The sequence below is a fragment of the Paenibacillus rhizolycopersici genome (genome assembly GCF_014947195.2).
Taxonomy (GTDB): Bacteria; Bacillota; Bacilli; order Paenibacillales; family Paenibacillaceae; genus Fontibacillus; species Fontibacillus rhizolycopersici.
In genome coordinates this window covers 173,015-288,357 of the sequence record NZ_JADCNN020000001.1, presented here as the reverse complement: position 1 = coordinate 288,357, position 115,343 = coordinate 173,015, and the positions used below count along the sequence as shown (strand labels likewise).

The following is a 115,343-nucleotide window of genomic DNA, read 5'->3' as shown; positions in this document are numbered from 1 at the left end:
AGCGCGGAAAGCTCCGTCTCTTCATAACCGGTGAGCCGCTGTTGACCCGCGATCGCGGTATCCACGATCTCATATGCTGCACGGATGGCGTTTGCGGACCTGGCCCGCAACGTCCAGGCGAATGAACCGGCTATGAGGAGCAACGCCGCCGCGAAAACGATGGGGATCCAAATCGGCGGGGTAAACACTTCCCCCGCCCATACCCAGGAAGCCAGCGGATAGCCCAGCACGAACAGGACAAACAGCGCACCGTAGGCTACGTAAACCCAATCGAAGGCCAACCCATTCCGGCGCGGTGAACCGGTCAGTCCATCCGTCCGCGGAGGAATGTGACGTGCTGCGAACTTGGCAAGTCCGTGCTCTCCGTTAGTCGCTCCATCGGTTGTCATGTCTGCACCCCCGCATCGGCCCAAAGGTATCCCAAGCCGTAAACCGTCTTGATATATTGGGGCGCAGCGGGATCCTCCTCGATTTTAGTCCGCAATCGCTTGATCGTGACGGTCAGCGCATTTTCATCCACAAATTCGGAATCTTGCCCCCATACGAGATAAATCAACTGCTCCCGGGGCAGGACTTGTCCCCGGTGGTTCACGAGCGCTTTCAGCAGCTTTTGTTCCGTCACACTAAGCGAGATGGCTGCGCCTTCCTTGCGGTAATCCATTTTGCCAAAGTCAAACGCAAGAGAACCGATGTTCACTTTATCCTCGCGGCTGGGGTCGCAGCGCCGAAGCACAGCCATCACCCGAGACCGCAGCACCATTAGGCTGAACGGTTTCGTGATGTAGTCATCCCCTCCCATCTCGAAGCCCATCACGATATCGGACTCCATATCGTTCGCGGTCAGGAAGATGACTGGCACCCGAGAAGCTTCCCTAAGCTTGGCGCAAAAGTCCAGGCCGCTTCCGTCCGGCAGCCTGACGTCGAGCAGCACCAGATCGATCCCGCCGGCCGCAAACCTTTCTTCCGCCCCCGCCAGATCATAGGCCTGCTCCACGGCGACTCCGTCCCTCGCCAATGTCAATGCGATCCCTTTGTTTAAGCCCACATCATCTTCAACAATCAGAATGCTCGTCATGATTCCGTACTTCCTTTCCTTCCGGTCATTCCTACAAGCAAATTATACATGAACGTAACCTCGGGTAAATCGTTTAACTATGACATAGATCCAACAGAAAGCGCCGCAACCCGATTTGCAGGCCGCGGCGCTTGGATTTAGAAAGACAGGTGACATTTTACTTCTTACGACTCCGCAGCTCCTTCATAATTTTGCGACCGGTTGGCGTTTGTGCCAGCCCGCCTTGCGCGGTTTCGCGGTGGCGGCTGGGCATCGCCGACCCGACCTCCAGCATCACGTCGATGACTTCGTCCGATGGGATTGCGCTGCGTACGCCGGCCAACGCCATATCGGCGGCTGCCAGTGCGTTTACCGCGCCGAAGCCGTTGCGTACGATGCAGGGAATCTCCACCAAGCCGCCGACGGGATCGCAGATCAAGCCCAGCGTGTTCTTGAGCGCGAGGCCGACGGCGTGCACCGCCTGCTCCGGCGTCCCACCGCGCAACTCGACCATCGCCCCGGCTGCCATTCCGATCGCCGAACCTATTTCGGCTTGGCAGCCGCCTTCCGCGCCGGAAATAAACGAGTTGTTGGCGATCACGTAGCCGATGGCCCCGGCGCTGAACAACCCGCGCACGAGGTGCTCATCTTCCCAGCCGAAGCGCTCCTGGGCGCTGACGAACACGCCCGGGATGATGCCGCAGGAGCCCGCCGTCGGCGTAGCGACGATCCGCCCCATCGAGGCGTTAACCTCCGACACCGCCAGCGCATAGGCCATGGCCTGGCAAGCGATGTCGCCGACGGAGGCCTCACCACGGCTTCGATAGGTCTCGACTCGTTTGGCATCGCCGCCCGTCAGACCGCTTGTGGAGACGATGTCCTCCGTCAGCCCCTTGCGTACCGCCGATTTCATGATTTGATAGTATTCGCCCATGGCGGCCAGGATCTCAGCCTCCGATTGCCCGCTCTCCGCCGCCTGATCCTGGATCATGATGCCGGATATCGTCTGGGATTCCCGCTCGCACAACCCCACCAGTTCCCGCAAATTTCTAAAACGCATCCTGCCCACTCCTTTCTTATCTCGTCAGATCGATATAAGCAACCTGGTTGACATGCTCCAGCGACTCAATCGCCTTCATCAGTTCCGATGGGATCGGCGAGTCGGCTTCCACCACGGTCAATGCTTCGCCGGTGCGTCCTTTCCGATCGGTAATGATGTAGCCGATATTCACGTACTCCCGGCTGAACAAGGCGGTAATGCCCGCCAGAACTCCTTGGCGATCGGCATGGGATACGACCAGGGTCGGCAGCTCGCCCGAGCTCTTCACCTCAAATCCGTCGATGCTGCGGATGACGATCGTCCCACCCCCGATGGAAGCGCCCGTCACCTCCGTATGCCGACCGTCTTGGCCGGTTAGTTTTATTTTTACCGTATTCGGATGAGCTCCCGGCTGTACTCCTGTGGTAAAGGTCACCTCGACCCCTTGCTCTTCGGCGTCCTGCAGCGAATGACGAATTCGCTCGTCGTCCGTGCGGTAATCGAGGATGCCGCCAACAACGGCCAAATCGGTACCGTGTCCGCTGTACGTTTCGGCAAAAGAGCCGTAGAAGCAAATCGCCGCTTCCGCCGGCACGCTTCCAAACAGCTGACGGGCAAATCGTCCAATCCTCACCGCCCCGGCCGTATGTGAGCTGGAGGGCCCGATCATCGCGGGACCGATAATGGAGAACACGTTTTTGAATCGCATGGATTAATCTCTCCCTTGTTTACATTCAAGATGACCAAGCCGCCTATCACGAAAAAGAGACAGAACAAAAAGGCCGCTGCCCTTCTGCTCTGTCCCCGTTACCTGAAAGTTTAATGTTCCCGGAGAACCATTGGCCCGGGATCCATGTACCTCTTGGGTGGCTGATCGCTCTCTCCAGAGTGGCGTCCGATCATGGTCCTTGTACCTGAGAGATTCGGTTGCCGATTGCAGGACCGGCCCTTTGCTCCTTCGGTGCCGCTCCTCGGCTTACCCTAGCGGTACGCCCAGCGGACTCTCCCATCATCCTCATTCGCCTGTATGAATTGTATTAATGTAAAACGAAGTTAGCAAGATGTCAAGATAACTCACATAACGTTGCGTATTTCGTCAATCTATTTTAGTCATATTTTCCTATTTTTATGTGAAAATATGGTTATTTTTCATATAGAACCACTTGTATCCTTAATTTTACAGATATATACTATCCCCAACAACTCCAGATTTTACCTTATTTTATGAATTGTTGAAAATAAGGTGTACTCCGCGTCAACTTTCCTTCACATCACGATCACTTAGATTTCCGTTACGCCTCTCACTCCGCATCCGGCTTCAACTACAACTTCTCATCCACCATGGTGTACCCGCATTTGCATCAGCCACTTTGATGAAGGAGGTGATGAACAAAGGGACGTTTGCTCTTGCTTGATCCGTTTTCAGGCATAACGTGTCCGGACCTTGCTGAACGTTGCTCCGGGCGGCCGCCAAAGGATGTCTGCTGCACTTAAAACCTCATAAAGGGAGTGAAGAAGTTGATAAATCTCAAGAGATTTCGCAAATCTTTCTCGCTTGGCATGTCGATCCTTCTAGCGTTGACCCTCGTTCCCGCAGCCTCCGCCGACAGCAGTGGAGTTTCGGGAAAAACCAGCTTGAAATCGACCGCGCCTCACGTGGCTGAAGCCAAAATCGACGCCAAATTGCAGACTCAGTTTAAGCAGGACGACTTCGTCACCTACCTTGTCAAACTCAAAGAACAAACCGATACGGCCTCGGTCGCCAAACTGGCTCTCCAGAAAGCCACGCTGGAGAAAGCCACACCTTCCGCCGCGAAGCTTTCCGCTCGAACCTCCGTCGTCAGCGCGCTTCGCGAAACCGCCTCCCGCAGCCAATTCGCGTTGGAGGATTACTTGCAGAAAGCCCAGCAATCCGGAGACGTAAAAGACTACCAAAGCTACTTTATCGTAAATGCCATGGCGGTGACAAGTACAAAAGAGGTACTGGAGCAAATCGCCCTTTTTCCTGAAGTGGAGAAGATCCTTCCGAATGAAGAGCGTCACTTGCAAAAGGTCGAAATCCATAAAGAATCGGCAATGCAACCTGCCGTAGAGGCACCATCCGTAAAACCGGCTGACGGTAAGTCGTCACCGCTGGACGGTGCAAGCAAGGACCCCTCCACCGTCACGCCTAGCAGCGTCGAATGGAATATCGCTCAAGTCAATGCCCCCGAGGTTTGGAACATGGGCATCGACGGGACAGGCATCGTCGTCGCCAACCTCGATACCGGCGTCGAGCTGAACCACCCGGCCTTGAGAAGCAAATGGCGTGGATTTGATGCCTCGGGCAATATCGTCGACCCCGAGCTTAGCTGGTATGATCCGCATAGCCATGCTTCACTGCCGACGGATGGCCACGGCCACGGCACGCACACCATGGGAACGATGGTCGGTTCGGAGCCGGACGGCTCGAATCAGATTGGGGTCGCGCCGGGAGCCAAATGGATCGCGGTCCGCATCTTTAACCCCTCCACCACGGACGCGATCATCCTCGATGGCGGCCAGTGGCTGCTGGCCCCGGTGGATGCCGAAGGAAATCTCCATCCGGAGCTCGCTCCCGATGTCGTCAACAACTCCTGGGGCGGCGGACCTGGCATCGACGAATGGTTTCGCCCGATCGTGCAGGCTTGGCGAAGCGCGCAGATTTTCCCCGAGTTTTCGGCGGGCAACGTTGATGAATTCAACCCGGGCGGCCCCGGTTCCGTAGCCGCACCGGCCAACTATCCCGAGGCATTCGCCACCGGCGCCACGGACATTAGCGGGAATTTGGCCGACTTCTCGTTGCGGGGCCCCTCGCCTTACGATGAAGTTAAACCGGAGGTTTCCGCACCGGGCGTGAACATCCGCTCCTCCGTTCCCGGCGGAGTCTATGAGGGCGGCTGGGACGGCACCTCGATGGCAGGTCCGCATACGACGGCGATCGCCGCGCTGCTGCTGCAGGCGAACCACTCCCTCACGGTAGACCAACTGGAGGATATCCTGACCAGCACGGCCACGCCTCGGACGGATAGCGAATATCCCACCTCGCCCAACAATGGGTACGGGAGCGGGATCGTCAATGCGCTGGACGCCGTCGGCTCCGTCCTGCAAGGGGTCGGAACCGTCTCCGGGCGCGTAGTCACCGCCGGAGAGGACCTGGACGAGCCTACCTTGGAACATGCGCCGCCTACTTTAGTATATGAAGGCTTCGACGTGACGCTTTCCGCACGCGTCAGCGACGATGTCGCCGTCACATCGGTCGAGTTTTACGCCAAGGAAGCAGGAACCAGCCATTATTTATACCTTCCGGCCAAACGGGTTTCCGGGAACGAGAAGGACGGTGTATATGAAGCCACCGTACCCGCCTTCCTAATCGGGACGGCTGGACTTGAATATTACATTCGGGTGAACGACTTCGGCAACAACGGGTTTGACAGCAAGCCGTACGCCGTCACGGTGTCGGCCGGCATCGCGCCCGGGTATCTCCAGGATTTCGAGACGGAGACCACCGGGTTCCAGTCTGGCGGTACCGGGAACACCTGGGCCTGGGGAACGCCGGTTAGCGGACCGGGCAGTGCCTATTCCGGCGACAAGGTGTATGCCAGCAATTTGACCGGAAGTTACGCCTCCGGTGCCGATTCTTATCTGCTGACGCCGCCGATCGATTTGACGGATAGTCCGCGTGGGGCGCTTCTTTCTTTTAAACATTGGTATGACCTGGAAGCAGGGCGCGATTTCGGCACGGTGTACATCGCTTCCTTGGATTCCGACTACGCCTTCGTACCGCTGGCGGAATTCACCGGCACGAGCGGGGGCTGGAAAACGCAATACCTGGACCTGCGCGACTATGCCGGTCAGCAGATTTACTTGCAGTTCGGACTGAGCAGCGACGGCTCCGTGCAGAAGGCTGGCTGGTACTTGGACGACCTGTCCCTGCAAACACCTGACGCCATCGCACCTGCGGCACCGACCGATCTGACCGGCTCCGTCAACTTTGCCGGAAGCGCCGAATTGTCCTGGTCCCCGTCTGTCGATGAAGACGCGAAGTTGTACACCGTCTATCGCTCGACCACTTCGGGATCCGGTTATGCGGCCATCGGAACTACCTCGCAAACGGAATTTACCGATACGGCAACCGAGACCGATCATACCTACTATTACGTGGTTACCGCTACGGATTACAGCGACAATGAAAGCGCCAAGTCCAATGAGCTGGAGCTGGCGGTCGTGCGTCCGGCGACGGTATTCAGCGACAACTTCGACGGCAGCAGCGACAATGGTTGGACGCACAGCGGGACGAGGGACGAATGGGAACGCGGCACTCCTGCAGAACCTGGACCGGCCGGCGCGGTCTCGACGCCAAACGTCTGGGGGACCGACCTCGACAACAACTATGAGAATGGAGCAAGCGCCTCCCTCGTCTCTCCGACGATCGATTTGAGCGCCATCAATAATGCCACGCTGCTGTTTGATCAGTGGTTCGAAATCGAAACCAATTACGATAACGGCTATGTGGAGATCAGCTCCGACGGCGGGAACACGTGGAACGAGCTGGGCAAATTTTCGCACAGCACCAACGGCAAGCAATGGAGCTCGGTTTATTACAATCTCGATGCTTACGCCGGAGAACAAGTCAATGTGCGGTTCCGATTAACGACGGACGGCAGCGTCGTGAAAGCCGGCTGGTATATCGACAACGTTCAGGTGCTTAGCGCGAATACGCCGGAATCTCTGGTCACAAAAAACGTGCTTGGCGAAGCAGGCACGAAAACGGACAAGGTGGTGAAATCCGGACCTGCCTTTAAACTGACCCGTATGAGCAAGACCGAATACGAACAGCTCGTGAAGTCCGCGAAGCCTGCCGGAGACATCGGCATTAGCAGCTTGCCGGCTAATGCTACCGTAACGGTGCTGGAAACCGGACGTTCGGTGAAAACCGATCCCGCCACCGGACGGTACAGCTTGAACCATGTCGCCGGAGATTATACGCTGAAAGCGGAAGCCTACGGATATTATCCGCAAACGGCGAATGTTACCGTTGCCGATCAGACAAATGCCAAAGTGAACTTTAATCTGCAGCCGATTCCGAAAGGAACTCTCGGCGGGACGATTACCGACGAACGCACCGGAGAGCCGATTTCTGGCGCTACAATCATGGTGCTTGAAGACGCGACGATCGCCCCTCAAACGACTGGAGCCGACGGCAGCTTCTCGTTCGAGGTGCTGGAAGGGACCTATACGTTGTCGGTCAGAGCGGCCGACTATTACGGGAATACGCGAACCGTTACGGTACCGCCGAACGGAACGGCCGACGGCTCGTTAGCCCTCAAGCCTTTCGTGGGCTTGCCGGGCGAAATCGCCTACGATGATGGCACGGCGGAGAATGCCTGGGCCTTCAACGCGGCCAACAATGCGTGGGCTGTACGCATGACGCCGGACGCCGGCGCGGCGCAAGTCACCGGCGCGTCGATCCGATTCTGGAACACCGAATGGCCGGTTCCTGGCGGAACCGCCTTCCAATATGCCGTTTATGATGCATCGGGACCGGGCGGGGCACCGGGGCGGCAATTAGCCGGTCCTTATGACGGCACCGCGCTGCGCAACGACCAATGGACCGTGCTCGAATTGCCGGAGCCGGTCACCGTCGAAGGCGACTTCTATATCGTGTATATACAAACCTTGGCCGGAACGAGCGCTCCGGGAGTAGCCACCGACGAAACCAGCCCGAACGCCCATCGCAGCTGGAATCGGATCAGCGGAACATGGGCCTTGACGGACGAAGAAGAAGGCAATTACATGATTCGCGCCACCGTGCGCTATCCGGTCAACGCGCCGATGATTACGTCTCCGTCGGACGGGGCTTACACGAATCAATCCACCTTCACCGTCACCGGAACTTCGCCGGCCAACAATGCCGACGTTAAAGTCTACAACGGCACGGAGCTCGCGGGAGAAACCACGGTCGAGAACGGACAATTCAGCCTGCCGATCGAACTTCACGATGGAGCCAACGCCTTGTCCGCCGAAGTGATCATGAACGGGAAAACAACCGACCGTTCTCTGCCAGTCACGATTACGCTGGACACCACCGTTCCAGATCTGGATGTCGTTTCGCCGGCAGATGGCTTCCGCACCAATTCGGAGGTGCTGAATGTGACGGGTTCGGCGCTCGATGAGTTCCTGAGCAAGCTGACTGTGAACGGACAAGAGGTACCGCTGGAAGGCGGCGGCGCATTTGCGTACCGCTTGCTGATCAATGCGGGAGAGAATCTGGTTACCGTTACTGCTTCGGACCTCGCTGGGAACGAAACGACGGTCACCCGGACCGTCTACGTGGATACCGAGCTGCCGGAGATCGCCAATCTGTCGCCGGCAGAGGACGTCCATCTGACAGCGGGAGAAGCGTTGACGGTATCCTTCGACAGCGTCCCGGGACTTGCGACTTCGTTCCGCATCGAATTGCCGCTGTCGTTATCCGGCGGCACGAGCAGCGGTATTCCACTCACGGAAACGACGCCGGGACATTATGAGGGAACGTATACGACGCCCGCATCGCTTGTCCTGGAAGGCGGCCTGATCGTGGTGACGGTTCGGGACACGGCAGGGAACCTCGGCGACTTCCAGGCACCGGGCCGCTTGTTCGTTAGCGCGCCGGGCGAAGATCCCGGGGAAGATCCTGGGGAGGATCCTGGAAACACCCCGAACGTTCCGCCGGTAGCCGTGATCGATGCCGTAGAGCGTGCGGCCAAGAATAAGCAGATCGACTTTGACGGATCGGCCTCTTCGGACGCCGACGGCCATATCGTCCGCTATAGCTGGTCGTTCAGCGACGGCGGCACGGAGCTCGGCCCCAAAGTCAATCACCGTTTCTCCGCCGCCGGGGGTTACACCGTCACCTTGACGGTGACCGATGACGACGGCGCCGTAAGCACGGTGGTTCACAAAATCGTGATCCGGTAACTTTCGGACTCAAAGCAAATCAGCCCCAAGCGGTTTACGCCGCTTGGGGCTGATTTTTTTAACTAGGAAGGTATATTGACCTGCTCTTTCCAATTCTCTCGCTCAGGATCAACAGCCAGTTCATGCAGACGCCCTTTGGCCTCCATCAATTTTTCACGAAACCCTTCACTTTCCCATACGGTAGACAATGACGTCCCTCCCTGGTTTTTAGCGTAAGGTCCATTCTCGCTCGCTGTAGATTTGGATACGCCCTTCCGAAAGACTTTTCAAAAAGCGGCTTCTCACGCTTTGCATCAACAGCTCCATTTCGACTTCCGAACGTGCAGGTTTTAAAGAAACCGAAGTCCGGATGATCTCCGTTTGCTTCCGTCGGCTTGCCGAGCGAATCATTTCCGATATGTCCACCTGTCGCATCATCCATCCCGCCTTGTTCGCCGCTTCATCTGATAAGTTACCTATTAGCCTATCGCACATCAAAAAACAACCACACCGGCGTTAGGAAGCCGAGAAGCTGCGGATCACCTCTTCAAACGCTGGCTCGGCCATGTCAACGTCATCGATGTCGCCCCAATCGCTAAGCACCCGGATGATCTCCATCGTCCCGATCTCATGCCGGTTCGCTTCGACAACTACGGTGTCTTCCTCGGTGCCCGTCACCCGAAACGGCAGTCTCCCCGCCTCCGCCTCCTCCGGTACCCGGAACGGTCCGCGGAACTTGACGCGAATCACCGTCGGCAAGCCGATCTGTTCCCGCAGTGCCGGGATCGTGCCGTCATAGGTCAGCCTGCCTTGATCGATGACCATCACGCGGTTGCAGAGTTGCTCGATGTCGTCCATGTCGTGGGTCGTGAGCAGGATCGTTTTGCCGAAATCGCGGTTGAGCTTCAGCAAAAACTGCCGGATATTCCGCTTGGCATGCACATCCAGGCCGATCGTCGGCTCGTCCAGGAACAGCAGTTCCGGGTCATGCAGCATTGCCGCCGCGATGTCAGCCCGCATCCGTTGACCCAGGGACAGCTTGCGGACCGGGGTTAACCAGAACTCGTGCAGATCCAGCAACTCACCGAATTGGTCCAGGCGCTGCGCCTTCTCGGCACTGCTGACGCCATACATCTCCGCGAGAATATCGTAGGAATCCTTCACCGGTAAATCCCACCACAGCTGGCTGCGCTGCCCGAAAACCACGCCTAGTTGACGCACGGCCTGCCGCCGATCCCGGTGCGGGTTGACGCCGCCGACCCTCACCTCCCCGGAGGTCGGGTGCAGAATACCGGTGAGCATTTTAATCGTCGTCGATTTGCCCGCCCCGTTAGGCCCGATATATCCGACGAACTCCCCGCGCTCGACCTGGAAGCTGATCCCGCACACCGCCTCCTTCAACCAATATTCCCGCGAAAACAACGTGCGGAGTCCGGAAAATCTCCCTTCGCGTACGACAGGCGTCTTGAAATCCTTCGTTAAGTTATGAACTTCAATCATCTTCGTCCCCCTCCCCTTAGCTTCCCGTACTCTGGTACTTCGTGATGCCAAAACGCCAAAACCGCAGGCTGGCGAATAAGCAGATGGCCGCTATACCAGCCGTTGCCGCGAGCACCCACGGTCCCAAGTCGCCGCGCAACAGGTACAACGACGGCACGTAGTTGACGAATCCGACCGGAATGGCGAACAACAGCAGCGAAGACATCCATTTCGGATACAAGGTCAGCGGATATTGCGCCGCAGTGCGGGCCGCATCTTCCGTTATGTTCTGCAGCTCGACGATCCGGGTGGTCCAGAAGCCCAGCGTAGCAGTAGCCAGCCCGATCGAGAACAGGATGACCGCCCCCGTCAGGATGATGAACAACGTCGCGATCCCAGCGGTCCAACCGACTTGTCCACTACGCATCATCGCTCCGAGCGCCCAGCTCAGAATGAACCCGCCCTGCAGCAGCTCGGCGGGCATCAGCCGGAACTTCTGCGGCATTAACGCGAACAGTACCGGAATCGGCCGGGTAAGCAACTGGTCGAGCTCACCGCCGACGAGGTATTTTTCCAGATGGTGCACTTCGTCGGCAAACGTGCGGTAGATCGTCTTTGATAATGTCATCACCGCGAACAGGTACCCAATCTCGTACACCGACCACCCTCGGATCGCGCCGAACCGGTCCAACACGATCGCGACCATCAGAAATTCGGAGATTTGAACCAACGCAGCCAGCAAGGTGCCGACAACAAAGTTGAATTTGTATTGCATTCGGCTGCGGATGGTGGTGCGAACGAGCAGCCCGTAGAGTCTTAGCCAGGAGCGTAATTTTGCTGGGTTCATCCTCCTTGCACCTCCACCTTTCGCCGCATCAGCCGGGTAGCCAAGAGGCATAGCAACGTCATCAAGGCGCACCAAAATACCGTTCCCCATAACGCGAAGACGCTACCGTTTCCAAGATATAACGTTGTCGGTACATACAGCAAATAAGGGTACGGCGTAAGCCAAGCAAAGGATTCGAGCCAGCCGGGGAGCCATTCCAGCGGTATAAAGAAGCCGGCGAGCAAATTGACCAGCGCGTGATGCCCCCAATACAACCAGGACGACTCGGTGGTCCATAAAGCGCTGATCCCGATGAGATAATTGATGCAAATGGATAAGTAGGAGGCTCCAAGCAAGCCGGCGACGGTGAACAGTACGGCGATTCCATCGCCCGGAACCGGTAAGGAGAAGACGAAAAAATACAGGAGATAAATCGGGATGGATTTGTACACGAGCTGGTAGGCGATTTGCCCCCATTCCTTGGACATCATGTGGGTGAACAGGTGAATGGGCCGCATCAGATCCAGGGCAATTTGCCCGGTCCTGACGGATTTCGGAATACCAAGGCCGTTCGTGATGAAGCTGGTGACCCAGAGGGCGGACTGCGTAAAGGCGATGTAAGCGACCATGCCTTGCGTTCCGTAGGTTCCCAGCGAGTGGTCCCGGCCCAGCCCGATCCAGATGCACGCGTACATGAAGCCGAACATGGCGCTTGCGATATTATGCACCAGGTGGGCTCCGCGGTACTGCACATTGCGGGCGTAGGCTTTGGAAGCCAGGGTGAAATAAAGCCCAGGGTTAAACATTTGACACCTCCGATAAGCATGTTTAGAGCGAATAGAATCGCTCTCCCGGACGGATATCCCGTCCACTTCAGTCAAGGCGAATATAAGAAAGAAGGCCACTAGCATACCGCAATAATTCGAGTGTGGCAAGGAAATTTTTCCTGCCGGTATCATTCTCTCCTTGCCCACCACAATCCTGGATGCAAGATGACACCCAGCCAAGAACAGGCAACGAATATATGCGAAAATTCGAATAGAATGGAACGTTTCTGGCAATTTCAACGAAATGTAGATGAAATTTCATATACATTCTCGCCTCATCAGGTCTTAGGCACAGAATCTGTATGAAAAATCGAATAGAATGAATCATTTTTGCCGCCGTCCGCATTATGTATATGAAAAAACGAACACATTTCAACGCAAATAACCCCAGCCTATCCTCACAGTAGGCTGGGGTTATCCGTAAACAACAACGCTACGCTTCGCGGATCCGGTACAGCAGGCTGTCGAAGTCGCCGCGCAGCGGGAGCTCCAGCCCGATTTGCATCAGGCTCCGGCCGCTTCGGGTGCCGGGCAGCCCTTCGATCGCGTAGGATTTGTCCGGGATGAGCCCTTGCAGGCGCAAACGCGGCAGACGATCGCCAAGTCGTTGCGAATGCAGGAACGCCAGCAGCACGCTTTCCCCGCGACTTTCGTCCACGTACTGGACCGCGGTTACGCCCAGGTGACCCAGCGAATCCAGCCGATACTGGTCGCCGAACTGCACCAGCGGACGGATCGCTTTGTATTGCCGGACGAATCCGGCCGCCTCTTCGAGCTCCGCATCGCTCCAATGATTCAGGTTCGCGCCGATGCCCAGCGTCCCCATCATCGCGCTGTGGAACCGGTACGGCAGCGACAGAACGCGGCGGTTCATCCCGGTGGGCGACTCGGTCACCCAGCAGGTCATCATCTTCGGCGCGTACACATAGGAGAAGCCCTCCTGGATGCTCAGCCGATCAAACGCATCGGTGTTATCGCTCGGCCAGGCCTGGTCGGCATAACGGAAGATGCCAAGATCGATCCGCGAGCCCCCGCCGGCACAGGTCTCGAATTCCACGTGCGGGAAGCGGCGGCGCAGCTCGGCCCAGATCTCATACAGGCTCTGCACATGGCGAATCCAGATCTCCTTCTGGCGGTTCAGCGGATGGTCCTTCATCCCCGGCTCGGTCACCGTCCGGTTCATGTCCCATTTGATGAACTTGATCTGATGCTGACTAAGCAGGTCGGTCATGAACTCCAGGATATAGCTTTTCACCTCCGGCTTGGAGATGTTTAAGAGTAACTGATTGCGCAACTCCGTCCGGCCTCGAGTCGGAAAATGATACACCCAATCCGGGTGGCTCCGGTACAAGTCGCTGTCCGGATTCACCGCTTCGGGCTCCACCCAGATCCCGAACTCCATGCCAAGCTCGTGTACCCGTTCGATCAGTTCGCCAAGCCCGTTCGGGAACTTCTCCCGGTTGACGACCCAGTCGCCGAGTCCGGCGCGGTCGTGGTTACGCGCCCCGAACCAGCCGTCGTCAACGACGAACAGCTCAACACCCAGCTTGGCCGCGCGCTCCGCCAGGGCCATTTGGTCCTGCGCGTTCACATCGAAATACGTCGCTTCCCAAGAGTTGTACAGCACCTTGCGCGGCTCTCGGCTCGGCAACACATCATCGTGTTGATAGCGGTGCAACTGCCGGCTCATCCCGCCGAACCCGGCGGTGCTGTAACCACCGATGAATGCAGGTGCCTCGAACGATTCGCCGGGGCCAAGCTGCCACGTGCTGTCGAAGTCGTGGATGCCGCCGGTCACGCGAACGTGACCAAACGCGGTTTGTTCAGCGACGATCTTCCAGTTACCGCTCCACGCCAGTGCCCCAAACCAGACGTCGCCTCGTTCCTCCGTCGCCGTCCCATCCTCGACGGCAAACCATGGATTGGCATGGCCGTCGGTAAAGCCGCGCCGCGATTCCAGCACCTTTTTTCCCTCGGATAGGAAGGTACGACGCAGTTGAAATTCGCCTGCCCATTTGCCGGTCACATGCGTGAACCGGTAGTCCCGTAACACCGGCATCGTCCAGGCCGCCGACTGGATCGTCTCCAGCAGCACCGGCGCGTCTCCTAAATTCACGAAGCTAACAGTTCGTTCCAGCACGTCGTGCTCGGTAATCGCCGCGTAGCTCAAACGGACCTCCAACGGGTACACTTCGTCCCGAAACGTGAGGGTCAGCGTTTCTTTCCCGCTCTGCCGATCCACCAGATACCCGGTATATTGCGGACAGAAATCACGCACCCCGTCGGGCCAAGTCACTTTCAGCGACGGCTCGACATACCCGACGCCGCCCCAGAAGCTGTACTCCTCCGCTTCCCGTTCGATTTCCGCGTCGAAGGAGCTGTGCCCCCGCGTCCCGAGCAGCGGCAACGCCTCCGACGGATCAATAGGCGCTCCCCAGTACAAATGCTGGAGCCGCCCCTTCTCGTTTAAGCCAAACACATAGGAGCTGCCATTCGTTTGTAAGGCGAATAATCGGTTTAGTTCATCTACCCAAATAGCCATGTTCTGATCACCGTCCGCTGAGTTTAAGTATTTTGGCTTCCGCCGGCTCCAGGTCAACGACCAATTCGCCTATGGTTTCCTGCTCCGTGCCTTCCCACAAATCGACCACCTGATATCGCGTGTTCGGATCAAGCCCCGCCCGCGACAGAGATACGGTCTTCCGTGCTGCTATCGTCCCGTCAAAGTTAAACACCGCGATATACAGCGCTTCGCCGGGAGCATCCGACACGAACACATCGGCCGCCCGGTCGCCGAACCCCCACTCCAACGGCCGGAAAGTTCGTCCCATGCGCGCCACGTCCATCACCGCGCGGTTGCCGAGCCAGGCTCTGGCGCGCTCCGCCGCCCCTTCCTTGCGGAAGTCGTCGCCAAGCAGCAGTAACGTTCCGGCGAGGGTCGCCGCTGTCAACCGGCTCCGCCCTTCCTGGTAGCCTGTTGCTTCCTGGTTAAAGCTTTTGTACAGCACCGTGTGGTCCGGGTCGTTGAAACGATACAGGCAGTCGTTCATCCACCAGCCATAGGTCAGCGAATTCAGCAAATATTCGGTATCGCTGATTTGTCCGAACACGTCACAGGAAATGCGGCGGCTGTGAGCAAAGGCGTACGGAAAGAGCGGCGCGATCGACAGATTGATGAAGAACGACCGTCCCGCCGCCTCCGGCGACAGCTTCGCTGCCAAATAAGATAAGCCATGGCGGTATGCGGCGATTCCGGTTGTGATGGCCGGGTCATCATGCTTCCCTTCCAGCGCCCCATGCGCCATGAAGTCCAGCTTGATGTATTCGAAGCCTTCGCGGATCACCTTCTCCGTAAACCAGTCGATGCGCTGCAAAGCCCCGGGATGTGTCGGATCGATCGCCAGACCGCCGGCGATGTCCGCCACGATCTCCCCCTCCGCGTCGCGGAGCAGAATCTCGCCGTAGGTATACTCGCCATCCGTGCCCTCCACTTCGCGACCGAATTGCTCCGGTCCGCCCCAGAATGCAAACGGAGTCCAATACGTGCCCGGCTTGTGCCCGTTTGCCCGCACCCGGCGCAACGCGTCAGCCATTTCCTCCGCCGTCAGTCGGTCCCAGAACGCGTCGAAATTGATATAAAGCGTACCGTCGCTCTCAAATCCCAAAGTCTGTACCTCGCGTTTCAAAAAATCGCTCGTTGATACATACAACTCGTAATCCAACGTGCTCATCGCCGCCGACCAGCTGTTCCAGCCAAAAGGCACGCCGCCCTCCCATTTCAGCGGTGGTTCGACCGCCGCGTTGGCTCGGCCGTACGCCTCCAACCCCTCGCGGTAGTCGTCGTAATACCCCGCGAATACGAGCGGGGATGCGACCCGGGGGCCGTGAACATAACCGTGCGGCTGCGTATCGCGCGTCATCTCGCTTGTCGCCCCGGCATACAGCTCGAAGTCGTCCAGCTTGTCAGGTTGTTCGCTTCGAATTCGGATGCCGGTCTTCCACACGTCATGGGATACTGAACCGGTCACGAACCCCCGTCGGCTCTCCGGATAGAAGAGCGCTGACGCTTCGTAGCTTTCCGTCTCCCAAGGCAGCGCCTTGGCGATGTAGCGTACCCATTTATCGTTGTCGTAAGGGATGCGAAGGGCATGCAGCTGGTCCTCCCCGAACAGCCCGTTACCAGAGTCTTTTTCGATCTCCAGCTTAGCGGACTTCATCACCGCAATCCGGTTCAGCTTCATATCGTCCTCGCCGACCACAACGACCCGGATCAAAAAGAACGGCTGCTGCTCATAAAGATAAAAATGTTGTTCTACCTCCGGCAATCCGGGTTTTTCATGCCGAACCACAACCTGAACACCTTGGCCGAAACGATCGTTCAGCTCCTTCGGCTCCCCGTACGCCTGATGGCTCTCGTACATGCCGGTATGGTATTCCCGGCCCTGCCACCGGAACGCGCTATGGATCCCGCTCCAGCTACATGCGCCGCGGCAGCTAAACGCGAATTCGCCTCCGGCCAGATCAAAGGTTAATTGGGCAAGCCCGTTCTCCAAACGCAATTGCGTATCCGAATCCGCCGCAAAGCGGACTTTTGCCGAGATCGATCCATCCATGGTCATCCAACTTCACTCCTTCTCCGCTTATTCGCCCTCATTATAAGATCGAACTCCAGAGGGTTCTATAGAGCGATGTTCCGATCGATAGCGGGAAATGACTTTTTTGGGATCATCGGTAATTCCGGTATTCCTGAGGCGTGCAGCCGACCATCTTCTTAAACAAGTACGTAAAATACGCCGAGGTCTGGATGCCTACGCGATCGGCCACCTCGTAAACCTTGATGCTCGGGTCGCACAGCAGTTCTTTCGCTTGCCGGATTCGGGTTTCCTGAACATATTCCGAAATCGTCTTGCCCATTTCCTTCTTGAACAACACGCTCAAATAACTCGCGTTCAAATTGAACCGCTCGCCAAGCTGTTTAACCGTCCAGTTGTCCTGCACCCGTTCGTCGATAAACGCGGCTACCTTCCGGATCAAATGGCGCTGCTGGTTCATCCGTTCCTGCGCCTCCACCGTCATATACCGATCCACGCACTCCATCAGAAATTCAATGATTTGTTCCGCGCTGCTGCAATCCAGCATTTGGCGCCAAAGCACGATATTCATTTCCCGGTCTGCCTCGCCGCCCCGCTGAAGCGTCCGTATCAACTCGCTGAGGAAGCTCATGCCGATGGCCTGTACGTAGGAAAAAGAAGGCTGTCCCGACAGCACATCAATTACCCGGTTCATCGTTTCCCGGACGGCGGCAGCATCTCCCTCCTCCATTTGCCGAATGGCTTCCGGAATCCACTGCTCCCGTAGACGGTAATCATCGAACGCGCCGGCATCCGGCGTTTCTCCCCGCACGATTTGCCCATCCGCGATCAAGCGGGCCTGGGCCATACGGAACCTGATCTCCTTATAGCGTTCGGGGAGTTCCTTCCAGTGGCTTACCGTCGGACTGCAGCCTATCGTTACGGTCGAGTCATGCTGCTCCTGCAGTATAACCTGAACGAACCTCAGTTGCTTCTCGATCCGCGCTTTGTCCTCTGCCGACGGGTCCAGCTGTAGAGCGGCGATTTCATCGGGAGACGTTTGCGCCAGCCAAACTGAACCGAACCCAGACAAGGCCACGTCGACCGTCTGGCGGAACAAGGCCGACAGCACGACCCGCTCCTCGGCCCGTTGCTTCAACGACAAGAAATGGTCCAGGTTGAACACGAACAGGCGTAATTCACGAACCGCCGCTGGCAGCTCCATCAAGCCGTTCCAGGAAGCTTGCGTATCTTCCCCAGGGACAAGTCCGGCCAGCAGATCGCTGAGGACGCGTTCCTGGACCAGGCGCTGGCTGCCGGACACTTTTCGCTTCAAATCCTCAGTCTGCTCGGCCAGCCTGCGCATGTTCTCCAACGTTTCCCGCATCATCGTTAAACGGTTTGACACTTCTTCCAGCTTCAATGGCTTGAGCACGTACCCTTGCGCCCCGACATGGATGGCGTCCTGTACGAACTCGAATTCGTTGTATCCGCTGATCATCAGCACTTGAAGCCGGGGAAGCAGCTCTTTCGCCCGGGCAACCAGCTCGATGCCGTTCATGCCGGGCATGGCGACGTCGGAAATCAGGACGTCAAATGCCGTTTGGCGAATCGCGTCCAAGGCCTCCTCGCCCGATTCTCCCGTCTGCGGCTCCTCATACCCGAGCTCCCGCCACTGGATGTAGCGCACCAAACCCTGAATGTTCGATGGCTCGTCATCCACGATCAGTACCTTCAGCAATTCCATGTCTTCTCAGCCCCTTCTTCGGATGATGGGCGGCTCGGTACATGCCGGAAACCGGATCGTTGCCCGCGTCCAGTCTCCCGCCTCACTGTCCAGCTTCAATGCCGCTTCCTCGCCAAAATATAACGCCAATCGCTCCCGGATGTTCGCCGTCCCGAACCCGTTCCCGCTGCCAAGGTAAGTCCCTGCCTCCAACGCGGCCAGCACCTCCGGCGCGATTCCTTGGCCGTTATCGACCACCGACATGGCAACGCTGTCGCCGTTCCGCCATACGGCGATGCGAATTGCCCCATCCCCTCTTCGTGTTATGGCCCCATGTGCGTAACAGTTCTCTACGATCGGTTGAAGCAAGGTTTTTAGCGTATACAAGGAGAGTACCTGCTCCTCGATGTCCCATTCGAGCCGGACCCGCTCCGGATACCGCAGCTGCTGTACCTCCAGATACGCCTTCACATGCTCCAATTCCTCGCGAATCGGAATCACCGCGACCTGGTTGTTTAACGTCTGTCGGTAGAAGGTACTCAACGCGTCAATGATACGGACCTGCTCTTCGTCTTGCGCGTCCAGCGCACGCCAGCGGAGCAGACTCAAGGAATTGTAGATAAAATGCGGATTGATCTGCGCCTGCATCGCCTTAAAGGCTTGCTCCCTCTCCAGCAAACTCGAGGTTCGGATGTCTTCAACCAAACCTCCGAGCCGCTCCGACATGGAATTGAACATCAGCTCCAGATCGCCAAGTTCATCCTGTACCTTGTTACGGATCGTTACGTCGAATTCGCCGCGCGATAGATCGTACATCCGATGCCCCAGCCGTCGGATACGCCGGACGACGTTATTGATAATCGTCGTAATCAGGAACATGGAGAGCACCAGCAGGAGGATCGCCGTCCCGGCGATCAACGCCAACAGGGTGATGCTCCTGCCGTCCATATACTTCATCTGCGTTAAGGCGACGACATACCAACCGGAGGTGAGAGGTTCAAGCGTTACGAGCTGTTTAGTCCCGGTCAGGTCATAAACGGCGGCCGCGGCCGGATCTTCCTTGTCGATCTCTCCACTCCTCCTCCCCTCGATCCCATCGTCCCCCTCCGGCCAGCCCGACGCCAGAACGCGACGGCCAATCTTGTCCTGTTCGGTCGTGGCCAATATGCGTTTTTCGTCATCCACAATGTACAAACTTCCGTCCTCGGCAAAAGGGTGCTTCAGCAAATTGCCGAACACAACGTTATAGTCCAGCAAGATATACACCATGCCAAGCGGCTCCCCAGCGCTGTTTAAAATTTTGCTCGTCAACACGATCCGGCCGGGATGTTCCGGCGCCGTGCTCCAGAACAGGAGCGTAGAGGAAGCCATCGTCTTCTCGTACCAGTCCCATTCGTCCAGTCCGGACAGAAGCCGATGCTGCGGCCGCCACAAGAGCCGTCCGTCCTCCACCAAGGTATCGTTGGTATGATAAATGCGAAAATCTATGATCCCCGGCAAATACTTACTCGTCAGCATGAAATTGCGATCCAGATAATCGACGGTATCAATAATCTGTGTCATGTCCGCATATTCCCGCCCAAGCCGGGCGATCAGCTCACTATCGGTCGCCGTGCGAATCGCCAGCAGGTCGTAGCTTTTCTTGCTGTAATCAACGTTGATTGCGGTCTGCTTGATCGATTCGTCAACGGTCGCCACGTAATTTTCGTGAAAGCTGCGCACAACCACACCCATTGTGATGCCGCCGAGGATCAAGCTGGGCACCAGCAAAATCAGGCCGTACATGACGAAGATTTTCCTTCGGAGGTTCATCCCCCGGGTATAGCGGATTACGCGGTTCTCCAGCCATACTCTCACGCTTGCTGCTCCTTCCCCTTATATCAAGAGTGGACCTTTTACTTTGCCGCTGCTTACACGAATTCAGAGAAGTAACGACCTCTTTGGACCGGGCAGAGAAATAACTGCATGTAGGCAGTTATTCTTCAGAACCCTCATAACAGCAAAAACAGGGCTGCCCCCGATCCTTGTAAAGATCGGGGCAACCTTGTTTCCCAGCGGTCGACACCGCTGCATAACGCCTGGTGTTAGCCGTTTTGTTCCTCGGCCTTCAGCTGTTCCTGCCATTCGGTCTTCAGCTCGCTCCAGTGAGCACGTTTCTCCAACGCGGCCTGGAACTCGTTCCATGCCTCTTCGAAAGCGGCTTCGTCCTTGGCCATGATCAGCTTGGCTTTATATTCGGTTTTGACGGCATCCAGCTCCGGCAAATATTTCTCCCATAAGCCTCCCGCCTTCGCCTTGACCCGGTCATACGGCTCCGCGACGCGGATCGTGCCCATTTTGCCGATTTTCTCGGTGAAATCGATCGTCTTCAGACGGCCCTTTGGCTCGGTCAAATTGTAGTTCCACCACGGGTACCATTCGTTACTGTAGGAGGAAGTCATATATAGTTCTGGCGTGGTGCTGACCTTCTTCGCCTGATCTCCCGAGTCGTGCAGGGTCTGGTATTCTGCGTCCGTGTACTCCCACTTGCCCAGCGGACCGTCAACCCAGTCCCAGAACACGCCGGCCGGACCTTCGTTAACCACTTGCTGCTGCTCCGGTTTCGGCTGCAGGGTGTAATCGAAGAACTTGAGGATGGCGTCCAGGTTTTTCGTCTTTTTGCTAATGTAGACGTCATTTCCCGGGAACGGATTGATAATCTGGTTATACCCGAGCTGGCTTACGCCCTCGACCTGAGGATACGGAATCGTCTCATAATACCAGGCCGGCTCCGTCGGACCGTCGAGGACTTCCCACAGCTGGGCGTCCATATTAAAGAAACCGCCGGTATTCATCGCAATGCGCCCGGTTTTGTTTTTTTCCTTGTAGCGTTCCTTCTTGTCGGTCATCACTTCATGGTCCAAGAGACCTTCGCGGTACATCCGGTTCATCCATTGATAAGCCGCCTTGTACTGCGGGTCGTCGTAGATAAAGACGTACTCGCCGCCTTTCTTCTCCACAGGGATGACGCCGCCGGCCGCTGTCGTGGTCACGCCGAAGGTGCTCAGGATGACGTTCTCGTCGCTGGCCTCAGACAGGAAGCTAAGCGGGATCAGCTTGTTGCCGTTCGCATCCTTTTGCTCGGCAGCGAGCTTCAAATATTTCTCCACGCCGTCCAGCGTTTTTAGATCGTCCATCGTCATGCCGGTCTTCTCCAGGACATCAGTGCGAACGAACCAGCCACCGGAGGCCCACCCCGGCCATGGATCTTCCGGATGCTGGTCAAACCAGGTCGGAATCGACCAAATATGGCCCTCCTCATCCTTCATGGGCTCCAGATATTCCTTCGGAATCGAGGCAAGGCCTGGATATTTGTTCGGCATGTCGAAGTATTGCTCCAGAGGCAAGATCGTATTGGAGCGGATCATGGCGTTATCGACGATATCACCGCGGCCGAAGATCGCCGCATCCTCGAAGCCGCCCGTGTTCAGCTTCAGGTTAAGCGCCGTCATGGCATCGCCCTGCGTTGATTCCAACTGAAGATCGATGAACGGCTCATGCTCGCGCCAGTAATTTTGCACCATGCTGTTGTTGTTGATCATGGCGGTCCAGCCGAGCCATAGCTTAAAAGTCGAGGTGTCTTCGCTTGTTGCGGCATTCCCGCCTTCGGAGCTGTTGGTTTCTGCGCCGCCTCCGTTTCCCCCGCCGCCGGAACAAGCTGCCAAGGCAATCATGAACGCCGCAAGCGTGGCTGCCATCCATCTTCGAATCCAAGTTTTCCGTGAATTCAACATCGTTTCCCCCTTCATTTTTTGATTCAACGTGTGTGATTTCATCCAGTTGCTTGATTCTGCCGATCCCTGATGTTTATGAGGTAACATCACCCCTTGACGGAGCCGATGAGTACTCCCTTAACGAAATACTTCTGCAAAAACGGATAAACGCAAAGGATCGGAATCGCGCTGACCATCACGGTCGCCATCTTGATCGACATCAGCGTCACGTTGGACAGCTGGGTGCCGCGGGCAAGCGATTCGATGTTGTTGTTCGAGCCTAGCACCGTCGAGATATTTTGTGCCGACAATAGCTGCTGGAGGAAGGTTTGCACCGGAATCAGGTTTTGGTCCGTGACGAAAAACGCCCCTGCAAACCAGTCGTTCCAATGGCCGACGGCCGTAAACAAGGCGAGTGCGGCCAACATCGGCTTCGATAACGGCAAGATGACCGACAACAGCACGCGGATCGGATTAGCTCCGTCGATCTCCGCGGATTCCACAAGCGCGGCCGGAATACCCTGAATGAACTTCAGCATGACGAACATGTTCCAGGCCGAAAACGCCCCGGGGACGATATAGACCCAAAACGTGTTTAGCAAATGCATCTCGTTCAGTTGGATGTAAAACGGGATCAACCCGCCGCTGAATAACATCGTGATCAGCACATAGGTCAACAGGACGCCCCGAAGCGGCATTCGCTCGTAGGACAGTCCAAATGCGGCAAGCAGCGTCACTAACAGTCCGGCCAACGTACCGATAAGGGTTCGGGTGACCGTGATCAGGTAGGCATGCCGAATGACGACGTTGCCCAATACGATCTCGTAATTCGCCCAGGTGAACTGCCTAGGCCACAGATACACCCCGCCTTTGGCTGCGTCGCTGCCAACGTTGAGCGAAATCGACAGCATATACATGAAGGGGTAGATGACCGAAGCGCACAGGAGCAGCATCAGGAAGACGATGACGGCTTGGCTGATTTTTTCGCCCTTGGAAGTTTGCATCGTTTACCACAGCCCCTCTCCGTTAGCTTTTCTGGACAGCTGGTTCGTGCCGATCACCAGGATCAGGCTTAGCAAAGAGGATAACATCCCGACGGCGGTCGCCATCCCGAAATACCCCTGCTGCAAGCCGCTTCGCAAAATGTACGTATCCAGCACGTCCGCGACCGGCTGGTTGGCCGGATTCATCAGCGGGTAGATCTGATCCATCCCAACGGCGATCAAGCTTGGCATGCTGAGGATCAGCACGATCGAAATGGTGGGCATCATTCCCGGCAGCGTAATGTGCCGCATCTGCGCCCATTTCCCCGCTCCCTCCACCTTGGCCGCTTCATACAGCTGCGGATCGATGGTCGTAATGGCGGCCAAGTATAGAATCGTGTTCCATCCGACTTCTTTCCATAAACTGCTTGTGACGATCATCGGGCGGAACCACTGCGTCGATCCCAGGAAGAAGACCGGGTCGCCGCCCAGGTTCGCGATCAGCTGGTTCACCAGTCCGCCATCCAGCGTCAGGAAGGACTGCAAAATGTACGCAACGACGATCCAGGAGAAAAAATGCGGCAAATAGCTGACGGATTGGACGAACCGCTTGAAGCCGTTATGCCGCAGCTCGTTGATCAACAGCGCCAGCAGGATGGGCGCCGGAAACCCGAACACGAATTTCAGGACGGCGATGTACACCGTGTTCCGCACCACCAGCCAAAATTGATCGTCCTGCAGAAACGCAAAATTCTCTAGCCCCACCCAAGGGCTGTTCCATATCGTCGTGCCGATTTGAAACTCCTTAAACGCCACCTGGATGCCCGCCATCGGCACATAGCTGAACAGGAACAGTAAGACGACAGCGGGCAGAACCATAAGATACTGCCAGCGGTATTTTGCAAGTTTGGTAAGCACCGTATCACCTCTTGGGGTTCATTATAAGTCCACCATGTAAGCGGAACCATATAACAACGGTTGGATTTCTGTCGTTCTGATTGGAAGGTGGAGCGACTTAGTCATCATGTAGTTCCCCAAACCCAAAGGCACGATTTTTGTGGATAGACGAAGGCGCGTAAGGTGCAAATAGTGTGGAAGAAATGCGTTGTGATGCTTCGGTGTGAATGGTGCCATTGTGTGCGGTCGATGCGGGTAATACGAGCCAATGTTGCAATTCCTGCAACATTTTGGGCTCACCTGGAGCCCTAAGGCGTAAAATGTTGCATTTAGTGCAACATTTCATGGCAATTTGGGCCTTCTGCTCCAAAAATGCTGAACTTTATGCAGCATTTTAACTAGAACGCCCGTGGTCCCGATTAGAATGTTGCACAAACTGCAACATTTGCGCTTGTCGCAGGTTTGTGGCGGGGGGTGGCGGGGGTGGCAGGGGTGGAGGGGGTACGTAGGCACCCACTTCCCAAAAAAACGCGAGCCCGCGGAGGACCCCATCGTCCCCCGCAGCTCGCGTCACTCTGCCCTACCGCTCTATTCCCACAATTTCATGCGCTCTTCGTAGTTCTTGTTGTAGACTTCCTCCAGTTTCGGCAAGCCGGCGGCATCCACCTGCTTCATCATGGTATCGTACAAGGCGACCAACTCCTGCTCGCTTGGAGCTAGGGCCATCTTCAGGAAGAACTCGTTAATCGTTTCGTTGACCTTCGTCTCCATGATCGCTTCCGGCGTACCGCCGGCCGGGCCAAGGCTATCGTAAGGTGCCGTGTCGAACGACGTGTCCGCGAGGTTCTTGATCGCGAGGTCGGTCGTCGGATCAGTCGTGCCGCGGCCGATCAGATCATACGGCGTACCGTCGGAGCCCGGTCCGTTCTTGATCGTCCAGGTCCATTTGCGAATCCCGGTCGTGCGGGAAGCTTCCGCCCAATCCTTCTTGAAGGCGTCCAATACTTCCTGACGCGGCACATGCTTGCCGTCCTTCATGTCCCAATGCTCGCCTTCCACGCCCCACATCATCAAATATTGCCCTTCCTCGCTGGCAAGAAAATCAAGGAACTTGATCGTGCGTACCGGATCCTTGTTCGTTTTGCTGATGGTAATGCCGTCCCAACCGAGCGAACTCTTTGGCCCGTAAGACGTTTGGTCCGGTCCAACACCCGGCGCCAGCACTTTATATTGGTAGAACTGTCTCTCCTCCGCCTTAGCCGGGTCCGGGGCATCCGCCTTCAGCAAACCATTGGATGTCCCTACGTTCCAGCCCGCGTCGGCTGTGGCGAAGATATTCCCTGCCCCCAGCTTCTGCTCATATTGCTTCGTCTTCATCGTCACCCACTCTTTGTCGAGCAAACCTTGACGATACAGGGAATTCATATATTTCATCATGTCCAGGTACCGTGGATCGCGGATATCCTTCAGCAGCTTGCCGTCTTTCTCGTAAAACGGCATAATGCCAAACATCCCTTTGAACGTCCCGGTCACGCCGCTCATGTTCTCGCCGTTCAGCGTCATCGGGATGGTTTCCTTGCCGTCGATCGTCGGGTATTTCTCCTTAAACGCCTTCAGCAGGTTCTCGAACTCTTCAGCCGTAAACGGCTCGCCGTTGTTCACCTTATCTCCGACGCCCAGCTCCTTCATCAAATCCATCCGCATCAGGAAGCCGAACACCGGATACTGCTCCAGCCCGTACCAGTTGGCCAAATAGTAGTTCTTCCCGTCCATGCTGCGCGTCTTCTTCAGCGTATCTCCGTACATCTTCTTGATGTTCGGTCCGTACTTCTCGATCAAGTCATCCAACGGAATAACGGCTCCCGAGGAAATATACTTGTTCATGATGTCGCTGCCGCGGCTCATCAACACGATGTCCGGCAAGTCGTTACTCGCCAGCATCAGGTTCAGCTTCTCCGCCGGATTCCCGGTCGGCTGTTGGATCTCTACCGTCACGCCGGTTTTTTCTGTAATCGCTTTCGCTACCGGGTTTGTAAAAGGATCCCCCGTGTTCTGGTCAAACAACGTTAACGTGATCGGCGACTTATCATCCGCCGGTGCCTCCCCGTTCGTTCCTCCGTTCGCCGCGGGCGAATTCCCCCCGGCCGACGGGGCGTTCCCGGACCCGCAGCCTGCAAGCAGGGCGAGGATCATCATAGAGGATACCATGAATAGCAGCTTCTTCTTCATTCGCGTAAACCCCTCTCTTGTGCTTTTGCGCTTGGACCTCAAGCTCACCTCAATTGTAAAAAGCGCCATCCTGTTTATCCATAACGCAATGTTACTATTCATAGTGGAAAACGACTTTCATCGATTCGGCCGCTATTCAGCCTATGCGCGATCCATATTCAGCCCATGTTCAGCCGGGTTTCCAAGTCGGACGCGTTCGGATTCAGCGGCAGGCGGATCGTGACATTCGTCCCGATTCCGAGCCGGCTGAAGATTTCCACGCCATAGTGTTCTCCATAGGCCAGCTTGATTCGGTCGTCTACGTTTTTGATGCCATAGCCGGATTGATTGCTGGCTTTGCTGAACGCTTCCTCCAGCCGCTCGCGGGTCATCCCCTGCCCATCGTCGATCACCTGCAGCAGGAGATCGTCACCCTCCCCCTTCAGCTTAACGATGATGTGGATGCCGGCTTCGTTCCAAATCGCATGGTTGATGCAGTTCTCGATAAACGGCTGCAGGATCAGCTTGATGACCGTCCGGTTAAACAACGACTCGTCCAGATCATAATGCATGTGCAGCATCCCGCGGAACCGAATCTCCTGGATCGAAACGTAATTTTTGACCAGTTGGATTTCCTGTTCCAAGAGGACCACCCTTTTCCCTTTGTTCAGCGAGATCCGATAATACTTCGACAAATGGCTGACCATTTGGTAGACCTGCGTGCTGCCCTCCTTCAAGGCGAGCGAGGAAATCGAAGACAATGTGTTATACAGAAAATGCGGGTTAATCTGTGCCTGCAGCGTCGTCAACTCCGAATCCTTCACGGCGATTTCCTTGACGTACACCTCGTCGATCAGCTCCTGGATTCGGGTGGTCATCTTCTGAAAAGCGTACGACAGCTGCCCGATTTCATCGTTGCCCATCGGTTTGCGTTTGACCTGGAAATTCCCCCGCTCCACCTTGCGAATTTGCTGCAGCAGCACCTCGATCCGCTTCGTAATCACCTTGGCCGTAAAGAAAATCAGCAGCGCAGCCACCGCAATCACGGTTACGGAAATCCAGACAATCCGCTTCGTCGCCTTATTCGTATTGGCCAACAACTCGTCATAAGGAACGGTAATGACCGTCGTCCAACCATTACTTAGCTTCTTGTACGTAAAAAAGCGTTCCTGACCGTCGATCCGCGTGTCAAACTTTCCGCCGGACAGCGTCAGATCGGCTTGAATCGGATAGACGTCAAACAACTGTCGCCCCTTCATCGCGGTATCTCCGGAGCTGATGACACGTCCGTCGCTGTCGATGATGTAGACGCTCTTATTGACGTTTTCTTTTTCGATCAGGGAATAGATTTCCTTGTCGTCGATGTTAATCGTCAGGATGCCGTAAGGATGCATCAAGCTGAAGTAACTGAGTGAGCGAGCAAGCGTAACGTAGGACGCCCCTGTCTGCGGATCGTCGATATGAGTGTATACCGGGCTCCCCGCCGCATTCAGCGCTTGTTGCTTCACCGTGTCCGGCAGCTCCTCGGTGTATTTGATGTACTGCTTATCGGAATATAACGTCTTGTTATCGATGTAAATCGTGATGCCTTGAATATTGGCGTTGGAGATCAACATGGAAGACATCGTACGATTGATATACTGGAACGCATCCAGATAATAAAAAGCTTGTTCGTAATCATTGGACAAAAAATTCCGCAGCTGCGCGTCCATATAAAGAATATTCGTCAGTTGCTCATAGTACCCCAGCCGGTTTTCGAGATTCGTATTAATCTGATTCAGCGTGCCGCTTAACGAAGCATATGTCTGCTCGGTGATCGTGTCCCGCGTGGAGGTATAGGAATAATAAATGAGCACGGAGCACGGAATGAAGGATACGAGCAGGAAAATAATAAACAGCTTGTTGCGCAGCCGCAAATTGGCGAACCAATGCTGCCTGAACAAAGAGATCCGCCGCATGACGGGGCTTCTGCCGTCCGTCTCCCTATAGATTTTTTCGATATTCATTGGGCGTGACTCCTTGGTTTTTCAGGAATAAGGATATGAAATAGGACGTGCTCTCATAGCCGATTTTCTGGGCAATATCCTGCACTTTCAGCGACGGATCGGCTAACATCTCCTTGGATTTCTCCAAGCGGATCCGCGTCAGGTAATCATGGATCGTCATACCGGTTTTATCCCGGAAAATGGACCGCAAATAGTTCGGCGACAGATAAACCTGGCTGGATAAGCTTTGAATCGTGATCGGCTCGTGAAACGTCTGGTCGATGATCTGGCAAACTTGATGCACAAGCCTCGCGTTTTTGTCCGTGGATCGCTCCATCAGCAGCTCCAGATAATGCGCGGCTGCCCGCCGGATGGCTGCCTCAATCTCCTCCAGCGTCTGGCAATCGTAAATGGATTGGTAGAGGGTTGCGCGCTTGACCGGTTCAGCGTAGCCTTGCAGGCTGGGGCTGTGAAGCCGTTCCTCCAGGCGGGCCAGCAGATCAATCCCCCACTCGTACACAAGCGGCTTGTCGATCCGCAGCTGACGCACATTCGTGAGAAATTCGCCCAGAACTCCTTCTGCATCTTCGCCTCGGAGCTGCTGCAGCGCCTCCATCCACTCCTGCTCAGGGAAGGGGGGCAGCGTGTCATAGGGATACCCCGATTTGACATCCCCGGCATAAATGATCTGTCCCGGCCCAAGATAGAACCTTTCGTCCCGCAGGCTACGCGCCCGCTCATACAGCCGGGAGATGCCGGCAGGCCCGGTCTCTTCACTGTCAATGGCCAGCGTCACCGACAGCCCCAGCAATCCCCGAATCGTCTGTTGCAGGGTGCCCCACTGCTCATGCGAAACCCCCGGATGGCTTCCGGGTTCAGCCTCGATAAAGATCGCAAGCTCGCCTTCTTGAAGTGCGGCGACCACGGCGTCCTTGCGAACGGCGTGGAAATACTCCTCCGCCACCTCCGGCAGGCGGGAGATTGCCGCTTCCCCCGTGCCAGACGTCTCCCCGCCGGTGAAGCGGTCTACGCTGCAGAGCGCCAGCGTGTAGGTACCGGCGACTTCCCGCCGTTCCAGCTTGCCGAGCGCGGCGGCGAGCTGCAACCGCCGTACGGCGTCTTTTTCATGGAGCAGTTCCTTCAACAGTTTAGCTTTGGTCATCTGGATCGATTTATATTTTAAACGCACTTCTTCACACTTCTGCTTCACTCGCCCCATCACCCCGGTGATCTCCTCCAGGTCCAGCGGCTTAAGCAAATAGCCAACCGCGCCGACGTGCAATGCGGATTTGACATAATTGAACTCGTCATGACCGGTCAAAAAAACGATCTGCATCCAGTCGTAGTATTCGCTGACCCACTTTGCCAGCTCCAGGCCGTCCATCAGCGGCATCTGTACGTCCGTCAGCACGATGTCGGGTTGAATGGCATGGATTTTCTCCTGAGCGTCCTTCCCGTTGATGCCGACACCGGCCACGTAAATCCCCATATCCTCCCAACGGATGAAGTCCCGCATCATCTCCAATTCCAATTCCTCGTCGTCCACCAGAAAAATGCTGTACATGTCCGCAAGCCCCCTTCTTATGCAGCCTTTCCGAATCTAATAACCGTAAGGTTAGGCAGTTCCTTGAACTGCCTCCTCTTTGATTATAGCGCTTACATGCAGGCGAACTGAATCCTCCTTTCGCATGAAAGTTATTTTCAAGCATGATTCGATACATTGCTTTATCGACATTGAATTTTCGGGGGTCTTATAATTTTTTTAAGCCGTAAAGCTGAATGCCACGACTAAGAAACCAATGCGAGGTGCCGCTATGCAAACCGACTTGAATCTACGCGAAGGTACGGAACTGAAAATTCCGCGCCGCAAATTATGGCCCGTCTTTAAACAGCAAAAATATCTGTTCCTCTTGATGCTGCCGGCGCTCATCTGGGCGATCCTGTTCGCCTATACTCCCATGGCCGGATTGTATATGTCGTTCGTCAACTACCAGCCCACGCTCGGCCGATTCTGGTACAGCCTGTTCCACAGCGAATTCGTTGGGCTGCAGTGGTTCCGTTACTTTTTCAATAACGGCGATTTCCTGATCATCCTGCGCAACACTTTGGCTTCGACGTTGATCACTCTTCTGTTCTCGTTTCCGATGCCGATCCTGATCGCGCTGGCGATTAACGAAATCAAAAACGTCCAATTCAAAAAAATCGTACAGACGTCATCGTATTTGCCGTATTTCATCTCCTGGGTCATCGCGGCCAACATTATCGTGACGTTGCTGTCCTCGGACGGGGCGGTGAACGCGCTATTGAAGTTTTTTCACATCACGAATGAGAGCATCTTGTTCCTGCAGAACGGCAAGTATTTCTGGTGGATCGTCGCGCTGGGCAACACGTGGAAGGATATGGGCTACAGCTCGATTATGTATTTGGCAGCCATCTCTTCAATCAACCCGGAATTGTACGAGGCGGCCAAGGTGGATGGGGCTAACCGGTTTAAGCAGATTCGTTTTATCACGCTCCCGCATCTGAAGCCCACGATCGTCATTCTGCTGATTCTAGCTATGGGCGGCATTCTGAACGCCGGGTTCGACCAGCACTTCCTGCTGGGGAACGATCTGACGAAGGACTACTCGGACGTGCTATCGACCTACTCGTTCCGCTACGGGATCCAGAACGGCATGTTCTCGTACGCTGCCGCCGTGGGCATGTTCAGCTCGGTTGTCGCCTTTATCATCGTGGTGATCGTCAACAAGATTGCGAAAAAAATCAACGGCCAGTCCTTGTTCTAAACCTGGCATGGAGGAAACGGCATGAAAAACCAAAAAACGATTACCGAGCATCTGTTTGACACTGCTCTATACCTGTTCCTGTCGGGCATCTTTCTCGTCACGTTCTATCCGTTCTGGAACATTCTCATCATCTCGCTGAACGACGCCACGGACTCGCTGCGAGGTAACCTGTATTTCTGGCCGCGGGAGTTTACGTTCGCCAGCTACGTCACGATTTTCCGAAACCCGGAAATCTGGAGCGCACTGCAGGTGACGGCACTGCGGACGGTGATCGGGACCGCGGTGTCGATCATCTGTATCTCCATGCTGGCCTACACCTTAAGCAAACGTTATTTGCTCGGCTGGAAGTATTTCTCGTTTTTCTTCGTATTTACGATGTATTTCGGCGGCGGCCTGATTCCGACGTATATGGTCATCAAGGCGCTGGGGTTAATCGATTCGTTCTGGGTGTTTATCTTCCCGGGCTTGATCGGCGTGTTCCTGATGATTCTCGTGCGGACCTTCATCGAGCAGCTCCCCGGCGAAATTGAGGAATCGGCCAAAATCGACGGCGCGAACGACCTGCAGATCTTCGTCCGCATCGTTCTCCCGCTGTGCGTGCCCGTGCTGGCGACGATCGGCTTGTTCCTGGCCATCGGCCATTGGAATTCCTGGTACGATTCCTACATCTATACGTATAAACCGGAACTTAAGACGCTGCAGGCCGTCCTGGTTAAAATCCTGAACCAATTCCAGACCGGCGCGATGATGACCGATGCCCAGCAGATGGCGCAAAACGCTAAACGCATCCCGGTATCCAGCGAAAGCATCCGGATGGCGGTCACGATGGTCGCGACCCTTCCAATCATCATGGTGTACCCGTTCGTGCAAAAGTACTTCGTCAAAGGAATCATGATGGGTGCGATTAAAAGTTAATGTGTGGGAATGAAGAAACCCGTCGCGGCGAATGCCGGACGGGTTATTTGTTGTGGGGGGAAACTGCGTGCATGTGTGCATGCGCGCTTACGTGCGTATGCTTGCTTGCTGGTAACTCGCGAGTGTGAGCGGGCGGACGTTCCTCCACCCGTCGCCGAAGGGGCAAAATGTTGCATTTTGTGCATCATTTTGCGCTCGCTGGGCGGGTTGAGGGGGAAATGTTGCATTTTATGAAACATTTCTGGCCCCAGTCGCCGTGATGCGGTGGGAATGTTGCAGTTTTGGCAACATTTCAGCCGTTTCGGCGGTTATGCCCGCGAAAATGTTGCACTTTTCACAACATTTCGCCTCGGTCGGACAGCCGCTGCACGTATCTAGCAGCCAAGCACCACCCGCCTAGTTCACCTGGCTAGTTAACTAAGGCCAGCTTCGTCCTGCTCAGGCCTGATTCGCCTGCTTTGGCCAAGCTCAGGCCAAATTTAAGCTTAGCCCAGCGCTTTTTCCCGCTGAATCAGCTCCAGCAAAGCGCCGCAGCCCTGCTGCACCAGGCCGTAGACCTCTTCGAAATTCCCTGTGTAATACGGATCGGGAACCTCCTTCAACTGCGATTCCGACACGAGGTCCAGCAGCTTGACGATTCTCGCATCCGCCTGCCGAGCCAGCGCCTTCAAATCGCGTTCATTTTGGTTATCCATCGCGATGATATAATCGAATTTGTCAAAATCATCCTGTGCCACCTGTCGCGCTTGCAATCCCTCATAGGAAATGCCGTACTGGTCCAAAATGCGGCGCGTACCGTGATGCGGCGGATTTCCCGTATGCCAATTGCCGGTTCCCGCCGAATCGATCACAAACTGTTCGCTTAATCCCGCTTCGGTAATCCGATGCCGAAAGACGGCTTCCGCCATGGGCGAACGGCAAATGTTCCCCAGGCATACAAACAAAACTCCCACTTTGCGTTTGTCGTTATCCATGGTTCTCCCTCTTCCTTCCTATAAGCTATCTACACTCTCTTAGCAGATCGTACTATAGGCGGTCCAAAAAGTCATCTTTGGTCCACGGTAAGCCGGAGAACAACCGCAGCTTCAGGCTTTGCGCGCCACCGGAATCCAGATTTCGCTTCGGTAGTTAGGCAGGGACGTGTCCGGACTCTCGTTCCACAAAAGTTCAGGGCCTTCGGCCAATTCGTAATGAGCGGACGGGAACCACTCCGAATAAATCCGTCCCCATACGTTCTGCAGTGTCTCCGGGAACGGGCCGACCGCGGTAAACACTGCCCACGTCGAAGCCGCTACCTCTAACGAAGCGTAGCCTTCTGGGCAAGCGTGTGTTGTAGCCACGCCGAGGTAATGGTCCAGCTCCCCTTGCTCCTCCATGCGCCCCTCCGAGAAGTTGGCCGACGCACTGATCATCCCGGCGGGTTCGAGGTTGGACAACCCCTTCAGCCTAGCAATCCTCTCCGGGGTTAAGCTTTGCGCCATTTCCGCAATATGCGGGTTAACCCCCTGAAATTGGATCGGCACCCGTTTGTGCAGGCCGACGATCCGAAAAGCTTCCTTTTCCACGATCCGATAATTCATTTCGTTTCCTCCTTGTATGGTGAGTTGGAAGGTCATCCGAGGATAGGCTTTGAGCGGTGCTCCCGGATCTCTTGCTTCCGACGGCGTGATTCCATGCAGGCCTTGGAATGCCCGGGTAAAGGCATCGGCGGAACCGTAACCGTATTGGATCGCAACGTCGATGACCCGCACCGGTCCCTGCTGCAGCTCGAAGGCAGCCAGCGTCAGCCGCCGACGGCGGATATATTCCGACAGCGGGATCCCGGCCAGGAACGAAAACATCCGCTTGAAATGGTATTCCGAGCAAACGGCGATCCGGGCGACTTCCTCATAATCGATTTCGTCCGTCAAATTCCGCTCGATGTAGTTCAAAGCCTCGTTCATATTTTTCAGCACATCCATCGTTTGCACCTCCTCTGGTTCCCAGCATAACAAGAGTACTTCGGCCCCATCCGACTTTCCGCGCACCGGTTTTGCGGGGAGTCCAGACCAGGCTGGCGAAATGAGTTTGGTATCAGTATAACGAATCGGAGGGAACGCCGAAAGTTTCAGCCAATCGCTCGCACGAATCCGAACAAAACAAACAAAGGGAAGGCCACCGGCCTTCCCTCCAATGCTACGGATATAGCCATCCTTATGGCGTTTCCGTCAAACTTTCCTCCGTCGTCCTCATCCCCTCGTCCGCCCAATCCGCGGACGTATACAACGTGAAGATCAGATCCCGATTCGCTTCCGCGAACCAGGTTAACCCGCCGTCCGTGGACAACTTCGCTTCCCCGCCCGCATAAGGGTCGGCGTCGCTGTAAGCAAACCCATAGTTGTTGTCCGTACTTGGCGTATAGTCCGAGCCGGGCGACTTCAGAATGAGACCATACGTTTTGCTCGTATCCAGTCCTTTGAGCTGTGGGTAAATCGAATATGGCGAGATCGAACCCGGAATGTTGTAAGCCGGAAGCGAAGCCGTAAACAGCTTCTCTACCGGTTGGCCCTGATCGTCCAGCGCGACCAGCTCGAAGTAATAAGCGTCCTTCGGTACCTCATTCCGATAACTCTCATAAATGTAGACATCCAGCTTAGGCAAATCCACATGCTCTAAAGTGAAGGTCTGCATCCGCTGAATTCCCGCCCGCACGTCGGAGTAATTAGCGTATCCCAGATCGCTGTCATCCTGGTCGATGCGGCTGCCTCCCTCTCCGGGCGCGTAATAAGCTTCCAACTCATAGATCGAAGGCACGCCATAGTTCGTATTCAGATAGAGTCTCAGCTTGGTTGTCGTAATCTCCGGAAACTTCAACGTCCGGTTGTCGCCTAGCGTAAATCCTTTCGTGATGTTCCGATATGCCGAGCCGTCCCAATATTGCAGCGTATAATTGGCCGTTTTGAAATACGGATCGCGGAACTCCTTCACGACAACCTGGTTCATCTTCGTTTCCATGCCAAAATCGATTTCCGCCCATTGATCGTTCTGTTGTCCGTCAGCCGCATTCCAGCGCGTCGTAGGATCGCCGTCCGTCAACCTATCCGCCTCGTAGCCGGGATCGCCCCAAGTTGAGGAGACGTTGACAGGCTTCCCTAACGCCAGATTCATCGGTAACGGATCGGCAGGTGCCGGTTTTCCTGAACCCACGATTTGAATGATCGCTGAGCCTTTCGCTTCCAGTGGATACGTTAACGTTCCCTGCGCCGTGCCAAGCGATCGCCCGCTGTAGAGCTCGGTCAGCCGGTATTTTTTGTTTGGTTTGAGGCCCAGATCGGCCAATTCGACCTGGATGTCCTGGGCCTGGTTCGTCCAGTTGGACAACCCAACCACGCGGTTGTCTTTCCCCTCCGTCAGCACGGTGACGGCAGGAGAATGCGCCTCGTGATGGTAAAAGTCTGTCATCTGCAGTGGTTTCGCCGCCTGCCCTTTTTTCAACAGATCAAGCAGCTCCTCATTGTGCAGCCAAGCCAACCGGTCCTCGTCGATGAAAGGCAAGTTATCGCCGATCAGGTAATGGCCCCCACCCAACGTCACCGCGGTATTTAACAACTTGGCATCCTGCTGACTGAACTTGTACCAGAACCCTTGGATCACGTATTGCGGAATGATCATGTCCGGGTCGTTGTATTCGTAGATCGTACCGTTCGTCCACCACGAAGCGGCGGTATTAAACGCCTGCCGCTCGATGCCGGAGTAGCTGGCTACGCCAAGCGACGTGTCGCAGGCCGCCCGCCGACCATGGGCAAACGCGGCCGGCAGCAGCGGCGCGATCGACTCGTTGATGTAAATCGGGCGGTCCGCCGCCAACACCGCATCGCGGATGATGCCCATCCCGATCCGGTAGTTCTGCATTCCATTCACCGAAGGATCGTAATGCTGGCCTTCGTACATGCCCATATCGATAAAATCCAGCTTAATGTAATCGTAGCCCCAGCGGATGTAATCGTCGATGTTCCGCTTCACGATTTGCTGTGCCACCGGATGGCTGAGGTCCAGCGCATATGTGTTCAGATAGGTTTTGATCAGGTTCCCCTGCTCGTCCTTCAGACAAATGTCGCGATGAGTCAAGCCCGTGCCTTCGATCGGCAAATCGAGCCATTCCTCATAAATCGTAAACGGCGTCGAATATCCGCCCGCCTTGAGCCCTTTGGCATGCACGTAGTCGATGAACTTGGTGATCGATTGTTCAAAGGGCAGTCCGCTTTCCGCTTGAAAACCGCCATCCAGATTGAAATAGTCATACCCCTGCGGCTTCAAATGCTCCGCTACGTAATCGACCATTGCGTACATGGCCTCCGCAGTAGCATAGCGATCATGCGAGTAGAAGGTGTTATAACCCATCGGCACGTCGCCGTCCCACTTCATATGAGGCTCCCCCTGGTTATAGACGGTGCCGTATTCCTCCAAGCCATGCTGGTAATCGTCATAATACCCGAGGAAAAACAGATCGGAGGACACCGTTGTTCCGCTATGACTTCCCCCCCAGTTGTACAGGGAAAATTCGGTCAACGGACCGTTTAGAATTTCCGCTTCGCCGAGCTTTTGGCTGCTTTTCCAATTCTGGACGGTGGCCGCACCGCCAACAAAGCCATGTTTATTCTCGTTATCAAATACCGCCGCGACCCAATGGCTGATCCCGTTGAAGTCGTCCCACGTCAGCTGCTCGCCGGCGAAGCGGTCGGCTCCGTTTTGGCTTTTGCCGAAATCGTCGACCGGCGCGACCCCGAAATCGAAATTGTTCGAATATGGCGCCGTAAAGATCTTCTTCGCATCGCCCGCCCCGATCTCGATCCGCTGTGCGTCCATGGGCGTCAGCTCCTCCACGGTCAGCCCGTCCGCCCGCTGCACCTGCATGTCAGTGAGCACGAATGAAACCTTAGGGTACAAGTAAAAGTTCAAATCGATTTGCTCGCCGGTTTCCAACTGGCTGTGAATCGTCAGCTTACGCCCGTTTTTGCCATAGGCGTCCGGCTTCAGCTTAGTCCACTCGGCCGAACTTTCCACGGCATCCCGGGTTGAGCGGGTTTCGCCGCCCTTCTCCCGGAAGCTCGCCTCGAACTGCGGCACGACCGGCAGTCCGTCCCACGACAAGCTGCCGGTCCCTTGCACCAAATCGAAAACCAACGAATGCCTTCCGTTCGACGCCTGAACGAGGTTGCCGTTTCGGGCATAAGCCCCGGCTTCTTCCTCCGCCTGTACAGCCTGCGCGGATCCCAAAGGTCCGGAGAAAGCGAGTGTACCGGCTAACCAAAGAATGCATGCGAGCGTCGTCTTCCCTGTCCGTAAACGTCTTCTCACCTTTACGCCTCCCTCAATCTTGAATGGGTGGAACCTCGGTTTACGATGCCAGAACTGGATGTATTTTCTATCCTCATTCTAAAAACGGCCCTGTCCCACAGCTATACCGCAATGTAATGATTCATGCAGGAAAACGCCTTACATCCAAATTTGGCACAAAAAAGCCCGCTCCCTGCGCATATAGGCGTGGGGTGCGGGCGGTGCGGCTGAGATCAGTTGGCGTTCATACGGTGCAGGCTACCTTGTGCAAGCCCGGTACGCGGTAGGCGAGATCCCGGCATGGCTCTTGAACTGGCGGGAAAAATGGGCCAACTGCATGCCCAGCCGATCAGCAATGTCGGCGATGCTGTCGTCGGTGAAGGTCAGCAGCCGCTTGGCTTCCTCCATCCGTTTGCGCTGTACGTAATGCATGGGGGTGACGCCCATGATTTTTTTGAAATAAGGAATAAAATAATTCGGATGCAAATGGACGATGTCGGCCAGCGTTTCGATTTCAATCGGCCCGTACAGATGCTCTTGGATGTATTTCAGCACGCCGCTCAGCTTGTTCCGTTCCGTAAACTGCATATAGTCCTTCAAATAATCGCGGTATCCCCCCTCCTCCAGGCAGCAGGCGAGCAGGTTCAGGAGACAAGCCTGCATGCGCAGCCCGGCAAAAGGGCCGCCAGACTGAAACTGGCGGATCATCTCGTCGAAGGTCGCACGGACGTACTCCAGATTGCCGGCATCGCTGATGAACAACTTGCTTCCGGCATGAAACAGCGGCCATTCCCCTATTTGGGCGTCGAAATGACAGAAATAACGCGTATAGGGATCATCCGGGTTCGTAGACGTCGTCTGGCTTGTCCCTGCCGGCATGATCATAAGTTGGCCCGGTCGAGGATAATAGGTCTCCCCGTTGATGATCACCGAGCCTTCCCCTTCCGCGATAAAATAAAGCCGGTTGAAGCTAGGAGCCAGCTCCGTCCGGTTCCAGCCGGGAAAGCCGCTTCGCAGCTGGGCATGCGTCACCGTCACGGTCAAGCTCTCGGGCAGCCGCCCGGCGAGCAGATCCATCTCATTCATCGTTTCCCATTCCCTTTGTTGGATTGTAAGCCCTTCCACTTTCAAGGATTCTGATCTCATTGTAGCATTCGCATTTATCGAATACACCTTAATTTTGCGCAAAACCGTCTTAATCCGTGCCCTTCTCAACCCTTTCGATTCAAGCTAAGCTAAGAGCGACAGGACTACATAAAAGCGGACAGGATATTTAGTATGAGGTTCAAAGAAGGTTACCTCTAAGGGAAAGGCAGGGAGCGTTTAAATGGATAAACTACGTTTCGCCATCATCGGCATCGGCAATATGGGCACATCCCATGCGTTGAACCTCTGCGGCGAGATCCAGGGTGCGGAGCTGACCGCCGTATGCGACACCAACCCCGAGCGCCTGAAGTGGGCGAAGGAACATTTGCCGGAGACGGTGCAGACCTTTGACACGCCGGAAGCGTTGTTCGCTTCGCGGGCGATGGATGCCGTGCTGATCGCCACGCCGCATTACGATCACCCGACGCTGGCGGTGCAGGCTTTTGAGAGCGGTTACCATGTACTCGTGGAGAAGCCGGCCGGCGTGTTCACCAAAGCGGTCCGCGAGATGAACGAAGCGGCCGCGAAGTCGGGCAAGCAGTTTGGTATCATGTACAATCAGCGGACCAATCCGCTGTACGCCAAGCTGCGCGACCTCGTATTGTCTGGAGAGCTGGGGGCGATCCGCCGCACGAACTGGATCATCACGAACTGGTATCGTTCGCAGAGCTACTACGACTCCGGCGGCTGGCGTGCCACCTGGGCCGGAGAAGGCGGCGGCGTGCTGCTGAATCAGGACCCGCACCAACTCGATTTGTGGCAGTGGACGACCGGGATGGTGCCGAAGCGGGTCCGCGCGTTTTGCCACTTCGGCAAATACCGCAACATCGAGGTGGAAGACGACGTGACCGCCTACGTAGAATACGAAAACGGCGCCACCGGGCTATTCGTCACCACGACCGGCGAAGCGCCGGGCACGAACCGCTTCGAGTTGTCCGGCGACAACGGCAAAATCGTCGTGGAAGACGGCAAGCTCACGTTCTGGCGGCTGCGGATGCCCGAGCCGCAGTTCAACGCGGAATATACCGGCGGCTTTGGCCAGCCGGAATGCTGGAAATGCGACATCCCGGTGAGCGGCGGCGACGGACCGCAGCATAAGGGGATTTTGCAGAACTTCACGAACGCGCTGCTGCGCGGTGAGAAGCTGCTCGCCCCAGGCGAGGAAGGCATCCGCGGCCTGACGATTTCCAACGCCATGCACCTGTCGGCCTGGACCGACGATTGGGTAGACCTCCCGCTGGATGAGGAGCTATTCTACGCCAAGCTGCAGGAGAAGATTCAAGCCTCCTCGTTCCGCAAGGACGGCGGCAGCGGCAAGGTGCTCGACGTGTCGGAGACACATTGAGCATTCGGGAGATAAGAGTCTATCATTGCCGCGGCCGAAGAATAGAGTGATTTTTTCACCTTATTTGAGACATACGCTGGGGAATGCTAGCCCCCTCCTCCAATTCCGTAACAAAAAGGAGTGATAACCCATGAAATTGTCCGTATTTACCGTATCCACCCCGGATTTGACGCCGGAGGAGTTGGTACAGGCCGCAAGGGAAGCCGGTCTCCACGGTGTGGAGTGGCGTTTCAAGGAAATCCCTGCCGAGGCAACTGGTGAGAAGCCATCGTATTGGCGCAACAATTTGTGCTCGATCGATCCGTCTTCAACAGAAGAACAGCTGCTTCGCTTCAAGCGCATCACCGAAGCTGAGGGGCTTGAGATGGCAGGCATCGCGCCGTATTTGAACTCGCTGGACCTCGAGGAGACGGAGCGGGTATTCGCCGTCGCCCGCCTGCTGGGTGCGAAGACGATCCGCGTAGGCGCGGCCGGATATGACGGCTCGACGCCCTATCCCGAGTTGTACGACAAAACGGTGCGCTACCTGAAAGAAGCTGAGCGTTTGGCCAAACAATACGGCGTCAAAGGCGTCGTGGAAACACACCATCTGACGATTGCGCCAAGCGCCGGCCTCGCCCATCGACTAGTCAGCCACTGCGATCCCGATCAGATCGGCGTGCTGTATGATCCGGGCAATATGGTGCACGAAGGTTACGAGCAGTTCAAAATGGGACTCCAACTGCTCGGGCCCTATCTCGCTCATGTCCACGTCAAAAACGCCGCCTGGTCGCAAACCGGGACGCGCGAGGACGGCAGCGCGTCTTGGCGTTGCGAATGGTCGCCGCTAGCGAACGGCGTGATCGACTACAGCCGGCTGCTCCAGGACCTGGAGTCCGTTGGCTACGACGGCTACCTTGGCATTGAGGACTTCAGCGGCCATTACGGTTCGAAAGAGATGCTCCGCAAGTTTGCCGAGTTTATCCACGAAAGGATGTAAGGCCGATGACGATGGATAAACAACAGCAGCCCTCTTTTCAAGCTAAGGACGGGATGAACTATGCGCCTAAGGGGCGTCCGAATGCGGTCGTGAAGCCCGGCGACGAATTTGCATTTGCCGCGGCGGCTCTGGACCACGGGCATATTTACGGAATGGCAGGCGGGCTAATTGAAGCCGGAGCGACCTTGAAGTGGGTTTACGATCCCGACCCGGCGAAAGTGCAGGCGTTTGTGGAGCAGTACCCGCAAGCGATCCGGGCAGACAGCCTCGAGCAGGTGCTCGCCGATCCCGAGGTACGGCTCGTCGCTGCTGCGGCGGTTCCGTCGGAGCGGGGACCACTGGGTCTCAAGGTGATGGACGCCGGGAAGGATTATTTTACCGACAAGACGCCGTTCACCCACCTGGATCAGCTCGAAGCCGCACGCCGGAAGGTTCGCGAAACCGGCCGCAAATATATGGTGTATTACAGCGAACGCTTGCATGTAGAATCCGCCGTGTATGCCGGCCAACTCGTTCAGCAAGGGGCGATCGGACGCGTGCTGCAGGTAACCGGGTTTGGGCCGCACCGGCTGAATGCGGGTTCGCGGCCGGAGTGGTTTTTTCAGAAGGAGAAATACGGCGGCATTCTCTGCGACATCGGCAGCCACCAAATCGAGCAGTTCCTGTATTATACCGGGTGCCGGGACGCCAAGGTGTTGCACAGTAAGGTGGCCAACTACCATCATCCCGAATACCCCGAGCTGGAGGATTACGGCGACGCAACGCTGGTTGGCGATAACGGGGCGACCCAGTATTTCCGCGTCGACTGGTTTACGCCGGACGGCCTCAGCACCTGGGGAGACGGGCGGACGTTCATTCTGGGCACCGAAGGGTATATCGAGCTGCGCAAATACGTCGATCTTGCCCGGGACGCGGACGGCGATCATGTCTACCTGGTGAATCAGGACGGCGAGCAGCATTTTGCCGTGCGCGGTCAGGTCGGTTATCCGTTCTTTGGGGAATTGATCCTGGATTGCCTGAACCGCACGGAGAACGCGATGACGCAAGAGCACGCCTTCAAAGCCGCGGAGCTTTGCCTGAAAGCCCAGCAACAGGCGCTACAAATCACCACATCTTACTAGGACGGGAAGGGACCTTACGATGCAAGAACCGATAGGCGCAGCCATCGTCGGCTGCGGAGCGATTTTCCCGCTGCATGCCGGGGCTGTGCAGCAGTTGGACGGCGTGAAGCTGAAGGTCGTCGTCGACAGCGATGCCTCCAAAGCAGAGCAGGCAGCTGCGGAATATGCCTGCGAAGCGGCGAACGATTACCAGACCTTACTGGAACGCGATGACATTCAAGTCGTTCATTTATGTACGCCCCACCACCTGCATGCGGAGATGGCAACGCGTCTGCTACGGGCCGGAAAGCACGTGCTCACAGAGAAGCCGCTCGCGCATCACCTAAAGGCAGCGGAGGATTTGCTTGCGGAAGCGCGCCGCAACGAAGCGCAGCTTGGCGTCGTTTTTCAGAATCGATATAACGCCTCGTCCCAGAAGATCCGCGAATTCCTGGATTCGAAAACGCTGGGTCGGCTCCTCTGCCTCAAAGGTATCGTCACCTGGCACCGAGACGAGGCTTATTATACCGACAGCCCATGGCGAGGACGCTGGGCGACCGAAGGCGGCGGCGTATTGATTAACCAGGCGATCCATACGCTCGATCTCCTGCAATGGTTCGGCGGTGATGTCGTCTCCGTACAAGGAAGCGTCACCGCCGATGCCCTTGGCGACGTGATCGAGGTGGAGGATACGGCGCATGCCAGCTTCCGGTTTGCGGACGGCGTCCGCGGGTTGTTTTACGCCACCAATGCGTATTTGGCCAACTCCCCTGTCGAACTGGAGCTGGTGTTTGAAGGCGGCACGCTGCATCAGCGGGGCGACTGCCTGTATTTAATTCAGGACGGCCTAGAAAGCCTGATCTCCGAGCCGCCGGTCAGCCTCGACGACGCGGGAAGAATCATCGGCAAATCTTACTGGGGCTCAAGCCACCGGTTATTAATCGCCGATTTTTACGACCACATCCGGACAGGAACGCGCTTTGCGATTAATGGCGAAGAAGGCCTCAAAACGCTGCGGCTCATCGCAGAACTGTATCGTTCCTCCCGGACGCGAGACTCCAGATAAGAACAGGCAACCAGAACAAGGGACAGGGAACTAAGACTTAGACAAACGAAAATGGAATATCGATGCATAGAGAGTAGACCGTTTCTTACGAGGGGCGGTCTATCTTGTATCGGGGGACTTACTGGAGGGTACGACCGAGGTTAACGCAGTTTTCGCATCCTAGCGAGGATGGAAATCAGTACCGAATTCATACCTATGGGTACCTTAGACCGCTCGTTCCTTGGTTTCTCCTTCTCCCAAAGCCGGAATTGCCGGGCCATCCTGCATCGGTCCAGCTCCTTGCGAAGATCCCGGATATGCTGTTTGGCAACGTCCAAATCGTTCATATACATCACGCTCTCACCTCCTTTCCATTTTCAAGTTAATCATCACCATATTTGGATCATGATTTCCTTCTTTATCCTTTCCTATCATAACGCCAAGGTTGCGGCCGCGTAAGGGTACAAAACACCTTAAGTTCTTTTTTCCCTCTTCCTCCCCGCAAAAAAAAAGCGGCCACCTTTGTTTTATGCAAAGGGGTCGCTTTTGTTCACGGCGTTCCTCACGCTTATGGTTTATTGATAGAAATTGCGGATCCAGCGGTGGGATTTCAGCTTGGCTACCTGTTCGGCGCTTAAGCCGCGGCCGTCGCCAACCGGCATGTTGCGCTCAACGTTGCGAACCGTTCGCATTCCCGGGATGACCGTCGATACCGCCGGGTGACTCAGAACGTAACGCAGCGCGATTTCCGGCATCTCCTCCAGCGAAACTCCTAGCTCAGCGGCGATCTTCTGCACCCGATTGTACACTTCCTGCTTCCGGTCCTCGCGGAAATAGTGATTACGGAAGTCGCCTTCCTCGAATGTGGTCTCCGGCGTTACTTTGCCCGTCAATCCGCCTTCGTCCAACGCAACCCGGACGATCACGCCAACATGGTGCTTCTCACAGGCTGGCAGCAGTTGGTCCTCCGGACTTTGATCGAAAAGGTTATAGATGACCTGAACGGTATCCACGACCCCGGTTTCGATCAGCTTGATCGCATTTTCCGGCTGATGGTCATTGATGGAGACGCCAAAATGGCGGATTTTCCCCTGTTCCTTCAGCTTTTGTATGCCTTCCAACCAAGAGCCCTGGCCCACCCACTCATCGGACCAGACGTGGAACTGCTGCACATCGATCGTCTCCAGGCCGAGATGACCGAGGCTCCGCTCCGTGCAGGCAATCACATGCTCGGCGGTAAACGTTTCGTCAGCCGGTACACCGGCGCGAGCGGGCCATTGGCCGTTTTTCGGCGGAATTTTGGTGGCCACGTAAATGTCCTTCCCCTGTGCCTTCTGCTCGCGAACGACCTGTCCCACCAGCTTCTCGCTGTGGCCATCCCCGTACCCGAGGGCGGTATCGATAAAGTTAAGGCCCAGCTCAATGGAGCGGCGCAGCGCTTGCAGCGACTGGTCGTCGCTGGCTCCAACCCATCCGGATTTGCCGATCCCCCAAGCCCCGTAGCCAATTTCGGAAATCCGCAGCCCGGTTCGGCCCAGCGTTCTGTAATTCATCGTTCTTCCTCCTGTCGCGTCCAAAATGGTCCTACGCCCCCATTATACGCCCGCCGGACAGGCTCCCGCAAAAGGGACGCGCACCCTAGTTAGCCAGGTGGCTGTCGGCTGGTTCGCGATCCGCCGCTAACTCACGTCGGACGGGTTCACCCGGGCGAATCACAAGGCGTTCTCCGTCGTGCCGAATCTCCAGGCCCTCCCCTTCGCGAAGCGTATAGACGACCTGCTCCTTGTCAAAAAACACCTCAAGAAGTCGCCCCCGGTGCATCACCTTAAACCGGCAGCTCTCCCATTGCGGAGGTAGTACCGGACGGAAACCCAACACGCCGCTGCTATCGAGCCGCATTCCGCCAAACCCGTTCACGACCGCCATCCACGAGCCTGCCATCGCCGCGGTATGTAATCCGTCCTTGGCATTGCCGTTCACGTCGTCCAAATCCATCCGCACCGTCCGGCTGAAATAGTCGTAAGCGTCTTCCAACTCGCCGATTTCAGCAGCGATGATGCTGTGGATACATGGGGACAGCGAGGAATCATGCGTCGTCAGCGGTTCGTAATACCGGTAGTTGCGGATTTTCTCCTCCCGCGAAAACTGCTCGCCTAGCAAAAACAACGCCAACACCAGATCGGCTTGCTTCAACACCTGATGACGGTAGATGACAAGCGGATGGTAGTGCAGCAGCAACGGATAGTTTTCCGGCGGCGTGCCGGCGAAATCCCATTTCCGCTTGGACAAGAACGCATCGTCCTGCGCGTAGATCCCCAATTCCTCGTCATACGGGACGTACATCTTGTCCGCCGCCTGCTGCCAACCAAGGATTTCCCCTTCCGTGAGACCGATCTTCCGCTCAAGCCGGGCGAAATCCGAAGAGTACCGCTCGCGCAGCACCCCCGCAGTCTCGCAGGCATACCGAAGGTGTTCGCGGGCCATAAGGTTCGTGTAGACGTTGTTGTTCACAACCGCCGTGTATTCGTCCGGACCAGTCACCCCGTCGATGCAAAAAGCACCGCCACGGGCCGGATTGTAATGGCCGAGGTCCACCCAGAACCGGGACGTCTCGAACAAGATCTCCGCGCCCTGCTGCACGAGAAACACCTCGTCTCCCGTCGCCTGGACGTATTGGCGGATGCCGTAGGCGATGTCGGCGTTGATATGGGCCTGCGCGGTGCCCGCCGGGAAATAGGCGGAGTTCTCCTCGCCGCCAATCGTCCGCCACGGATACAGCGCGCCCCGCTGCGACATCACCTTCGCCCGCTGCCGCGCCTGCTCCAGCGTGCGGTAGCGGAATTCCAGCAAGGCCCGGCCGATCTCCGGCGTCGTGAAGGTAAAGAAGGGCAGTACGTACATTTCGGTGTCCCAGAAATAATGCCCTTCATACCCTTCGCCGGTGAGACCCTTGGCGGCCATGCTGGTCCGCCCGTCGCGTCCGGCCGACTGCAGCAGGCCAAACGCGTTAAACCGCAGCCCCTGCTGGAGCGCGGGATCGCCTTTGATCTCCACGTCGGCGCGGCTCCAGAACGCGTCCAGATAAGCATGCTGCTCCTCGGCCAGCCCGTCGAAGCCGCGGCTTTCGGCCATCTGCAGCACTTCCGCGCTTCGCATCAGCAGCTCTTCCTCCCGGGTATCTCGGGAGGTGTGAGTGCTGATAAATTTGCTCAGCGAAACGGTGTCCCCCCGGCGCAGCGCCACGTCGTACTGCACCGACAACCGCTGCCTGTCGTGCTTCTCCGACAGGCTATACGAGGCGGACGGCGGCAGCGCCAGCCGGTGGCTCATCGCCGTCAGCAGCGCGAAGCGGCTATGCCGCGTGCGCTGCTTCAGCCAGCCGCCGCCGCGCCCGTCGCTCCCCGCCTCCTCCAACAGGAGGCGGGGCTCCGTGCGGCGCGCCCCGAGGCGCGGATCTCCGCCCCGGTCCGGCGCATCTGCCTCGGCGATGTCCCCGTCCATCGCCGAGCAGATCGACACGGTGCCGTCGAAGTTCAGCGCCGTCACCTCGTAGTGGATCGCCGCCAGATGCCGATGGGTCAACGACACCAGGCGGCGGATATGAATCAGCACGCGGTGTCCGGCTGGGGATTCCCATTCTACCAACCGGTGCAACACACCGCTTTGCATATGCAGCACTCTTTTGTAGAATCGCACATGCCCCCGGTTCAAATGAAAGGTCTCGCCCTCGAGGGTCAGCTTGATGACCCCGGCATCCGTCACGTTTAGCATCGCTTGGCCCTCGAACGGAAACCCATACGCCCCTTCGGGATAAAGGATCGGCGCGGTATCGTAGAACCCGTTCACATAACAGCCGCGCACCGAGATTCCTTCCTGCCCGTGGTACCCCTCCTCAAAATGGCCGCGCATCCCGATGTACCCGTTACCCAAGGCAAACAAGCTCTCCTTGCGCTGATTGTCCTTCTCATCGTACGCATCCTCGACCAGGCTCCATTCCCGCGGGGAATGCAGTGTCGCCGGGTGCTCCTCAGACCGTTTGTTCATCCTTTCACCGAGCCTCCCATCAACCCTCTGACAAAGTACTTCTGCAAGAGGAAAAAGATCGTGAGCGGCATCAGCATGGAGATAAACGCCGCCGACGTAAGCAGATGCCAGTCGTTTCCTCTCGATCCGACGAGGTCGGCTATTTTCATCGACATCACCTGCACGCTTGGCTGGTTGCCGATGAAGATCAGCGATACCAGATAATCGTTCCATACCCACAGGAACTGGAAGATGCCGATCGAAGCCAGTGCCGGTACGGACAACGGCAGGATCAACCGGGAGAAGATCGTAAAGTGACTCGCCCCGTCAATGAAAGCCGATTCGAACAAATCCTTCGGCAACTGGCTGATGAAGTTATACATAAAATACGTCACGAGCGGTAAGCCGAAGGCGGTATGAGCCAACCAAATGCCCAGGTAGCTGCCGTTCAGGCCCAATGCAGTGTAATCCTTCAGCACCGGGATGAGCGCGACCTGCAGCGGAATGACCAGCATCGCGATGATCACCACGAACAGCGTTTTGCGCCCGGGGAACCGCAGCCAGGCAAACGCGTAGGCGGCAAACGAAGCGATCAGCACCGGGATGACCGTCGCCGGTACGGCGATCGTCAGCGTGTTCCAGAACGCCTGGGACAACCCAGTCCCCTTCTGAATCGATTCGCTGCCGTCAGCCAGCTTCAGCTTGTATTCTTTTCCGGACAGCACGTTCTTGTAGTTCTCCAGCGTCAGCGCCGGCTTAAACTCCCAGCCCTGCTCCTGCACGTTTAGTGTGCGGGCACGGCGATTCTCCCAGATCAGCCGTTGGTCATCGCTGAGAACCCCGGCTTTCAGCTCGTCGTCGTTGAAGGTTTGCCCATTCACCTCAATCGGCTCGCGCAGATCGATATCTTTGGACAGCTGAATCGTCTCCGCATTCGTCCATTCCAGGTGGGGAAACACGTTCCACCAACCGGTATGCAGAATATCCGACGCTGGCCGGAAGGAGGAGATCAATAATCCCAGCGTAGGAATGAGCCATAATAAGCAGATGACGCCCAGTACGAGATTGACGATCGTTTTGCCGCGTTTGCGTTTGGTTCCTGTGGTACGTGGCTGATTCGTGCCCGCCATTAGAATCCCCCCTGCTTGCGGATCTGCCGCAGATTAAAGAAGATGACCGGCAGCACGGCAATCAGCAGGACAATCGCCAGCGTGGAGCCGTATCCGAAATTGCGGTACATAAAGAACTGCCGGTAAAACTGCGTAGCCACCACTTCCGTCCCGTATTGTCCGCCGGTCATGACCATAACAACGTCGAAGATTTTTAGCGTAAACACGATGATCGTCGTCGTCACCGTCAGGATCGTTGCGGAGATAAACGGAATGATGATGCGGAAGAAGATTTTGATTTCACCGGCCCCGTCCACACGCGCCGCTTCCAGAATATCGTCCGGGACGCCTTTAATCGCCGCGGAGAAAATCACCATGGCGAACCCGGTTTGCATCCAGATCAGAATCAGAATGAGAAACAGATTATTCCACGGCTGCAGCATGCTGGTCCAGGCCTGTGCTTCTCCGCCCAGGGCAACGACGATGGCGTTAAGTAAGCCGATCTGCTGGTCACCGGGCTGATAATAGTACACAAACTTCCAGATCACCCCCGCCGCCACAAACGAGATGGCCATGGGCATAAAGATGATCGACTTGGCGATCTTCTCATAGCTGCTGCGATCGGCGAGGATTGCAATCAGCAGCCCGAACCCAACGCAAGCCAGCGTGCCGAGGAACACCCATAGCAGGTTGTTGCGCAGTGCCGTCCCCATCAGCTTATCGGTGAAAATCGCCGCATAGTTGGCTAGCCCCACAAACTTCTCCGAGGAGGCGTTAAAGAAGCTGAGATAGAGCGTCCGAACGGCGGGCAGAACAAGGAGCCATCCTAGCAAGATGACCGCTGGGCCGATGAAGATAAACGGCAGCACCTTCCGCCGGACCTGTTCCGGATATTGCTCCACCGCCAGGTTAAACGTATAAAAAAGAAAATATACGCCGAGCACGCCCCATAGGACCGCGCATACCGCGGTCAACAGCGGATTCAGCGTCGAGTCGCGGAAGAAACGGAATATCAATCCGTGTCCGGCGGCATTGGCGAGCAAAATGACCAGGGTGAAGAGCACGGCCCTTAGGCTGACGGTTCGCTTGGCCTCTGAACTCATCATGACCCCTCCTAAAAGTTTGGTGAGCGTAATTTTCTGAATAACCGGTTGGATTCATAATTAAGAGGGGCGGTGTACCGGAACCCACGTTTCGGTTCGCGCGCCCCTCCAGCGGTGCAGTATTATTATGGCATGCCTTTGCTACCTAGCTAAATTTAGTTCTTCCATCCTTCCTGAATTTGCGCCAGCGCTTCATCCAGCGTAGCCGTGCCGCTCACGTAGTCGGTCATTCCCTTCCAGAAGGTGCCGGCACCCACTTTACCCGGCATCAGGTCAGAACCGTCGAATCGCAGCGTGGAAGCCTCTTGCACGAGCTTCGCCATGCGGCGATCCGCCTCAGAGGTATACCAGTCAAGCGAAGCGTCGTTCATCGGCGCAATGACGCCGCCGGATTGTACCCAAGATTTAATCGATTCGCCGGTCGTGAAGAACTCCATGACGGCCCGAACTTCTGGGCGATCGTTGAACATCGAGTAGATATCGCCGGCGACAAGCACCGGTTTGCCATATTGCTCATCAATCGGCGGCAGGTAGAACCAGTCGTAGTCTTCATCGATTTTCGCCGTTTCCGGGAAGAAGCTGGTGATGAAGTTAGCTTGACGGTGCAGCCACACCTTCGGCGGATTGTCGAACATCGGGGCAGGCGAATCGCCAAAGGCCGTGGTCACGATCGACTTCGTTCCGCCATACACATAATCCGGGTTCATCCAGATTTCCGACATCTTTTCCACCGCGTGCTTCACTTCAGGGGAAGTGAATGGCAGTTCCCCGCTAACCCACTTATCATAATTCTCCGGCGAGGTCGTACGGAGCATGATGTCTTCGACCCAGTCGGTAGCCGGCCAGCCTGTTGCCGCGCCGCTTTCGATCCCGATGCCCCAAGCGGTGTCGCCATCCTTAGCGATTTGTTCCGTCAGCGCCATCAGCTCATCCCAGGTTTGCGGAATGGTGTAGCCCGCTTCCTCAAACTGTTTCTTCGGATACCACACCAAGCTCTTCACGTTGCTGCGGTTCCATACGCCCGCCATGATTTTACCGTCCTTGCCGTCCATCGTCGCCATGTCGAGCCAACTTTGATTGTAATTGGCCTTCAGCTTCTCCTGATCGAGAATGCCGGTAAGGTCAATGACCTTGCCGGTTTTGGCTACGGCAGCCAGCAATCCCGGCTGCGGGAAGTCGGCGATATCGGGCGCGTTACCACCGTCCACGCGGACGTTGATGGTCGCCTCAAACTCCTTGGAGCCTTCGTATTGGATATCGATGCCCGTCTTTTCCTCGAAATCCTTGATACTGGTCTCGAATTTCACCTGGTCGGCGTCCACGAATGGCCCGAACATCGTTACCTTGGTGCCTTTATATTCGCCTTTCAACGCGAGCTCCAGCGGCGAGCCGGTGGCTGCGGCGTCATTCGTAGCGGTGCCTTCATTTGTATTCTGCTCCGTGGTTCCGGTGTTGGCCGGGGCCGCCGGTTCGTTATTTGCCGCATTGTTCCCTCCGCCGCAAGCGCTGAGGAGAAGCGTAAACGATAATCCGCTAACAAGCAGTAAAGAAGTCCATTTTGATCTTTTATTCATTGACCCTACATCCCCTTCGATATGTTGTATGAGAAACCATCTGAAGGTCTGGCTGACAATGGAACGCTATTCGGCAAATCACCTCCTTGAAAAGCATTTCAACAGTCGAATGAATGAGGCTCCCCCTGAATCCGTTTTCATTTTGGTATAAGTGTATGACCTGCCCAACTGGAATGTTCCGTTTTTTTGAAAAGCTTTTCAAAAAGTTATTGGTAACTTTGTTGATTGCGTAGTTCGTAGTGGTGTTCGTGTAAGTAGTGATCGTGTAGGTGGTGTTTGATCGTGGTGCGTTCATGTGGATTGGGTTCAAGTTGGTACACGTTGTTAAATCGTGGTTGCTCTTTCTCGCGACGATTCGCGGACGATGAGTTTGTGTTGGAGGACTTCTCGGGGCACCGTTACACTGCCGGTTGTCAGCAGCTCATGCAGCTTCTCCGCCGCACGGTGGCCCAGGTCATAGATGGGTTGAGATATCGTTGTCAGTTTTGGAATGTACATGCCGGCCATGCGGTGGTTGTCGAAACCAACGACGGACACTTGCCCCGGCACAAGAATGTGCCGATCCCGAAGGTACGAAATCGTCCCCATGGCAAATTCATCGGCGACGCAGAACACGGCGGTCAGTGGAGGATGCTCGGTAAACAGCTCGTGTGCAGCCTGATACGCATGTTCGAAATAGTGACTGGCAAATTTCACATTGGCGATGTTGGACGTCAGCCCGTATTCCGTCATGGCTCGGACAAACCCCGCGTAACGCGGCGGTCCGGAAATCGAGTTCTCGTGATTGAAACCGATCATCCCGATTTGGCGATGCCCCAGCTCGATCAGGTAAACGGCCGCGTCGTAAGCTGCCGCCTCGTCGTCGACTTCAACGCAAGGGATCTCGTATTCATCCGAATGGGAGGACACCATGACAAAGGGGATCCGGCAGCCCACCAGCTTCTCGTAATACTCCGGAAACATTTTGTCGCTGGCAAACACAATACCGTCCACCTGCTTCTCATGAAACGCGTCGATATAGGATAACATCCGTTCCTTATCGCGGTCCGTGTTGCAGATCATCAGGCTATAACCCAGCTTGTTGCAGGCATCCTGCATTCCCCGGATCATTCCGGCGTAGTACATATTTTCGATGTCGGGGATCAATAGCCCCAGGGTAAAAGATTTCTTGTAAATCAGTCCGCGGGCGAACGCATTCGGCTGATAGCTCAGCTCCTCAATCGCCGCCAGCACCCGTTGCCGCTTGCTCTCAACCACACTTGCCGGCGCGTTCATCACGCGCGAAACCGTGCTTATGGAGACACCCGCTTTATTGGCAACATCGCGTATCGTTGGTTTGTTTTTGTTTTTGTTCATGTCGGCATCCTCGGTTTGAAAAGCTTTTCAATGCGATTATAACAAGGGGTATTTTGGAATACAAGAGTTTTTTTGAAGCGCTTACAAATTTATGGTTCATAGGGCCATTTGCCGTCTTTTCACCATTATCCCTTTGGCTCCGGTTTCGCGTAACAGATTGTCCCTAGGTGTTCGGTTACGCATCAACGTATATCCAATTGAGATCCGTTTCAGATCAACAACTATCCCTTTGAGTCCGGTTTCGGCGTTAACGTTGTCCTGTGACTCGACTCGATTTACACCTCATGATGCTGCACCGAGGTTCTAACGGAACCAGAAGACGCTAATGTCCATTTCCCGCGCTATTTCCCAACCTAACGGAACCAGAAGACGTTATTTGGCTCAAAAGGGGTCTAGTAGGCTTGATTTACGTCAAATAACGTCTCTACGTTCCGTTAGGTTTTCGAACAACTAGTTTCCCGCCAAATAAGGGCTCTACGTTCCGTTAGAAACGGATCACATGGGACTCTGCAGCAACAGATCGATATTATCGTCACAATCCTGGTGTGCCTCCCTCTAATATCTTTAACCTGATTGCCGGCCGCACGCCATCTCGCGCCAGACTGACATTGGCATAGCTGCGGATGCTGTGCCCGGGACCGATAAAATGAGCGCGTGATGGCTTATTGCCCTGTGTGCGCAACCACCACCAGGAACAGCCCTCCTCCTTGCCGTTTCGCAGAACGTAATTCTCTCTCTCGCCCTTGTCGTAAACATAAAGATTGCAGCCGTCGGGCTTCTTCAACTTCGCGTAGTCCGTCCCCGCGGCGGTTAACCACGTTTTGCCGAGGGCCGCGGTGAACGCTTTGATCTCTGCCACGCTTAGCAGAAACACTTTGTCCTCCGTATCCGGACTCCCCTCTCCATGATCCGAACAAGGCGCAAGCTTGATGAGATCCTGTTCCTCTAGGCTAAAAGCAGCAGGATAGAACTCCTCGTTCAACCACTGCCGCAAATCACAATCTCGCCACGTTACCTCCGCGGCATCGCGCCACGAAATATCTGCGCTTTTTCCGTGATATCGCTTGCACTCCAAGATCTCCTCGCTCAGGAGAAACAATTCGCTGCCCGTGTTCTCAAGAACCCGCCATAGAATGGGTTGGACTTCCCCGTCAGCGGATTGCGGGTACGAACCGAAAGTCAGGCGTTCCCCAGGCTTAATGGTCGGATTCGCTATTCCCTTTGACAAGTTAACTCTCTCCATCACGCTAACTCCCCCTTCATCCTCAGTCTACCTATCTTACAACATGTTGCCGGGGGATCCGCAACTCTATCTCTCTTTGGGTGCACCGCGACCAACTACCTTGACACACATAGTAATATGTTTTACATTGTTCTCTGAAGAGGTGAACGCATGAACGATAGCGCCATCAGCCGGGATTTGATCCGCGGCCATATTGATACGATTATTCTCCGGGTGCTGCTGGAGGGCGATAACTACGGTTATGAGATCATGAAATCCATCTCCGTCATCAGCCAGGACCGCTACGAATTGAAGGAGCCGTCGCTCTACACCAGCCTAAAGCGATTGGAAGCTCAACAGCTAATTGAGTCCTATTGGGGCGAAGACCGCAGTATGGGCGGACGGCGCAAATATTACCATATCACCCTTGCAGGAACTGAAGTGTACAAAGCTAATTTGTCGGCATGGAAAAAATCCCGCGAAATCATTGATGTCTTAATCGAGAAACAGGAGGGATCCCCATCGTGAATCCGCTGCAAAAACACGTGGATCGTTTATTCGCCGGATACCCGGCAACCGGACGCATTCGCGAGCTGAAGGAGGAAATCCTCGGCAATCTGGAAGCCAAAGCCGCCGATTACATGGCCGGCGGAATGGAGTACGAACAAGCCGTCCAGGCCGCCACGGCCAGCTTAACCCGTATCGACGGGCTGATTGACGAGAGCCCGCAGATCTATGTGAACCGCTATCGGCTGGATCTTCTGCAAAAAACGCTGTTTTTTACGCTGATTCTGTGGATACTCACCATTCCTTTACGCATGATTGAACGCACGCCGCTCAGTTTTTTGTTCTTGGTCCTCGTCCTGCTGCTCGGAATCCTCTATCTGGTCCTGAACTCCGTCTGGCGCGGCCGTGCGCTTGAAGTTACGGCTCCGCGCAACCTCCATGTTGCCCGGAGACGAAGCCGGATGGTTTGGCTATTATGGGGCCTGTTCATTCTCGTCACCCTCTTGGCCATTACTGCCCTGCGATTCGGCAGCAACATCTGGTTTGGCCATCAGGTCAAAATCGGCGGTCCTTACCAGTTTGCCGTACTTGGCATTCAATACGCCAAGCCTTTTCTGACGATCTTGATTCCCTTGGCGTTCCAGGCAAGCACCACGCTGATCTCGAAACACGAGGCGGGTGAATTCGAATGACGGCCCAACGCTTCAGACGTTGGAACATCGGAATACTCGCATTGCTCCTCGCGGGACTGGTCTGCTTTGGGGTAGTAGAAGGTGTGGCGCTACCGCGCCAGGATCAGCGCGAAGCTCAGTATACCGCTGACCAGAACAGTCCGATAACCCATGATATTGCCCGAACCGCTCATTACGCGACGCCCTACATGGGCGACGCCTCTAAAGTAACCGGCCTGTTCCGTTCGCTTCCGCTCGGCTCGATTCGCTCCTTTGCGCTGGATCCGGACGTATTTACCGTACAAGTGAATCTGGATTCTTCAACGCCGTTGGCGGATCGGGATCGCGACCCTGCATATCTATACAGCGCGACCGCTGCATTCGCTTATGTCGATAACCTGGAGGCCGTCATTTTCAACGAAGGAGCCGTTGCGTACCGCGTAACTCGGGAAGATCTGCTGACCTGGTACGGCGTCGATGGGTTTTCCGCATTCACCCGTGACGCCGCTGTTTGGAAAACAGCGGTGCAAAGCAAGCTCGAGGATGCGGAGTATGCAAGGCGCGCTTTCCAAGAACTGTTCCACAATACGCAGGTTCTGTCCGATTAACGCTGTTAACCTTTATCGCTTTCGGCAGGTGAAGCCTTTTTTCGCACTCATCTATAAGGGAAATCCGGGAAACTGAATAACAACCGCTTTGATAAAAAAAGTCGGTCAGGAGAAAACCTCCTGGCCGACTTTCGTTCGCGTGTGTGTCACTATTCCTCCTCCCGCCTCTTGATCATCTCCAGAAACTCGAGAATGATGTCGGAAACGGCGTCCTCTTCGGACATATGGATAAACTTGCTTATATGCATAATATCGCCTTTAAACAGCTCAATTAACTTTAACGTCGATTCGGGATCGTTTTCCCTGGCCTTTTGGAGCAAAATCAGGAACTCATCATCATCCGGGACAACTCTTTGATCATCTTTCGTTTCCATTTGTTCACCCCTTGCTGACTCATATTCAACTCGCGGGCGACTTCCCTCTCCGTTTTGTCCTGCAAGTATATCTTGGAGATGATCGTTTTTCCCGTCGTGGAAGGAAGCGCATTGATCAGCTGTCTCACAACGATTTTATTATCAGAAGATGAGGTGAAGCAGGTTACGGCCGGCTCGACTCCATTGAATGAACATTCCCGTTTTCTTACGACTCTCGCTCTGTATTGGACCCTCCATGCGATTCGATAAACTTCTTTCCGGTATTGCTCGTACACGGTATGTTGTTCCTTCAAAACTACCTCCCCCTTTCATATTCATCTTCTATGTATAGGGAATTTTCAAGGGGGTTTTCACAACCATTTTTATATAAGTAATTATGATTATAACATTTTTTCTATTTTTTGGTTGTACCTGGGCGAACTTTTTTTCCCCATATAGTGAAGGGCCCAAAAAATTCAAGGAGGTAACAATTATGCAGGTTGCGGATATTGTGTCGTTGGTTGCCAATGTAGGTTTTCCGGTCACGCTTTGTTTCATTTTGATCAAATATGTGCTGCAAACCGTCGGCGATAAACTGGGCAAAATCGAGACTTCCCTGCAGGCCCTCTCCGAGGAGGTGCAGCGTCTGGATGCCATTCTGGATGAAGACCGGTCACCCTCCGGTTCCCCCGTCATCAAAGAAACTAGGAAACTGTGAAAATTCCCTAACGGGAGGTTGTACCGCAGGATCAGGCGAAAAACGCCCCTATTTATATCTATAGCGAGCCCGGCACATTTAGAACATTTGATGTCAGAAAAAAAGCCCCATGCTCCGCTATCCCTTTGACTCCGGGGATTTGGCGATCCATGAGGCTTTTATTATTCCGCAGTTGGGAGCTCACGCTTACGGCTTGGTGAGCCCTTGGTGCAGTGCATCCAGCAGCCGGAGCGTCCGGTCGCAGCCATACTCCCAGAACATCACCCCAGCCAGCTCTTGCTCCTTGACGTATTCGCATTTGCAGCGAATGGAAGTTTCGTCATCGTAAGAGATAAACGTTTGGCCATCGAAGAGATACGGCGCTTGGGCCTCGTCATCCCAGTAACGGACAAATCCGTTACGATCGATATACTCGGCGGTCAGCGCTGTAAAGTCCGGGCCGTACCCACCGGGGCCGGGGGACATTTGATACAATCCGCGATTGACGTTCGGAACGTCCTTCCACATGCGCGAATAGAACGCCGCGCCGATGACGATTTTCTCCTTCGGCACCCCGGCTCGGACAAACAGGTTAACCGATGCGTCAACGCTGATGCGAAACAGATCGCCTGTCCCTGTGTACAGATTGGTGTGGTGACCGGTCAACGTCTGGAACCCGCCTCGCATGTCGTACGTCATCAACTGGACGAAATCGAGGTAACGCTGCACCTCGGCCATCGCCGTGCCGTCGATATAGTATTGGTCCGCGCCCGCCGCGATCGTCAGCCCATAATGGCGGCCGTCTCGCTCGCCTTGCCGGTCCAACGCTTCCCTCATCGTGCGCAGCAGCAACGTGAAATTCACCTTATCCTTCGGACTGGCAGCAATGCCTGCCGCGGCATAACAAGGGTACTCCCAATCCAGGTCGATTCCGTCAAGCGCATGCTCCGTGACAGCCCGGACTGCTGACTCGGCCATCGCCTGCCGGCCGGCTTCCGTCGAAGCGGCTTCCGAGAAGCCACCGGCACTCCAGCCGCCTACGGAGAGCAGGACCGTCAATCCGGGATGTTCCCCTTTCATTTCGGGCAGCAGCCCCAGGTTCTGCAGATGCCCGGTTTCGATTCGATCCTCTCTCACATGTCCAAAGGCGATATTCATATGGGTCAGCTTCATCAAATCTTCCTTCGTCAGTTCAGGGAGATGGCGGTCGCTGACATATCCCGCCACCACATAGTTCAGGCTCATTTGGGCGCTCCTTCCTTTGCTTGCGCGGCCATCAGAATCGGCGCAAGCCTGTCATCCATTTGTCGACTATAGCTCGCTTAACACTTGCAACGCTTCTTTGCCGCTGCCCGGTTTATAACCGGATTGCATGTAGCGGATGTTTCCCTCGCGATCCAGCGCAAATAAGTGTGGGAAGCCCCCGCCCCCCAGTTGGATGCCGGCAGCGGTCAAATCTTTCAACGCCGCGTAGCCGGGGTCGCTTACGAATACCGTGCCGCCCGGCAAACTGGCTGTAGGGAGGGCAGGGGCGGCCAGAGCCAGCTTGCCATCGTCGCTGCCGAGAACAAAGATCACTGGGATGCCAAGGACATCAAACGTTTCCGCGAGTTCTCCCGTTTCGCGCAGCAGATGCTTCGACGGCTCCCGATCCGGCTCCAACCAAGCGATCATCGCGCCGCGTTCTCCTCCGCTAAGCGCACTGAGCGTTGTCTTGGTCCCATCCGCTCGCCATAGCGGCGTTTGCGGATCGGGGGTCCCGTACACGGGGATATGCTGCGACGGAGCCGGAAAGCTTAGCGTGACCTGTGTCTCCGTCTGCTCGTCAACCCGGCAGTACGACAGCCGCCCTAGGACCGTGCCGTCTTTCAACCGCACGCCGGTCGTGATTCGGTATTCCCCCGGCTCCACCTCGAAAGCCGTATCGTACACATCGGTTTTGCCATGTGGATACAGCAGTGTTTTGTAGTAACCCCTCTCAAGCCGAGCGAGGGTGAAGTTCTCCATGTACGAAGCGACCGGCTCATCGGTTCGGCCTTCCGCTTCGCGGCGCAGGCGCAGCATGCCAATACGACGGAGTGCCTCTTCCTCCGTATCTGCCTCTTCCCGAACCGGCCCGACTGGGGCGTCCACCCACGTTCCGCCCGCGTTATACTGCGGTTTCTGCTCACTGGGATGCAGCCTTGCCGGAATACCCAAGCTCCGGCATAAGGCGACGAACAAGATGTCCAGCGAGCCTTTGTCGGCGACCCGCAGCTGGAACGTGCCTAGCGGCCCCGCTTTCCCACGCAGGTTCCCCGGCCCTTCGCGCAGCTCCCAGCCTTCATTCAGAAGCCTTGCAATCCGGGATGGATCTTCTTGATAGAAGGCCACCTCCGCTTCGGTAAAGCGGGCCAGCAGCTCCTTCCGGTAGGGGCCGATCATTTCAAACAACACCCGCGGGCACATGACATACGGCACGAACAGCTCCCGGCCGTGGGAATCCTTCCATGGCAGCGATCCGGCCAAGTGGTCGTCCAGCGTCTCCCGCATCGTATCGGTCAAATCCTTCTCCCGTAGGCTCTCGAGCAAAAGCAGCGGCCACTCTCCGTGTTCTGGGACGCGCTCCTCCAGGAAAGCGGCGATCTCCCGGCCATTGCCGCGGGCAGGCTCCAGCACCTTCCACAACCGCTCCGCCGGTAACCCGAGCTGGGCCGCGAGCTGCTCGGCTTCCGCCTCCGTCAGGAACGTCTCCTCGTAAGCCCGGCGCAAAGCGGCCCCTTCGGCCACCCGCTGTTCATGTCGCCGCAGCAGTTCCGCGGAGAGCGGTTCTGATTCCGACCCATCCAGCTCCGGTGGGGGCACCATTTCGAAGTCTTCGGTTCCGATCGGCAGATCCGATATCGCTCCGTTTAGTACGACCTCGAACCGGTCTCCATCAGCGATCCGGATCTTTCGCTGACCCCAGGCCTCATTCCGTACGGCCCGGACGATGAGATCGCCGTAACCGGTCGTGAATCGAGCTTCGCCCTGGTCATCCGTCACCAGCTCGGCCAGCGGGAACAGCTCGGCATAGTTATACAGCTGGAACTGCACCCTCGCTCCTGCCGCCGGCGTGCCGTCCGCCTCTCTCACCTCCACGGCAATCGTCCGGGTTGGCGCATAATTCGCCAGCAGGTTTAGCTCCGCATACGGTCCGCCCTTCACAGTGATCTCTTCCGGGCCGGGATAGGTCGCCGGGACGCGGGTGTGCACCAGCATCGCCCGGCGCGCCGGACCGCTGAACCAGCCTTGGTCCAAGCGGGCTTCCGGCTCGCACGCGCCGATGTAATGCCACTTGCCGTCGGCCCAAGCTTCGACCCAGGCATGGTTATCGTCGCAGTGCGCCCAACGCGGCGTATAGCATTGCCGCGCCGGAATGCCGATGCTGCGCAGCGCCGCGACCGCCAGCGTCGACTCCTCGCCGCAACGACCCCGCGCGTTCCGGATCATGCCAAGCGGCGACAAGGTGCGCAAGTCGCTGCCGATGTAGGTGGCTTTTTCATGGCACCAATAATTCGCCTCAAGAATCGCCTCCGCCATCGAACATCCCGCCGTCCGCGGTCCCAGCTCCGCATAAATCACCTCGCGAAAGTCTTCGATGTTCTCGGTGTTCACCCGGCACGGCAACACGAAATGCAAGAAGAGAGGATCGGGAACCCGGTCGCCCCAAGGCACCCGCTTTCGAACCGCCAACGCCTGGCGGACATGAGCCAAGAACAGCGATCCGTCGTAATCGGCCAAATCGTTCAGTGGCATATGCACATACAGGAATTTCAGGGCCCATGTCTCTTCCGTAGTCAGTGGGCCGTCAAATACCCCAAACAGCGCCTTCTCCCGGCCTCGGGCCAGCGTTCGAATCTCCGCAAACCTGCGTTCAATCTGCTCCAGCTCCTGTTCGCTCAGCGAAAACGCCGGTGTCTCTACGCTCATCTACGATCGCTCCTTCCACAGTTTTCCGTCTTCCCGAATCATGAAAATCCCGTTCCCGTCAGAGGTGGTCGCGGATATCTCAAATCTCCCGCCTGCCGCCTCGACCTTTGGCCGGATGCGAAACGTGTTCATTTCTTCCGCGGTGACGAGTTCAGCAAGCTCCGCAGTAAACCGCCCGCAGCGGGCATAATAGCTGCGCTGCCGGTAATATAACCGCCGAAGCTCCCATTTGACGTATTCATCCTGCGGCAGCGGGAACCCGGCGGATCCCCCGCCCGCATCGGCGCTTTCATCCGCAAATACGACATAACCCCACAATTCGGGGTAATGCATGTTTACGATCCCTTGCGGAGACCAGACCCAGTTGTCCTCGGGATAAGGGTTCCCGGTCGCAGGGTTGACTTGCTTGACGTACCGCCCATCCTGCACCTCCACCTGCCATTCCACCCGGGAGAAGTTTACCCTCCAGAATTCGCCCGGCACCGGTGGCCGCCCCTCCGGCGCGCATTCGCGCAGCGAAGCCCATGGCATCGCAATCTCTACGCTCCATAGACGGTTCTTCGCGGCAGGATGGTTTAGCTCCCCGTCTATATACACTGCGGTGCGTAATCCGCGAATATCCCAGCCGTTTACCGGCGGGCCGCCGTCACGGTACGGCTTGACCAGCAGCAAATCCCAAACGGTATTCAGCGCGTTGATTTCAAATTCGTAGTACAGATGGCTGTCGCCGTCCGGATCAATGAAAATCTCGAAATCGTTGTCATGAAAAATCACCGAGTCCCGTTCCGTCAGCGTCCCCCAAATTTCATCCTCCTCCATTTCGGCAGCTACGTAGAAATGCTCGTCATCCCATAGCATTTTCGCCCGCGTCCGTTTCCTTGGCTTGGGCCGCAGGTCGCCTTCGATGTCGACGAAGTCGTCGGTCCATGCAGCGGCATCCCAGAACGGCTTATCGATCCGCCCGTCCAAGACGAGCGGCCCGGCGACAGCCCGTTTGCAGACATACGTTTTCGGGGCGAACTCGATCACCGGTTCAGGCACTTCGCTGAAATTCACTATCGTTCTCTCTCCTTTCCTGATTGAGGTAAAGTTCGCCAACCGGTCCTTGAGCTAACGCTAACGGACCCCAGCGCCGTTATTTTGCCGATAAGCTCTGTTTTCAAAATCTAACGGACCCAGTTGACCTTATTTGGCGTTTTCGAGCAGTAATCCGGACTATTCCAAGTCAATAACGGCTCTCCAGTCCGTTAAATGACAAATTGACGTCTTTTCCGGCAAATAAGGTCTTTCAGGTCCGTTACGCACATGTCATTGAGGCCCCCCGCCCTCACCGGATGCGCAGCACCCAAGCGATCGGCGTCTCCTCCTGCCGCACAGCGTCCGGCAGGCGAACCGCTACCCCGCCTTCCGGCGACAGGCGGAAATCCAACCCCTCGGCTCCGCCAACGAGGTCGATCCGGCCGATGCCGGAAGCGGGAAGCGGCAGCAGCAAGTCCCCCGCCGTTGCTTCAGCGTCCTCTTGAAGCAGCACTAACGCGTATCTTGTGTCCCCTTTGCGCGTGAAGAAGCTATTCCCTGAAGCGTACGGCTCACAGATCCGCGTTCCGTAAATCGCTTCGCCGTAAACCTTCAGCCACTCGCCTAGCCCCTTCATCCGCTCGAGCGCCGGTCTCGGCAGCCGGCCGTCCGGCTGCGGCCCGACGTTCAGCGCCAGATTGCCGCCTTTGGCGACGATATCGACGAGCAGGTGGACCAGCTCGCGGACGGACTTGTAGCTGTCGCTATAGCTGAACGAGAACGAGTGTCCCATCGTGATGCAGCTCTCCCAAGGGACGGTGAGCGGCCGCTCCGGCACCGTTTGCTCCGGCGTGATGAGGTTCTCGTACGGCCCGCCAACCGTGCGGTCCGCCGTCAACAGCCACGGCTGGATCTGCCGTGCCTTCTCCACTACCTCGCCAAGCCGGATGTCTTGATCGCGGCGGGCGTTTACCCACCCGGCGTCCAGCCACAGCATGTCGATGCGGCCGTACCTCGTCATCAGCTCCATGATTTGCTCATGGGTGAACTGGACGAATCGCTCCCAGAGCCAAGGGTATTGCTTCGGATCGTACGAGGGCCCGCGCCACATTCGGCTGCCTCGTTCCATGCCCGGCGCCCAATAATAAGGCGTATGCCAGTCCGCCTTGGAGAAATAAGCGGAGATCGCCAACCCCTCGGCACGGAACGCATCGAACAAGTCCCGGCAGATGTCCGCATAACGGTGCGTATGGAACGGACAGTCCGATCCGGTGATCCGATAGTCAGTCGTATGCGTATCCCACATGCAAAAGCCGTCATGGTGTTTTGTCGTAAACGTCAAATATTTGAAGCCGCCCTCAGCCGCGGCGTTCGCCCATAATTCCGGCTGGAAGCGAATCGGATGAAACGTACGGTTCAAATCAAAATATTCCTGTTTGAAGCGTTCCATGTCTTCCGTCCAGTCGATGTCGTTCCGGGACCAATCCCCGTCCTCGTCGCTGAGCGCCCAGGATTCTACCAGTCCAAGCTGGGAGTAAGGCCCCCAGTGCATCATCAGGCCCAGCTTCTGATCCTGGAACCATTCCAAACGTTCCAAGATCACCGGGTCCTCCGGCTTCACCCAATTTCGTTCGCTGCTGTAATTGTGTACGCCTTGCTCCACCGCCGGTTCAGCCGCAAAAGGCGCCTCGGTGGGCGCCTCGGTCTGCGGCTCGGCCGATAGCTCCAGGTTCGTCGCGGATTTCTCCTCGCTCATGGATGCCTCCTTATCTCGGTCCGAAAATGTAAGTTAACGGTTCAAGGTTTATCTTCCTTAGGTTTCTTAGCTTCCTTGATTCCAACGGTCATAGGCGGCTTGATATACTTCGGCGACGCGATCGCTGCCCATTTTCTTCAGTTGGCTGACGTATTTATCCCAGTTCTCGAGCGGCTCTTGGCCGGTCACGAACTTCGCCTCCATTTGCGTCACATACGTCTTCAGGTCGGACAGCAGGGCGGAAACCTCGGATTGTTCATCGGTCGTCAAGAAAGCGTTCGGGAACGGCGGCTTGCCAATCGGAGCTAACTTGGTTTGCGTTTGCTGATCAATCCATTCGTCGAATTCGCTCTTCAACCCGTTCGTCAATTCTTTCAGATTGACGCCCGGCGTCAAAATACCGTAATTTGGCGTAATGGTTCCGCGATAATCCTCACGTTCCTTGCCGCCAGGTACCGGCAGCCATTCCTTGACCTTGTTTTCTTTATCCTTGTACTGCCACAGCAGTCCTTCCGGACCTTGGGTCCACAAGGTGGCCCCTTCATAGCTGTATTGATAGTCGATCCAGCGCATCGTGGCTTCCGGACTCGGGTTGCTCTTCGTAATCGCAAACGTCCCATTAGCGGACATCCCCGGGTGCTTGCCGTACACCGGCGTACCGGCGATTTCGCTGGCAACCGGCGTCATCAGCGGATGATCGGCGTTCGGCTCACCGCCAAGCGTGAAATAGGGATGATAATCGCTGAACAAGGCAACTTGATTATTTTTACCCTTCGCTTTCTTCTGGTCATCGGTTTGCGAGAACGTCTCGTGATCCAACAACTCATCCTTCCACAAACGGTTCATAAAGGTCAGATAACCCTTATATCCTTCCTCTTGCGGCGAATAGTGGACTTTGCCGTCCTTGTCGGCGTAGATGACCGTGTCATACATTCCCCAGAACCCGAGGAAGAACATTCGCAGATCGTCCAACTTGACGGACGAAAGCGGAATTTCGTCGGCTTTGCCGTTGCCATTCGGGTCTTCTTCCTTAACGCGCTTCAAGTACGTGTACAACTCTTCCGTCGTCTTCGGCTCCTCCGCGTTCAACGCCTTCAGAAACTTACCGTTATACCACATCGGGCCGCGGTACCATACCGCCGCGGTATCGATGAACGGCAGGGCATAAATATGTCCGTCCGTAGTCGTGATATTCTTGCGTACATCCGGATTCTCATCGAGGATCTTCTTCAAGTTAGGCGCGTAGTTGTCGATCAGATCCTCCAGAGGAATCAGAATCCCTTGGCTGCCGTAGGTGACTTGCTCCGCTGGAGTAATGTCTGCTGCGTACAGCATGTCCGGCAGGTCGCCGCTGGCGAAGACCAGGTTTTTCTTCGTACTAAAGCTATCGATCGGCGAGGTTTGAAACTCTACTTTGATCCCCGACAGCTTCTCCATCTCTTGAATGACGGGCATCGTGTTCCAGTCCGCCATTCCCGCGTCGGGAGCGAACATCGTCAACGTAAGCGGCTCATCGACAATCGGAAAGCCATCTTTCTTTACGCCTCCGGTATTCTCGGAATTGGAAGCGTTCGTGCCCGAGTTCGCCTCGCCTCCCGAATTGCCTGCCGTGTTGCCGCCCGCTGTATTGCCGGATGAACCGCAGGCCGCCAGCAACGAGGCCAGCAGGAGCAAGCTCAAGGCTAACGCTCCGCGTCTTTTCAGCTTCTGCATGAATGAATCCTCCTTTTGAATAGGTTAATGATGTATGGCAAGATCATCCCTTAACGGAACCGATCATGACACCTTGCACAAAATAGCGTTGCAGGAAAGGATACACCACAATGACCGGCAGCGTGGCCACGATAATGACCGCGTATTTGACCAGCGCGGCCACTTCCGCCCGGTTATTCAGCGCCGTCGCCGTAGCGGCATCGATGGAGCCGGTTTGCGACGACATCTCCTGCAGGACGAGAATTTGCCGGAGTACGAGCTGCAGCGGGTATTTCGCATGGTCGTTCAGGTAAATCATCGCGGAGAAGTAGCTGTTCCAGTGCCCGACTCCAAAGAACAAGGCCATGACCGCGATAATCGAAGTCGACAGCGGCAGGATGATGCGGAAAAACAGCCGAAAATTGCTGCAGCCATCGATTTCCGCTGCCTCCTGCAGCTCCTTCGGAATCGTCGATTGGAAATACGTCCGGCAAACGATGAGATTCCAGACGGAGGTAGCCCCCGGCAAAATCAGGGCCCACATGCTGTTCACCAAGCCCAGATCCTTGATCAGCAAATATGTTGGCACCAGCCCGCCGCTGAAGAACATCGTGACCATGAAGATCCCCATGAACAAGTTCCGTCCAACAAAGTCTTTGCGGCTAAGCGCGTAAGCGGCCGGGATTGTCACCGCCAGATTGACCATCGTACCCAGCACCGTATATAGGATCGTGTTCCCGTAGCCGGTCCAGATTTGCGGATCTCGGAACACCCGCTGATACCCTTCAAAGGTGAGGCCCATCGGCCATAACCACATCTCTCCGGAAGCGACGTATTTCGGGGTGCTAATCGAGGCGCTGATGATATACAGAATCGGGTAAGCGACGACGACCAGCGCTAGCAACAGAAACACATAGTTGCAAGCCAGAAATAGCCGATCCCGCCGCGTTTCTTTAATTGCCGATACCACGTTCCCCACTCCTTTCTTCTACCATAGGCTGTTTTCGCTGGTGCGACGGACGATCTGGTTGACGGTAATGAGCAGAATCGCGTTCACGACGGAATTGAATAAGCCAACCGCCGTGGAGAAGCTGTACTGCGCATCCAACAAGCCTGATCGGTATACGAATGTTGAGATGACGTCGGAGGATTCCATGTTCAGCGGGTTTTGCAGCAGCAGGATTTTCTCAAATCCCACGCCGAGCAGGCTGCCCATATTTAGAATCATCAGGATCGTGATCGTTGGCAGAATCGCCGGAATATTAATGTAACGGATCCGCTGCATGCGCGAAGCCCCATCGAGGATAGCCGCTTCGTGCAATCCCGGATCAACCCCGGTCAAGGCCGCCAAGTAAATGATCGTCCCCCAGCCGGTCCCCTGCCACACGTCGGAGAATACATATACCGTTTTAAACCAGCGCGGGTCAGTCAGAAAATCGGGCGGCGTGAAACCAAACGCTTCGATCACATTGACGATCATGCCCGTTGAAGGCGTCAGGAACGTAATGATCATCCCGGCCATGACAACCATCGATATAAAATGCGGCGCATAGGTCACGGTCTGTACCGTCCGTTTAAAGAAGCCGTCTTTCACCTCATTAAAAGCCAAGGCCAGGATAATCGGGAGCGGGAACCCTACGACCAGCCCGTAAAGACTGATGCCCAGCGTGTTCCACAGCAGATCCCAGAAATAATAGGAATTAAAGAATCGGACGAAGTGGTCGAAGCCTACCCACGGACTTCCAAGAACCCCGTTTACAGGTATGAAGTTTTTGAATGCGATTTGGATCCCGTACATCGGAACGTAACTAAAGATCAGAACGCTTAATAAAGCCGGAGCGATAAAAATGTACAACTGCCAATTCCGGAGGATTTTTGTCCTGAGTTTCCTTTTCGTAGCGAACGGGGTAATCGGCCTGGTGTCAAGAACGGTTGGCGCGCTTTTCTGCATCAAACAACTCCTCCTTTTTTTCTGAAGTGTACCGGAGCTCCCCCACCCTCGTAAATATGTCATTTTGCTTTACGTTAACAAAGCGGAGAGGCAAATTTAACAAATCGGACGATTTTTGTGTCATTAAAGTTGACATGTCCTTGTCCCGAGGCAGCGGCGGCGATGTGTATTTTTTTACTGACAATACCCCGAACTACGGCAACAACGGGCGGCAGACGAGCCCCGATAAGCAAAAATAACATGCTCTTTCCCGATGAACCGCTACTTTCTTCCCTTGCGTTATCCGGGAATCTCCTTTACATTTTAGATAAAAAAATAGAGCGGACAGGGGGCAGACGCAAAGTGAAGCTGAATTATTTCAAGTCTAAACTTTTTCAAAAATACACCTGGTCTTACTTGTTCATGCTGCTGGTTCCACTTGCATTGTTATCGGTCTTCATCTATAACAGCGCGGTCCGCAATCTCCGCTCCGAAATCGAACAATCTCATTTAAATCAGTTGTCCCAGGCCCGAACGATCGTCGACACCCATGTCAAACAACTAAGCGATATTGCCTCGCGGGTTGCTTACGACGTTCAGCTGGCCCGCTACCGCGTACACGACCCGTATTACAGCCTGGAAGCGATCAATGCACTCAAAAATTACAAAGCGACCAGCCCGATCATCGGGGAGATGTTCCTGTACTTCCATGGGGATGAGAAGATTTATTCCACCGCAGGAATGACCAGCTTGGACGTGTTTCACGAGCATTATCATTTTCTGGACTGGGAGGGTCCGAAGCTGGTCCAGGATCTAAACTCCGTCAAGTATCCCGTCATCCAACCTACCGAGATGCTCAATCAAAATGGAAACATGCGGCAATCGGTCCTGGCCTACCTCGTGCCCATCACCCCGAACAATCCGAATCCGCATGGAACATTAATGTACTTGATTCGGAAATCAGAATTGACCGGGCTGATTGATACCATTCTCGGTAACTACGAAGGGTCATCCTATATTTTCGATAACAACGGTCGCGTAATGGCCTCCAAAAACAACCAAGAACAACCGCTTCAGGGAACGGACCTAGAAAAATTGTTTACGCTTTCAACAGGAATCCACAGCATCGATTTAGGCGGGGTATCGCATTCGGTCGTCTCGGTCAAGTCGGACATGAACGGCTGGGAATACGTTACCTTGATGCCAAGCGCACAGTTTCTGGGCAGCGTGCTACACCTTCGAAGCTTGATGATCTTGCTCTTGACCGTGCTGGTGGTCGTCGGAACCGCGGCCGCCTTGATCTTGGCCCGGCGACAGTTCCATCCCATCCACGATCTCCTCGAGTTCGCCGATTCCAAGTCGAAGTCTGGCCGGCCAGCCGCGGAACCTCGCAAATCCGGCAACGAATTGGACCGCATCCGCACGGCGCTGCAGGAATACAGCTCGCGTGCCGATTTGCAGGAGCCGTACGCGCGCAATCATTTTCTATTGATGCTGCTGAAATACGGAAATGCTCGCAGCCTGGTACCGCAGCTTTTGCATTCGCTGGAAATCGACCTGACCAAAGCTCAATATTTCGCCATGGTCATCGGCCGGGATGAGGAATCGAAGAGTCGGTTGGACAGTCATGATTGGCAGGCAATGATTGGCCGCCTTACGGCGGCGGAGGTTCCCGAATACGGAGCGCGCCTGTACAGCGTCGAGCTACCCAAGCCGGGGCAGATCGCGTTAATCGTCGGCTTCGATAAGGTCGGATCCTGGTCCGGGCCCGATCAGTTCCGCCGGATCGTGCATCGCATCCACGACAACTTGTTGGAGCGGTTCCGCATCGACCCTATGATCGGTGTGGGTACTTATTACAACGATCCCGACCAGTTAAACCAATCGTTCATCGAGGCCTGCTCCGCCTTCGAGTCTCGGATGTTTGCCGGACACGGCAGCATCACGTTCTTCGAGAAGCTGTCTCATACACCGGGAGAAACGTCATGGGTGCCGAAAAACGAGTTGCTGAAGTTATCCCAAAGCTTAAAACAAGGCAGTTATGAGGTCGCGGCCCAAACGATCGCCGAGGCAATGAATGTGTTACAGGGTCCGGACCTGACCGTCGAGATGAAGCGCTGCATCAGCTTTGACATCTTGAACGCCATCCTGCGCACGGGGATGGAGATGGGCATTCGCGATTGGACGCCCGATATTCCCGGATCCGATGCGTTTAATTCTTTGCAGGAGCTGGAGCGCCACTTCCTCCGCCTCGCTTCTCGCATCTGTGAGCTTGCCCTGCAGAACGAACGTAAGGAAGAGCATTCCCTGATGGATCGGATCGTCGCTTATATCGACAGCAACTTCATGGATCATGCTCTAAGCCTGGAGGCGATCTCTTGCAAATATTCGATTTCGGTATCCTATTTCAGCCGCTCTTTCAAGGATCAGATGGGCATCAACTTCGTTCAGTACATCTGGCAGAAGAGAATGATGGCGGTGATGAACGACCTGACCTCCACCAACGATCCGCTCAAGGACATCATCCAGCGAGTTGGTTATCTCGACACCCCGAACTTCATTCGCAAGTTCAAGAAGGAAACCGGCCTGACCCCGGGCCAATACCGCAAGCTCTTTTCCCAAGCGGAATCAAGCGATCCGCCAATGTCAGATTCGGCTGATGTCGGGTAGTCGTTACTGAATGCCAAAAAAGGCCGTCTAAGCTTTGTAGCGCTTAGACGGCCTTTTTGTTGATATCACTAAGTTTACTTACCGCAGCATTTTTTGTATTTCAAACCGCTTCCGCATGGGCAAGGTTCGTTGCGGCCGATTTTGTTGGATCGGACCTGCTGAACGATATGTCCTCGTATGGAGGGCGTCGCCGGTTGATTGCCGGACATCTCCTGCATCTGGCGCAGCTCGTCCAGCGTATGTCCGGCGTTAGACCACATCCGGGTATGGTCGTATACGTCGGTGATAAGAGCGACGGTTTGCTGTGCCTGTTGTTGGGACGTAAAATCCAGATCCCGTCTCTCAAACTCGTAGAGAAGATCCTGCAGCGAGGCTTCCATCGAGCAACTGAGCTGAATGTCATCGACCAAATACTCCGCGCTTTCCGGATCCAGGCGGAATTCCTTGGTAACGAATTCCCGCAGCGCCGTGAGCTGCGGGGTGATCTCAAAATAATCGTGATCCGCATATTTGAACAGCTCTTGCTGGTCCGGTACGAAATTAGGTTTCCCTTGCACCTTGTCTACGAGGTCCTCAAACTCTTTGTCTTCCATGTCCAACGATGCGATATATCCCTTCCGCAGCTCGAAATACTGATCCGTCCGCTGAAGAAAACTTTCAAGCTGTTGCAGCAATTCCTCTTCCGAGATGGATTCGCCGCCGTTCTGGGCATTGATGATTTCTACCAGTTTGGCCGGCGCGATGATTCCGTACAAATTGATCGCAGACATCAGGTAGTTATAGAGTTGATGGCTCCTTTGCAACGCTTTGCGGAATGACGGCTGGTCCAGCTTCCGGATGGCGGACTTTACTTCGTCTGGGATCACCAAATGCAACTGATTATTCTCAAAGAAGGTAAACAGCAAGCCGCGATCCAGGAAATAATAGTAGTACCCGAAGGGAGTCGCGTTGCTGGGTTGATAGGAACCGTCCAGCAACGAACCGAACAGCTCCCATTCCTTGGGCCGGCTATTGAGGAAGGCCGCTTGGAGCGTCTCGGAGTCCTCCATGCCTGCCTGCACGGCGGCAATGAGCTCCTCCTTCTTCATCTTGGAACGTCCGGAGATGTTGTAGACCGAGGCTAACGCAGCCAGCCTGGTTTTGGTGAGGCTTGGAAGGATATCTGCCAAACGCTGCATCCGCTCGCCAATGATGGCGTGCTTAATATTATTTTCTTCCAGCAATTGATGGGTATCATCGATCATTTGAAACTACTCCTTCTTGATTTCATTCGAACGGATATTTCAGACCCCACTGCCCGCGAATTTGATCCATCAGGCGCAGGATGGCCAGCGATTCATCCAGCGGGATGTCGCTGCTTTCGGTCAAACCGGCTTGCAGGGCCCGGCCAACAGCCTCGGCTTCATAAGCATAACCCTTAAAGGTCCGGTCATCGCTGACCGTCTCGGGCTCTTCCCCGTCGACGTACAACGTAGCTGTGGTCGCGTTAAGGAACCCAGGCACGTAAATCTTACCGTTCGTCCCATGGATATACGCGTCGTTGCCGATCGCCAGTCGTACGGCACCATTCAAGGAGGCGGTTGCCCCGTTCCCGTAAGTCAACAACACGGAGAAGTGTTCGTCAACCCCCGTTTCCCCGAGGTGTGCCGTGCTTTGAACGCTTTGCGGATACGGACCCAGCACCATGGACGCGAACGAAATCGGGTAGATGCCGGCATCCAGCAATGCCCCGCCGCCAAGTTCCGGATTGAGCAGTCGCCCGGACGGATTCCACCCCGCATCGAAGCCGAAATCGGCTTTCACCAGTCGAACTTCGCCAATCCGTCCGGCCGCCAGCCATTCCCGCACACGGTGAATGACCGGCAGGAACCGCGTCCACATCGCTTCCATCAGGAACAGCTTGCGTTCGCGCGCATAAGCAACCAGCTCTTCAAGCTCCGCGGAATTGACCGTAAACGGCTTCTCGCAAAGGACCGCTTTCCCCGCCCGCAGCGCGGTCATGACGTTGTCCTTGTGGTAAGGATGCGGCGTGGCCACATAAACGGCGTCCACCTCCGGGTCAGCCACCAGCTCCTCATAGCTTCCATACGCCTTGGGAATCCCGAACTTCTTGGCAAACGCCTCGGCTTTCTCCAAGTTTCTCGACCCGATGGCATACGCTTCGCCGTTACTGGCGGATGCCAGGTCCCCCGCAAACGACTCGGCAATCCCGCCGGCCGCCATGATTCCCCACTTGATTGTCGCCTCTCCCATTGATCCTTCCTCCTTCGACGCGATCCTTACTTAGGCTAATTATACCTTTTTGCGGTGGATGAGGAAACGGAACGTATTGGAGCAGGGCCCCCCAAAAATGCTGCAGTCTGTGCAACATTTTCGAGCTAAACGGTCGGAACCCCGCAAATTTATCGCACAAAGTGCAACATTTGGAGTCAATCCCGAATTAACGGCCACATGCGCGCTCTGGTCTTGCCCGCCGATATGATATAATCGATAAGCGCGGGACGAGCCTTAACCATCGAATCCCGCAAATTTGCGAGTTTGAGAGGTTGGGCAACATGCTGACGTTTGAGCAGAAATTGGAAGTCTTCAAATCATTCCCCGAGCTGGAGCAAAGAAACGTTTCTCTGGGCCGGGTCAATTTTCACTATGAAGGCAGCGCTTATGACAAGAAAACCGTCGTTTACCACTTACATCCGAACGGGAACGGGTATGTTTACGCCGGATTGCTAGACGGTTATGAGACGGATGATAAGGGGTTCGTCAACATCCGGGAAATGGCGGAGCCGGAGCTGCGCCAACTGGTCCGGGAGACGATTAACGCAATGTCCGTCCGGGAGGGCGAAACCCCCGTTTCTCGCCCTGAGGCAACGGAGGCCCCCAACCGAAGCACGTCGCCCGGCGGCGTCTGGACGAATAGCAAAGGCGAAAAGCTGACGCTCAAATACGAAGACGACTTGTGGTATATTTACTCCGGCCTGAGCCTGGAGATGGCCTTCGATACCCGCGAGGAGGCCGGCGAATATTTGGCGGAGGAAGGTTTTTCCCCACTAAAAGGGTAACCCCTTCCCCGTGTACCAATGAATAACCAAAACGACCATGCCTTATTGGGCATGGTTTTTTTATTCTGCCAAAAAATTATATAAAATGTTCAATAAATTGTTTGATTTTTGACACAAAATGTTCAATAATTAAGTCAGACACAAATTGTTCACAATTTGTTTGGCCAGTGAAAAGTAAAGGAGCGAATCCTCATGTGGCAACCGGAGAAATTGAAAGGCAACGCTTTTCTGTGGATTGTTGGGCTAGGCACGTTTTATGCGGTGTTCTACACGGTATTTACTCTTCTCTCGATTCACGGTCAATAAGCCGCACATTGTTGTAACCGCTGCCATGGGCTTCGGGCGCTCACGTCCGTTCCCGCGACATGCCGATAACCATACCTTTGTTCTAAGTCATATCTACCGCCTAGCCGATGGAGCTCCTCTCCCGCGCGAAGCGGTGTTTTTATTTTTGCCGGAGAGGAAAGGCAAGGTATAATAGAGGACATGGCCATGATCGGCCGGCTTCATCCACTGAACTTAAGGAGTTTTCCACTTGAAAAATCTGCTCATCACCGGTTATCGCGCCCATGAACTCGGCATTTACAACCAGAAGCACCCCGGCATCCCTTATATTCGCCAAGCCATTGCTAATCGCCTTGTCCCCTTGCTGGAAGAGGGGCTGGAGTGGGTCATCACTCCCGGCCAATACGGCGTGGATCTATGGGCATGCGAAGCGGTGTTTGATTTAAAGAAGCGGTATCCGCAGTTGAAATGCTCGATCATCACCGCCTATAGCCAACAAGAGGAGAAATGGAGCGACGAGAAAAAGGACTACTATACGCAAATTCTCCGTCAGGTCGACCACTATGCGGCGGCCAGTAAAGAGGCTTACATCGGACCTTGGCAATTCACTGGCAGGGACGAGCTGCTGTTCCGCAAGACCGACGGGATCCTGCTCGTCTATGACGAGGACGCGGGCGAGGCCAGCCCGAAATTTTTCAAAGAACGTGCTTTGAAGAAGCAGGCCCAGGACGGCTACCTTTACATCAATATCGGCTCTGAAGAAATCCAGGCAATCGCTAACGAGGAGCAGGAGCGGGCTTACCTCGACAGCGACATCCGCCCGGATGAATCGGATCTGTCTTAACCTTCTCGTGGTCTATATTCCCTTCCCCATTCTCCCAATCTTCCGCATGAAATCCCCCCTTTTGTCACCTTCCGCCCGCCTCCAGACTACACTGTTAGCAGAAAATCGCTTTCAGCACAGCAAGAGGTTTGCATAGCAAAGGAGGTATTCCCATGAGCGAAAGGCAGCTCCCTACCGTTGCTTATTTCAGCATGGAGTACGGTCTTCATTCCGATTTTAAAATGTATGCCGGAGGACTTGGCATTCTGGCCGGCGATTTCATCAAAGGGGCCAAAGACATTGGCGCACCGCTCGTCGGTATCGGCATCAAGTGGAAGCAAGGTTATACCGACCAGCGAATCGGCGAGGATGGACGGCCTTACGATACGTTTATCGATCACGATTATGATTTTCTCGAGGATACCGGCGTGACGGTCACGGTGACGATAAAAAACGCCGAGGTTCCCTGCAAAGTATGGAAAACGGAAAAGTTCGGAAACAATCCGCTCTATCTGCTGGACACAGACCTTCCGGAGAGAGACTATGATTGGATCACCGCACGCTTGTACGGCGGCGGCTTTGGCGAGGAGCGCATTGCCCAGGAAATTGTGCTGGGAATCGGGGGGGTTAAGGCGCTTCGCGCACTGAGCATCCCGGTGGAGGTTTATCATTTCAACGAAGGGCACGCCGCCTTGGCCGCCACGGAGCTGATCCGCGAGAAAATGCAGGCCGGACTCACCTTCGAATCGGCCTGGCGGGACACCCGCGAAACGGTCGTCTTTACGACCCATACGCCGGTCAAGGAAGGCAACGAAGCCCATGCGCTGGATCTGCTTGCGGCGATGTCCGCCTTTAACGGGTTGACCCGCGACCAAATGGAGCGGATCGGCGGCAACCCGTTTAACATGACCGTCGCCGGTCTGCGGCTTGCGCGCCGCGCGAACGCCGTTGCCGCCCTGCATGCGGAGACCGCAGGCCGCATGTGGAAGAACGTGGCCGGACGGGCGGAGATCATCGGGATCACGAACGCGATCCACCTGCCGACCTGGGCCGATGCGCGGATGCTCCGCGCTTATGATGAAGGCGGCGATGTATGGGCCGCGCATATGGAACTCAAGCGCGAGCTGATCGATTTGGTCCGCGAGCGCTCGGGAGCCGCGCTGGATCCGGACCGGCTGCTGATCGGGTTCTCGCGCCGTGCCGCGCCGTATAAACGGAGTGATCTGATCTTCTCCCGGCCGGACCTGATCGGCCCCTACCTCGAATCCGGCCGGATTCAACTCGTGTTCTCGGGCAAAGCCCATCCGAACGACGATACCGGCAAACAGATCGTCAGCAACCTGGTGTCGATGATGAAGCAGTACCCCGGCAGCGTCGTGTTTCTGGAGAACTACGACATGACGATTGGAGCCAAGCTGACCCGCGGTGCGGACGTTTGGTTGAACAATCCGCGCCGGCCGCTGGAGGCGAGCGGCACCTCGGGGATGAAAGCCGCCGTCAACGGCGTGCTGAACTGCTCGGTCCTCGACGGCTGGTGGCCGGAGGCCTGCCTAGACGGCGAGAACGGCTGGCAAATCGGCGGCGGCTTCGAGTCGGCCGATCCGGGCGAGCTCGACCGGCACGACGGCGAAGCGCTCTACGACACGCTGCTGAAGCGGGTCGTGCCGACCTACTACGAGGATCGCCCCCGCTGGGTGCAGATGATGCGGCGCAGCATCGAAACGACCCGCGAGGCGTTCTCGACGCAGCGGATGCTGGAGGAGTATTACCGCAGGCTGTATATGCGGTAAGCGCGACGGCGGATGATCTGCGGTGCGAGGGGCTTGCCCTTGCACCGTAGTTTTTTTGCGGATGCGGCTGCACTTCTCACGTACCATTGATCTATGGCGTAATGCAGCCCCACTCCCCCACCCCTTCGCACCAATGATCTATGACGTAATGCTGCCCCCCTCCCCTCGCACCATTGATCTATGGCGTAATGCAGCCCCCCTCCCCTCGCACCATTGATCTATGGCGTAATGCAGCCCCCCTCCCCCCACCCCTTCGCACCAAATGTATTCGAAAAATCGAATACATTTCAGCGTTTCCGACGGTTTCAAGGGAATCTATATGAAATTTCATATAGATTTGCACACCAGCAAGAGTTCTACCCGGAATCTATATGAAAAATCGTATAGAATGCGGATTTTTTGCCGCCAGCTCCACTTTGTATATGAAAAATCGAATACATTTCCGATATTACATAAAGAAACAAACCTCACAACCCTACATAGAAGGAGAAAACCATCTTGATGAACCGAACTAGAAGTACTAGAACTAAAACCGAAACCGAAACCGAAACTGAAACTGGAACTTCTCTGCGCAGCCTCGCGAAACGCCTGCTCGCTCTAGGGCTTGCCCTGGTCTGCCTGATCCCCGCCGGCAGCAGCCTAGCCCCCGCCCCGGCGTCCGCCGCAGCCACGGCAGCGCCCGCCAAGAACGTCGTCCTGCTGGATGCCGCCAGCGGACATGCCTTCGTGCCCAGCCGGGCCTTAAACGGACTGGATGGCATCCAGATCCAGTGGGATGCGTCCCGGCAGCAATTGACGCTCGCGCAGGGCGAAGCCACCACCGCGATCTTACGAGTCGGCTCCGCCAAAGCCGAGGTGAACGGCGAGCCGATCACCTTGACCGATGCGCCGTTCACCGAAGCCGGCGCGACCAACGTGCCGCTGCAGTTCGTCAGCGCCACGTTCCAACTCCCGGCGGAATGGGACAAAACCGCCGGCGCGGTCAGCCTCGGCCAAGGCGATGCCCGCTTGACCCTGCCGTACGCAAACCGCGGCACGGCCAGCACCGCCGGCGCCGGGAAAGCGATCGTCAGCGAGCGCAAGACGTTTAAGGTCGGCGGACGCTCCTTCTCCGTGCAGATGGTCACCATCTCGCTGATGGATCCGAAGGTCCGCCTGAAGGTCGCGCTCGCCGGGGACACCGTCGGCAAGGTCGAGGAGCTAAGCAGCCTCGCCAAACGCCATAAGGCCGTCGTCGCCGTCAACGGCACATTCTTCAACGCTTACACGAATGACGCGCACAAAGCCCCTTACGGCTACATCGTCAGCGGCGGCGAGCTAAAAATGAAAGCCTCCGGCGACAAGCGCACCATTTTCACCTATGACTCGAATCTCTTGGCGCGGTTGATTCCCGGCGCGGACTTCAACGATGCCTTTGGCGCAGGCACGATGGAGGGAGCGCTCCAAGCCGGGCCGCGCCTCGTGGTCAATGGAAAGGTCGCGATTGACGTCAAGGCGGAAGGCTTCAAGGATCCGAAAATCCTTACCGGAGGCGGTGCCCGCAGCGCCTTAGGTCTCACGCGTGACCATAAGCTGATCCTGCTGACTTCCGGCGGCGCTACGATTCCGCAGCTCGCGGAGATCATGAAGCAGGCCGGCGCGTACCAGGCGATGAACCTCGATGGCGGCGCCTCTAGCGGTCTTTATTACAACGGCAAATACCTGACCCCGCCGGGCCGCAAAATCAGCAACGCGCTGATCGTCACCTATCAATAAAAAGCAAAACGGCACTTCCAAGGAGTTCCCCTCAACAGGGGCCTAGCTCCAAAGAAGTGCCGTTTGTTTTCATACAAACTTCTTATCTCAACCCTTTGCGCCGATTCGAAATGTCCAGCCAAACAGCAAAGACGAGGATCGAACCTTTAACCACATATTGCCAGAACGACTCCAGCCCCATCAGCGACATCCCGTTATCGAGCGAAGTCATAACGAGCGCGCCGATCAAGGCGCCAAGCACCGTACCCGCGCCGCCCATCAGCGACGTTCCGCCGATGACGCAGGCCGCGATGGCGTCCATTTCCGCCATGTTCCCGGCGGTAATTGTCGCCGAGGCGAGACGCGACGTCAGGACGATCGAAGCGATCGAGGCGAGCAAGCCGCTGAGCAGGAAGACGCTCATCGTTTTGCGGCGGATGTTGATGCCGGACAGACGGGCCGCTTCCAGGTTGCCGCCGATTGCGTAAATGTGCCGGCCGAAGGTCGTTTTCGTGGACAGGAAGAAGAAAATGGCGGCCAACGTGATGACGAAGATGATCGGGAAAGGAATCCCCTTATAGGCATTCATGACGAGCACGAAGGCGACGACCAGCAGAGAGAGCGCGGCCATCTTGATCACGTCCACGGCGAACGGCGCCACTTCGAAGCCGTATTTCTGCCGGGAACGGCGTTTGCGGAGCGTGCTCCAAACAATCAGGCCGATGGCTAACACGCCGAGGGTAATGCCGAAGCCTTGGGCAAAATACGCATTCCCAAGCAGCGCAAGCACCTTGTCCGAGACCGGAATCGTCATCGATTCGGTCACGCCCATGAGCGTGCCACGGAATACCAGCATGCCCCCCAGCGTCACGATAAAGGCGGGAATCATTTTATAAGCAACCAGCCAGCCCTGCAGCAAACCGAGTACGGCACCGGCCGCCAGTGTTCCGATAATGACGACAATCGCCGGCAGCTCCAGCCAATTGCTGAAAATCGCGGCAATCCCTCCGGTCAATCCCACGATCGAACCGACCGACAGGTCGATGTGTCCTGCGACGATGACCAGCACCATGCCGATCGCCAGAATCGAGGTCACGGACATTTGCGTAAAGAGGTTAGACAGGTTCCGCGCCGTCAAAAATGTCGGGTCGAGCAGGCCGAACAGTACCCAGATCAGCACCAGTGCTCCCACCATCGTATAGGCCCGCACGTCCATTTTGCCGAACAGGCTGCCCCAAAGCGTCGTTTTTACGGCCGAGCCGTCCGTTTGTTTTCCGATTTCCTTTTGAAGCTCCATGTTTATTTCCCTCCCGTAGCGGCTTGCATGATATTTTCTTGGGTCGCCTCGCGCCAGTCGAATTCCCGGACGAATTTGCCTTCGCTCATCACCAGAATCCGGTCGCTCATGCCGAGCACCTCCGGAAGCTCCGAGGAGATCATGATGATGGCCACGCCCTGATCGACCAGTTGATTCATCAGATGATAAATCTCGTATTTCGCCCCGACATCAATGCCGCGGGTCGGTTCGTCCATGATAAGGATTTTCGGGTCGGACATCAGCCATTTTCCGACGACGACCTTCTGCTGGTTCCCGCCGGACAACGTGCCGACAGGGGTTTCCAGAGATGCGGTTTTCGTCTTCAAATCTTGCACATACTTGAGGCCCCAGCGAATTTCCTCGTTGTCGTTAATCACGCCTAGCTTCGAAACTTTGGCCATGGTGGCCATCGTCGTATTCGTCTTGACATCCATTCCCATAACTAGCCCTTGGCGTTTGCGATCCTCGCTGACGAGGGCAAGCCCGGCGCGGATGGCGTCGGCGACGGAGCGGATACGCACCGGTTTGCCGTCAACGAAGACCTCCCCCGTCGCCCGTCCGCCGTAAGCGCCGAACAGGCTGCTGACGAGCTCGGTCCGACCAGCGCCCATCAAACCGGCAATGCCAAGAATTTCGCCTTTCCGAACCTGGAAATTGACGTCCTTGATCACCTTCTGGTTTCGCTTCTCCGGATGCCACACATTATAATTCTTAACTTCCAGCACGGTATCCGACGGGCGATGCTCCACCCGCGGGTATCGTTCGGTCAACTCCCGTCCTACCATCAGCGACACGACTTGGTCGTCATTGGTGTCCTTGCGTTCCAGCGTCGCCACCGTATGCCCATCGCGAAGCACCGTAATCGAGTCGGCCAGAGCAAACACCTCCGGCATTTTGTGCGAGATATAAACGCAAGACACCCCTTCGCTGCGCAGTTGGTTCAGGATGCCCATGAGAATCGCCACTTCGCTTTCCGTCAAAGCGGCCGTCGGTTCATCCAGGATCAAGATCTGCGTATGCTTGGACAACGCCTTGGCGATCTCCACCAGCTGCTGCTGGCCGATGCCGAGACTCCCGATTTTCGTGTCCGGGGAAATTTGGAGTCCGACCCGCTTCAGCCACTGGGCTGCATTGTGGTACAGCTCATCCCATTGGATCACGCCGCGTTTCGTCGGTTCCGCCCCGAGGAAAATGTTCTCGCCCACCGTCATCTCCTTTACGAGCGCCAGTTCTTGGTGAATGATGGCGATGCCGGCTTTTTCCGCATCGGTAATGTTGTGGAACTGTTTCTTCTCGCCGCCGATGACGATGTCTCCGCTATACGTGCCGGCTGGATACAGACCGCTCAGCACTTTCATCAGCGTTGACTTGCCCGCCCCGTTCTCGCCGCAGAGCGCGTGGATTTCCCCTTTGCGCACCTTAAAGTTCACGCGGTCGAGGGCTTTTACGCCCGGAAACTCTTTGCTGATATTCACCATTTCCAATACATGCATAGGCTTAGCTCTCCTTCTTTAGCCTAAGGATCGGCGGAAAGCGCGAAACCAAGGAACGCCGAACGCTCCCTGGTTTTCGCCGCTTCTGCCCTGATTTATTGCTTAGGCCATTGATCCTTCGGCACGTTTTTGTACACGTCTTCCAGCTTGTGGAACCCATCTTCGATCACAACGTTCAGGCTGTTCTTGTCGACCGGAATCGGATCGAGCAACACGGAAGGCACGTCGATCTTGCCGTTATTAACGGTCTTGTCGGCTTTGACTTCCTCGCCTTTAGCAGCCGAGACAGCCATTTCCGCAGCCGTGGTAGCGATCGATTTGATCGGTTTGTACACGGTCATCAGCTGGGTGCCTTCGGCGATCCGTTGAACGGCGGCCAAGTCTGCATCCTGCCCGGATACCGGGATCTTGCCGGCCATGCCTTGGGCAGTCAACGCCTGGATGACCCCGCCGGCCGTGCCGTCGTTCGCGGCGACTACGCCTTGTACGTCATTGTTGTTGGCGGTCAGCGCGTTTTCCATGTTCTTCAGCGCTTCTTCCGGCTTCCAGTCTTTGGAGAACTGGTCATAAACGATCTTGATGTCGCCTTTCTCCTCCAGCGGTTTCAGCACGCTCATGGCGCCTTCTTTAAACATGTGCGCGTTGTTGTCAGTGTCCGCGCCGCCGATGTAAACGATATTGCCCTTCGGTGCCGCTTCCATGACGGCGCGGGCTTGGAACTCGCCGACCCGGACGTTATCGAAGGAGATGTAGTAGTCGACATCCGAGTTTTTAATCAGTCGGTCATACGCGATCACTTTGATGCCCTCTTTATGCGCTTTTTCCACGATCGGCGCGGTTGCTTCGGCATTGTGCGCAATAACCACCAACACGTCGACGCCTTGCGAAATCAATTGTTCCGCTTGGCTCAGCTGCGTAGCATCGTCACCGTTGGCCGCAAGCACCTTCACTTCGCCGCCGAGCTCTTCGACTTTGGCGGTGAATAGATCCCGGTCCTTCTGCCACCGCTCTTCCTTCAGGGTATCCATCGACATCCCGATGACGATTTTGTCGTCCTTGCCTCCAGCCGCGCTGCCCGTATTGTCCTTCGTGCTCCCGCTGTTTGAGCTGCCGTCCGATACAACCCCGCAGCCTGCCAGGGAGGAAGCCAATAAAATGGCCGCCAAGCTTAACCGTACAAAATGACTGTGTTTTTTCACTATGCCTACGCCCCTTCTTTACATAATCGTTTATTGATTGCGCTTACAAAATTATCTTAGCACCGCCCTCATCCCTACGGTCCGGTCAAAGCCTGCACTTCTTTGCGCTGTGCCTGCACTCCCTTGCTGCGGGATGTAAAGGCTTTCATTCCCGCTGCTTTCACTGGATTTTTTTGTGTAGAAAAAACAAAAAAGTCCTTGTCTGGGACAAGGACTTAAAGACCGGACAGGCTTATTCGGTTTGCTGGCGATACTCGCTGGGGGTGATGCCGACGGATTTTTTGAACACCCGGCTGAAGTAATTCGGGTCCTTGTAGCCCACCTCGTAACAAATCTCCTTCAAGCTTAAGGAGCGCTCGGCAATCAACCGCTTCGCCTCCTCGATCCGCAGGCGAGTTAAGTAATCACTGAAATTCTCTCCCGTTTGCAGCTTGAACAATTTGCTGAAATAATACGGACTGAGATTGACGTATTCCGCCGTTTGCTCCATCGAGATCTCTTCCTTGAATCGCTGGCTGACGAACAAGATGGCCCGCTGCAGCACATGCGAGCGGCTGCGTTCTTTCCGCTCCCGCAGTCCGTCGATCCAGCCGCCAAGCCGGCGCAACGCGCTCGCGCGCAGCGATGCCGGATCTTCGCAGGCGCTTAAGTCCTCGATTAAATCCGGGCCATCTCCCGCTTCAACGCCGCGGCTCAAATACAGGAGCAAACCAATCACGTCGCCGCGCAGGCGCGGATAATGCCGCGGCTCGGCCGCCTCCAGGCGTTCAAACAGCTGGGCGAAGCGTTCGGTGACTTCGGGCTTGTCGTGCCGCAGCAGCGCATCGAGCAGCTTCTTCTCCTCGTCCAGAGGGATCGCCGGACGGCCCGAGCTTTCGGCGATATCATCGTAATGCCGGACGCTGACGATATCCTGTTCGTCCGCGCAGACGCGCACGGCTTCCCGGTAGGAGCGGCTCAGCCCGTCCCAGCCCTCACGAATCGAACCGATGCCAACCGAAATCGGCAGCCCGAACCGCTCCTCAACCTGGCTGCGCAGCCGCTCGCCCCATTCCAGCGCGATGACCCGCTGCGTATAACCCGGTCGTCCCGGCGGAAACGGAACAAACAACGCCATCTGGTGCCCGACTACCGGGCTGACAATACAGGACAACCCCGGCTTCACCCATTGCTTGACGGCGTCGTAAATCTCCTTCTTGGCCACTTGGAAGCTGGCCCATTCCTTCGGCGTGTGCTTCGCGAACGACAACACCATCGCGTACCCCTTGCGCCACTGGAGGTTCAGCATCCCCGCCAATTGGTCGGCTTCGACCTCCTGCGCATATTCCAGCATCAACATCAATGATAGCTCGTTCTCTGCCAGCGGCAGCAACTGCGACAACTTCTCCTGTAGCGCCAATTGCTCATCCCGGACACGCTTCGCCTCCTCGGTTTCGGCGATCAGACCCTTTAGCACGTCCAGCACCTCTTCCCGCCGCGCCGGCTTCAGCAAATAATTCCGTACGCCAAGTGCCAACCCTTCCTTCGCATAGGCGAAATAATCATGCGCCGTAATCATCACAACCTTCGCTCCCGGCTGCCGCGCCATAATTTCCCGCACCGCCTCCAGGCCTTGGATCCCCGGCATTTTGATATCCATAAAGATAAAATCCGGCCGCCCTTCCTCCGCCAACTGGATCGCCCGTCGCCCGTTCTCTGCATGAAGAAAACGGAACATATCCGGCATCGCATGACCGATCATCAATTCCAGGCCTTCCCGCTCCAAAGCTTCGTCGTCCGCAATCAACAAAGTATACACCTTGGTTTCCCCCGTTCCCCGTTCTATTCCATGCTCGTGCGAAGAGGCAGAGTAAACCTGACGGCCGTTCCGGCCCCTTCTTCGCTGTCGATGGCGATGCGTTCCTGCCCGTCAAAAAATAAATGCAGCCGCTTGAACACATTATGCGTGCCCAGACCCGTCGATTGCCCTTTGCCGCCGAACCGCGGCGCGTCCCCGCGCACCGATTGCAGCAGCGTATTCACCGTTTCACGGCTCATGCCGACGCCGTTGTCGCGGATTTCGATCTCGACCTTGTCCTCCCCGCCGAGTCGGATCACCAGCTCCAGCACGGCCCCTTCTTCCATCTGCTCAATCCCGTGCACGAAGGCGTTCTCCAATATCGGCTGCAGGGTCAAGCAAGGAATCCTCCCGTCCAACGCGCGCTCGTCGATGTTGATCACGAAAGCGATCCGATCGCGGAACCGCGCCTTCTGGATGTTCATGTATTCGGTGACATGGGCCACCTCCTCGCGAAGCGGTACCGCCTGGTCCAGCTTCTGCAAATTGTAACGAAGCAGACGCGACACGGAAACGGCAAGATCGCTGGTTTTGGCAGCCCCTTCGAGATAAGCCAGCTTGGAAATGGAATTCAGCGTATTGAAGAGAAAATGTGGATTGATCTGGCTTTGCAGCGTCTTCAACTCCAGCTCCTTGACCAGCCGGTCTTTCTCCAGATTGTTAATGTTCTCGGCCATCAGTTGCTGGATGTTATCGATCATCCCGTTAAACGCGCGGCACAAAATGCTGATCTCATCGTTGCTGTCGCTTTCCGGTGCCTTGGTGTCCATCCTCCCCTTGGAGATTTGCTTGGCAGTGGCAACCAGCCGGCGGATCGGATTCGTGATGCTGCGCGACAGCCAGATGGCAAGCAGGATACTGAAGGCCGCCGCGGTCACCACTAGCAAAATGCCCAACTTGTTCAGCTCGCCGGTCGTATACATCATCTCTTCGTAGATCGGCTTGTACTGCTCCAGTTCCAAATCGACCAGCTCCTGCGCCTCCTCGCGGATAAAGCGCTGAGTCTGCTCCGCTTCGATATAGGCCCCGGCCATCGTATCGGAATCCTCATAGCTGATCTTCTCGATCATCGCCTCGGCCTGCTCCAGGAACGTATCGATGAGGTTGCGGTAATTGGCTAGGGCCAGATCGCTCCCACCGATCGTTCGAAGCCCGTCCAGATCGGACCTCAAGGTTTTGACGGCGTTCAAGTGCTTGACCACTTCAGGCAAGCTTTCAGTATCCATCTGCATGATGAAGCGGTTCATCGACCGCATATTCTCCCCTACTTCATAGGAGATTTCTTTATACAGCAAAATGCGCTTCATCATCAGATGATAGCTTTCCTGCACGTTCTTTCCGCTTTGGAATAGAAAGAAGGACACCGAGCTCATGACCAGCACCAGCAGCGGAATGAACAGAAACAGCTTGCGGCGGATGCTCATAAGCTCTCCCCCTCCTCCACATTTCGTGCATCCAGCACTTTCACTTCCGTGAAGTACTTCTTCTTCAGCGGTTTTCCTTCGAAGTGCTCATAGAGCAGTCGAACGGCTGTATCCCCCATCAAAAAAGGCTGCTGCGCGACCGTCGCCTCGATCTCGCCCTTGCGAATTGCCTCCAGCGTTTCCTTCTGATTGTCGAAGCCGATGATCGTCAAGTCATTGCGGTTTTTGGCGGCCTGCAGGACGCCGAGGGCGTCGGTCGCGCTCGTGCCGACCATAATGTTGATCTCCGGATGCTTCCGGAGCATATTGGCTGCCTGCTGGATTGCCTCCATATGAGAGATGTTCGAGCTGCGGACGTCGACAATCTCAAGCCCCTCATGCTCGGCGACGATTCTTTTCAGCCCGTCCAATCGCTGCAGTTGGTTCGCGGCCTGATCGCTGCCGATGATCACGCCGATCTTCCCGGTACCGCCGGTCGTCTCCACGACAAGACGGCCCAGACGTTCGCCGGCGGCCAAATTGTCGGTGCCGACATAAGCCAGCCGCTTGCTATCCGGTGCGTCGGTGTCGATCGTCACGACGGGAATCCCGCGTCGGACCGCCTTGTCGATCACAGGCGTGAACCGCTCTTCGTTCAGTCCCTGCACGATAATCGCGTCGACGCGGGCGGCGATCGCTTTTTCCAATAGGTTCAGTTGCTCTTCCATGTTGTTGCGCACCGGCCCCGTAAACTCGATGTCGATGCCGTATTTCTCCGCCGCCTCCGCCGCGCCTTTCTCCACCATTTCCCAATAAGGATGGTAACGCTCCTGCTCGATCAATACGATATGATAACGCGACTCGCCGCTCGCGGGCTGCCCTTGCAGCTCCTTGACAATGCTGCCGATTTTCCCGGAATAGCGGGCAAAGCCGATAAACAAATAGACCAAAACTACGATGCAGATCATCATGCCGGCCAGCCATTTCTTGTCCTTGATCATCCTGTTCACCTCTTCGATTATCCTATCTCAAGGGTGTAAACGGTTGCAATGAGAAATTTAGGCAGGTTCCAGGATATGGCAATATTTATGATATGCTCTTGGGGCCGCTTTGCACGATTATCCCTTTCGTTCAGGAGCGTCCATCGTTCAGGTGCGTGCATGGCATGGCGCGAAGATTGATGGTACGAAGATGGCAGAATGCGAAGAATGCATGCGCGAAGATGGCATGGTACAAAGATGGCAGAGTGCAAAGATTGCATGGGACGAAGATGGCAGGATGCGAAGATGGCTGGGTGCGAAGTTTGCATAGTGCGGTGATGGGATGGTGCAGGATGTCAAGGAATCAGGCCCCCACAAGCTAGCCTGCTTCGTTCCAACCTGAGCGAAGGGGATAATGGTGCAAAGCGCCGCAAAAGGACCATCACCAGCCCCCTCGCTTTGCCTCAGGCCGAACGATCAAAAGCAAAAACCCAACCCGGAAACATCCGGCTTGGGTCCTCGGGAATCGGGTCGCTGCTTGATCTTGATCGGACGAAGCACCGACACCTTAAGCTTCATCCGCCGCGTACCGCAGCCCGAACTGGCGTCTGGCTTCCTCCATCAGTTCGGCGACAGCCAGCGAACGCGTATGCGTATTGATCTGGCTCTCCCGCTGTCCGTTTTTAACCAGGTCGATAAACTCCATAGCCTCGTAATACATCGACTCCTGCGGCTGGGAGCGCGTCAACTCCTCCGTCGTCCCGTCGCGGTACAGGATTTTTGCCTCATAAGGCTGGTTGATCCGATCGATCACGATCGTCCCGTTCTCCCCCTGGATTTCCGTCGGCAAATAGGAATCGGTAATTTTCGAATACATGATCACGCCGTCCATATCCGGGTACCGCACGATCAGGCTGCCCTCTCCATCCACGCCCGAGGACAACATCACGGCGGAGGCTTGCACGGATTCCGGTTTACCGAAGAGCGTCACCATCGGGTAGATGCAGTAGATGCCGAGATCCATCAAGGCACCGTTAGAAAACGCGGGGTTAAAAGCGTTCAATACCTTGCCTTGCTTAAACGCGTCAAACCGCGAAGAATACTGGCAGTAACTTGAAAAATAACGCCGTACCCGGCCGATTTTGTACAAATTGTCATGGACCGCCCGGAAGTTCGGCATCAGCGTGGATTTGAGCGCCTCCATCAGCAGCACGTCGTTGCGGCGCGCCGCTTCGATCATCCGCCGGATTTCCGCTGCGTTCGAGGCCATCGGCTTCTCGCATAACACATGCTTGCCGTGATCCATCAGCAGGATCGCCTGCTCCGCGTGTAATGAATTCGGGCTGGCGATGTAGGCGGCATCAATGTCGGAGCTGGATGCCAGGGCCTCCAAGTCGGTATATACCTGAGGATCGCCGAACTTGGCGGCAAATTCCTTGCCCTTCTGCTCGGTCCGGGAGTAAACCGCCGTTAAGGCAAATTGCTCCGTTTCCAAAGCCGCCTGAATAAAACGCTCCGTAATCCAGTTCGTTCCAATCGTGGCGAAACGTATCAAAGTGATTTCCTCCCTTTGTTATGGTCGCTTTACCCGTATTCTCTCATTCCCTGTCACCCTTGTCCACTTTCGAACGCTAAAACAAATTCGTTCCGATTAGGAACAACTTACTTGCACTAGGCGCGAAAACTAATCTACAATAGATGTAACGAAATGAAACGTCATGAAATCCATTCATTATACCTGGAAACCTTAAGTTTCGAGGCCTGAGAGAGGTGAGACTGTGATCTACGACAGCAAGTTTTTTTCCAAAAATGAAATCAAGTACATGGTCAGCGGGGACTCCATCTCCAAAGGCGTCATTTATGACGAACAACGCCATAAATACGTCATACTGGAGAACAATTACGTTTCGCTCTTACAGCAGAAACTGAAGGGCGCGGTACACAATACCGCCCGTTTCGGCAACACGTTAATGAAGGGGCTCACGAACCTCAAGAAGGACGTAGAGAAGGATAAGCCCCACATCGTGCTGATCGAATACGGCGGCAACGACTGCGATTTCAACTGGAACGAGATTGCTGAACGTCCAGACGGAGAACACAGCCCGAAAACCGACTTTAATCTGTTCGAAAAAATGCTGACGGAAGCGATCCAATTCGTTAAGAGCCAGCAGATCGTCCCGGTCCTGATGAGCTTGCCGCCGCTGAACGCCGACAAGTATTTTCAATGGGTCAGCCGTAACGACCCGGAGGCGGAGAAGAACATCCTGAAATGGCTTGGAAGCGTCACGAAGATTTATTGGTGGCAGGAACGCTACAATTCGACGATCCTGAAGGTCTCGGAGATGACCAAAACCAAATTCATCGACGTGCGCGGCGCGTTTCTGGAGCATCCCGATTATACGAAATTTCTTTGCTCGGACGGCATTCACCCGAACGAAGACGGCCACCGGATCATCTGCGACAAGGTACTTGAGTTCATTCGCAATAACTACCGCTTCCTGCTGCGCGACGGCAACGGCGGATTGGCGCTGGAATAGACGATACCCTGCATGAAACGAAGAGACCTGAGGACTTCAGGTCTCTTTTTTGCTGCGCTGCAAATCGCTCCACACCTTCTTGTTGCTGTATCGCTTGTCGGTGCTGATGTCCGGCCCGAACCAGTCCGGGGCCACAAAAGCCCGTGCTTCCTCTTCCGATCCGAATTCGACTTCCAGCACGATAAAATCGATCTGGTCGTAGACGTCGATTTCCACCGTAAGCTTGTCCCATTCGGCCGTCACCCGCCGTTTGGTCAGAGGAACCGCCTGATGAACCCCGGTGATCTGGGCGTACATTCCCTCCGAAATGGATACCTCCACTTCTTCCCGGGACAAGCCGAACCCTCGTTTGAACGTATGCGTATATTGGATCTCTCCGGTACGCAAATCCTCGATTCTGCGAACCCGCAGCTCCTGATCCTCATGAAGGGCCAAATAAGTCTGGTCGATCGCATGTTCCGACCGGACAATAAGCTCTCCCTTCCGAATCAAATGCTCCGGATACGCCGGCAGCAGAAACTTGCGTTCAATTTCCAGCGCCAACGGAACAACCCCCTCGCTTTTCTTTTCAGTAAAACTTTCAGTTGTCATTCATACTGGATTCAGTCGTCCCAGCTACAATGAGCTACATCATCCATTATACGAGTACATACCTAGGGGGACAATCACGTGAAAATCGATCACACCGCGGACCAGTTGTCGCGGATGGCGCAAAAGCTGCAGGACATGACCTCCGGCTTCACGGTGTAGTCCTTACTTTATCACGAAAGCGGAAAGCCGCCCAAGGAGTCGCAGACTCCTGGACGGCTTTTTCTTACAAACCAAGCATAAACTGGACGATCTTATCGGGCATGCCCGGCAATCCTTCGTGACCGAAGTCTGGGAAGATCTCCAGCTTCTTCGGCGAGGAAATCGCGTTGTAGGCTGCAAATTGGGTGGATGGCGGACAAATCTCATCCATCAATCCAACCCCCATCAGCACTTCGGCTTGAATGCGGCTCGCCAGATGATGCACGTCGATATACCCCAGCTTGGCGAACAGCTCTTCCTCCCGCTCATGCTGCGGATCAAAGCGGCGGAAATACAGCCGCAGCTCCTCGTAAGCGTTCCGGGCCAAGTCCATCTCCCACACCCGACGGTAGTCGGACAGGAATGGATAGACTGGGGCCGCCCGGCGAACACGCGGCTCGAGCGCGGCGCAGGCCAACGTGATCCCGCCGCCTTGCGACCAACCGGTCACGCCAACGCGGTTCTCGTCCACCTCCGACAGGTCCATGACGATGCCCGTCAGTTGCACGGCATCCAGGAAAATATGGCGGAACAGCATGTTTTGCGGATCCCCGTCCACCCCGCGGATGATATGCCCTTGCAGCGTATTTCCGATCGTCCCGCCGACGTCTTCCGACTTACCTCCCTGTCCGCGGCAATCCATGGCGAACACGTGGAAGCCCAGCGAAGCATATCCAAGCTTCTCACTCCAGTCGCCGGAATTCGCGGAATAGCCGTGAAACAGGACTACGGCCGGGGCGGGGCCTTCGAATTTCGCCGGACGCACATATTGGGCATGAATGCGCGCTCCCTTGACTCCGGTAAAATAAAGATGATAACATTCCACACCCGGCAGTTGATAATCGGCCTTTTCGATACGTACCTGCGGATCAACGGCGCGCATCTCGCGCAGTGCCACTTCCCAGTAAGCATCGAAATCCGGAAGCTTCGGGTTGATTCCCCTGTACTTGCGTAATTCGTCCAAAGGCATGTCGATAACCGGCATTGATCTCTTCCTCTCCACAATAGGGTTTGATTTCACCGTCCGGCTTGACTGCAGCCGCAGTCGCCGGGCCATCGCTCACAGTATAGCTTGACAACGCTTTCTGTACAAGAGGAACGGAGGATTATGACCGGCTTGCGCCCGCATGTTAGACTATTTTTATAGATAAATAAAATTACGAACGGATAGGAGCTTTTCAAATGAACAACAACTACAAAATCGTCTTTTTCGATATCGACGGCACCCTGGTGAACGAGGACAAGCAGGTGCCTGAGGATACGATCAAGGCCATCGCCGAATTGAAAGCGAACGGCATCGAGCCGGTCATTGCGACCGGGCGGGCGCCGTACTTTTTTGAACCGATCGCGAAGCTGCTGCACATCGAATCCTTCGTCAGTCTGAACGGCGCTTACGTCGTATACCGGGGGGAGCCGCTGTACCAGCGCGCTCTGCCCCCGCAAAGTCTCCGGAAGCTGGTTGAACTATCTGGACGCCATCGGCATCCGCTCGTGTTTCAGGGACATGAACGTTACTATGCCAATACCGATGCTCACCCGTTTATCGTCGAGTCCATCGATTCCCTAAAGGTAGAGCATCCGGGATTCGATCCCGAATTCTGGAGCAAGGCCCCGGTGTTTCAAGCGTTCTTGCACTGTGAAGAGCAGGATGAGTCTCTGTATGAGGGGCAGTTCGACGATCTGCGCCTGATCCGCTGGCACCCGAAAGCCATGGACGTGACGATCCGCGGCGGGTCTAAAGCCGTTGGTATCGCGGCTATGCTGGAGCGCCTTGGCATCCCCCTTTCCGAGGCCGTAGCTTTCGGCGACGGTTTGAACGACAAGGAAATGCTGCAGGAGGTTGGACTTGGCATCGCCATGGGCAATTCCCATCCGGACTTGCTGCCTTTCGCCAATTACGTCACCGCCTCCGTGGATGAAGGCGGGATTCGCCAAGGGCTGCGCCACACAGGGTTGATTTCCTAAGGATCTCGCAAAAAATTGAAGATCAAGTGAAACATCTCTAACACTTCCTGCGTCAAAGGGTTAAATCAAACCGTATCCGGGAGGAGGGAATTGACACTTAAGCCTCGCCTCGTCGGGCGCTGCTGAACAGTGAAGCAACCCGGCGGATATGTTGCGTTTAACTAACTATGGTTCCAGGAGGGAATTGCGAATGAAAACGAAAAAAACTTTATCCAAATTTCCGAAGCTGACGCTGCTGATGGTGATTGTATTCACCCTGATGTTCGGCGGCACCGCCTCGGCCTTTAATGATATTAAGGGCGACAAGGAGCAGAAAGCGATCGAACGCCTCGAGAAACGGGGGATCATTAAAGGAGATTTCCACGGCCGCTACTATCCGGCCCAGAAACTGACCGGCGCTTCCGCCGTCTCCCTGATCGTTCAAACGCTGGACTTGAACTTCGATACCATCCGGTTCATCAAAATGCCAAAAGCCAGCGATTATTACACCAAGGTTAACGATAACGCCTGGTATGCCGAAGCTTTCGTCATCGCGAACTACTATGGGCTGGACATTCCCAAGGACATCAATCCGGCCGCTAAAGTGACGAAGGAGCAGTTCAGCCACTGGCTGTTCAAAGGACTGAGCACCAAGGGCGATTACATGTGGACGATGCAATATTTGAACATCAATGATGAGAAACAAATCAACAAAGATTATATGAACAGCATCCAGTCTCTTCTTCAGGCCAAAATCGTCACGTTGGATAAAAAGGGGAATTTCGGACCGAAGCAACCGGTCTCCCGCAGCGAAGCCGCCGGCATGCTTGACCGGACCTTGCAGTTTATTGAGGACCGTCAACCCGTTGAAAACCCGGTTCCCGGAAGCCTATACGACTTCGGGATGAATACAGACAAAATCTCGAACGACATCACGAAAGTGTCGATTACCGCGATGGCGCCGCACCCAGGGTACGGCCTGGAAGTTTCGAGTATCACATTCAAAGACGGGAAAGCCATTATCGACTATCGCGTTGTGGCACCTCAACCCGGACAATTTTACCCGCAGGTTATTTCTGAAGTGACGGCCGTTACGTATATCCCGGCGGGCTACCAACCGGTGCTCGGCGCACAATCGAAATAATTCGCTTTAAACGAGAAAAGAATGGACCCAAGGACCGGCAACTGCCGGACTCTCGCGGTCCATTCTTTTTTTTGTGTTCATCCTTGGGGTTCTGGTGTTCCAAACGTCCGAATCCAGCGATATCGGTTCACCTTTACAACGGCTACGAAGCATTTCAGAATTTGGTCGGATTTGAGGCAAATAAACGTCAATAACGGCGAAAGCCCAAACACGGCGGCGCACAGGAAAGCCGAGGGCAGCACGATCAACCACATGAAAATGAAGTCGTTGTACAACACAAATCTCGTATCTCCCCCGCTTCGCACGATTCCCGTCAGCGCCGGCATTTGGTAGGCTGTGCCTACCGCCGTGATCGAAAGTACCGTCATAAATTGGAGAGCCAGTGCCTTGGATTCAGGGGATATGGCATAGAAGTCCAGCACCACATCCTTGATCAAAAAGAGAACCACGCCCGTCCCCAAACCAATGATCAAGTAAAGCACCTGCAGCGTCTGGGCGTAAGGCTTGATTTTCTCCGGATGTCCGGCACCAATCGTTTTTCCGATAATGACGGCCGTCGCACTGGCGGAAGCATACGTCACGACCGAGACGATTTGAAAGACCGTCGTTGCGATGCTGTTTGCGGCAATCGCCGCTTCCCCCATATGTCCCAAAATTCCGGACTGCACCGCCATAGCCAGTCCCCAGAGCGCATTGGACATCAGGATCGGCGAGCCGACGCTGACGTATTGTTTAAACGTTACCCGATCAAAGTGGAAGAAATCCCTCAGCGCAAAATTGATTTTCCGATCCACTCGTTTCAGATACACCAATACGATCGCTAGCTCGATGATTCGGGCCGTTAACGTCGCCGCCGCGGATCCGCGGACGCCCCATGCGGGGAAGCCGAAATGCCCGTAAATCAGCAAATAGTTCAGGCAGACGTTGATGATTAACGTCGACAGAGAGAGAATAAATCCGACTCTGACCGTTTCTACGCTGCGTAAGGAAGCCAACAGTAGATTGGTCGCCGCAAAAAAGAGATACGAGAAGCCGATGATTCGTAAATACTTGGCCCCTTCGACGATGACGCTGTCCTCGTTCGTGAACAAGGACAGACACCCATGAGGGAACAAGAACACGGCCAGCCAAAGTACCAAGGCAAGAGCTAGTGCGAGGCGCATTCCGATGCTGGCAACCCTCTTGATGGTTGTCATGTCCCGAGCCCCCCAGGCTCGCGACGACAGAATTACCACGCCCTCGCCTACGCCCATGACGAGCATCTGCAACAGGAATTGGAGCTGATTCGCAAGGGCTACCCCGGATAAAGCCGATTCGCTGTATCCGCCAAGCATGATATTATCCGATAAATTCACGCCAAAGGAAATGACATTTTGCAGCGCAATGATCCAGGTGAGTCTGAAAAAACTGCGGTAAAATGCTTGATCCTGCACCATAAACTTCATTCAGGTTACCAGCCCAATGATTTGAAACGGATCTCTCGTTCCCATAGGTCCTGTAATTGTCTCAGCGCCGCTTCAGGCAGCTCCGCATCACTGGCAGCCACATTCTCACGAAGCTGAGCGCTATTCCGAACGCCGGGAATGACCGTCGCGACTTCCGGGTATGCCAAAATAAAACGCAGCGCTGCCATCGTCATCGTCGTTTGCTCATCCTCCAAAAAGCGAATCTGCTCCACCAATTTCGCGCGGGTCCGAATGACCTCCGGGGACCAGCGGCTGCGAACACCCGAGAACGAGCTGGTACCCTGATATTTACCCGACAACCAGCCGGAATCAAGCGGTACCTTGATGATTAATGCAACCTCCTTCTCCTTCGCCAACTGGAACGCCTGCGCCGTTTCCTGATAAAAGATGTTAAACATCACTTCCATAACACCCGGACGGGCGTGCTCCAGCACTTCAAGCATCTCACGGCTAGAATCGACCGACACGCCGTACGCCAGGATTTTGCCTTCTGCCTTAAGATCCTCCAGCACCTGATAGTGGCCATATTTGCCGTCCAGGTGGTCGAACGGGGGGTTGTGGATCAATACGGAGTCGACATAATCAGTCTGCAGCCGCATTAAGCTGCGTTCGATCGAATTTCGAATTTGGGCCGCCGAATAATCCGTCCCTTCCGGGGAATGGCCAAATTTCGTATTGATGACCGCTTTCTCGCGTTTTCTTTCCAGGGCTTTGCCGAGCAACACCTCGCTTTTGCCTTGACCATAATTGGGAGCGGTATCAAAAAAGTTGACTCCGAGGTCCAGCGCTTCATGCACCAGACGGACAGCCACCTCGTCCTCCATCGACGCCCAATCCTGCTTATTGCCGAGCTGCCAAGCGCCAAAGCCGATTTCCGACACCTGCTTGCCGGTCGTCCCATACCTTCTGTACTTCATCCTCTCACGCTCCTGCGATGTTTGGATTTAAATTTATCAGATCTCATGCCCAATTCTAGACCGATTGGGCAATGCGTGCAAGAGAATATCGACGTAACGGTATGGCGCATGTCGCTCGTCTCATACGCAAAAGACCGTCCGGGAATAAACGGACGGTCTCTCGCCTTACGGGGAATGAATCTGCGGATTAGTGGCAGCGTACCTGAATGTCCAGCGGATAGCGCCCGGCGTTCCGGCCGTACAGCGCCAGCCCGCCTTCCCCGGCACGCAGCTCCAGCCGGAAATGGCGGCTGCGATCCAGTTTGACGGCGATGCGCCCAGGTACCTTGATGCGGCAGAGATACCCGTACGAACCGGCCTCGTCCAAGCGGTTGTCCACCGGCTGGTAATGCCAAGACAATATGCCGCGGGCATCCGCCGGATCGTCGGGGAGGTGCACGCTTCCGACAGGCTCGCCGTCGATGCAAACCGTCACCTTGGATTCATGGCGGATTTCATCCGTCATGTAGTAGGTGTTCGGGTTGTATTCGACGTCTGCGGAAGCCCCGTGCATGTAGCCGATCCCGTGATCTTGCGTTTTGACGCCTTCGAGGTTGCGGGCGAGCACCCTTTTGGCGCCGGCTTCGAAGGCGATTTCGATGTCGCCGATCAGCGCATGCTCCTCCCGGTCCGGCAACCGAACCTCATACGTGAAGGCGCCCGCGCCCGCGCCGCTCGCCTTCGCTCCTAGAATTGACTCCCATTGCAGCGCAAACGTCTGTTGCGCAAAACCGCCCACCGGAACGCTTACTGTATGCACACCGACGGGGTCAGAAGCGGTGGCACCGCCGCGCACGTCGAACGCAGCGAAGTTGCGCGACACCGTCTCGCCTCCCTCGGCGACCAGCCGCAAGGCTAGCACCGCAACGGCGTCCTGCTTAGGCATCGCGATCTCGAGCGGAGCCAGCTCCGCCGCGCCGTAATCCTCCCAGGCGATCGCACGCTCGCCGCGGTCCGCCACGACGCGGATGCCAAGGTCGTCGTACCACAGCTCCCAAACAAGTTGGAGCGTGCGGCCGTGGTACCGGTCTGAGAAGCTGGAGCCAAGCAGGGGCACAGACACCTTCGCCCCGGCGGCGACCGTTTGCGATGGAGGCGCATCGATGACAATCCAATCCGGCGAATGCAGGTCGGTAAGCGACATACCCGGCACGAAACCGCCGTAACCGAAGTCTTTTTCCGTTCCGTCCAGCCGGTAATACCCGTTGAATTCGTTTGTCACGTCCCGAAACTCCGTGAATACGAAACCGCACATTTTATCATGACGGCGGAATTCGTTCAGCATGTAATGGTAATGCCAGGCCAGGTCGCTATCCCCCGCGCTGTGCTCGATGCCCCATACATTGCCGCATTCGCTGTTCATCAGGGGCGCGTCCGTCTGCGTTCGCCCGCCGATATAGTTAAACGACGACCCCGGATACGTGTTGGCCACCACATTGCCGATATGCTCACGCACCTTCTCGTACCCGTTCACGTAAAAATGCCACGTGTTCAAGTCCGTTTCGACATGGTCCCAGTTGCAGGCGGAATTATCCTCCACGAGGCGCGTCGGATCCGTCTCTTTGGCCCAGCGGTAAATCCCTTGAACCCACTGCTGGGTCTCGGGCAAATAATTCATGTTGCCCCATTCATCCCCGGTCAAGCTGCCGGCCGCTTTCCCCGATTTTAACCCCCACGTTTCGTTGAACATGATCCAGGCAAAAATCGACGGGTGATTGTAGTCCCGCTCGATGACCTCGCGCGCTTCGCTTTCGTAGGATGTCCGAGCTTTCGCGTCCGGCGCGCCCCAGAAGCAGGGCATATCCTGCATGATGAGCAGCCCCAGCTTATCCGCCCAATACAACTTGCGGGGTTCTTCCGGTTTGATGTGAATCCGGGCAAAGTTAAGCCCGAGTCGCTTCATCAGGTAAATTTCGTCCCGCATGTCCTCGTCGGTCGGATAGGTGAAATACCCGGTCGGGTGAAACGATTGGTCCAGCGCGCCATTCAGGTAAATCGGCTTTCCGTTCAACGTGATCCAGCGGTAATCCCGCTGCCCGAATCGGGCGGTGCCGATTTCTCGAATGCCGAAATATGTGGCGATCGTGTCTTCCTCGGAGGCAACCATCAGCCGCAGTTCCCCCTCATACAAGTGCGGCGTTTCCGGACTCCACAGCCGGGGCTCCGCCACCTTAAACGAGAGGTGGACCTTATTCTCGCCTGCGACCAACGTCAATTCTTCCGTATGCTCTACGGTCCCGTCCTGAAACCGCAGGGCGAGCTTAGCCGCCGAAGCTTCCTTGGCTATGATGCGGGCCGTCACTTCAACCTGGCCGTCGAGACACGTGTGGAACTTCGCATTCTGCACGTAGGTTTGCGGCCGCGCTTCCAGCCAGACCGGCTGCCAAATGCCGCGAATCTCGCCGTACCCCTGCTTGCCGCGTGCCTGATCGTCTCCGTCTGCATCCTCCGCGCGAACCAGGATCGTATTCTCCCCCTCCGCGTTCCAACAGTCCGTCACTTCAAACTCGAAATTGCCATATCCGCCTCGGTGCGATCCGGCATGGAAACCGTTAACCCAAACGTCGCACTGATAATCCACGGCCCCAAAATGGAGGAAAATCCGCGACCTGGACGCTTCCGGCCGCCAGATGACGGTTCGCCGGTACCAGCCGACGCCGGCTTCGTTGTTACCAATGCCGGACAACGGGCTAGACCAGGAAAACGGCACCTCGATCCGTTCCGAAAAATCCTTTGCTTCTCCATCCTCCCGGGACGTGCCGGGCCCTACGGCGATCGGCTCGAACTGGAACGACCAGGTCCCGTTCAGATTAAGCCAATCCGCACGCTGCCAATCCGGCCGGGGATGCTCCGGGCGTGGAATTGCGGTCGCTCCGGTCGTTAACGATGGTTTCGTCATCAAGTTTGCACACCTTTCCTTTTCAACTGGAACATGATTATTCGGATCATTTCGCCCCCATGATAGCACATATATTATATAATCACAATGTATATTATAAATTTACAATATAACGTTTTTGAGGTACACTGGCTACAGGTTTGATGCCGATACGTGTTTTGACTTTTTGACTACCGTTCGAAGAAAGGAATATTTAGATGAGTGAACCGTACCGTCAGGACACCCAACGCTATCCGGCCTCCCGGATTCTCGACGTGGCCAAAGCGTTGTCCGGGGACGTCCGCGTCCGCATCCTCGAAGCGTTGGGCAGGCAGCCGATGAGCATCAGCCAGTTGGCTGAATCGCTTGGCGTCGCCCAGCCGACCATTTCCATCAACGTACAGATCCTGGAGCAGGCTGAACTGATCGTCTCTTCCCCCGGGGCCAACCGGGAGAAAATCTGCTCGGTTACCTGCCGCTCCATTCTCCTGGAACTCCCGACCCAGCCGGGAGAAGGGCTCCATCATGTAGAAGAAATTCATATGCCCATCGGCATGTATTCCATCTGCTCGGTAAGCCCGCCATGCGGCATGGTCGGGCGCGATGCAGGCCTGATCGGCTCTCAGGATGATCCGAGGGCGTTTTACATGCCGGAGCGGACCGAGGCCGCGCTGTTATGGTTCGCCGAGGCGGGGTACGTCGAATACTACTTTGCCAATCCGCTGCCGCCAAGCGTAGAGCTGGAGGAACTCTGCATCCGGGCGGAGGTTTGTTCCGAGGCCCCGGGGTTCCGGGAAGATTGGCCTTCCGACATTACGGTCAGCGTGAACGGCATGCCGGTTGGCACCTGGACCAGTCCCGGCGATTTTGGCGAGCGCCAGGGCAAGCTGACATCCGAGAAGTGGAAAGGCGGCACCCAGTACGGACAGCTTACCGAATGGCGAGTGACCCCGGAAGGCAGCTTCGTCAACGGCGTTTCCGCCGGGCCTACCGCGATCTCCGGACTGGGCTTGGCGTTCAACGAGCCGATCCGCGTCCGCTTCGAGGTTCGCGAGGATGCCGCCAACCCACGCGGGCTTAACCTTTTCGGCAGCGGCTTTGGCGATTACCCGCAGGACATCGTGTTATCATTCACTCGCCGAACCTGATCATTTCCCATCGCAAAACCCCTACTCTGATTGTTAGAGCAGGGGTTTTGTGTTAGGTAATATAACATACACGGGGTATGTCGCGAAAAACCGAGGAAATTCCTCTTTACGCAACCCAAAACTTGGATTATGATACCAAAGTCATGGTACCTATTATCACATGAATTGTGGAGCGTCGGGGTAAACGCGCGGCACTCTTGAACCGATCAAACAAACGACTTCGTAATTGATCGTCCCCATCCAGGCGGCCACTTCGTCGATTGAAATCGACGCCTCCGCTCCATTTTCGCCGAAGATCACGACCTCGTCGCCCGCGCGGACGTTTTCCGCTTCGGTCACGTCCAGCATCGCCTGATCCATGCAGATCCGGCCGATGATCGGGACCCGCTGCCGGCGCACCAACGCGCAACCGCGATTGGACAGCGCCCGCGACAGGCCGTCAGCATACCCCACCGGAATGGTGGCGATGATTCGTTCCTTTGCCGCCCGGTACGTCCGGCCGTAGCCGACGGTGCGGCCCGGTTCGATCCGCTGGAGCGAGGCGATTTTCGACTTCAGCTGCATCGCCTGCCGCAGCGGATATTCCGGCAGCTGCAGCAGCGCGGAAGGATATAACCCGTACAACGCGATCCCCACCCGGATCATGTCGAGATGCATCCACGGAAAGCGCATGGCCGCGGCGCTATTGCAGCAATGCTTGATCGGGATGTGCAGGCCGACGGCTTCCAAAGCGTCGATGCAGGCTTCGAACCGTGCGAATTGTTCCATGGTAAACGCCGGATCGGGACCGTCCGCATCGGCAAAATGCGTAAACAAACCTTCCAGCACGACAAAGGGCGAGGCGGCCGCGGCTTGTGCGGCCATCCCGATCACCGCTTCGGCGGAAGGCAAGCCGATCCGGGTCATCCCGGTATCGTATTTCAAATGTATGCGGGCCTCGCACCCTTGTTTTCTCGCGCAAGCGATCGCTTCCCGCAGCACGTCCTCGGTATACACCGTGAGGGTAACCCCGTGCCGGACGGCCATTTCCACCCCATGCGGTGGCGTGTAGCCGAGCACGAGAATAGGCTGTGATATACCGGCGGCCCGAAGCTGCAGCGCTTCGTCGACGAGGGCAACGCCCAGGTATTCGGCGCCTGCGCGGATCGCGGCTTGCGCCGCCTGTACGGCTCCATGCCCATACCCGTTTGCCTTGACCACGGCCATCACCCTGCAGCCCTCGGCTGCCTGTTTACGAAACAGGCCCGCGTTATGGGCAATCGCATCCAGCGATACTTCCGCCCAGGTATCGCGGTAACCGGTGGATGAGAAGATCCTCGTTTGCGTTGTCGTCATCGCGTTTAACCTCTTTCCGTTATCGATTGATGATTTTGAAAATATCCATGTATCGGAGGTGCCCCCCCATGCGAGAAGATCAGGACGACCCATTCGAACCTTACTCCGACAATCTGGAACTGCTCGCGGAAAAAATCAGCGAAGCGCTGGGCCGTCCGGTCACGATCGAAGACGCGAACCACCGCCTGGTCGCCTACAGCTCGCACGTGCCGGAAACCGACGCGGCGAGGCTGGCCACCATCGTCGGCCGCCGCGTGCCCGATCAGGTCATCGGCAGCTTGTGGCGGGACGGCGTCATTCCCCGCCTGCTGGACAGCGAAACGCCGATCCGCATCGCCGCGATTAGCGAGGTGGGGCTGAGCGAACGGGTCGCGACCGCCATCCGCTCGGGCACTCGGGTTGTCGGGTTCATATGGGTGCTGGAGACCGAAAAGCCCTTCTCGGACCGGGAAATGGCCTTGTTAATGAAAGCGGCCCGAGCCGCCCGCACGAAAATGGCGCAATGGCAGCTCCAGCGCCATAAAGAAGACGAGGCGCATCGGGATTTTTTCTGGCAACTGCTGACCGGGCACCTAACCAATGAAGCCCTCATCCGGGATAAGGCCCACCGGATCGGAATCGCTCTCCCCCTGCAATTCCATGTGGTCATCCTGCAGTTTGCCGCCGAAGTTAAGGAACCCTGGCAGCAACAGGCGCTGGAGAAATTCGCCTCCATCTGCAGCAACAGCCGGGTCGTGCTGCGAGCCGTCGATAAAAATCAAGTGATCCTGCTGTGCGCCCCGATCGTGGCGGGCTCCATGGAGGGAATCGCAGGCCAACTCCAACTTCTCCAGCGGAACTTGCGTTCCTTTTTCAAAGCGGATTATGACGGACTGGCCAGCGGTTGTCTCTATAGCGAATATGGACGGCTGGAGGACAGCTACCGCGAGGCGTTGCTCCTGCTTCAGGTGAAACGGCGGTTCCCCTCGGAAACGGGCGACTTGGCAATGTACGGCGATCTCGGTTACTGTCGCTATCTGCCGCTTATCTGGCAGGAAACGCGGAAGCGAAGCAACGTTAACGCCCCGCTGGCCAGGTTGCGTACGTACGATTCGGAGCACCACAGCGAGCTGCTGCATACGCTGGAAGTTTTTTTGACGTATGACAGCAATGCCAAGACGGCCGCCGATGCGCTGCACATTCATGCGAATACGTTGAATTACCGGCTGAAACGAATCGCCGAAATCGGCCGGATTGACCTGGCCAGCATGGAGCAAAAAGTAACGTTGTACCTGGACCTGAAAGCCGAGCGTTTCGGCGACAGCCGCGATTTGTGAAATTTCACAAACACGGCGGTTTTTTTTCTTCGATCTCCACAAACAAAACCTGCCGTTCCTGTCCTATACTGATGTCAAATCTATTGACAGGTTTAGCCGATTTCTGGACAAAATAGGCTTTATGCCGGAATCGTCGTCAGCAAAATTGACGGAGGAGGAAACATCATGATCGTTGGAGTGCCGAAAGAAATCAAAAACAATGAAAACCGGGTGGCCCTGACCCCTTCGGGCGTCTACTCGCTGGTGAACGCGGGACATCAGGTGTTGATCGAGACGAACGCCGGGGCCGGCAGCGGCTTTGAAGATACGGAATACGCGGCCGCCGGGGCCAAGGTGATCGTGGGCGCGGCGGATGCTTGGTCCGCCGACCTGGTGATGAAGGTAAAGGAACCGCAGCCGTCGGAGTATGGCTTTTTCCGACAAGGCTTGATCCTGTTTACGTATTTGCATTTGGCTCCGGAGCCGGAGCTGACCCAGGCGCTAAAGGACCATGGCGTCACGGCCATCGCTTACGAAACGGTCGAAGTGAACAAAACGCTGCCGCTGTTAACGCCGATGAGCGAAGTCGCCGGGCGGATGTCGGTGCAAATCGGGGCGCAGTTTCTGGAGAAGCCGCAGGGGGGCAAAGGCATCCTGCTGGGCGGTGTGCCTGGCGTCAAGCGCGGCAAGGTGACGATCATCGGCGGAGGCGTCGTCGGGACGAATGCGGCCCGGGTAGCCATCGGCCTGGGCGCCGACGTGACGATCATCGATCTGAACGCGGATCGTCTGCGGCAGTTGGAAGACATCTTCGGCGCAAGCGTACAGACGTTGATGTCCAATCCGCAGCACATCGCCGAGGCGGTTGGCGAATCCGACCTGGTGATCGGTGCGGTGTTGATCCCCGGCGCCAAAGCGCCGAAGCTAGTCACGGAAAGCATGGTGAAGGCAATGCGTCCCGGCTCGGTCGTGGTGGACGTAGCCATCGACCAAGGCGGCATTTTCGAGACGGTCGACCGGATCACCACCCACTCCGATCCGACTTACGTGAAGCATGGCGTCGTCCACTACGCCGTGGCGAACATGCCGGGCGCGGTGCCGCGCACCTCGACGCTGGCGCTGGCCAATGCCACGCTGCCTTACGCGCTGGAGATCGCCTCGAAGGGTCTTTACGCGGCGCTTAGCGAACGAGCCGCGCTGCGCAAAGGAGTCAACGTCGCCGGCGGCGCGATTACGTACGCCTCCGTCGCACGAGACCTGCACTTCGAGTACGTCCCCGTCGAGCAGGTGCTGGAGCTGGCCGGGAACCCCGCCAACTAGGCGACCTTCGCAGCAACTTGCTTGATCCAAGAGATCCGTTCCTTTGCGGCGGGTCTCTTTTTGTGTCGGCAGCGCGTCTATAAAGAATGAAGGGCAGGAACACCGCTGCCCCGCTCGACCAGCGACAGCTCGATGATCCGGTCGAGCAGTTCGCCGTAACTCATACCGGCGGCTGCGGCGCTGCGGGGAAGCAAGCTGTTCGCCGTCATCCCCGGCAGCGTATTCACCTCAAGCACGTAAGGGATGCCGTCTTGGAGGATCATATCGACTCGGGCATACACACGGCATTGCAGCACCCGATAGCAGGCCAGCGCCGACTCCCGGACCCGCATTTCTACGTCGGACGGCAAGGTTATCGGCCGCTCCTCCGCCCCGCCGTCGCTGTATTTGGCTTCGTAGTCGAACCACTCCGCCCCATTGGCCTGGATGCCCAACACCGGAAGCAGCTCCCCATCCAGGATTGGACAGGTGATCTCTTGGCCGTTTACCAGAGACTCGACGATCACGGATGCGTCCCAACGGAACGCCTCCGTAAGCGCACCGCGCAACAACTCCGGCCGGTCGACGCGCTGTACGCCAATGCTGGAGCCTCCCGCATTCGGCTTGACGAAGAGGGGATACGCGAGTCCCGCCACCTCGTTTTCCCACGATCCGTCGGCCAATCTAGCCCGGTCCAGATAGGCCCAGTCCGCCGTAATCACGCCTTCGGCCCTTAGCAGCCGCTTCGTCAGGTTCTTATCCATGCACAAGCTGCTGGATAATACGCCGCTGCCGGAGTAGGGAATCCCTAGCGTCTCCAGCACGCCCTGCACCGTACCATCCTCGCCAAACGCACCATGCAGCGCAAGCAAAGCGAAGTCGATACCCCGCACCCGGTCGATTAATTCCTCCCGTCTCGTCACGTCAATCGGCACCACATCATACTTGTTTGGATTCAGCCGCCCCACGATTTCCTTCCCCGTCATCAGCGAAACCTCGCGTTCCGAGGAGACGCCGCCCATAATTACCCCTACTTTCATCCGATTCCTCTCCTTCAACCGTTGTTTAAGTCCAAGCCGCAAACAAGCGATCCGCAGCTAATTCTGATCCCCTAGCAGCTTCGAGGCCATTTCGCCGATCAAGCGAATTCCCCTCTCGATGTCCTCCTCTGACACGCGCGAGAAACCGATCCGCATCGTGTTCCTTCCCCTGCCGTCCACGTAAAACATATCTCCGGGCGTAAACAACACGCCCTGATTCGCGCAAAGCTCCAGCAACTCCCACGTATCGAACCCGTCCGGAAACTCCAGGAACAAATGTAAGCCCCCGCTGCCTGACAGCCGGGAATACGGCACCTCCCGTTCGCAGCAGGCTTTCGTCCATTCGTATTTTCGCCGGTATTCGGTCCGGGCCCGTTTCAAATATTTCTCCAGGTTGCCGTTCAGCAAATATTGATACAGCAGTGATTGGTCCAGCGTCGAAGTATGAATGCTGCGCGCCCGCTTGACGCTCTCCAGCACCTCGATCAGTTCCCGGTCCGCCAGCACCCAACCGACGCGAATGCCCGGAAACAACACCTTGGAGAAGCTCCCCAGGTACACCACCCCGTTCCCCTGCCCTGCCATCGCGATCAAAGGGGCAACATGGGAACCAGAGTACCTCAACTCCTCATTAAAGCCGTCCTCAATGATCGGTACGCGGTAGCGGCCAAGCAGCTCCAGCAGGGCCAGCCGTTTCTCGGCGGACGTCACGATGCCGGTTGGATTGTGGTAGGACGGCACCAGAAACGCGCCGTCGAACGCATGCTTGTTGAGTTCCCGTTCCAGTGCAGCCAAGTCCAGGCCGTCCGGTTCCATCGGAATGCCGGAGATCTCGAACCCGTGCCGCCGCAAATTTTTGATTGCGGTCTGGTGCGTCGGATTTTCGCATAGCATGCGCCCGCCCGCACCGCCATCCCGCCCGATCGCCGACAGGACGATGTCCAGCCCTTCGGTAAATCCACTGGTGATCAGCATATCCTTGCCCGTTAGATCCACGCCTTTGTGTTCCATATATTTAAGCAAATCATCAATGAGCGGTTTATATCCTTTGGCGTAACCATAGTTCAACAGGACACGGCCTTCCACTGCCATCCGATCCAAAAAAGCGCGTTTTACGTTCTCCAGATCAAACAGTTGCTCGTCAGGGGCGATGCTCGTAAACAATATCTTGCCTTTACCCGCCCGCAGGCCGGGCCAGCTGCGTTTCATATGGTCGAGCTCCACGGACAGCCGGGCTTGCCGGTTCATTCGTTCATGCCAATCCATTCGCCAGGCCGGGATGGCATGTGCCCCTGGTGTGGACACCTCGGCCACGAAGCTCCCCTTTCCCGTAACCGCGTATGCGAGTCCTTCGTCGGTTAATGCCTCGTAAGCGGCAATGATGCTGCCCCGGCTAACCCCTAGCAGCTCGGCCAGCTCCCGTGTCGACGGAAGCCGTTGACCCGCCTGCAAAGCCCCTTGCATCATCAGACGTTTGATATAATTTTTCACCTGCACATACACCGGCGCCTCGGCCACGAGTTTGAAATCATTAAACACTACTTATCGCCCCCACCCTCATGATGGCACATTCCAAGCCAAAAACAAAAGAACCACCCTCTCGCCTTTTTCGCAAGAAGGTGGTTCCCATCCTCTCGGGCCCCTGCCCGCTTACAGCATCACTTTACAAATGTCGTTCGTAAATTCAACCGGGTCGCTGACCGGCAATCCTTCGATCAAGAGCGCTTGATTGTACAACAGGTTCGTGTACAAAGCCAGCTTCTCCTTATCGCTGTCGTAAGCTTTCTTCAGTGACTGGAACACGTCATGGTTCACGTTGAGCTCCAGCACCTTGTCCGCCTTAACCGACTGTCCGTCCGCGCCAGGCATCGCATTCAGCACCTTTTCCATCTCGATCGTCAGCTCGCCTTCCGTCGATAGGCAGACCGGATGCGATTTCAGGCGTTTGGATGCTTTGACTTCCTTCACCTTGCCCGCCAGCAATTCCTTCATCGCCGCGAACAATTCCTTGTTCTCGTCCGCATCGGTTTTGTCTTCGGAAGCCTCGGCTTCGATCCCCAAGTCGCCGCTCGACACCGACTTGAATTCCTTGTCCTTGTATTTCATGATCATCTTGATCGCAAATTCGTCGATATCGTCGGTGAAATACAGAATCTCGTACCCTTTATCAAGCACCAGCTCGGTTTGCGGCAGCTTCTCCAGACGTTCCACCGATTCGCCGGCGGCATAGTAAATATACTTTTGGTCCTCCGGCATGCGGGAGACGTATTCATCTAGCGTGACGAGCTTCTTCTCCTTGGACGAAGTGAACAGCAGCAGATCCTGAAGCACGTCCTTGTTCATCCCATAGTCGTTGTACACGCCAAACTTCAGTTGACGGCCAAATGAAGCGTAAAACTTCTCGTATTTGTCGCGCCCATCCTTGAGCAGCGTCTGCAATTGGCTCTTGATCTTGCTCTGAATATTTTTCGCGATCGCCTTCAACTGACGGTCATGCTGCAGCATTTCCCGCGAAATGTTAAGCGAGAGATCCTCGGAATCCACCATCCCTTTGACGAAGCTGAAATAGTCCGGCAGCAGGTCGGCGCATTTGTTCATGATCAGCACGCCGTTTGAATACAGCTCCAGCCCTTTTTCGTATTCCTTGGTGTAATAGTCAAACGGCGTCGTCTCCGGAATGTACAAAATCGCATTGTACACGACCGCGCCATCCGCCTTGATATGGATATGCGATACCGGTTTGTCGAATCCGTAACGTTTTTCCATATAAAAGTTCTCATAATCCTCGTCCGTCAGCTCGGATTTGTTCTTGCGCCAGATCGGCACCATGCTGTTCACGGTCTGCTCTTCCGTATACGACTCGTATTCGCCTTCGCTGCCTTCCTTCGGCCGGTTGCTCGTGACGTCCATTTTGATCGGGTAACGGATGAAATCGGAATATTTCTTCACGATCGACTTCAGCCGGTATTCCTCGAGGTATTCGTCGTATTGATCGTCTTCGGTGTTCTCTTTGATCTGCAAAATAATGTCTGTGCCGACCTCCGCCTTCTCGCACGACTCAATCGTATATCCGTCAGCCCCCCGGGACTCCCACTTATAGGCTTCATCCGAGCCCAGCGCCCGGCTGATGACGGTAACCACGTCCGCGACCATGAACGCGGAATAGAAGCCCACGCCAAACTGCCCGATGATGTTATGGCCGTCCTTCAGCTCATTCTCGTTTTTGAATGCAAACGAGCCGCTGTTTGCGATAATGCCTAGATTGTTCTCCATCTCGTCCTTCGTCATCCCAATACCGGTATCGGAAATAATCAAGGTACGGGTTGCTTTGTCCGCCTGGATCTTGATAAAGTAATCGTCCTTGTTAAACACCAACTGGTCATCGGTTAACGCCCGGTAATAAATTTTATCGATGGCATCGCTGGCGTTTGAAATCAGCTCGCGCAGGAAAATCTCCCGCTGCGTATAAATCGAGTTGATCATCATTTCCAGCAATCTTTTCGATTCGGCTTTAAACTGCTTTTTCGCCATGAAACAAATCTCCTTTCGCCGCATGGGGTAACTTGTCTAACAATATATTAGCACTCTGAGGGACAGAGTGCTAATTCCTATTTTTTAGTTTATCGATCCAGAATTCGAGTGTCAATATGTTCTAGGGAAAGAGGGGGGTATAACCCGTTTGCTCCACTAAAGACTGACCTTGTGGGGACAAAATCCAATCGATCAGCTTCTCCACATTCGGATTGTCGCTGCCTGCCGTTACCGCGTAGAACTCCGCCGCTAACGGGTATTCGCCGCTGGCGATCGTCGCCCGCTCCGGCTTCACGCCGTCAATACTCAGCAGGCGGATATTCCCGTTTCGCACCATCTCGGTAGCATAAAACAGAAAGGTGTAGCCGAGCGCGTTTTTGTAATTGCGGTAATCCGCGGTCCGCGAAATGATGCCGCCCATCCCGGATTCGACATCCTCCTTGGGAGGTTTGGCCAGCTCCCGGCCGTCCATCACCCGGACCAGCATCGATTGACTTCCGCTATCCTCCGGCCGCTGAAACGCTCGGATGCTCCCCCCGTCCCCCCCCACTTCGCTCCAGCGGGTGATTTCTCCCGAGTAGATCCCGCGAATTTGCTCCGTCGTCAATCCGGACACCGGATTGGAGGCGTTGACAAAAAAAACGAACGCTTCACGGCCAATAGGGGTGAACTTCAATTCCTTGCCTTGTTTGCGGGCGGCAGCCTTTTGACCTTCCGACGGCGCAGCGACAAAGATGATATCCGCTTGGCCTTCGATGAGATTCTTATAAGCCACGGGCGTTGTATTCACCATGACTTCACTTTGATAAAGATCGTATTCTTGGCGCGGATACACCGCCTGCGCAAACGCGGCATACAGCGGATAAAGTGCCGTTGCCCCGTCCATCCGCGGCAGATCCTTCGTCAATGTCAATTCCGACGGTTCCGGCAACAATGCCAGCTTGCCTGTATCCCCGAACGGCCGGTACGGCTCCATGTTCACCTCCTGGTCGCTGACGACCGGAATCCGGTGATGATACGCCTCGCGGATCTCGTAACCCGCCGTCGTCAAGCCTCCCAAGACGACGATTGCAAGCATCGATACGTACAACTTGCGCCGGTGACGTGTTGGCAAGAACAAGAAGAAGGCCAGAAATAGGACCCCTACAGCTGTCGCGATCAGCACCAGTGGCGCGTAGAATATCGCGCCGCCCGAAATAGAAACGATCAATCCGGCAAAAAATCCGAGAAATATAAACACGCCGGATAAGAATACGAACAACACGATTTTCACCACAAGTTCTCCGCCTTGCCTGCTCATGCTTCAACAGCCTCCCTTGCTTCTTCCACGTCTCGGGTATAAATCGGCAATTGGATCGTAAACTTCGTCCCCGCGCCGGGTTCGCTTTGTACGTTCACCGTTCCGCCAAAGGAGAGAATGGCTTGGTAGGAGAAGGTCATGCCGAGTCCCGTCCCGGAGGATTTGGTGGAAAAATAGACCGAACCCAGCCGTTTGGCCTGTTCTTCGGTCATGCCGATTCCGTTATCCTGAATGGTTAACGTGACCTTGCGAGCTGCGATCTGCAGCCGCAAAGTAACCTTGCCGCGGGCATGCGACACTTCGGCGCACGCTTCAACGGCATTTTTGATAAAATTTACGAGCACTTGCTTCATTTTATCGGGATTGGCTAGAATCCACACCGTCTCCGGAGGATGGCTGATTTCGAGCAGCACGTTGTGCATATTGGCATACGGACTCATGACATCCTTCGTGATCCGCAGCAACTCCTCAAGGTCGGTAGGCTCCTGCTTATCGCCAATCGGCTTGGAAATGGCCAGATACTCGGACAGTATGTATTCCGTCCGGGCAATTTCACTCATGCAGATTTCAATGTAGCGCTCAATCCGCCCGCGGTCCGTTACGCCATCGCGAATCAGCGTGAGAAATCCCTTCACCGCAGTCAGTGGATTCCGCACTTCATGGACCAGCGAAGCCGCAACGTGGCTGATCGCCCGCACCCGCTCATTTTGCGCATAGCTAATGAACAACTCTTTATCAGTGACCGCTTTTCTGAACAGAGTAATCAGCAGCCAGCAGCCAACCAGGTTCTGCATCGGAATGACTAATAAGTGAAAGCTCAAGTTACGGATGACCGATTGCGGATTCTCCAGATAAACGAACAACAGAGGCGTTACGGAGAAGAACACACCAGCCAGTAATAAAACCAGTGATTTCCGTTCGGACTTCCGGTAAATACGGTAAAGCAGGTAAGAACCCGGGAACGTCACCAACATGATCACCATCGCAATAAACGTACCGTCGCCCCCGATATATAAACGGAACAGAACAAATTCCGCCAAGAGAGCGAACCCCGTCTGCAAGCCTCCAAAGATCAAACCAAAAAACATGATAGTATACCTAATGTCGTAAAAATAGCCGCTGACCACGCTAGCCCCGAAAGTCATGGAAATGAACAAACAAATCATGCTAGTGATCGCAATAAATTTTTGCGTGTAATTCTTGGACTGATCACGATAATACACGCTATACATGACAAACGGCATATGGGCAAAGAAGAGCTGAAGAATAATATCTTTCAGAATGGTCATGCGCGCTCCCCCTTCATCGGCTGATTGGGTTTCACCCTGTTATGTATATCCCTTTTATTCCATATTTCACCCCATAAACCCTTTTTCTCCGGCAACAAAACATGGATCGCGGATGTGTCTTTGGCATGCCTGCCTGTTTAGGCGCATAGGCTGTACAAGCAGGACTAGCCTGCCATTCCATCTTCCTGAAGGATGATTTAAGTGTCGACAAATCGCGCCCCGGTCCGGGCTTATTTTCTACGCCGTTTATGGCAAAAGAGTTCCCATATCTTTGCAGGCTCCTTAATTCAAGGCTTCGCCATGGGAGTATTCCTGTTTCCCCATTCGATCCCCTCCGGCGGTGGCGCAGGGATTGCCGTGCTGCTCAACTACTGGTTCGGGATGCCAATGAGCCTTGGCTTATGGCTGACCAATATCTCCTTTCTCCTCTTCGCCGTCCATTACTTGGGGCGGATCAGCGCAATCGGGACCATCATGGTCATCACGGTGACCTCGGTATCCGTTAATTATTTTGACGTTTACTTCCATAGCCCCTTTGCCAACGTATGGATTAACTTGTTCATTGGTTCTCTCTTTCTAGGTATCGGCATTTCCATCCTGTTTCGAGAACGGGTGACGAACGGCGGAATCGGCTTCGTCGCGCTCGCCATCGCCAAGCGGAAGAGGATCAACCCTGGATCTGCGTTGTTTTGGATGAACGGCGGCATTTTTCTTCTGACGGCTATCGTTATCGATTGGAAAATCATCATTCAAGCCTTACTCTGCCAATGGTTGTCCACTCGAATCGTCAAATGGCTGCATACCCCTTCGGTCATCGGGAAGCGCCCCTTATATTTCATGGCCTGGCGCAGGAAATGAGGTCGAGGACTCTGCCACTCCTCCGCCTCCCGGTCCTCCGCTCCTACCTTTGTTCCCCCTTTGCATGATTATCCCTATCGATCAGGGCGCCAAGGATGGCGGGGATTGGAAAAAAAGAAAAGAAGAGGGATTATTCCCCTGATTTTTAACTTGAAATAAGAACACATGTTTGGTATAATTTAACTAATGGCGAGAACGTATGTACGCATAAATTAATGGAGGGGGACGTCAATATGGAGGTTAATACAGGAATCATTGTTCAACCATTACACCGTTATAATCGTGAGCAGGACTGTATGGAGGCGCTGATCGCGATGAAGTGGCCGAACGGCTTTGTCTGCCCGAGATGTGCCTACACGCGTTGCAGCCAATTGACCTCCCGGCGTATCCCCCTATTCGAGTGCGGAAAGTGCGCGCATCAAACTTCGGCTTTGGTTGGCACCATTTTTGAAGGAACGCGCCTTCCACTGTTGAAGTGGTTTCACGCCCTGGAATTGTTCCTGCTCCCGGATGGGATCTCTGCAATGCGGTTGCACCGGGTCATTCGGGTTACTTACAAGACCGCTTGGTTGATGCTGCACAAAATACGCCATGCCGTTGGCGAATTCGACGCCCGCGAGATATTGAGCGGGGATGTGAAGGTGAATAGCGATACATATGGTTACGATCCATCCCGGTGTAAGCTTTCCCAACCCCATGCCTCGGCTGTTATAGCTGGCTGTACGGTGACGGAGTCGGGGGAGCCGGAACAGGTCAAAATCCAGCTAATCCCTCATAAGCGTGGAAGGGAAAATAGGGCAACCCGTCATGAACTCACCGCTTTCATCAATGATCATGTGGATGCCCGTATATCCGAAGTGCATTCGTTTCCTCTGGCCTTTCAACTGTATTCACCCTTGCGGAAAGTAGTCAGAGAAGCATGGGTGTCTTTGAAGAGTACATATATAGCCTTGGGACCAAAGCATTTGCAGGCGTATTTGAACGAGTATACCTTACGCCGCCGACTGTACTTGCTCGGTGCGAGAGAGGCGATGCACGAGAAATTGCTATGCCTGTGTGTGGCAATTCCGGCAATTCCTTATTCTCAACTGATCATGCATCATCCGAGCCGCCCTCTTTCCGCTGTAGCCTGATATGTAGCAACTTGACAACAGCGGGGATGGCTAATTGCCTTTCAACTTCCTTATCAGCTACCTAATTTCTGAAGTTATCATCCAGCGGCGGCGGCTTCTTTGCTCCCTGTCAGTTAGCTCGATTACTCTGAGCCTGATCGTACGGGATAATCATGCAAAGGGGTGCACAGAGGGGATTGGGAAGGGGCCACATAGGATCTATCTTCTATTTTTCTATCACCTTCCCTTGGTCCTTCATCGCTCGCCGGATAAAAAGGAGCGGCAGCAGGCCCATCGCAATAACGACAACGAGGAACAACGATAAACTTGTCTCCAGCCCTTCTGTTCCTCGCCGATAGATTCCGAATAGCAGCGCAACGCCGGAGATTCGCCCGGCGCTTAGTGCCATTTCTCGCCAAACCATCAGCTCGATACGAAGACGACCACCCTGGTCCCATCGGCTCACCGCATTAAAGGTTAGCGTATTAAACGGCGTGTCGAAGAACGGCCGGGCGACCGCGCTGATCACGCCGTACAATACCAGCGTCCAGGCCGCCAGATGCGCGGTGATCCCGAGCAGGGACACCCCCATCAACAGAGCGCCGAGGACGAGGTAACGCCAACGGTAACGATCGTGGCCGAAGCGGCCGATCAGGTAGAAGCTGGCGACGGAGAGCAACGTCGTGGCGAAAGCAAACCGGCCGGTGGCGTTCTCGCTGCCGGTCGCGAGGAACACCCAGAGCCAAATCGCGATCGTCAGTACACCGTCGCGAAAGGCTACGCCAACAAAGGCGCAGCTCAGGTGGCGCCACTCTCGATGTCGCAGCACCCCAAACAGGCTGCGCCATTCAAAAACGCCGGCAGCGGCCTGTTTCGGCAGCAACAGCGCCGCCCCCAGCGACAGCGCGAAGCACAGCAGGCTTGCAAGGAATACGGCGGCGTAGCCAGCCATCGACGGCAGGGATTCGACCAGCGCACCGGCGATCAGCGGCCCGGCCATGCCCGTCAGCGCGCCAGCCGCGCCGTTGATGCCGTTGAACCAATTGCGGTTACCCGCTTCGGTCACGTCGATGGATAAGACGTTCATCGACATCCAGTAGAAGCCCTGGCCGATCCCGTACATCAGTCCGAGCGGCAACAGGAACTGCGGCGATTCGCTTCCCGACAAGAGAACGACGACGTAGAACAGCATTTGCACCACGCTGCCAATCCACAGCGGTTTCGTGCGGTCCACGCGCTTACTGAGCCAGCCGGCTGCTACGAATGCCGGCAGCCAAACCAAATACGAAGCCAGGTTGAACAGCAGCGTTTGCGACATATCATTCGTCAATTTGTACCAGTATACATTGATAAAGATGTTGGACAAGGCGTTCCCTAACGCGTTCAGCGCGTTGACCGATAACAGCGCCTTGGCAGGACGGTCCAACATTGTCGTATTGCCGGATACGTGATGGGGATCCGTGATCGCCGGCTTCATACGGACTCGCCTACGGTTCCCTGCGCGATATAGACCGGATTGGTCAGGCAAGTCATGACCTCAAGGTCCCACTCGAGCAAGTATCGCCGCGCTTCCACACGGTAAAACAACCGATCCGCTGGCATTCGGCAAACGAGGTTTCGCTCGCCCCCCTCCACGGTCCATTCCTGCTCCAGGCCGTGGTTCGACCATAGGCTAACGCGATCTCCCTGTGCACCGCGAATCGTGATCAACAGCTCTACATCGACCCGTCCGGGCGCTGCCTCCAGTTCATCGCCTACGCCGACCCCGTCGGCCGTCAACGTGATGAAGGCATCGTCGGGCCCCATAGACAGCACCACCGCACCACGCCTTACGGCGTCAAGCACTGCCGCAACCGTCTCCTCAGCGACGTATACATGCGCCGTTGGCACTCCGTGCCGGACGAACGGATCGTCTCGGTGCGTATCGCTGCCGCCGACAGCCACGATGCGCCGGCCTTCGGCAAGGCGCTGCTGCCACCAGGCCACCGCCGTTTCGTTGAGCTCCCGCCACGGCCCGTTCCACACCTCAATCGCATCGAAAGGTACGTCGAAGCCAAGCTCCCATGGGCAGTCCGGGCAGAACGGGTGATTCAGCGAGACTAGCGCGCCTTTCTCTTGTGCTTGCCGGAGCTCCTTGGCCGCTGCTTCCGGAGTCAACACGCGGAAATCTGTCAACGCGTCCGGATGCCTGAGCAGGTTGGCATGGCCTTTATAGCTAGTCATCTCCACGCCGGGGATCAGCAGCAACGTTTCCTCCTGCGCCACTGAAAAGCGATTTTGCGAAGCGGTGTTGTGATCGGTGAGCGCGAGGAAATCGAGTCCTTTCTCCCGGCAGGAGGCCAGTGCCTCGCTGACTGTATAGCTTCCGTCACTGTGAACGGTATGGGCGTGCAAGTCGCCTTTAAGCCAATGCGGATGCTTTAAAGTAATCGTGATCTCAACCTCTACCAGTATCCCTTCGTCAGGGACCCGATAGGCACCTAGCAGCACCGCCCATTCTCCTGGATGGATGGGTCCGGCCAAATAACCGGGGGTTGCTTTTTCTAAACCTATCTGAAAACCGTTCCGCGCCCCGCCGCTCCAACCGATGATCCGGTCCGGTGAACGCAAGCCAAGGTCGACCACGGAACGATCGTTTTTTTCGTAGCGATATTGAACTTCGATGGACTCCGCCTCTTCCGGAACGGAAAAGGCGACCTCCGGATAACTCCGTTCTTGCTCTTGAACAAGCTGAATTTGAACTTGGTGCTCCAACCGATTCTTTGCCATAACCTAGCAGCATCCTTTCTATTCCTTGCTAGCTCCCAACATGATGCCCTTCATGAAAAACCGCTGCACAAACGGGTATACCGCAATCAGCGGGAGAATCGCGATCACGATGCCGGCCATCTTTACGTTGGTCGTCACCAGATAATTGCTCGACACGCTGCTCGTATCGATGATGATCGACTTCAGCGCGACCTGCAGCGTATACTTCATGCTGTCGTTAATGAAAATGAGCGGTGCCGTAAACATGTTCCAGCGTCCGACAAACTCGAACAGCGACACGGTGGCAAGTCCAGGCGCGGCCAAACGCAAATAGATTCTAGCGAAAATCCAGAAGTCTCCTGCCCCATCGATTCGGCCGGCTTCGGCAATCTCGTAAGGGATGCCCATGAAGAAGTTCCGCATCAGCAGGATCGAAAACCCGGACACCAACCCGGACAACACCAGTACCGTCAGCGTATTAATTAAATGAAAATCCTTATTTACCACGTACAGCGGAATCAGCACCGCTTCCTGCGGAATCATCATCGTTAGCAGAATAAACGTGATCATCCCCTTCTTTCCCGGCACATGCGGATGGATTAATACATACCCTGCCAGCGAAGACAGCAGTACGTGCAGGATCGTTCCGACTACGGTAACGATCGCGCTGTTCAGGAACGGCCGCCATAGGTCAAGGCTCTCCCAAATCGTCCGGTAGCCCTCCGCGCTGAACTCCGCCGGAAACAGTACGATATCCGGCTGCATCGAGGCAAGCCCCGACGAAAACGACAAAGCTAGCACGTTGAGAAAAGGAACGACCATCACAAGCATCATCAGCAGCAGAAAAAGCAGATTTATGGCGTCAAACCATTTATTTTTCCAACCCAAACGTTCGAAGCGTTCGCTCCCCATCGTTATCCCACCTCGTCAAATCGGGTTAATTTGCGCACGACCAACGTCAGCGCCAGGGTGAACAGCAGTACCAGAAAGCTGGCGGCTGCGGCTACGCCGACCTGCATGTTCATGATCCCTTTTTCAAACGTATACACCATCAATACATCGACATCCGGAGCGGTAGATGGATTGCGCAGCACAAATACCTGATCAAAGATCCGCAACACGCCCATCGTATTCAGCAGCAAAACAACCTTCATCGTTCCCAGTAACTGGGGCAGCGTTACGTAACGAACCTGCTGCCAACGGGATGCCCCATCCATGCGCGCCGCTTCGTAGAGAGACGGATTAATCGTCACGATCCCGGCCATGAACAAGATACAGTTATAGCCCATGTCCTTCCAGGTCGCCACGAGGATCATCACCAAGCGGGCCCAAAATGACTCAGCCAGAAAATGAATCGGCGGCATGCCTGCCCAGCGCTGCAGCAATAGATTAACCAGCCCGGTATCGGGAGACAGCAGGAAAATCCAGATTCCCCCGACGATTACCCAGGACAGTAAATGAGGAATGTAGAGCACCATTTGGGCTGTTTTTTTGAAACGGGCATGCAGCACTTCGTTTAAGGACAACGCTAGCACCAGAGGAGCGACAAAACCGAAAGCCAGGATGCCTCCCCCGATC

At 55.7% G+C, this 115,343-nt stretch carries 88 protein-coding genes and 1 riboswitch (2 of these 89 running past the window's edge); of the genes, 24 read left to right on the top strand and 64 right to left on the bottom strand.

From position 1 onward, the window contains the following. From IM700_RS01215 to sdaAB, 4 genes are all read right to left on the bottom strand, one after another. Positions 1-389: the 5' portion of a sensor histidine kinase gene (locus IM700_RS01215; RefSeq protein WP_193415606.1), read on the bottom strand. The gene continues 736 nt to the left of window position 1, outside the view; only the first 389 of its 1,125 coding nucleotides appear in the window; its start codon is at positions 387-389; the stop codon falls past the left edge of the window. Further along, a complete protein-coding gene (locus tag IM700_RS01210) occupies positions 386-1,075 on the bottom strand; it encodes a response regulator transcription factor (RefSeq protein WP_155606370.1) in 690 nt (229 codons plus the stop codon). The genes IM700_RS01215 and IM700_RS01210 overlap by 4 nt, the downstream gene beginning before the upstream one ends. Positions 1,076-1,232: 157 nt before the next feature. Further along, positions 1,233-2,114, bottom strand: coding sequence for an L-serine ammonia-lyase, iron-sulfur-dependent, subunit alpha (gene sdaAA, locus IM700_RS01205; protein ID WP_155606369.1), 882 nt, complete (start codon positions 2,112-2,114; stop codon positions 1,233-1,235). Between the two features lie 16 nt (positions 2,115-2,130). Then, positions 2,131-2,802, bottom strand: coding sequence for an L-serine ammonia-lyase, iron-sulfur-dependent subunit beta (sdaAB, locus tag IM700_RS01200; RefSeq protein ID WP_155606368.1), 672 nt, complete (start codon positions 2,800-2,802; stop codon positions 2,131-2,133). 183 nt (positions 2,803-2,985) lie between these two features. Continuing rightward, a riboswitch (glycine riboswitch) is annotated at positions 2,986-3,112 on the bottom strand. Between the two features lie 499 nt (positions 3,113-3,611). Here sdaAB and IM700_RS01195 point away from each other — a divergent pair. Next, the gene (locus tag IM700_RS01195) at positions 3,612-9,071 is read left to right on the top strand and encodes a S8 family serine peptidase (RefSeq protein ID WP_193415607.1); all 5,460 of its coding nucleotides are present in this window, start codon (positions 3,612-3,614) and stop codon (positions 9,069-9,071) included. 62 nt (positions 9,072-9,133) lie between these two features. Here IM700_RS01195 and IM700_RS23325 read toward each other — a convergent pair whose 3' ends face one another. From IM700_RS23325 to IM700_RS01125, 15 genes are all read right to left on the bottom strand, one after another. Further along, positions 9,134-9,259 (bottom strand): hypothetical protein, encoded by a 126-nt coding sequence (locus tag IM700_RS23325; protein ID WP_272491392.1) that lies wholly within the window; start codon positions 9,257-9,259, stop codon positions 9,134-9,136. A 19-nt stretch (positions 9,260-9,278) separates the two neighbouring features. Further along, positions 9,279-9,485, bottom strand: a complete 207-nt coding sequence (locus IM700_RS01190; protein ID WP_204801102.1) for a hypothetical protein — start codon at positions 9,483-9,485, stop codon at positions 9,279-9,281. A gap of 81 nt (positions 9,486-9,566) precedes the next feature. Beyond that, the gene (locus IM700_RS01185) at positions 9,567-10,550 is read right to left on the bottom strand and encodes an ABC transporter ATP-binding protein (protein ID WP_193415608.1); all 984 of its coding nucleotides are present in this window, start codon (positions 10,548-10,550) and stop codon (positions 9,567-9,569) included. Between the two features lie 16 nt (positions 10,551-10,566). Further along, a complete protein-coding gene (locus IM700_RS01180) occupies positions 10,567-11,376 on the bottom strand; it encodes an ABC transporter permease (RefSeq protein ID WP_193415609.1) in 810 nt (269 codons plus the stop codon). Then, positions 11,373-12,161 (bottom strand): ABC transporter permease, encoded by a 789-nt coding sequence (locus tag IM700_RS01175; RefSeq protein WP_193415610.1) that lies wholly within the window; start codon positions 12,159-12,161, stop codon positions 11,373-11,375. The genes IM700_RS01180 and IM700_RS01175 overlap by 4 nt, the downstream gene beginning before the upstream one ends. 454 nt (positions 12,162-12,615) lie before the next feature. Continuing rightward, positions 12,616-14,724: an alpha-galactosidase gene (locus IM700_RS01170; protein WP_193415611.1), complete on the bottom strand. Its 2,109-nt coding sequence runs from the start codon at positions 14,722-14,724 to the stop codon at positions 12,616-12,618. Between the two features lie 7 nt (positions 14,725-14,731). Beyond that, a complete protein-coding gene (locus IM700_RS01165; RefSeq protein ID WP_193415612.1) occupies positions 14,732-16,801 on the bottom strand; it encodes an alpha-galactosidase in 2,070 nt (689 codons plus the stop codon). 106 nt (positions 16,802-16,907) lie between these two features. Next, on the bottom strand, positions 16,908-18,500 hold the full coding sequence (locus tag IM700_RS01160; RefSeq protein ID WP_193415613.1) for a response regulator: 1,593 nt from the start codon (positions 18,498-18,500) through the stop codon (positions 16,908-16,910). Positions 18,501-18,506: 6 nt separating this feature from the next. Further along, positions 18,507-20,336, bottom strand: coding sequence for a cache domain-containing sensor histidine kinase (locus IM700_RS01155; protein ID WP_336244863.1), 1,830 nt, complete (start codon positions 20,334-20,336; stop codon positions 18,507-18,509). 227 nt (positions 20,337-20,563) lie between these two features. Next, complete coding sequence (locus IM700_RS01150; RefSeq protein ID WP_239483477.1) at positions 20,564-22,249, bottom strand: type 2 periplasmic-binding domain-containing protein; 1,686 nt, start codon at positions 22,247-22,249, stop codon at positions 20,564-20,566. 89 nt (positions 22,250-22,338) lie between these two features. Continuing rightward, positions 22,339-23,235: a carbohydrate ABC transporter permease gene (locus tag IM700_RS01145; RefSeq protein WP_193415615.1), complete on the bottom strand. Its 897-nt coding sequence runs from the start codon at positions 23,233-23,235 to the stop codon at positions 22,339-22,341. A gap of 3 nt (positions 23,236-23,238) precedes the next feature. Next, positions 23,239-24,132: an ABC transporter permease gene (locus IM700_RS01140; RefSeq protein WP_244868528.1), complete on the bottom strand. Its 894-nt coding sequence runs from the start codon at positions 24,130-24,132 to the stop codon at positions 23,239-23,241. A 567-nt stretch (positions 24,133-24,699) separates the two neighbouring features. After that, positions 24,700-26,307, bottom strand: a complete 1,608-nt coding sequence (locus IM700_RS01135) for an ABC transporter substrate-binding protein (protein ID WP_193415865.1) — start codon at positions 26,305-26,307, stop codon at positions 24,700-24,702. A gap of 191 nt (positions 26,308-26,498) precedes the next feature. Further along, complete coding sequence (locus IM700_RS01130; RefSeq protein ID WP_155606358.1) at positions 26,499-28,325, bottom strand: sensor histidine kinase; 1,827 nt, start codon at positions 28,323-28,325, stop codon at positions 26,499-26,501. After that, positions 28,303-29,868, bottom strand: a complete 1,566-nt coding sequence (locus tag IM700_RS01125; RefSeq protein WP_193415616.1) for a response regulator — start codon at positions 29,866-29,868, stop codon at positions 28,303-28,305. Before IM700_RS01125 ends, IM700_RS01130 begins: the two co-directional genes overlap by 23 nt. 250 nt (positions 29,869-30,118) lie before the next feature. On the opposite strand from IM700_RS01125, the gene IM700_RS01120 reads away from it, so the two are divergent. Continuing rightward, a complete protein-coding gene (locus tag IM700_RS01120) occupies positions 30,119-31,090 on the top strand; it encodes an ABC transporter permease (protein ID WP_155606356.1) in 972 nt (323 codons plus the stop codon). A gap of 21 nt (positions 31,091-31,111) precedes the next feature. Then, a complete protein-coding gene (locus IM700_RS01115) occupies positions 31,112-32,005 on the top strand; it encodes a carbohydrate ABC transporter permease (protein WP_193415617.1) in 894 nt (297 codons plus the stop codon). Positions 32,006-32,490: 485 nt separating this feature from the next. On the opposite strand, the gene IM700_RS01110 is transcribed toward IM700_RS01115, so the two are convergent. The 4 genes from IM700_RS01110 to IM700_RS01095 all read right to left on the bottom strand — a co-directional run bounded on the left by IM700_RS01110 (position 32,491) and on the right by IM700_RS01095 (position 38,407). Then, positions 32,491-32,979 (bottom strand): low molecular weight protein-tyrosine-phosphatase, encoded by a 489-nt coding sequence (locus IM700_RS01110; protein WP_193415618.1) that lies wholly within the window; start codon positions 32,977-32,979, stop codon positions 32,491-32,493. A gap of 111 nt (positions 32,980-33,090) precedes the next feature. Next, positions 33,091-33,966 carry an AraC family transcriptional regulator gene (locus IM700_RS01105; RefSeq protein ID WP_193415619.1) on the bottom strand — a complete coding sequence of 292 codons (876 nt, stop codon included), beginning with the start codon at positions 33,964-33,966 and terminating at the stop codon, positions 33,091-33,093. Between the two features lie 232 nt (positions 33,967-34,198). After that, entirely contained in the window at positions 34,199-37,342 is a 3,144-nt protein-coding gene (locus IM700_RS23415; protein ID WP_193415620.1) for a discoidin domain-containing protein, read from the bottom strand. 237 nt (positions 37,343-37,579) lie between these two features. Then, positions 37,580-38,407, bottom strand: coding sequence for an AraC family transcriptional regulator (locus IM700_RS01095; protein ID WP_193415621.1), 828 nt, complete (start codon positions 38,405-38,407; stop codon positions 37,580-37,582). Positions 38,408-38,648: 241 nt separating this feature from the next. On the opposite strand from IM700_RS01095, the gene IM700_RS01090 reads away from it, so the two are divergent. From IM700_RS01090 to IM700_RS01075, 4 genes are all read left to right on the top strand, one after another. Further along, on the top strand, positions 38,649-39,812 hold the full coding sequence (locus IM700_RS01090; protein ID WP_193415622.1) for a Gfo/Idh/MocA family protein: 1,164 nt from the start codon (positions 38,649-38,651) through the stop codon (positions 39,810-39,812). 130 nt (positions 39,813-39,942) lie between these two features. Then, a complete protein-coding gene (locus IM700_RS01085) occupies positions 39,943-40,791 on the top strand; it encodes a sugar phosphate isomerase/epimerase family protein (RefSeq protein WP_193415623.1) in 849 nt (282 codons plus the stop codon). Between the two features lie 11 nt (positions 40,792-40,802). Then, positions 40,803-41,912 (top strand): Gfo/Idh/MocA family protein, encoded by a 1,110-nt coding sequence (locus IM700_RS01080; RefSeq protein ID WP_193415867.1) that lies wholly within the window; start codon positions 40,803-40,805, stop codon positions 41,910-41,912. A 19-nt stretch (positions 41,913-41,931) separates the two neighbouring features. Then, positions 41,932-42,957 carry a Gfo/Idh/MocA family protein gene (locus tag IM700_RS01075; protein ID WP_193415624.1) on the top strand — a complete coding sequence of 342 codons (1,026 nt, stop codon included), beginning with the start codon at positions 41,932-41,934 and terminating at the stop codon, positions 42,955-42,957. Between the two features lie 140 nt (positions 42,958-43,097). On the opposite strand, the gene IM700_RS01070 is transcribed toward IM700_RS01075, so the two are convergent. From IM700_RS01070 to IM700_RS01035, 8 genes are all read right to left on the bottom strand, one after another. Continuing rightward, on the bottom strand, positions 43,098-43,289 hold the full coding sequence (locus IM700_RS01070; protein ID WP_155608576.1) for a hypothetical protein: 192 nt from the start codon (positions 43,287-43,289) through the stop codon (positions 43,098-43,100). A gap of 222 nt (positions 43,290-43,511) precedes the next feature. Further along, positions 43,512-44,489: an aldo/keto reductase gene (locus tag IM700_RS01065; RefSeq protein ID WP_193415625.1), complete on the bottom strand. Its 978-nt coding sequence runs from the start codon at positions 44,487-44,489 to the stop codon at positions 43,512-43,514. Between the two features lie 85 nt (positions 44,490-44,574). Beyond that, positions 44,575-46,980 (bottom strand): glycoside hydrolase family 65 protein, encoded by a 2,406-nt coding sequence (locus IM700_RS01060; protein WP_193415626.1) that lies wholly within the window; start codon positions 46,978-46,980, stop codon positions 44,575-44,577. Next, positions 46,977-48,089 (bottom strand): carbohydrate ABC transporter permease, encoded by a 1,113-nt coding sequence (locus tag IM700_RS01055; RefSeq protein WP_193415627.1) that lies wholly within the window; start codon positions 48,087-48,089, stop codon positions 46,977-46,979. Before IM700_RS01055 ends, IM700_RS01060 begins: the two co-directional genes overlap by 4 nt. Continuing rightward, the gene (locus tag IM700_RS01050) at positions 48,089-49,174 is read right to left on the bottom strand and encodes a carbohydrate ABC transporter permease (protein ID WP_240908821.1); all 1,086 of its coding nucleotides are present in this window, start codon (positions 49,172-49,174) and stop codon (positions 48,089-48,091) included. The genes IM700_RS01055 and IM700_RS01050 overlap by 1 nt, the downstream gene beginning before the upstream one ends. Positions 49,175-49,326: 152 nt before the next feature. Beyond that, positions 49,327-50,745: an ABC transporter substrate-binding protein gene (locus tag IM700_RS01045; protein WP_193415628.1), complete on the bottom strand. Its 1,419-nt coding sequence runs from the start codon at positions 50,743-50,745 to the stop codon at positions 49,327-49,329. Positions 50,746-51,069: 324 nt separating this feature from the next. After that, positions 51,070-52,101, bottom strand: a complete 1,032-nt coding sequence (locus IM700_RS01040) for a LacI family DNA-binding transcriptional regulator (RefSeq protein WP_193415629.1) — start codon at positions 52,099-52,101, stop codon at positions 51,070-51,072. A 532-nt stretch (positions 52,102-52,633) separates the two neighbouring features. After that, on the bottom strand, positions 52,634-53,344 hold the full coding sequence (locus IM700_RS01035) for a DUF6273 domain-containing protein (protein ID WP_193415630.1): 711 nt from the start codon (positions 53,342-53,344) through the stop codon (positions 52,634-52,636). Positions 53,345-53,494: 150 nt separating this feature from the next. Between IM700_RS01035 and IM700_RS01030 the strand changes: the two genes are divergently transcribed. Genes IM700_RS01030 through IM700_RS01020 form a run of 3 tightly spaced genes read left to right on the top strand, consistent with a single transcriptional unit; the run spans position 53,495 to position 55,109 of the window. After that, positions 53,495-53,851, top strand: a complete 357-nt coding sequence (locus IM700_RS01030; protein ID WP_193415631.1) for a PadR family transcriptional regulator — start codon at positions 53,495-53,497, stop codon at positions 53,849-53,851. Beyond that, complete coding sequence (locus IM700_RS01025) at positions 53,848-54,522, top strand: permease prefix domain 1-containing protein (RefSeq protein WP_193415632.1); 675 nt, start codon at positions 53,848-53,850, stop codon at positions 54,520-54,522. Before IM700_RS01030 ends, IM700_RS01025 begins: the two co-directional genes overlap by 4 nt. Beyond that, positions 54,519-55,109, top strand: coding sequence for a DUF4825 domain-containing protein (locus tag IM700_RS01020; protein ID WP_193415633.1), 591 nt, complete (start codon positions 54,519-54,521; stop codon positions 55,107-55,109). The genes IM700_RS01025 and IM700_RS01020 overlap by 4 nt, the downstream gene beginning before the upstream one ends. Positions 55,110-55,258: 149 nt before the next feature. Here the strand turns inward: IM700_RS01020 and IM700_RS01015 are convergent, their stop codons facing one another. After that, on the bottom strand, positions 55,259-55,483 hold the full coding sequence (locus IM700_RS01015; RefSeq protein ID WP_155608586.1) for a hypothetical protein: 225 nt from the start codon (positions 55,481-55,483) through the stop codon (positions 55,259-55,261). Continuing rightward, positions 55,432-55,776: a DUF1492 domain-containing protein gene (locus IM700_RS01010; RefSeq protein WP_068787158.1), complete on the bottom strand. Its 345-nt coding sequence runs from the start codon at positions 55,774-55,776 to the stop codon at positions 55,432-55,434. The genes IM700_RS01015 and IM700_RS01010 overlap by 52 nt, the downstream gene beginning before the upstream one ends. Before the next feature lie 179 nt (positions 55,777-55,955). Between IM700_RS01010 and IM700_RS01005 the strand changes: the two genes are divergently transcribed. Beyond that, complete coding sequence (locus IM700_RS01005) at positions 55,956-56,180, top strand: hypothetical protein (RefSeq protein ID WP_193415634.1); 225 nt, start codon at positions 55,956-55,958, stop codon at positions 56,178-56,180. A gap of 186 nt (positions 56,181-56,366) precedes the next feature. Here IM700_RS01005 and IM700_RS01000 read toward each other — a convergent pair whose 3' ends face one another. The 7 genes from IM700_RS01000 to IM700_RS00970 all read right to left on the bottom strand — a co-directional run bounded on the left by IM700_RS01000 (position 56,367) and on the right by IM700_RS00970 (position 66,526). After that, the gene (locus IM700_RS01000; protein WP_193415635.1) at positions 56,367-57,404 is read right to left on the bottom strand and encodes a glycoside hydrolase family 18 protein; all 1,038 of its coding nucleotides are present in this window, start codon (positions 57,402-57,404) and stop codon (positions 56,367-56,369) included. 66 nt (positions 57,405-57,470) lie between these two features. Continuing rightward, positions 57,471-60,110 (bottom strand): transglutaminase domain-containing protein, encoded by a 2,640-nt coding sequence (locus tag IM700_RS00995; protein WP_193415636.1) that lies wholly within the window; start codon positions 60,108-60,110, stop codon positions 57,471-57,473. Next, positions 60,111-61,166 carry a sugar-binding protein gene (locus IM700_RS00990; protein ID WP_193415637.1) on the bottom strand — a complete coding sequence of 352 codons (1,056 nt, stop codon included), beginning with the start codon at positions 61,164-61,166 and terminating at the stop codon, positions 60,111-60,113. A 271-nt stretch (positions 61,167-61,437) separates the two neighbouring features. Continuing rightward, entirely contained in the window at positions 61,438-62,883 is a 1,446-nt protein-coding gene (locus tag IM700_RS00985; RefSeq protein WP_239483476.1) for an alpha-L-fucosidase, read from the bottom strand. Positions 62,884-62,949: 66 nt separating this feature from the next. Then, a complete protein-coding gene (locus IM700_RS00980) occupies positions 62,950-64,596 on the bottom strand; it encodes an extracellular solute-binding protein (protein ID WP_193415638.1) in 1,647 nt (548 codons plus the stop codon). A gap of 43 nt (positions 64,597-64,639) precedes the next feature. Beyond that, a complete protein-coding gene (locus tag IM700_RS00975) occupies positions 64,640-65,545 on the bottom strand; it encodes a carbohydrate ABC transporter permease (RefSeq protein ID WP_193415639.1) in 906 nt (301 codons plus the stop codon). Between the two features lie 18 nt (positions 65,546-65,563). Further along, positions 65,564-66,526, bottom strand: coding sequence for an ABC transporter permease (locus tag IM700_RS00970; protein ID WP_155608593.1), 963 nt, complete (start codon positions 66,524-66,526; stop codon positions 65,564-65,566). Between the two features lie 342 nt (positions 66,527-66,868). Between IM700_RS00970 and IM700_RS00965 the strand changes: the two genes are divergently transcribed. Next, positions 66,869-69,175 (top strand): helix-turn-helix domain-containing protein, encoded by a 2,307-nt coding sequence (locus IM700_RS00965; protein WP_193415640.1) that lies wholly within the window; start codon positions 66,869-66,871, stop codon positions 69,173-69,175. A gap of 74 nt (positions 69,176-69,249) precedes the next feature. On the opposite strand, the gene IM700_RS00960 is transcribed toward IM700_RS00965, so the two are convergent. Continuing rightward, entirely contained in the window at positions 69,250-70,419 is a 1,170-nt protein-coding gene (locus IM700_RS00960) for a Rho termination factor N-terminal domain-containing protein (protein ID WP_193415641.1), read from the bottom strand. Between the two features lie 22 nt (positions 70,420-70,441). Beyond that, complete coding sequence (locus IM700_RS00955) at positions 70,442-71,428, bottom strand: Gfo/Idh/MocA family protein (RefSeq protein WP_155608596.1); 987 nt, start codon at positions 71,426-71,428, stop codon at positions 70,442-70,444. Positions 71,429-71,730: 302 nt separating this feature from the next. Between IM700_RS00955 and IM700_RS00950 the strand changes: the two genes are divergently transcribed. The 4 genes from IM700_RS00950 to IM700_RS00935 all read left to right on the top strand — a co-directional run bounded on the left by IM700_RS00950 (position 71,731) and on the right by IM700_RS00935 (position 76,887). Continuing rightward, positions 71,731-72,234 (top strand): hypothetical protein, encoded by a 504-nt coding sequence (locus tag IM700_RS00950; protein WP_193415642.1) that lies wholly within the window; start codon positions 71,731-71,733, stop codon positions 72,232-72,234. A gap of 535 nt (positions 72,235-72,769) precedes the next feature. Then, positions 72,770-73,363, top strand: coding sequence for an SLOG family protein (locus IM700_RS00945; protein ID WP_193415643.1), 594 nt, complete (start codon positions 72,770-72,772; stop codon positions 73,361-73,363). Between the two features lie 152 nt (positions 73,364-73,515). Then, on the top strand, positions 73,516-75,132 hold the full coding sequence (glgP, locus tag IM700_RS00940) for an alpha-glucan family phosphorylase (RefSeq protein WP_193415644.1): 1,617 nt from the start codon (positions 73,516-73,518) through the stop codon (positions 75,130-75,132). A gap of 498 nt (positions 75,133-75,630) precedes the next feature. Beyond that, positions 75,631-76,887 carry a phosphodiester glycosidase family protein gene (locus IM700_RS00935; protein ID WP_239483475.1) on the top strand — a complete coding sequence of 419 codons (1,257 nt, stop codon included), beginning with the start codon at positions 75,631-75,633 and terminating at the stop codon, positions 76,885-76,887. Positions 76,888-76,969: 82 nt separating this feature from the next. Here IM700_RS00935 and IM700_RS00930 read toward each other — a convergent pair whose 3' ends face one another. From IM700_RS00930 to IM700_RS00900, 7 genes are all read right to left on the bottom strand, one after another. Continuing rightward, positions 76,970-78,163 carry a sugar ABC transporter permease gene (locus IM700_RS00930; RefSeq protein WP_193415645.1) on the bottom strand — a complete coding sequence of 398 codons (1,194 nt, stop codon included), beginning with the start codon at positions 78,161-78,163 and terminating at the stop codon, positions 76,970-76,972. 2 nt (positions 78,164-78,165) lie between these two features. After that, on the bottom strand, positions 78,166-79,677 hold the full coding sequence (locus IM700_RS00925; RefSeq protein WP_193415646.1) for a xylose ABC transporter ATP-binding protein: 1,512 nt from the start codon (positions 79,675-79,677) through the stop codon (positions 78,166-78,168). Positions 79,678-79,772: 95 nt separating this feature from the next. Next, positions 79,773-80,876 (bottom strand): D-xylose ABC transporter substrate-binding protein, encoded by a 1,104-nt coding sequence (gene xylF, locus IM700_RS00920; RefSeq protein WP_193415647.1) that lies wholly within the window; start codon positions 80,874-80,876, stop codon positions 79,773-79,775. Positions 80,877-81,108: 232 nt separating this feature from the next. After that, positions 81,109-82,674 carry a helix-turn-helix domain-containing protein gene (locus IM700_RS00915; protein WP_193415648.1) on the bottom strand — a complete coding sequence of 522 codons (1,566 nt, stop codon included), beginning with the start codon at positions 82,672-82,674 and terminating at the stop codon, positions 81,109-81,111. Positions 82,675-82,697: 23 nt separating this feature from the next. After that, complete coding sequence (locus IM700_RS00910) at positions 82,698-84,137, bottom strand: sensor histidine kinase (protein WP_155608601.1); 1,440 nt, start codon at positions 84,135-84,137, stop codon at positions 82,698-82,700. Further along, complete coding sequence (locus IM700_RS00905) at positions 84,134-85,117, bottom strand: sugar-binding protein (protein ID WP_155608602.1); 984 nt, start codon at positions 85,115-85,117, stop codon at positions 84,134-84,136. Before IM700_RS00905 ends, IM700_RS00910 begins: the two co-directional genes overlap by 4 nt. A gap of 547 nt (positions 85,118-85,664) precedes the next feature. After that, positions 85,665-86,648, bottom strand: coding sequence for a Gfo/Idh/MocA family protein (locus tag IM700_RS00900; RefSeq protein ID WP_280516418.1), 984 nt, complete (start codon positions 86,646-86,648; stop codon positions 85,665-85,667). 226 nt (positions 86,649-86,874) lie between these two features. Here IM700_RS00900 and IM700_RS00895 point away from each other — a divergent pair, with 226 nt between their 5' ends. Continuing rightward, positions 86,875-87,633: an SGNH/GDSL hydrolase family protein gene (locus tag IM700_RS00895; protein ID WP_244868557.1), complete on the top strand. Its 759-nt coding sequence runs from the start codon at positions 86,875-86,877 to the stop codon at positions 87,631-87,633. A 36-nt stretch (positions 87,634-87,669) separates the two neighbouring features. Here the strand turns inward: IM700_RS00895 and IM700_RS00890 are convergent, their stop codons facing one another. Together IM700_RS00890 and IM700_RS00885 are read right to left on the bottom strand one after the other, a co-directional pair. Further along, the gene (locus tag IM700_RS00890; RefSeq protein ID WP_155608604.1) at positions 87,670-88,176 is read right to left on the bottom strand and encodes a CYTH domain-containing protein; all 507 of its coding nucleotides are present in this window, start codon (positions 88,174-88,176) and stop codon (positions 87,670-87,672) included. A 271-nt stretch (positions 88,177-88,447) separates the two neighbouring features. After that, positions 88,448-89,407 (bottom strand): alpha/beta fold hydrolase, encoded by a 960-nt coding sequence (locus tag IM700_RS00885; protein WP_155608297.1) that lies wholly within the window; start codon positions 89,405-89,407, stop codon positions 88,448-88,450. A gap of 197 nt (positions 89,408-89,604) precedes the next feature. Here IM700_RS00885 and IM700_RS00880 point away from each other — a divergent pair, with 197 nt between their 5' ends. Both IM700_RS00880 and IM700_RS00875 read left to right on the top strand, forming a co-directional pair. Next, positions 89,605-90,387, top strand: coding sequence for a Cof-type HAD-IIB family hydrolase (locus tag IM700_RS00880; RefSeq protein WP_193415651.1), 783 nt, complete (start codon positions 89,605-89,607; stop codon positions 90,385-90,387). A 190-nt stretch (positions 90,388-90,577) separates the two neighbouring features. Beyond that, the gene (locus IM700_RS00875; protein WP_193415652.1) at positions 90,578-91,510 is read left to right on the top strand and encodes an S-layer homology domain-containing protein; all 933 of its coding nucleotides are present in this window, start codon (positions 90,578-90,580) and stop codon (positions 91,508-91,510) included. A gap of 77 nt (positions 91,511-91,587) precedes the next feature. Here IM700_RS00875 and IM700_RS00870 read toward each other — a convergent pair whose 3' ends face one another. The 3 genes from IM700_RS00870 to IM700_RS00860 all read right to left on the bottom strand — a co-directional run bounded on the left by IM700_RS00870 (position 91,588) and on the right by IM700_RS00860 (position 96,831). Then, entirely contained in the window at positions 91,588-92,955 is a 1,368-nt protein-coding gene (locus IM700_RS00870) for an MATE family efflux transporter (protein ID WP_193415653.1), read from the bottom strand. Between the two features lie 5 nt (positions 92,956-92,960). Beyond that, on the bottom strand, positions 92,961-93,893 hold the full coding sequence (locus IM700_RS00865; RefSeq protein WP_193415654.1) for an aldo/keto reductase: 933 nt from the start codon (positions 93,891-93,893) through the stop codon (positions 92,961-92,963). Positions 93,894-94,080: 187 nt separating this feature from the next. Beyond that, positions 94,081-96,831 (bottom strand): glycoside hydrolase family 2 protein, encoded by a 2,751-nt coding sequence (locus tag IM700_RS00860; RefSeq protein ID WP_193415655.1) that lies wholly within the window; start codon positions 96,829-96,831, stop codon positions 94,081-94,083. 197 nt (positions 96,832-97,028) lie between these two features. Between IM700_RS00860 and IM700_RS00855 the strand changes: the two genes are divergently transcribed. Then, positions 97,029-97,958 carry an ArsR/SmtB family transcription factor gene (locus IM700_RS00855; protein WP_155608303.1) on the top strand — a complete coding sequence of 310 codons (930 nt, stop codon included), beginning with the start codon at positions 97,029-97,031 and terminating at the stop codon, positions 97,956-97,958. Positions 97,959-98,114: 156 nt separating this feature from the next. On the opposite strand, the gene alr is transcribed toward IM700_RS00855, so the two are convergent. Beyond that, entirely contained in the window at positions 98,115-99,293 is a 1,179-nt protein-coding gene (gene alr, locus IM700_RS00850; protein WP_193415656.1) for an alanine racemase, read from the bottom strand. Between the two features lie 68 nt (positions 99,294-99,361). Between alr and IM700_RS00845 the strand changes: the two genes are divergently transcribed. Beyond that, positions 99,362-100,609, top strand: a complete 1,248-nt coding sequence (locus IM700_RS00845; protein WP_193415657.1) for a PucR family transcriptional regulator — start codon at positions 99,362-99,364, stop codon at positions 100,607-100,609. Between the two features lie 165 nt (positions 100,610-100,774). After that, complete coding sequence (gene ald / locus IM700_RS00840; RefSeq protein ID WP_193415658.1) at positions 100,775-101,908, top strand: alanine dehydrogenase; 1,134 nt, start codon at positions 100,775-100,777, stop codon at positions 101,906-101,908. A gap of 77 nt (positions 101,909-101,985) precedes the next feature. Here ald and IM700_RS00835 read toward each other — a convergent pair whose 3' ends face one another. The 5 genes from IM700_RS00835 to IM700_RS00815 form a co-directional block, all read right to left on the bottom strand. Next, on the bottom strand, positions 101,986-102,927 hold the full coding sequence (locus IM700_RS00835) for a D-alanine--D-alanine ligase (protein WP_193415659.1): 942 nt from the start codon (positions 102,925-102,927) through the stop codon (positions 101,986-101,988). A 57-nt stretch (positions 102,928-102,984) separates the two neighbouring features. Continuing rightward, positions 102,985-104,466 (bottom strand): aminotransferase class I/II-fold pyridoxal phosphate-dependent enzyme, encoded by a 1,482-nt coding sequence (locus IM700_RS00830; RefSeq protein WP_193415660.1) that lies wholly within the window; start codon positions 104,464-104,466, stop codon positions 102,985-102,987. Between the two features lie 111 nt (positions 104,467-104,577). Next, positions 104,578-106,458: a molecular chaperone HtpG gene (gene htpG, locus IM700_RS00825; RefSeq protein WP_193415661.1), complete on the bottom strand. Its 1,881-nt coding sequence runs from the start codon at positions 106,456-106,458 to the stop codon at positions 104,578-104,580. A gap of 121 nt (positions 106,459-106,579) precedes the next feature. After that, positions 106,580-107,758, bottom strand: coding sequence for a PstS family phosphate ABC transporter substrate-binding protein (locus tag IM700_RS00820; protein ID WP_193415662.1), 1,179 nt, complete (start codon positions 107,756-107,758; stop codon positions 106,580-106,582). Next, positions 107,755-109,047, bottom strand: a complete 1,293-nt coding sequence (locus IM700_RS00815) for a sensor histidine kinase (protein WP_193415663.1) — start codon at positions 109,045-109,047, stop codon at positions 107,755-107,757. Before IM700_RS00815 ends, IM700_RS00820 begins: the two co-directional genes overlap by 4 nt. A 201-nt stretch (positions 109,048-109,248) precedes the next feature. On the opposite strand from IM700_RS00815, the gene IM700_RS00810 reads away from it, so the two are divergent. Both IM700_RS00810 and IM700_RS00805 read left to right on the top strand, forming a co-directional pair. Continuing rightward, positions 109,249-109,905 carry a YitT family protein gene (locus tag IM700_RS00810; RefSeq protein ID WP_336244861.1) on the top strand — a complete coding sequence of 219 codons (657 nt, stop codon included), beginning with the start codon at positions 109,249-109,251 and terminating at the stop codon, positions 109,903-109,905. A gap of 233 nt (positions 109,906-110,138) precedes the next feature. Continuing rightward, positions 110,139-111,038 carry a transposase gene (locus IM700_RS00805; RefSeq protein WP_193415664.1) on the top strand — a complete coding sequence of 300 codons (900 nt, stop codon included), beginning with the start codon at positions 110,139-110,141 and terminating at the stop codon, positions 111,036-111,038. Positions 111,039-111,243: 205 nt separating this feature from the next. Here IM700_RS00805 and IM700_RS00800 read toward each other — a convergent pair whose 3' ends face one another. The 4 genes in view from IM700_RS00800 to IM700_RS00785 are tightly spaced (at most 18 nt apart) and all read right to left on the bottom strand, a layout consistent with a single transcriptional unit that may run on beyond the window. Continuing rightward, positions 111,244-112,494: an MFS transporter gene (locus IM700_RS00800; protein ID WP_193415665.1), complete on the bottom strand. Its 1,251-nt coding sequence runs from the start codon at positions 112,492-112,494 to the stop codon at positions 111,244-111,246. Then, positions 112,491-113,786 carry a CehA/McbA family metallohydrolase gene (locus IM700_RS00795; protein WP_193415666.1) on the bottom strand — a complete coding sequence of 432 codons (1,296 nt, stop codon included), beginning with the start codon at positions 113,784-113,786 and terminating at the stop codon, positions 112,491-112,493. Before IM700_RS00795 ends, IM700_RS00800 begins: the two co-directional genes overlap by 4 nt. A gap of 18 nt (positions 113,787-113,804) precedes the next feature. Then, a complete protein-coding gene (locus IM700_RS00790; protein ID WP_155608314.1) occupies positions 113,805-114,677 on the bottom strand; it encodes a carbohydrate ABC transporter permease in 873 nt (290 codons plus the stop codon). A 2-nt stretch (positions 114,678-114,679) separates the two neighbouring features. Beyond that, positions 114,680-115,343 carry the 3' portion of an ABC transporter permease subunit gene (locus IM700_RS00785; RefSeq protein WP_193415667.1) on the bottom strand. It continues 215 nt past the right edge of the window, so 664 of the gene's 879 nt are visible here — the last part of the coding sequence; the start codon falls outside the window, past its right edge — the gene reads right to left on this strand; the stop codon is at positions 114,680-114,682.

Coding starts and splice junctions, on each gene's coding strand:
- IM700_RS01210 (WP_155606370.1), bottom strand. CDS start 1,075: ATGACGAGCATTCTGATTGTTGAAGATGATGTGGGCTTAAACAAAGGG.
- sdaAA (WP_155606369.1), bottom strand. CDS start 2,114: ATGCGTTTTAGAAATTTGCGGGAACTGGTGGGGTTGTGCGAGCGGGAA.
- sdaAB (WP_155606368.1), bottom strand. CDS start 2,802: ATGCGATTCAAAAACGTGTTCTCCATTATCGGTCCCGCGATGATCGGG.
- IM700_RS01190 (WP_204801102.1), bottom strand. CDS start 9,485: ATGCGACAGGTGGACATATCGGAAATGATTCGCTCGGCAAGCCGACGG.
- IM700_RS01185 (WP_193415608.1), bottom strand. CDS start 10,550: ATGATTGAAGTTCATAACTTAACGAAGGATTTCAAGACGCCTGTCGTA.
- IM700_RS01180 (WP_193415609.1), bottom strand. CDS start 11,376: ATGAACCCAGCAAAATTACGCTCCTGGCTAAGACTCTACGGGCTGCTC.
- IM700_RS01175 (WP_193415610.1), bottom strand. CDS start 12,161: ATGTTTAACCCTGGGCTTTATTTCACCCTGGCTTCCAAAGCCTACGCC.
- IM700_RS01170 (WP_193415611.1), bottom strand. CDS start 14,724: ATGGCTATTTGGGTAGATGAACTAAACCGATTATTCGCCTTACAAACG.
- IM700_RS01165 (WP_193415612.1), bottom strand. CDS start 16,801: ATGACCATGGATGGATCGATCTCGGCAAAAGTCCGCTTTGCGGCGGAT.
- IM700_RS01160 (WP_193415613.1), bottom strand. CDS start 18,500: ATGGAATTGCTGAAGGTACTGATCGTGGATGACGAGCCATCGAACATT.
- IM700_RS01145 (WP_193415615.1), bottom strand. CDS start 23,235: ATGCAAACTTCCAAGGGCGAAAAAATCAGCCAAGCCGTCATCGTCTTC.
- IM700_RS01135 (WP_193415865.1), bottom strand. CDS start 26,307: ATGATGATCCTCGCCCTGCTTGCAGGCTGCGGGTCCGGGAACGCCCCG.
- IM700_RS01130 (WP_155606358.1), bottom strand. CDS start 28,325: ATGAATATCGAAAAAATCTATAGGGAGACGGACGGCAGAAGCCCCGTC.
- IM700_RS01125 (WP_193415616.1), bottom strand. CDS start 29,868: ATGTACAGCATTTTTCTGGTGGACGACGAGGAATTGGAATTGGAGATG.
- IM700_RS01120 (WP_155606356.1), top strand. CDS start 30,119: ATGCAAACCGACTTGAATCTACGCGAAGGTACGGAACTGAAAATTCCG.
- IM700_RS01115 (WP_193415617.1), top strand. CDS start 31,112: ATGAAAAACCAAAAAACGATTACCGAGCATCTGTTTGACACTGCTCTA.
- IM700_RS01110 (WP_193415618.1), bottom strand. CDS start 32,979: ATGGATAACGACAAACGCAAAGTGGGAGTTTTGTTTGTATGCCTGGGG.
- IM700_RS01105 (WP_193415619.1), bottom strand. CDS start 33,966: ATGGATGTGCTGAAAAATATGAACGAGGCTTTGAACTACATCGAGCGG.
- IM700_RS01095 (WP_193415621.1), bottom strand. CDS start 38,407: ATGAATGAGATGGATCTGCTCGCCGGGCGGCTGCCCGAGAGCTTGACC.
- IM700_RS01090 (WP_193415622.1), top strand. CDS start 38,649: ATGGATAAACTACGTTTCGCCATCATCGGCATCGGCAATATGGGCACA.
- IM700_RS01085 (WP_193415623.1), top strand. CDS start 39,943: ATGAAATTGTCCGTATTTACCGTATCCACCCCGGATTTGACGCCGGAG.
- IM700_RS01080 (WP_193415867.1), top strand. CDS start 40,803: ATGGATAAACAACAGCAGCCCTCTTTTCAAGCTAAGGACGGGATGAAC.
- IM700_RS01075 (WP_193415624.1), top strand. CDS start 41,932: ATGCAAGAACCGATAGGCGCAGCCATCGTCGGCTGCGGAGCGATTTTC.
- IM700_RS01070 (WP_155608576.1), bottom strand. CDS start 43,289: ATGTATATGAACGATTTGGACGTTGCCAAACAGCATATCCGGGATCTT.
- IM700_RS01065 (WP_193415625.1), bottom strand. CDS start 44,489: ATGAATTACAGAACGCTGGGCCGAACCGGGCTGCGGATTTCCGAAATT.
- IM700_RS01060 (WP_193415626.1), bottom strand. CDS start 46,980: ATGAACAAACGGTCTGAGGAGCACCCGGCGACACTGCATTCCCCGCGG.
- IM700_RS01055 (WP_193415627.1), bottom strand. CDS start 48,089: ATGGCGGGCACGAATCAGCCACGTACCACAGGAACCAAACGCAAACGC.
- IM700_RS01050 (WP_240908821.1), bottom strand. CDS start 49,174: ATGATGAGTTCAGAGGCCAAGCGAACCGTCAGCCTAAGGGCCGTGCTC.
- IM700_RS01045 (WP_193415628.1), bottom strand. CDS start 50,745: ATGAATAAAAGATCAAAATGGACTTCTTTACTGCTTGTTAGCGGATTA.
- IM700_RS01040 (WP_193415629.1), bottom strand. CDS start 52,101: ATGAACAAAAACAAAAACAAACCAACGATACGCGATGTTGCCAATAAA.
- IM700_RS01035 (WP_193415630.1), bottom strand. CDS start 53,344: ATGGAGAGAGTTAACTTGTCAAAGGGAATAGCGAATCCGACCATTAAG.
- IM700_RS01030 (WP_193415631.1), top strand. CDS start 53,495: ATGAACGATAGCGCCATCAGCCGGGATTTGATCCGCGGCCATATTGAT.
- IM700_RS01020 (WP_193415633.1), top strand. CDS start 54,519: ATGACGGCCCAACGCTTCAGACGTTGGAACATCGGAATACTCGCATTG.
- IM700_RS01015 (WP_155608586.1), bottom strand. CDS start 55,483: ATGGAAACGAAAGATGATCAAAGAGTTGTCCCGGATGATGATGAGTTC.
- IM700_RS01005 (WP_193415634.1), top strand. CDS start 55,956: ATGCAGGTTGCGGATATTGTGTCGTTGGTTGCCAATGTAGGTTTTCCG.
- IM700_RS01000 (WP_193415635.1), bottom strand. CDS start 57,404: ATGAGCCTGAACTATGTGGTGGCGGGATATGTCAGCGACCGCCATCTC.
- IM700_RS00995 (WP_193415636.1), bottom strand. CDS start 60,110: ATGAGCGTAGAGACACCGGCGTTTTCGCTGAGCGAACAGGAGCTGGAG.
- IM700_RS00985 (WP_239483476.1), bottom strand. CDS start 62,883: ATGAGCGAGGAGAAATCCGCGACGAACCTGGAGCTATCGGCCGAGCCG.
- IM700_RS00980 (WP_193415638.1), bottom strand. CDS start 64,596: ATGCAGAAGCTGAAAAGACGCGGAGCGTTAGCCTTGAGCTTGCTCCTG.
- IM700_RS00970 (WP_155608593.1), bottom strand. CDS start 66,526: ATGCAGAAAAGCGCGCCAACCGTTCTTGACACCAGGCCGATTACCCCG.
- IM700_RS00960 (WP_193415641.1), bottom strand. CDS start 70,419: ATGATCGATGATACCCATCAATTGCTGGAAGAAAATAATATTAAGCAC.
- IM700_RS00955 (WP_155608596.1), bottom strand. CDS start 71,428: ATGGGAGAGGCGACAATCAAGTGGGGAATCATGGCGGCCGGCGGGATT.
- IM700_RS00950 (WP_193415642.1), top strand. CDS start 71,731: ATGCTGACGTTTGAGCAGAAATTGGAAGTCTTCAAATCATTCCCCGAG.
- glgP (WP_193415644.1), top strand. CDS start 73,516: ATGAGCGAAAGGCAGCTCCCTACCGTTGCTTATTTCAGCATGGAGTAC.
- IM700_RS00930 (WP_193415645.1), bottom strand. CDS start 78,163: ATGGAGCTTCAAAAGGAAATCGGAAAACAAACGGACGGCTCGGCCGTA.
- IM700_RS00925 (WP_193415646.1), bottom strand. CDS start 79,677: ATGCATGTATTGGAAATGGTGAATATCAGCAAAGAGTTTCCGGGCGTA.
- IM700_RS00910 (WP_155608601.1), bottom strand. CDS start 84,137: ATGAGCATCCGCCGCAAGCTGTTTCTGTTCATTCCGCTGCTGGTGCTG.
- IM700_RS00905 (WP_155608602.1), bottom strand. CDS start 85,117: ATGATCAAGGACAAGAAATGGCTGGCCGGCATGATGATCTGCATCGTA.
- IM700_RS00885 (WP_155608297.1), bottom strand. CDS start 89,407: ATGCCGGTTATCGACATGCCTTTGGACGAATTACGCAAGTACAGGGGA.
- IM700_RS00880 (WP_193415651.1), top strand. CDS start 89,605: ATGAACAACAACTACAAAATCGTCTTTTTCGATATCGACGGCACCCTG.
- IM700_RS00875 (WP_193415652.1), top strand. CDS start 90,578: ATGAAAACGAAAAAAACTTTATCCAAATTTCCGAAGCTGACGCTGCTG.
- IM700_RS00870 (WP_193415653.1), bottom strand. CDS start 92,955: ATGAAGTTTATGGTGCAGGATCAAGCATTTTACCGCAGTTTTTTCAGA.
- IM700_RS00865 (WP_193415654.1), bottom strand. CDS start 93,893: ATGAAGTACAGAAGGTATGGGACGACCGGCAAGCAGGTGTCGGAAATC.
- IM700_RS00860 (WP_193415655.1), bottom strand. CDS start 96,831: ATGACGAAACCATCGTTAACGACCGGAGCGACCGCAATTCCACGCCCG.
- IM700_RS00855 (WP_155608303.1), top strand. CDS start 97,029: ATGAGTGAACCGTACCGTCAGGACACCCAACGCTATCCGGCCTCCCGG.
- alr (WP_193415656.1), bottom strand. CDS start 99,293: ATGACGACAACGCAAACGAGGATCTTCTCATCCACCGGTTACCGCGAT.
- IM700_RS00845 (WP_193415657.1), top strand. CDS start 99,362: ATGCGAGAAGATCAGGACGACCCATTCGAACCTTACTCCGACAATCTG.
- ald (WP_193415658.1), top strand. CDS start 100,775: ATGATCGTTGGAGTGCCGAAAGAAATCAAAAACAATGAAAACCGGGTG.
- IM700_RS00835 (WP_193415659.1), bottom strand. CDS start 102,927: ATGAAAGTAGGGGTAATTATGGGCGGCGTCTCCTCGGAACGCGAGGTT.
- htpG (WP_193415661.1), bottom strand. CDS start 106,458: ATGGCGAAAAAGCAGTTTAAAGCCGAATCGAAAAGATTGCTGGAAATG.
- IM700_RS00820 (WP_193415662.1), bottom strand. CDS start 107,758: ATGAGCAGGCAAGGCGGAGAACTTGTGGTGAAAATCGTGTTGTTCGTA.
- IM700_RS00815 (WP_193415663.1), bottom strand. CDS start 109,047: ATGACCATTCTGAAAGATATTATTCTTCAGCTCTTCTTTGCCCATATG.
- IM700_RS00805 (WP_193415664.1), top strand. CDS start 110,139: ATGGAGGTTAATACAGGAATCATTGTTCAACCATTACACCGTTATAAT.
- IM700_RS00800 (WP_193415665.1), bottom strand. CDS start 112,494: ATGAAGCCGGCGATCACGGATCCCCATCACGTATCCGGCAATACGACA.
- IM700_RS00795 (WP_193415666.1), bottom strand. CDS start 113,786: ATGGCAAAGAATCGGTTGGAGCACCAAGTTCAAATTCAGCTTGTTCAA.
- IM700_RS00790 (WP_155608314.1), bottom strand. CDS start 114,677: ATGGGGAGCGAACGCTTCGAACGTTTGGGTTGGAAAAATAAATGGTTT.